Origin of the sequence: Burkholderia stabilis (genome assembly GCF_001742165.1) — a bacterium.
GTDB classification, from domain to species: domain Bacteria; phylum Pseudomonadota; class Gammaproteobacteria; order Burkholderiales; family Burkholderiaceae; genus Burkholderia; species Burkholderia stabilis.
This window is the reverse complement of the sequence record NZ_CP016442.1, coordinates 3,286,167-3,399,038: the sequence shown is the minus strand read 5'-3', so window position 1 is coordinate 3,399,038 and position 112,872 is coordinate 3,286,167. Positions and strand designations below refer to the sequence as shown.

At 67.0% G+C, this 112,872-nt stretch carries 102 protein-coding genes, 1 tRNA gene, 2 pseudogenes and 1 riboswitch (2 of these 106 running past the window's edge); of the genes and pseudogenes, 48 read left to right on the top strand and 57 right to left on the bottom strand.

The genetic code is table 11. The annotated features are described in order from the left end of the window. A protein-coding gene (locus BBJ41_RS15795; protein WP_069747180.1) for a metal ABC transporter permease crosses the window boundary here: on the top strand, positions 1–175 show its end. Its footprint begins 608 nt before the window's first position; 175 of the gene's 783 nt are visible here — the last part of the coding sequence; the start codon falls outside the window, past its left edge; its stop codon occupies positions 173–175. Between the two features lie 148 nt (positions 176–323). On the opposite strand, the gene fghA is transcribed toward BBJ41_RS15795, so the two are convergent. The 3 genes from fghA to BBJ41_RS15780 all read right to left on the bottom strand — a co-directional run bounded on the left by fghA (position 324) and on the right by BBJ41_RS15780 (position 3,996). Further along, a complete protein-coding gene (fghA, locus tag BBJ41_RS15790; RefSeq protein WP_069747179.1) occupies positions 324–1,172 on the bottom strand; it encodes an S-formylglutathione hydrolase in 849 nt (282 codons plus the stop codon). 16 nt (positions 1,173–1,188) lie between these two features. Next, positions 1,189–2,295 carry an S-(hydroxymethyl)glutathione dehydrogenase/class III alcohol dehydrogenase gene (locus BBJ41_RS15785; RefSeq protein WP_034178897.1) on the bottom strand — a complete coding sequence of 369 codons (1,107 nt, stop codon included), beginning with the start codon at positions 2,293–2,295 and terminating at the stop codon, positions 1,189–1,191. A 255-nt stretch (positions 2,296–2,550) separates the two neighbouring features. Continuing rightward, positions 2,551–3,996, bottom strand: a complete 1,446-nt coding sequence (locus tag BBJ41_RS15780) for a xylulokinase (protein ID WP_069747178.1) — start codon at positions 3,994–3,996, stop codon at positions 2,551–2,553. Between the two features lie 439 nt (positions 3,997–4,435). Here BBJ41_RS15780 and BBJ41_RS15775 point away from each other — a divergent pair, with 439 nt between their 5' ends. Beyond that, positions 4,436–5,812, top strand: a complete 1,377-nt coding sequence (locus BBJ41_RS15775; protein WP_069747177.1) for a nucleobase:cation symporter-2 family protein — start codon at positions 4,436–4,438, stop codon at positions 5,810–5,812. Between the two features lie 348 nt (positions 5,813–6,160). Here the strand turns inward: BBJ41_RS15775 and BBJ41_RS15770 are convergent, their stop codons facing one another. Genes BBJ41_RS15770 through BBJ41_RS15760 form a run of 3 tightly spaced genes read right to left on the bottom strand, consistent with a single transcriptional unit; the run spans position 6,161 to position 12,168 of the window. Next, entirely contained in the window at positions 6,161–7,678 is a 1,518-nt protein-coding gene (locus BBJ41_RS15770; RefSeq protein WP_069747176.1) for an efflux transporter outer membrane subunit, read from the bottom strand. Then, the gene (locus BBJ41_RS15765) at positions 7,678–10,878 is read right to left on the bottom strand and encodes an efflux RND transporter permease subunit (protein ID WP_069747175.1); all 3,201 of its coding nucleotides are present in this window, start codon (positions 10,876–10,878) and stop codon (positions 7,678–7,680) included. Before BBJ41_RS15765 ends, BBJ41_RS15770 begins: the two co-directional genes overlap by 1 nt. Before the next feature lie 15 nt (positions 10,879–10,893). Next, positions 10,894–12,168 (bottom strand): efflux RND transporter periplasmic adaptor subunit, encoded by a 1,275-nt coding sequence (locus BBJ41_RS15760; RefSeq protein ID WP_069747174.1) that lies wholly within the window; start codon positions 12,166–12,168, stop codon positions 10,894–10,896. A gap of 398 nt (positions 12,169–12,566) precedes the next feature. Between BBJ41_RS15760 and BBJ41_RS15755 the strand changes: the two genes are divergently transcribed. Further along, on the top strand, positions 12,567–13,208 hold the full coding sequence (locus BBJ41_RS15755; RefSeq protein WP_069747173.1) for a TetR family transcriptional regulator: 642 nt from the start codon (positions 12,567–12,569) through the stop codon (positions 13,206–13,208). A 92-nt stretch (positions 13,209–13,300) separates the two neighbouring features. On the opposite strand, the gene BBJ41_RS15750 is transcribed toward BBJ41_RS15755, so the two are convergent. After that, positions 13,301–13,954: a cysteine hydrolase family protein gene (locus BBJ41_RS15750; protein ID WP_069747172.1), complete on the bottom strand. Its 654-nt coding sequence runs from the start codon at positions 13,952–13,954 to the stop codon at positions 13,301–13,303. Between the two features lie 152 nt (positions 13,955–14,106). Between BBJ41_RS15750 and BBJ41_RS15745 the strand changes: the two genes are divergently transcribed. Then, complete coding sequence (locus BBJ41_RS15745; protein ID WP_069747171.1) at positions 14,107–15,108, top strand: helix-turn-helix domain-containing protein; 1,002 nt, start codon at positions 14,107–14,109, stop codon at positions 15,106–15,108. A gap of 60 nt (positions 15,109–15,168) precedes the next feature. Here BBJ41_RS15745 and BBJ41_RS15740 read toward each other — a convergent pair whose 3' ends face one another. From BBJ41_RS15740 to BBJ41_RS15715, 6 genes are all read right to left on the bottom strand, one after another. Next, entirely contained in the window at positions 15,169–15,876 is a 708-nt protein-coding gene (locus BBJ41_RS15740; RefSeq protein ID WP_069747170.1) for a CoxG family protein, read from the bottom strand. Between the two features lie 28 nt (positions 15,877–15,904). Then, on the bottom strand, positions 15,905–16,264 hold the full coding sequence (locus BBJ41_RS15735; protein WP_069747734.1) for a DUF427 domain-containing protein: 360 nt from the start codon (positions 16,262–16,264) through the stop codon (positions 15,905–15,907). A gap of 124 nt (positions 16,265–16,388) precedes the next feature. After that, positions 16,389–16,826: a carboxypeptidase-like regulatory domain-containing protein gene (locus BBJ41_RS15730; protein WP_069747169.1), complete on the bottom strand. Its 438-nt coding sequence runs from the start codon at positions 16,824–16,826 to the stop codon at positions 16,389–16,391. Between the two features lie 104 nt (positions 16,827–16,930). Further along, entirely contained in the window at positions 16,931–18,415 is a 1,485-nt protein-coding gene (locus BBJ41_RS15725) for a DegQ family serine endoprotease (protein WP_069747168.1), read from the bottom strand. Positions 18,416–18,527: 112 nt separating this feature from the next. Continuing rightward, positions 18,528–19,874, bottom strand: a complete 1,347-nt coding sequence (locus BBJ41_RS15720; RefSeq protein WP_069747167.1) for an ATP-binding protein — start codon at positions 19,872–19,874, stop codon at positions 18,528–18,530. 3 nt (positions 19,875–19,877) lie between these two features. Further along, positions 19,878–20,540: a response regulator gene (locus BBJ41_RS15715; protein ID WP_069747166.1), complete on the bottom strand. Its 663-nt coding sequence runs from the start codon at positions 20,538–20,540 to the stop codon at positions 19,878–19,880. Positions 20,541–20,742: 202 nt separating this feature from the next. On the opposite strand from BBJ41_RS15715, the gene dacB reads away from it, so the two are divergent. The 3 genes from dacB (at position 20,743) to BBJ41_RS15700 (ending at position 24,769) form a co-directional block, all read left to right on the top strand. Then, positions 20,743–22,275: a D-alanyl-D-alanine carboxypeptidase/D-alanyl-D-alanine endopeptidase gene (dacB, locus tag BBJ41_RS15710; RefSeq protein ID WP_069747165.1), complete on the top strand. Its 1,533-nt coding sequence runs from the start codon at positions 20,743–20,745 to the stop codon at positions 22,273–22,275. A 347-nt stretch (positions 22,276–22,622) separates the two neighbouring features. Continuing rightward, a complete protein-coding gene (locus BBJ41_RS15705; protein ID WP_069747164.1) occupies positions 22,623–23,537 on the top strand; it encodes a sterol desaturase family protein in 915 nt (304 codons plus the stop codon). Between the two features lie 95 nt (positions 23,538–23,632). Next, positions 23,633–24,769, top strand: coding sequence for an SGNH/GDSL hydrolase family protein (locus BBJ41_RS15700; RefSeq protein ID WP_069747163.1), 1,137 nt, complete (start codon positions 23,633–23,635; stop codon positions 24,767–24,769). Positions 24,770–24,885: 116 nt separating this feature from the next. Here BBJ41_RS15700 and BBJ41_RS15695 read toward each other — a convergent pair whose 3' ends face one another. The 6 genes from BBJ41_RS15695 to pyk all read right to left on the bottom strand — a co-directional run bounded on the left by BBJ41_RS15695 (position 24,886) and on the right by pyk (position 32,117). Further along, the gene (locus BBJ41_RS15695) at positions 24,886–25,914 is read right to left on the bottom strand and encodes an L-threonylcarbamoyladenylate synthase (RefSeq protein WP_069747162.1); all 1,029 of its coding nucleotides are present in this window, start codon (positions 25,912–25,914) and stop codon (positions 24,886–24,888) included. 11 nt (positions 25,915–25,925) lie between these two features. Continuing rightward, entirely contained in the window at positions 25,926–27,137 is a 1,212-nt protein-coding gene (locus BBJ41_RS15690; RefSeq protein ID WP_069747161.1) for a 5-(carboxyamino)imidazole ribonucleotide synthase, read from the bottom strand. Between the two features lie 87 nt (positions 27,138–27,224). Next, a complete protein-coding gene (gene purE / locus BBJ41_RS15685; RefSeq protein ID WP_069747160.1) occupies positions 27,225–27,746 on the bottom strand; it encodes a 5-(carboxyamino)imidazole ribonucleotide mutase in 522 nt (173 codons plus the stop codon). A gap of 434 nt (positions 27,747–28,180) precedes the next feature. Further along, entirely contained in the window at positions 28,181–29,071 is an 891-nt protein-coding gene (locus tag BBJ41_RS15680) for a phosphoribosylaminoimidazolesuccinocarboxamide synthase (protein WP_069747159.1), read from the bottom strand. Positions 29,072–29,302: 231 nt separating this feature from the next. Continuing rightward, the gene (fba, locus tag BBJ41_RS15675; protein WP_069747158.1) at positions 29,303–30,367 is read right to left on the bottom strand and encodes a class II fructose-bisphosphate aldolase; all 1,065 of its coding nucleotides are present in this window, start codon (positions 30,365–30,367) and stop codon (positions 29,303–29,305) included. Positions 30,368–30,680: 313 nt separating this feature from the next. Continuing rightward, on the bottom strand, positions 30,681–32,117 hold the full coding sequence (gene pyk / locus BBJ41_RS15670) for a pyruvate kinase (RefSeq protein WP_069747733.1): 1,437 nt from the start codon (positions 32,115–32,117) through the stop codon (positions 30,681–30,683). On the opposite strand from pyk, the gene BBJ41_RS41920 reads away from it, so the two are divergent. Beyond that, positions 32,116–32,244, top strand: coding sequence for a hypothetical protein (locus BBJ41_RS41920; RefSeq protein ID WP_257786455.1), 129 nt, complete (start codon positions 32,116–32,118; stop codon positions 32,242–32,244). The two genes, pyk and BBJ41_RS41920, sit on opposite strands and share 2 nt — an antisense overlap. Before the next feature lie 157 nt (positions 32,245–32,401). On the opposite strand, the gene BBJ41_RS15665 is transcribed toward BBJ41_RS41920, so the two are convergent. The 3 genes from BBJ41_RS15665 to BBJ41_RS15655 all read right to left on the bottom strand — a co-directional run bounded on the left by BBJ41_RS15665 (position 32,402) and on the right by BBJ41_RS15655 (position 34,954). Beyond that, entirely contained in the window at positions 32,402–33,598 is a 1,197-nt protein-coding gene (locus BBJ41_RS15665; RefSeq protein ID WP_069257480.1) for a phosphoglycerate kinase, read from the bottom strand. Positions 33,599–33,878: 280 nt separating this feature from the next. Continuing rightward, positions 33,879–34,202, bottom strand: coding sequence for an AzlD domain-containing protein (locus BBJ41_RS15660; protein ID WP_069747157.1), 324 nt, complete (start codon positions 34,200–34,202; stop codon positions 33,879–33,881). Continuing rightward, the gene (locus BBJ41_RS15655) at positions 34,199–34,954 is read right to left on the bottom strand and encodes an AzlC family ABC transporter permease (protein ID WP_069747156.1); all 756 of its coding nucleotides are present in this window, start codon (positions 34,952–34,954) and stop codon (positions 34,199–34,201) included. The genes BBJ41_RS15660 and BBJ41_RS15655 overlap by 4 nt, the downstream gene beginning before the upstream one ends. A 194-nt stretch (positions 34,955–35,148) precedes the next feature. Between BBJ41_RS15655 and BBJ41_RS15650 the strand changes: the two genes are divergently transcribed. The 6 genes from BBJ41_RS15650 (at position 35,149) to BBJ41_RS15625 (ending at position 39,717) form a co-directional block, all read left to right on the top strand. Beyond that, positions 35,149–36,072 carry a branched-chain amino acid transaminase gene (locus BBJ41_RS15650; RefSeq protein ID WP_069747155.1) on the top strand — a complete coding sequence of 308 codons (924 nt, stop codon included), beginning with the start codon at positions 35,149–35,151 and terminating at the stop codon, positions 36,070–36,072. A 50-nt stretch (positions 36,073–36,122) separates the two neighbouring features. After that, complete coding sequence (locus BBJ41_RS15645) at positions 36,123–36,317, top strand: zinc-finger domain-containing protein (protein WP_006749970.1); 195 nt, start codon at positions 36,123–36,125, stop codon at positions 36,315–36,317. A 139-nt stretch (positions 36,318–36,456) separates the two neighbouring features. After that, positions 36,457–37,494 carry a lipopolysaccharide heptosyltransferase II gene (gene waaF, locus BBJ41_RS15640; RefSeq protein WP_069747154.1) on the top strand — a complete coding sequence of 346 codons (1,038 nt, stop codon included), beginning with the start codon at positions 36,457–36,459 and terminating at the stop codon, positions 37,492–37,494. A gap of 115 nt (positions 37,495–37,609) precedes the next feature. Then, complete coding sequence (locus BBJ41_RS15635) at positions 37,610–38,056, top strand: nuclear transport factor 2 family protein (RefSeq protein WP_034178922.1); 447 nt, start codon at positions 37,610–37,612, stop codon at positions 38,054–38,056. Positions 38,057–38,090: 34 nt separating this feature from the next. After that, positions 38,091–39,128, top strand: coding sequence for a hydrolase (locus tag BBJ41_RS15630; protein ID WP_069747732.1), 1,038 nt, complete (start codon positions 38,091–38,093; stop codon positions 39,126–39,128). Continuing rightward, positions 39,121–39,717, top strand: coding sequence for a DUF2946 family protein (locus BBJ41_RS15625; RefSeq protein ID WP_069747153.1), 597 nt, complete (start codon positions 39,121–39,123; stop codon positions 39,715–39,717). The genes BBJ41_RS15630 and BBJ41_RS15625 overlap by 8 nt, the downstream gene beginning before the upstream one ends. 39 nt (positions 39,718–39,756) lie before the next feature. Here BBJ41_RS15625 and BBJ41_RS15620 read toward each other — a convergent pair whose 3' ends face one another. Beyond that, the gene (locus tag BBJ41_RS15620) at positions 39,757–41,451 is read right to left on the bottom strand and encodes a M48 family metalloprotease (protein WP_069747152.1); all 1,695 of its coding nucleotides are present in this window, start codon (positions 41,449–41,451) and stop codon (positions 39,757–39,759) included. 179 nt (positions 41,452–41,630) lie between these two features. On the opposite strand from BBJ41_RS15620, the gene moaC reads away from it, so the two are divergent. Further along, positions 41,631–42,110: a cyclic pyranopterin monophosphate synthase MoaC gene (gene moaC, locus BBJ41_RS15615; protein ID WP_069747151.1), complete on the top strand. Its 480-nt coding sequence runs from the start codon at positions 41,631–41,633 to the stop codon at positions 42,108–42,110. 139 nt (positions 42,111–42,249) lie between these two features. After that, on the top strand, positions 42,250–42,531 hold the full coding sequence (locus tag BBJ41_RS39160; protein ID WP_175972565.1) for a hypothetical protein: 282 nt from the start codon (positions 42,250–42,252) through the stop codon (positions 42,529–42,531). A gap of 39 nt (positions 42,532–42,570) precedes the next feature. On the opposite strand, the gene BBJ41_RS40450 is transcribed toward BBJ41_RS39160, so the two are convergent. The 6 genes from BBJ41_RS40450 to BBJ41_RS15590 form a co-directional block, all read right to left on the bottom strand. Next, positions 42,571–43,323: an HNH endonuclease gene (locus tag BBJ41_RS40450; RefSeq protein ID WP_156814795.1), complete on the bottom strand. Its 753-nt coding sequence runs from the start codon at positions 43,321–43,323 to the stop codon at positions 42,571–42,573. 135 nt (positions 43,324–43,458) lie between these two features. Beyond that, a complete protein-coding gene (locus tag BBJ41_RS15610; RefSeq protein WP_069747150.1) occupies positions 43,459–44,157 on the bottom strand; it encodes a hypothetical protein in 699 nt (232 codons plus the stop codon). A gap of 26 nt (positions 44,158–44,183) precedes the next feature. After that, on the bottom strand, positions 44,184–45,110 hold the full coding sequence (locus BBJ41_RS15605) for a restriction endonuclease (RefSeq protein ID WP_069747149.1): 927 nt from the start codon (positions 45,108–45,110) through the stop codon (positions 44,184–44,186). Positions 45,111–45,378: 268 nt separating this feature from the next. Then, on the bottom strand, positions 45,379–45,930 hold the full coding sequence (locus BBJ41_RS15600) for a hypothetical protein (RefSeq protein WP_236872033.1): 552 nt from the start codon (positions 45,928–45,930) through the stop codon (positions 45,379–45,381). Positions 45,931–45,968: 38 nt separating this feature from the next. After that, positions 45,969–46,205: a hypothetical protein gene (locus BBJ41_RS40445; protein WP_156814794.1), complete on the bottom strand. Its 237-nt coding sequence runs from the start codon at positions 46,203–46,205 to the stop codon at positions 45,969–45,971. A gap of 73 nt (positions 46,206–46,278) precedes the next feature. Beyond that, the gene (locus tag BBJ41_RS15590; RefSeq protein ID WP_236872032.1) at positions 46,279–47,208 is read right to left on the bottom strand and encodes an AbiTii domain-containing protein; all 930 of its coding nucleotides are present in this window, start codon (positions 47,206–47,208) and stop codon (positions 46,279–46,281) included. 370 nt (positions 47,209–47,578) lie between these two features. Between BBJ41_RS15590 and BBJ41_RS40440 the strand changes: the two are divergent. The 5 genes and pseudogenes from BBJ41_RS40440 to BBJ41_RS15570 all read left to right on the top strand — a co-directional run. After that, positions 47,579–47,683: pseudogene (locus BBJ41_RS40440) on the top strand (cyclic pyranopterin monophosphate synthase MoaC); the annotation flags it as partial. A 113-nt stretch (positions 47,684–47,796) separates the two neighbouring features. After that, on the top strand, positions 47,797–50,484 hold the full coding sequence (locus tag BBJ41_RS15585) for a type VI secretion system Vgr family protein (protein ID WP_069747146.1): 2,688 nt from the start codon (positions 47,797–47,799) through the stop codon (positions 50,482–50,484). Further along, on the top strand, positions 50,477–51,457 hold the full coding sequence (locus BBJ41_RS15580) for a hypothetical protein (RefSeq protein WP_069747145.1): 981 nt from the start codon (positions 50,477–50,479) through the stop codon (positions 51,455–51,457). The genes BBJ41_RS15585 and BBJ41_RS15580 overlap by 8 nt, the downstream gene beginning before the upstream one ends. Positions 51,458–51,536: 79 nt before the next feature. Beyond that, positions 51,537–52,712: a WD40/YVTN/BNR-like repeat-containing protein gene (locus BBJ41_RS15575; RefSeq protein WP_069747144.1), complete on the top strand. Its 1,176-nt coding sequence runs from the start codon at positions 51,537–51,539 to the stop codon at positions 52,710–52,712. A 250-nt stretch (positions 52,713–52,962) separates the two neighbouring features. Further along, positions 52,963–54,168, top strand: coding sequence for a hypothetical protein (locus BBJ41_RS15570; RefSeq protein ID WP_069747143.1), 1,206 nt, complete (start codon positions 52,963–52,965; stop codon positions 54,166–54,168). Between the two features lie 101 nt (positions 54,169–54,269). Here the strand turns inward: BBJ41_RS15570 and BBJ41_RS15565 are convergent, their stop codons facing one another. From BBJ41_RS15565 to recA, 9 genes are all read right to left on the bottom strand, one after another. Continuing rightward, complete coding sequence (locus BBJ41_RS15565; RefSeq protein WP_069747142.1) at positions 54,270–54,620, bottom strand: TonB family protein; 351 nt, start codon at positions 54,618–54,620, stop codon at positions 54,270–54,272. 445 nt (positions 54,621–55,065) lie between these two features. Beyond that, on the bottom strand, positions 55,066–56,844 hold the full coding sequence (locus BBJ41_RS15560; protein WP_069747141.1) for a PglL family O-oligosaccharyltransferase: 1,779 nt from the start codon (positions 56,842–56,844) through the stop codon (positions 55,066–55,068). 161 nt (positions 56,845–57,005) lie between these two features. Next, positions 57,006–57,521: a pilin gene (locus BBJ41_RS15555; protein WP_069747730.1), complete on the bottom strand. Its 516-nt coding sequence runs from the start codon at positions 57,519–57,521 to the stop codon at positions 57,006–57,008. A gap of 172 nt (positions 57,522–57,693) precedes the next feature. Then, on the bottom strand, positions 57,694–58,398 hold the full coding sequence (locus BBJ41_RS15550; RefSeq protein WP_069747140.1) for a TerC family protein: 705 nt from the start codon (positions 58,396–58,398) through the stop codon (positions 57,694–57,696). 156 nt (positions 58,399–58,554) lie between these two features. Beyond that, positions 58,555–59,436 (bottom strand): succinate--CoA ligase subunit alpha, encoded by an 882-nt coding sequence (gene sucD / locus BBJ41_RS15545; protein WP_069747139.1) that lies wholly within the window; start codon positions 59,434–59,436, stop codon positions 58,555–58,557. Positions 59,437–59,505: 69 nt separating this feature from the next. Continuing rightward, positions 59,506–60,672 carry an ADP-forming succinate--CoA ligase subunit beta gene (sucC, locus tag BBJ41_RS15540; protein ID WP_069747138.1) on the bottom strand — a complete coding sequence of 389 codons (1,167 nt, stop codon included), beginning with the start codon at positions 60,670–60,672 and terminating at the stop codon, positions 59,506–59,508. A gap of 68 nt (positions 60,673–60,740) precedes the next feature. Continuing rightward, positions 60,741–61,349, bottom strand: a complete 609-nt coding sequence (locus tag BBJ41_RS15535) for a DUF2889 domain-containing protein (protein ID WP_069747137.1) — start codon at positions 61,347–61,349, stop codon at positions 60,741–60,743. Between the two features lie 145 nt (positions 61,350–61,494). Beyond that, on the bottom strand, positions 61,495–62,352 hold the full coding sequence (gene recX, locus BBJ41_RS15530) for a recombination regulator RecX (protein ID WP_069747136.1): 858 nt from the start codon (positions 62,350–62,352) through the stop codon (positions 61,495–61,497). After that, positions 62,352–63,422 (bottom strand): recombinase RecA, encoded by a 1,071-nt coding sequence (recA, locus tag BBJ41_RS15525; RefSeq protein WP_069747135.1) that lies wholly within the window; start codon positions 63,420–63,422, stop codon positions 62,352–62,354. The genes recX and recA overlap by 1 nt, the downstream gene beginning before the upstream one ends. 190 nt (positions 63,423–63,612) lie before the next feature. On the opposite strand from recA, the gene BBJ41_RS15520 reads away from it, so the two are divergent. The 4 genes from BBJ41_RS15520 (at position 63,613) to BBJ41_RS15505 (ending at position 68,027) form a co-directional block, all read left to right on the top strand. After that, positions 63,613–64,344, top strand: a complete 732-nt coding sequence (locus BBJ41_RS15520) for a response regulator transcription factor (RefSeq protein ID WP_069747134.1) — start codon at positions 63,613–63,615, stop codon at positions 64,342–64,344. Between the two features lie 17 nt (positions 64,345–64,361). Beyond that, positions 64,362–65,909 (top strand): sensor histidine kinase, encoded by a 1,548-nt coding sequence (locus tag BBJ41_RS15515; protein ID WP_069747133.1) that lies wholly within the window; start codon positions 64,362–64,364, stop codon positions 65,907–65,909. 227 nt (positions 65,910–66,136) lie between these two features. Then, positions 66,137–67,795 carry an MFS transporter gene (locus BBJ41_RS15510; protein ID WP_069747132.1) on the top strand — a complete coding sequence of 553 codons (1,659 nt, stop codon included), beginning with the start codon at positions 66,137–66,139 and terminating at the stop codon, positions 67,793–67,795. Positions 67,796–67,950: 155 nt separating this feature from the next. After that, positions 67,951–68,027: transfer RNA gene (locus BBJ41_RS15505), tRNA-Met, on the top strand. A 109-nt stretch (positions 68,028–68,136) separates the two neighbouring features. Here BBJ41_RS15505 and BBJ41_RS15500 read toward each other — a convergent pair. Continuing rightward, a complete protein-coding gene (locus tag BBJ41_RS15500) occupies positions 68,137–68,736 on the bottom strand; it encodes an Lcl C-terminal domain-containing protein (RefSeq protein WP_069747131.1) in 600 nt (199 codons plus the stop codon). A gap of 56 nt (positions 68,737–68,792) precedes the next feature. Further along, positions 68,793–69,431, bottom strand: a complete 639-nt coding sequence (locus BBJ41_RS15495; protein WP_069747130.1) for a hypothetical protein — start codon at positions 69,429–69,431, stop codon at positions 68,793–68,795. Between the two features lie 243 nt (positions 69,432–69,674). Between BBJ41_RS15495 and BBJ41_RS15490 the strand changes: the two genes are divergently transcribed. Then, positions 69,675–71,870 (top strand): hypothetical protein, encoded by a 2,196-nt coding sequence (locus BBJ41_RS15490; RefSeq protein WP_069747129.1) that lies wholly within the window; start codon positions 69,675–69,677, stop codon positions 71,868–71,870. Positions 71,871–71,941: 71 nt separating this feature from the next. Continuing rightward, entirely contained in the window at positions 71,942–72,721 is a 780-nt protein-coding gene (locus BBJ41_RS15485) for a hypothetical protein (protein ID WP_069747128.1), read from the top strand. Positions 72,722–72,844: 123 nt separating this feature from the next. Here BBJ41_RS15485 and BBJ41_RS15480 read toward each other — a convergent pair whose 3' ends face one another. Together BBJ41_RS15480 and BBJ41_RS15475 are read right to left on the bottom strand one after the other, a co-directional pair. Then, positions 72,845–73,819, bottom strand: coding sequence for a LysR family transcriptional regulator (locus BBJ41_RS15480; RefSeq protein ID WP_069747127.1), 975 nt, complete (start codon positions 73,817–73,819; stop codon positions 72,845–72,847). 181 nt (positions 73,820–74,000) lie between these two features. After that, positions 74,001–74,972: a GlxA family transcriptional regulator gene (locus tag BBJ41_RS15475; protein ID WP_069747126.1), complete on the bottom strand. Its 972-nt coding sequence runs from the start codon at positions 74,970–74,972 to the stop codon at positions 74,001–74,003. 117 nt (positions 74,973–75,089) lie between these two features. Between BBJ41_RS15475 and BBJ41_RS15470 the strand changes: the two genes are divergently transcribed. Next, entirely contained in the window at positions 75,090–75,773 is a 684-nt protein-coding gene (locus BBJ41_RS15470; RefSeq protein WP_069747125.1) for a DJ-1/PfpI family protein, read from the top strand. Between the two features lie 59 nt (positions 75,774–75,832). Continuing rightward, entirely contained in the window at positions 75,833–76,144 is a 312-nt protein-coding gene (locus BBJ41_RS15465) for a cupin domain-containing protein (RefSeq protein WP_069747124.1), read from the top strand. 58 nt (positions 76,145–76,202) lie between these two features. On the opposite strand, the gene BBJ41_RS15460 is transcribed toward BBJ41_RS15465, so the two are convergent. The 4 genes from BBJ41_RS15460 to BBJ41_RS15445 all read right to left on the bottom strand — a co-directional run bounded on the left by BBJ41_RS15460 (position 76,203) and on the right by BBJ41_RS15445 (position 80,796). Next, positions 76,203–76,487: a PAAR domain-containing protein gene (locus BBJ41_RS15460; RefSeq protein WP_069747123.1), complete on the bottom strand. Its 285-nt coding sequence runs from the start codon at positions 76,485–76,487 to the stop codon at positions 76,203–76,205. 146 nt (positions 76,488–76,633) lie between these two features. After that, on the bottom strand, positions 76,634–77,836 hold the full coding sequence (locus tag BBJ41_RS15455) for a porin (RefSeq protein WP_069747122.1): 1,203 nt from the start codon (positions 77,834–77,836) through the stop codon (positions 76,634–76,636). A 116-nt stretch (positions 77,837–77,952) separates the two neighbouring features. Beyond that, a complete protein-coding gene (locus tag BBJ41_RS15450) occupies positions 77,953–79,425 on the bottom strand; it encodes an amidase (RefSeq protein WP_083281881.1) in 1,473 nt (490 codons plus the stop codon). A gap of 54 nt (positions 79,426–79,479) precedes the next feature. Next, entirely contained in the window at positions 79,480–80,796 is a 1,317-nt protein-coding gene (locus BBJ41_RS15445; RefSeq protein WP_069747121.1) for an MFS transporter, read from the bottom strand. 199 nt (positions 80,797–80,995) lie between these two features. Here BBJ41_RS15445 and BBJ41_RS15440 point away from each other — a divergent pair, with 199 nt between their 5' ends. Next, complete coding sequence (locus BBJ41_RS15440) at positions 80,996–81,913, top strand: LysR substrate-binding domain-containing protein (RefSeq protein WP_069747120.1); 918 nt, start codon at positions 80,996–80,998, stop codon at positions 81,911–81,913. Positions 81,914–81,946: 33 nt separating this feature from the next. Here BBJ41_RS15440 and BBJ41_RS15435 read toward each other — a convergent pair whose 3' ends face one another. Continuing rightward, positions 81,947–82,339: an MAPEG family protein gene (locus tag BBJ41_RS15435; protein ID WP_069747119.1), complete on the bottom strand. Its 393-nt coding sequence runs from the start codon at positions 82,337–82,339 to the stop codon at positions 81,947–81,949. Positions 82,340–82,760: 421 nt separating this feature from the next. Between BBJ41_RS15435 and BBJ41_RS15430 the strand changes: the two genes are divergently transcribed. Next, entirely contained in the window at positions 82,761–85,874 is a 3,114-nt protein-coding gene (locus BBJ41_RS15430; protein ID WP_069747118.1) for a transglycosylase domain-containing protein, read from the top strand. A 34-nt stretch (positions 85,875–85,908) separates the two neighbouring features. On the opposite strand, the gene BBJ41_RS15425 is transcribed toward BBJ41_RS15430, so the two are convergent. After that, the gene (locus BBJ41_RS15425) at positions 85,909–86,256 is read right to left on the bottom strand and encodes a GFA family protein (RefSeq protein ID WP_069747728.1); all 348 of its coding nucleotides are present in this window, start codon (positions 86,254–86,256) and stop codon (positions 85,909–85,911) included. Between the two features lie 150 nt (positions 86,257–86,406). Between BBJ41_RS15425 and BBJ41_RS15420 the strand changes: the two genes are divergently transcribed. Then, complete coding sequence (locus tag BBJ41_RS15420) at positions 86,407–86,652, top strand: DUF1272 domain-containing protein (RefSeq protein ID WP_034208309.1); 246 nt, start codon at positions 86,407–86,409, stop codon at positions 86,650–86,652. Positions 86,653–86,673: 21 nt separating this feature from the next. Here the strand turns inward: BBJ41_RS15420 and BBJ41_RS15415 are convergent, their stop codons facing one another. Beyond that, a complete protein-coding gene (locus BBJ41_RS15415; protein ID WP_083281880.1) occupies positions 86,674–87,357 on the bottom strand; it encodes a FadR/GntR family transcriptional regulator in 684 nt (227 codons plus the stop codon). A gap of 155 nt (positions 87,358–87,512) precedes the next feature. On the opposite strand from BBJ41_RS15415, the gene dgoD reads away from it, so the two are divergent. Continuing rightward, on the top strand, positions 87,513–88,661 hold the full coding sequence (gene dgoD, locus BBJ41_RS15410) for a galactonate dehydratase (protein WP_069747116.1): 1,149 nt from the start codon (positions 87,513–87,515) through the stop codon (positions 88,659–88,661). A gap of 130 nt (positions 88,662–88,791) precedes the next feature. Here the strand turns inward: dgoD and BBJ41_RS15405 are convergent, their stop codons facing one another. Continuing rightward, the gene (locus BBJ41_RS15405; RefSeq protein ID WP_069747115.1) at positions 88,792–89,724 is read right to left on the bottom strand and encodes a CopD family protein; all 933 of its coding nucleotides are present in this window, start codon (positions 89,722–89,724) and stop codon (positions 88,792–88,794) included. Between the two features lie 378 nt (positions 89,725–90,102). On the opposite strand from BBJ41_RS15405, the gene BBJ41_RS15400 reads away from it, so the two are divergent. From BBJ41_RS15400 to BBJ41_RS15390, 3 genes are all read left to right on the top strand, one after another. After that, on the top strand, positions 90,103–90,867 hold the full coding sequence (locus tag BBJ41_RS15400) for a c-type cytochrome (protein ID WP_069747114.1): 765 nt from the start codon (positions 90,103–90,105) through the stop codon (positions 90,865–90,867). Between the two features lie 19 nt (positions 90,868–90,886). Beyond that, positions 90,887–92,185 carry a c-type cytochrome gene (locus BBJ41_RS15395; protein WP_069747113.1) on the top strand — a complete coding sequence of 433 codons (1,299 nt, stop codon included), beginning with the start codon at positions 90,887–90,889 and terminating at the stop codon, positions 92,183–92,185. A gap of 127 nt (positions 92,186–92,312) precedes the next feature. Further along, a complete protein-coding gene (locus BBJ41_RS15390; protein WP_069747112.1) occupies positions 92,313–93,761 on the top strand; it encodes a DEAD/DEAH box helicase in 1,449 nt (482 codons plus the stop codon). Here the strand turns inward: BBJ41_RS15390 and BBJ41_RS15385 are convergent. From BBJ41_RS15385 to BBJ41_RS15375, 3 genes are all read right to left on the bottom strand, one after another. Next, complete coding sequence (locus tag BBJ41_RS15385) at positions 93,755–94,261, bottom strand: hypothetical protein (RefSeq protein ID WP_069747111.1); 507 nt, start codon at positions 94,259–94,261, stop codon at positions 93,755–93,757. The two genes, BBJ41_RS15390 and BBJ41_RS15385, sit on opposite strands and share 7 nt — an antisense overlap. A 70-nt stretch (positions 94,262–94,331) precedes the next feature. Beyond that, positions 94,332–95,159: a ferritin-like domain-containing protein gene (locus tag BBJ41_RS15380; RefSeq protein WP_069747110.1), complete on the bottom strand. Its 828-nt coding sequence runs from the start codon at positions 95,157–95,159 to the stop codon at positions 94,332–94,334. A 315-nt stretch (positions 95,160–95,474) separates the two neighbouring features. Next, complete coding sequence (locus BBJ41_RS15375) at positions 95,475–97,115, bottom strand: gamma-glutamyltransferase family protein (protein WP_069747109.1); 1,641 nt, start codon at positions 97,113–97,115, stop codon at positions 95,475–95,477. A 214-nt stretch (positions 97,116–97,329) separates the two neighbouring features. Between BBJ41_RS15375 and BBJ41_RS15370 the strand changes: the two genes are divergently transcribed. Together BBJ41_RS15370 and BBJ41_RS15365 are read left to right on the top strand one after the other, a co-directional pair. Next, positions 97,330–98,109 carry a DeoR/GlpR family DNA-binding transcription regulator gene (locus BBJ41_RS15370; RefSeq protein ID WP_006493999.1) on the top strand — a complete coding sequence of 260 codons (780 nt, stop codon included), beginning with the start codon at positions 97,330–97,332 and terminating at the stop codon, positions 98,107–98,109. 303 nt (positions 98,110–98,412) lie between these two features. Further along, positions 98,413–98,610, top strand: a complete 198-nt coding sequence (locus tag BBJ41_RS15365; protein WP_006477892.1) for a hypothetical protein — start codon at positions 98,413–98,415, stop codon at positions 98,608–98,610. A gap of 94 nt (positions 98,611–98,704) precedes the next feature. On the opposite strand, the gene BBJ41_RS15360 is transcribed toward BBJ41_RS15365, so the two are convergent. Beyond that, positions 98,705–99,073: a hypothetical protein gene (locus BBJ41_RS15360; protein ID WP_069747108.1), complete on the bottom strand. Its 369-nt coding sequence runs from the start codon at positions 99,071–99,073 to the stop codon at positions 98,705–98,707. 162 nt (positions 99,074–99,235) lie between these two features. Between BBJ41_RS15360 and glpD the strand changes: the two genes are divergently transcribed. The 7 genes and pseudogenes from glpD (at position 99,236) to BBJ41_RS15330 (ending at position 106,514) form a co-directional block, all read left to right on the top strand. Further along, entirely contained in the window at positions 99,236–100,759 is a 1,524-nt protein-coding gene (gene glpD, locus BBJ41_RS15355; protein WP_069747107.1) for a glycerol-3-phosphate dehydrogenase, read from the top strand. Between the two features lie 106 nt (positions 100,760–100,865). Beyond that, positions 100,866–102,368, top strand: coding sequence for a glycerol kinase GlpK (gene glpK, locus BBJ41_RS15350; RefSeq protein ID WP_069747106.1), 1,503 nt, complete (start codon positions 100,866–100,868; stop codon positions 102,366–102,368). An 82-nt stretch (positions 102,369–102,450) separates the two neighbouring features. Then, entirely contained in the window at positions 102,451–103,167 is a 717-nt protein-coding gene (locus BBJ41_RS15345) for an MIP/aquaporin family protein (RefSeq protein ID WP_069747105.1), read from the top strand. A 234-nt stretch (positions 103,168–103,401) separates the two neighbouring features. Beyond that, on the top strand, positions 103,402–104,469 hold the full coding sequence (locus BBJ41_RS15340; protein WP_069747104.1) for a LacI family DNA-binding transcriptional regulator: 1,068 nt from the start codon (positions 103,402–103,404) through the stop codon (positions 104,467–104,469). A 237-nt stretch (positions 104,470–104,706) separates the two neighbouring features. After that, complete coding sequence (locus BBJ41_RS15335; RefSeq protein WP_069747103.1) at positions 104,707–105,534, top strand: TIM barrel protein; 828 nt, start codon at positions 104,707–104,709, stop codon at positions 105,532–105,534. Continuing rightward, positions 105,471–105,641 (top strand): annotated as a pseudogene (locus BBJ41_RS42100) (inositol 2-dehydrogenase); the annotation flags it as partial. The gene BBJ41_RS15335 and the pseudogene BBJ41_RS42100, both read left to right, overlap by 64 nt. A gap of 186 nt (positions 105,642–105,827) precedes the next feature. Beyond that, positions 105,828–106,514, top strand: a complete 687-nt coding sequence (locus BBJ41_RS15330) for an HAD family hydrolase (RefSeq protein WP_069747102.1) — start codon at positions 105,828–105,830, stop codon at positions 106,512–106,514. A 91-nt stretch (positions 106,515–106,605) separates the two neighbouring features. Here BBJ41_RS15330 and ribB read toward each other — a convergent pair whose 3' ends face one another. The 3 genes from ribB to BBJ41_RS15315 all read right to left on the bottom strand — a co-directional run bounded on the left by ribB (position 106,606) and on the right by BBJ41_RS15315 (position 109,854). Then, the gene (gene ribB / locus BBJ41_RS15325) at positions 106,606–107,316 is read right to left on the bottom strand and encodes a 3,4-dihydroxy-2-butanone-4-phosphate synthase (RefSeq protein WP_069747101.1); all 711 of its coding nucleotides are present in this window, start codon (positions 107,314–107,316) and stop codon (positions 106,606–106,608) included. 118 nt (positions 107,317–107,434) lie between these two features. Continuing rightward, positions 107,435–107,583, bottom strand: a riboswitch (FMN riboswitch). A 185-nt stretch (positions 107,584–107,768) separates the two neighbouring features. Then, positions 107,769–108,452, bottom strand: coding sequence for a helix-turn-helix domain-containing protein (locus BBJ41_RS15320; RefSeq protein WP_069747100.1), 684 nt, complete (start codon positions 108,450–108,452; stop codon positions 107,769–107,771). A 226-nt stretch (positions 108,453–108,678) separates the two neighbouring features. After that, positions 108,679–109,854 carry an MFS transporter gene (locus BBJ41_RS15315; RefSeq protein ID WP_069747099.1) on the bottom strand — a complete coding sequence of 392 codons (1,176 nt, stop codon included), beginning with the start codon at positions 109,852–109,854 and terminating at the stop codon, positions 108,679–108,681. Between the two features lie 145 nt (positions 109,855–109,999). Between BBJ41_RS15315 and BBJ41_RS15310 the strand changes: the two genes are divergently transcribed. The 3 genes from BBJ41_RS15310 to BBJ41_RS15300 all read left to right on the top strand — a co-directional run. Continuing rightward, on the top strand, positions 110,000–110,932 hold the full coding sequence (locus tag BBJ41_RS15310; protein ID WP_069747098.1) for a LysR family transcriptional regulator: 933 nt from the start codon (positions 110,000–110,002) through the stop codon (positions 110,930–110,932). Positions 110,933–111,187: 255 nt separating this feature from the next. Further along, positions 111,188–112,561, top strand: coding sequence for a tRNA (N6-isopentenyl adenosine(37)-C2)-methylthiotransferase MiaB (gene miaB, locus BBJ41_RS15305; RefSeq protein ID WP_069747097.1), 1,374 nt, complete (start codon positions 111,188–111,190; stop codon positions 112,559–112,561). Between the two features lie 29 nt (positions 112,562–112,590). Continuing rightward, positions 112,591–112,872, top strand: partial view of a PhoH family protein gene (locus BBJ41_RS15300; protein ID WP_069747096.1) — the 5' end (the start) only. The gene runs 762 nt beyond the window's last position; the window shows 282 of its 1,044 coding nt (coding positions 1–282); its start codon is at positions 112,591–112,593; the stop codon falls past the right edge of the window.

The following is a 112,872-nucleotide window of genomic DNA, read 5'->3' as shown; positions in this document are numbered from 1 at the left end:
CGCGCAGAACGTGTCGACGCGGCTGTCGACCGGCGTGCTGCTCGCCGCGCTGTTCGCGCTGTTCGAGGCGTGGGCCGGCATCACGCTCGCGTATCACACCGACTGGCCGACGAGCTTCTGGATCACCGCGCTGTCGGCGCTCGTGTACGGCGCGAGCCTGTTGCGGCGCAACTGATCGCCGATGCGCACGGCCCGCGTCGAAGCGGGCCGGCGCGACAATCGATGCAAATGAAAACGCCGGCGTGCCCGAAGGCAGCGCCGGCGTTTTTTCATGCGCGCGATTCGCGTACGACGATGCGCGAGTGACCTGCTTGCCGCCCTTCTCAGCGCACGAGCACGCGCGCGTGATGCGCGAGGTGATCGGCGATGAACGTCGAGATGAAATAGTACCCGTGGTCGTAACCCGCATGGCGGCGCAGCGTCAGCGGCTGGCCGGCCTTCGCGCACGCGGCTTCGAACACGTCGGGGTTCAGCTGGTTCGCGAGGAATTGATCGGCGAGCCCCTGGTCGACCAGGATGCCTTCCGCGAACTTCGGCGCATCCGCGCGCGCGACGAGTTCGCTCGCGTCGTGCTGCCTCCACGTTTCGCGATCGGCGCCGAGGTAGCCCGAGAACGCCTTCTCGCCCCACGGGCAGCGTGTCGGCGCGGCGATCGGCGCGAACGCCGACACCGACCGGTACAGGCCCGGATGACGCAGCGCGAGCGTCAGCGCGCCGTGCCCGCCCATCGAGTGACCGAAGATCCCGAGCCGCGCGCCGTCGATCGGCAACTCGGCCGCGACGAGCTCGCGCAGCTCGCCCGTCACGTACGACTCCATCCGGTAATGCGCGGACCACGGCGCTTCGGTCGCATCGACGTAGAAGCCCGCGCCGACGCCGAAATCCCACGCATCGGTTTCACCCGGCACGCCCGCGCCGCGCGGGCTCGTATCGGGCATCACGAGCGCGAGCCCATGCTGCGCCGCGTATTGCTGCGCGCCGGCCTTGATCGCGAACGTCTCGTCGGTACACGTGAGCCCGGCGAGATAGAACAGCGCCGGCACGCGGCCGTGCGCGGCCTGCGGCGGCAGGTACACCGAGAACTTCATCGGCAGGCCGATGGCCGCCGAATCGTGACGGTAGAAGCGCTGCTCGCCGCCGTGGCACGCATGCGAAGAAACGAGTTCGAGCATCGTCTCGCCCCGGCGGTCAGTACAGCACGACCGAGCGGATCGACTCGCCCTGCTTCATCAGGTCGAAACCTTCGTTGATCCGCTCGAGCGGCAGCGTGTGCGTGATCAGGTCGTCGATGTTGATCTTGCCTTCCATATACCAGTCGACGATCTTCGGCACGTCGGTGCGGCCGCGCGCGCCGCCGAACGCGGAGCCCTTCCATTCGCGGCCCGTCACGAGCTGGAACGGACGCGTGCTGATTTCCTCGCCGGCCGCCGCGACGCCGATGATGAACGACTGGCCCCAGCCCTTGTGCGTGCACTCGAGCGCCTGGCGCATCAGCTTCACGTTGCCGACGCATTCGAACGAGTAGTCGGCGCCGCCGTCAGTCAGCTGCACGATGTGGTCGACGACGTTCTCGACTTCGTTCGGGTTGATGAAGTGCGTCATCCCGAACTTCTTCGCGAGCTCGACGCGCTTCGGGTTGATGTCGACGCCGATGATCTTGTCCGCGCCGACCATCTTCGCGCCCTGGATCACGTTCAGGCCGATGCCGCCGAGACCGAACACGACGACGTTCGCGCCCGCCTCGACCTTCGCCGAGTAGACGACCGCGCCGACGCCCGTCGTCACGCCGCAGCCGATGTAGCAGATCTTGTCGAACGGGGCGTCCTCGCGCACCTTCGCGACTGCGATCTCCGGCACCACGATGTAGTTCGAGAACGTCGACGTGCCCATGTAGTGGAACAGCGGCTTGCCGTCGAGCGAGAAGCGCGACGTCGCGTCGGGCATCAGGCCCTTGCCCTGCGTCGCGCGGATCTTCTGGCACAGGTTGGTCTTGCGCGACAGGCAGAACTTGCACTCGCGGCATTCGGGCGTGTAGAGCGGAATCACGTGGTCGCCCTTGCGCACCGTGCCGACGCCGGGGCCGACGTCGACCACCACGCCCGCGCCTTCGTGGCCGAGGATCGCCGGGAAGATCCCTTCCGGATCGGCGCCCGACAGCGTGTAGTAGTCGGTGTGGCAGATGCCCGTCGCCTTCACTTCGATCAGCACTTCGCCGGCGCGCGGCCCTTCGAGATCGACTTCCTCGATCGTCAGCGGTGCGCCCGCCTTCCATGCAATCGCGGCTTTCGTTTTCATCGTGTCACTCCTGTCTGTCTGTGAGGTCGCCCCGGGGTGGCGCGTCGGCGCCGACACCGGCGTCGCATCCGGTCCGATGCGTCGCGCCGGGCCCCGTTCAGGGTTGTCGAAACCATGCCGCGCGACATCGCGCGCCACGGCAAAAGCATCTCGTGCTCGCCATGATGGCCGGTCCCGCCGCGCATCGCGTGCGGGAAACGGTCGCAGGCTTGCCACGATGCGTCATCGCTGGCGCAAAACAACAAGTGTCCGAGTTTAAACGCCCGTCGTGAACCATGCATCCGTCCGTGCATACAGATCGATGAAGCGTGCGTGGCGTGCGGCCAGCATCCGATCGTCGCCGGGCGCGGCGACCGGCGACGCGCCCGGCGCAAGCGCGTGTAACGCATCTTCCCGCCAGTGCCCGATCGCCACGCCCGCGAGCAGCGCCGCGCCGCGCGTCGCGGCGTTCGGGCAATCGATCGCGTTGAGCGATGCGCCGAGCGCGTCGGCGAGCAACTGACGCCAGTGCGGATCGACCGAGCCGCCTCCCGCGAGACGCAGCGTCGTCACGCCGGTGCCGCGATCGGCGTCACGGATCGCATCGAGCCCTGCGCGCAACGCGAACGCGACGCCTTCGAACGCCGCGCGCATCATCGCGCCGCGTGTATCGCCGAGCCCGAGGCCGAGCCAGCCGCCGCGCGCATCGGGATTCATCCACGGCGAACGCTCGCCGGTCAGGTACGGCAGGAAACACAATCGTTCGGACGCTGGCTGCGCGAATGCATCGTCATACGCATCCGCCCATCCCGGATAACCGAGCCAGCCGCGCACGGCTTCGAGCGCGAGCCCGACGTTCTGCATCGCGGCCATCGTGTAATACCCGCCGCCGGCCGCCGCGCGGTAGCGATGCAGCCCGCGCCGCGCGGGCGGCAGCGCATCGGCCAGCACGACGATCTGGCCGCCGCTACCCGTCGTCAGCAGCGCGTCGCCGGCGGCGGACAGCCCGCTGCCGAGTGCCGCGCATGCGGTGTCGGCCGCGCCCGTCGCCAGCGGCACGCCGGCCGGCAGGCCGAGCGCCGCGGCCGCCCGCGCGCCGAGCGCGCCGCAGCGCGCGGTCGACGCATGGACCGGCGCGAACCGGTCGGCCGGCAAGCCGAGCGATTCGATCAATGCGCTATCCCAAGCGCCGTCGGGCGTCGCGAGCGCGGTCGCGCACGCGTCGCTCGGATCGGCTGCGACGTCGCCGCCCAGCGCGATGCGCAACCAGTCCTTCGGCTGCACGGCCCAGCGCGCGGCGCGCAGCGCATCGGGCTCGTGCGCGGCCAGCCAGCGCAACAGCGGGCCCGCCATGCCCGGCGCGACCGGGTTCGGCGCGTCGGGCAATCCGGCGGCGGGCCACGCGGCCGCTTCGCGCACCGCCCGCGTGTCGGGCCACAGCAGCGCGGGCCGCACCGGCTGCCCGGCCGCGTCGATCAGCACGACGCCGTGCATCTGGCCCGAGAAGCCGATCGCCTCCACCTGTTCGCGCTCGCCTGCCGGCAACCGTGCGGCGGCGCGCACGAGCGCCTGCCACCACGCGTCGGGCGCGATCTCGGCCCAGCCGGGCTGCGGCGACGACAGCGCATAAGGTTCGCTCGCGACCGCACGCTCGACGCCGTCGGCATCGAGCGTGACGAGTTTGACGGAGCCGGTGCCGAGGTCGATTCCAAGCAGTCGCATGACGGGAGGACGAATTCGAATGAACGGATGCCGATGATAACGGGATCGCAATGCGCGCCCCGTTTTTTGCCGCCGCCTCGACGTGTCCAAGCCGCTGCCTGCGACCCGGTTTCACCAGGCTGCACCTTCAGGACAAAAGCGGCCATTCGCGGGTTAACCCGGCACGATTTTTCGAAGGCACTTTTTGCCACTATGCGCCGAGCCCGATACACACCATAAAGCGACCTATATTTGACACGGGGGCCGGCGCTATTTTGAAGCGCTATAAAACCGGGGAACCTCACTCCTACGGCAGTTTCCCGATGATCGACACCCTGCTCCATGCCGAATTGGCATATCGAACCAGCAAAGAACGGAATAGTACCCAGCGCTCTTGTTGCGTGGATTCATTCCGAATAACTTCGTATCACCCCGAAAACAAGATCATGGAGTGAGACAGATGCAATCGAACACGGTCCATCCGTGCGATGAAGTGCTGCCGACCGGCAAGCTGGTAACGCTTGGCCTGCAACACGTCCTCGTCATGTACGCCGGCGCTGTCGCCGTGCCGCTTATCGTTGGCGGCGCGCTCAAGCTGCCGAAAGACCAGATCGCGTTCCTGATCAGCGCCGATCTGTTTTCGTGCGGCATCGCCACGCTGATCCAGACGCTCGGCTTGTGGATCTTCGGGATCCGCCTGCCCGTCATCATGGGCTGCACGTTCGCGGCAGTCGGCCCGATGATCGCGATCGGCACCAACCCCGGCCTCGGCATTCTCGACATCTTCGGCTCGACCATCGCGGCCGGCATCATCGGCATCGTGCTGGCGCCGTTGATCGGCAAGCTGTTGCGGTTCTTCCCGCCCGTGGTCGTCGGCACCGTGATCGCCGTGATCGGGCTGTCGCTGATGGAGGTCGGCATCAACTGGGCCGCCGGCGGCGTCGGTAACCCCGAATACGGCAGCCCGGTCTACCTCGGCCTGTCGCTGCTCGTGCTCACGCTGATCCTGCTGATCAACAAGTTCGGCCGCGGCTTCATCGCGAACATCTCGGTGCTGCTCGGCATCGTCGCCGGCTTCGTGATCGCGTTCGTCATCGGCCGCGTGAACACGGACGGTGTGTCGCTCGCGCCGTGGGTCGGCTTCGTGATGCCGTTCCACTTCGGCTTGCCGCACTTCGACCCGCTGTCGATCGCGACGATGGTCATCGTGATGTTCGTCACCTTCATCGAATCGACCGGCATGTTCCTCGCGGTCGGCGACATGGTCGATCGTCCGGTCGACCAGGATCGCCTCGTGCGCGGCCTGCGCGTCGACGGCCTCGGTACGCTGATCGGCGGCATCTTCAACTCGTTCCCGCATACGTCGTTCTCGCAGAACGTCGGCCTGATCGGCGTGACGGGCGTGAAGAGCCGGTTCGTGTGTGCGACGGGCGGCGTGATCCTCGTGCTGCTCGGCCTGTTCCCGAAGATGGCGCAGGTCGTCGCGTCGGTGCCCCCGTTCGTGCTCGGCGGCGCAGGCATCGTGATGTTCGGGATGGTGGCCGCGAACGGCATCAAGGTGCTGTCGAAGGTCGACTTCGTGAACAACACCCACAACCTGTTCATCGTCGCCGTGAGCGTCGGCATGGGCCTCGTGCCGGTCGTGTCGCCGCACTTCTTCTCGAAGCTGCCGCCCGCGCTGGCACCGATCCTGCACAGCGGCATCCTGCTGGCATCGGCAACGGCCGTGATCCTGAACATCGTGTTCAACGGCGTGAAAGGCGAAAAGGATGCGCGCTGCGACATCCGCCGCGCCGGACACGACTTCGACGGCCGTCCCGCCGACGTGCACCACTGATCGCCCCGCGCCGGATGACGGCGCAAGGCGGTAACGAAAAAAACGCCACGGCATGCCGTGGCGTTTTGCATTGCAGGCGCCGAATCACGCGCGGCCGGCGTGATCGATACAGGATCGGGCGCGCTGGCCGCCAGCAGCGTGACGCCGCATGTCGATTGGCGTGCGGGTCGGCGTGATCCGGGTCAGCGGTGGGCGATGCGGGCATCGTCACGGCAACGGTCTTCGCGTCGCGCGCGATACGACAGGCCCAAAAGAAAACGCCACGGACTTTCGTCCGTGGCGTTTTCGCGTTCTTGCAAGCCGGTTCGGCGAACAGGAGCGGTCGCCCGCCCCTGCACTGCGTCGTGCTTACCCTGCCGTTGCTGACGCAGCCGCCGGCGCGGCGGCCTTGTCGTAGTCGACCGGCGCATCCGGCGCGCGCGGCGCTTCGCCGGCCCGCTGAATCCACCCGCCGCCCAACGAGCGGTACAAGTCGACCAGGTTCGTCCAGCGCGCCAGTCGCGCGCTGATCAGCGACTGCTGCGCCGAGTACAGATCCGTCTGCGCGGTCAGTACCGACAGGTAGCTGTCCACGCCGTTCTTGTAACGCAGGTCCGACAGGTCGAAACGGCGCTGCTGCGCGTGCTCGTTGCGCTCCAGCGCCGCAATCTGCTGGTCGTACGTGCCGCGTGCGGCCAACCCGTCCGACACTTCGCGGAACGCCGACTGGATCGCCTTCTCGTAGTTCGCGATCTCGATGCGCTTCTGCACGTGCGCAAGATCGAGGTTCGCGATGTTCGAGCCGCCTTCGAAGATCGGCAGCGCGATGTTCGGCGCGAACGACCACGCCGCCGTGCCGGCCTTGAACAGGCCGCCCAGCGTCGGGCTCGCGGTGCCGAACGCCGCCGTCAGCGAGATCTTCGGGAAGAACGCCGCGCGTGCCGCGCCGATGTTCGCATTCGCGGCCAAGAGCGTCTGCTCGGCCTGCATCACGTCCGGACGACGTGTCAGCAGGTCCGACGGAAGGCCTGCCGGCACGTCCGTCAGCAGGTTCTGCGCGTCGAGCGGCATGCCCGGCGGCAGGTCGTCCGGCAGCGGCTCGCCGATCAGCAGCACCAGCGCGTTCACGGCCTGTGCGCGTGCGCGCGCCTGAGCCTGCTGGTTCGCGAGCGCCGTCTCGACGACCGTCTGCGCCTGACGCAGGTCGAGCTCGGAGCCCGTGCCGTTGTCGAACTGCAGCTTCGTCAGGTCGTAGGACGCCTGCGCGGATTTCAGCGTGTTCTCCGTGACCTTCAGCAGATCGTCGGTCGACAGCACCGTCAGGTATTGATCGGCCACCGACGACACCAGCGAGATTTCCGACGCCTGCCGCGCGTACGCGGTCGACAGGTATTGCGCGAGCGCCTGGTCCTTCAGGCTCTGCACGCGGCCGAACAGGTCGAGCTCCCACGACGCGGAAAGCCCGACGTTGTAGCTGCGCGTGATCAACGGTTGCTGCGTCGTCGACACGCCGGCCGGGAAACGCTGGATGCTGCCCGTACCCGTACCGCTGAGCGTCGGGAACAGGCCCGCACGCGTGATCTGGTACTGCGCACGCGCCGCCTCGATGTTCAGCACCGACACACGCAGGTCGCGGTTGTTCTTCAGCGCGATCTCGATCAGCCGCTGCAGGCGCGGATCGACGAAGAATTCGCGCCAGCCGATGGCGGTCGCCGCCTGGCCGTTGGCGCTGCGCGCGCCGGCAGCGCCCGGCTGCGTCGCGTAGACGCCGCCGGCCGGGAACGCCTGTGCGACGGGTGCATCGGGCCGCTTGTAATGCGGCGCCATCGTGCAGCCCGTGGCAAAGAGCGCGACCGCGATTGCAGTCAAAGCGTGTTTTTGCATCATCACTGTCCCTTGTTGCCTTCGTCGCCGTTGCCCGGCTTCTCTTCGTGCTTCGCGTGCTCCTGAGCCAGGCGCAATGCCTCGTCGGCATCTTCCCGTTCGCCGCTGAAGATCGCGCGGACCTTCACGAAGAACATCGGGATCAGGAAGATCGCGAGGAACGTCGCCGTGATCATCCCGCCGATCACGCCCGTGCCGATCGCGTGCTGGCTCCCCGAGCCCGCGCCGTTGCTGATCGCGAGCGGCATCACGCCGAGAATGAACGCCATCGACGTCATCAGGATCGGGCGCAGCCGCTGGCGCGCCGCTTCCAGCGCGGCCTCGACCGGCCCCATCTTCTCCGTCACCTGCAACTCGCGCGCGAACTCGACGATCAGGATCGCGTTCTTCGCCGACAAGCCCACGGTGGTCAACAGGCCGACCTGGAAGTACACGTCGTTCTCGAGGCCGCGCATCGTCGCGGCGAGCAGTGCGCCGATCACGCCGAGCGGCACCACCATGATCACCGAGAACGGGATCGACCAGCTTTCATACAGCGCCGCCAGACACAGGAACACGACGAGGATCGAGATCGCGTACAGGATCGGCGCCTGCGAGCCGGACTGGATTTCCTGGAACGACAGGCCGGTCCACGAATAGCCGATGCCGACCGGCAACTTCTTCGCGAGCCCTTCCATCGCGGTCATCGCCTGACCGGTCGACTTGCCCGGTGCGGCCTGACCCTGGATTTCCATCGCCGAGACGCCGTTATAACGCTCGAGCTTCGGCGAACCGTACGTCCAGTGACCGGTCGCGAACGCGCTGAACGGCACCATCCCGCCCGACCCGTTGCGCACGTACCAGATGTTCATGTCTTCCGGCGTCATCCGGAACGGCGCGTCGGCCTGCACGTAGACCTTCTTGATCCGGCCGTCGACGTCGAGGAAGTTGTTCACGTACTTCGACGCCCACGCGATCGAGAACGTCTGGTCGATCGCATCCGCCGTCACGCCCAACGCATTCGCCTTCTCGCGGTCGATGTCGACCTTGTACTGCGGCGTGTCGTTCAGGCCGTTCGGGCGCACGCCCTGCAGCGTCGGATCCTTCGAGGCCATCCCGAGCAACTGGTTACGCGCGGCCATCAGCGCATCGTGGCCGAGACCGGCGTTGTCCGTCAGCTCGAAGTCGAAGCCGGCGGCCGTACCGAGTTCAGGAATCGACGGCGGGTTGAACGGGATCACGATCGCGTCCTTGTAGCCCGCATAGCGCCCGAACATCCGGCCGATCAGCGCCTGCACCTTCTGGTTTGCATGCTGACGCTGCGAGTAGTCCTTCAGACGCACGAACACGAGACCGGAGTTCTGGCCGCGACCCGCGAAGCTGAAGCCGTTGACCGTGAACGCCGATTCGACGATTTCCTTCTCGTCCTTCAGCAGGTAGTCGGAAATGTTCGCCAGCGTCTTCGCAGTCGTTTCCTGCGTCGAACCCGACGGCGTCTGCACGATCACGAACATCAGGCCCTGGTCTTCATCGGGCAGGAACGACTTCGGCAAGCGCACGAACAGCAGGCCGACCCCGACGATCACGGCCAGGTAGATGATGAGCCAGCGGCCCGAGCGCTTGATCACGTGATGCACGCCGACGTGGTACTTGTCGCGGCTGCTGTTGAACGTGCGGTTGAACCAGCCGAAGAAACCCTTCTTCTCTTCGTGATGCCCTTGCGGGATCGGCTTCAGGATCGTCGCGCACAGTGCCGGCGTCAGAATCAACGCGACGAGCACCGACAGTACCATCGCCGTCACGATCGTCAGCGAGAACTGACGATAGATCGCGCCGACCGAACCGCCGGAGAACGCGACCGGCACGAACACGGCCGACAGCACGAGCGCGATGCCGACGAGTGCGCCGGTGATCTGGCCCATCGCCTTGCGGGTCGCCTCCTTCGGTGACAGGCCCTCTTCCGCCATCACGCGCTCGACGTTCTCCACCACCACGATCGCATCGTCGACCAGCAGGCCGATCGCGAGCACGAGGCCGAACATCGACAGCGTGTTGATCGAGAAGCCCACCAGCGACATGACTGCGAACGTACCGAGCAGCACGACCGGCACCGCGATCGTCGGGATGATCGTCGCCCGCAGGTTCTGCAGGAACAGATACATCACAAGGAACACGAGCACGATACCTTCGAGCAGCGTCTTGACCACTTCCTCGATCGACAGCTTCACGAACGGCGTCGTGTCGTACGGATACTTCACGACGAGACCGTGCGGGAAGAACGGCGCCAGTTCGTCGATCTTCGCGCGCACAGCCTTCGCAGTCGCGAGCGCGTTCGCATTGGTCGCGAGCTGGATACCGAGTGCCGCGGTCGGCTGACCGTTGTACTTCGTGTCGAAGTTGTAGTTTTCGCCGCCGAGGCCGATCTGCGCGACGTCCTTCAGGCGAACCTGCGAGCCGTCCTGGTTGACCTTCAGCAGGATGTTGCCGAACTGCTCGGGCGTCTGCAGCAGCGTCGATTCGGTGATCGTCGCCTGCAGCACGGTGCCCGGCGTGGCCGGCGTGCCGCCGATCTGGCCGCCCGCGATCTGCACGTTCTGCGCGGTGATCGCGGAGCTGACGTCGACCGGCGTGAGGCCGTAGTTCGTCAGGCGGTTCGGGTCGAGCCAGATCCGCATCGCGTACTGCGAGCCGAACAGCGTGACGGTACCGACGCCGTTCAACCGGCTGATCGGGTCCTTCACGTGCGACGCCACGAAGTTCGCGAGGTCGTACTTGTTCATGCTGCCGTCTTCGGAGTTGAAGGCGAGCACCAGCAGGAAGCTGCTGCTCGACTTCGTCACCGACAGACCGAGCTGCTGCACGACCTGCGGCAGAACCGGCGTCGCGAGCGACAGCTTGTTCTGCACCTGGACCTGTGCGATGTCGGCGTTGGTGCCCGGCGCGAAGGTCAGCGTGATCGTCGCGTTGCCCGAGTCGTCACTGGTCGACGACATGTACAGGAAGTTGTCGAGACCGCTCATCTGCTGCTCGATCACCTGCGTTACCGTGTCTTCCACCGTCTTCGCGGAAGCGCCCGGGTAGTTCGCGGTGATCTGGATCGATGGCGGCGCGATCGTCGGATACTGCGAGATCGGTAGCGTGAAGATCGCCGCAACCCCGGCCAGCATCAGGATGATGGCGATCACCCACGCGAAGATCGGGCGATCGATAAAAAACTTTGCCATGAAACAGGCTCCCTGTTATTGCGCGCTCGAAGCAGCGGCAGCACTCGCCGGCGCGGCGCCCGATGCAGCGGCACCGGTTGCGGCAGCGGCGCCGGAACCGGCGGCAGCCGGCGCGGCGGTTGCGGCGGCGCCCGATGCGGCATTGGCCGCCGGTGCGAGCTGCGCCGGCACCGACTTCACGGTCGCACCCGGACGCACCTTCTCGCCGCCCTGCACGATCACGTGATCGCCCGCCTCCAGACCGCCTTCGACGACCCAGTTCTGGCCCTGCATGCCCGTCGTCTTCAGCGGACGCGGCTCGACCTTGTTGCTGGCGTTCACCACCATCGCGATCGCCTGGCCCTTCTGGTCATGCGTGACGCCGATCTGCGGCACCAGGAACGCGTTCTCGTTCACGCCTTCCTCGATCCGTGCGCGCACGAACATCCCCGGCAGCAGCACCTTGCCCGGGTTCGGGAAGACCGCACGGATCGTCACCGAGCCGGTGGCCTGGTCGACCGTCACGTCCGAGAACTGCAGCTTGCCCGGCTCCGCGTAGGTCTTGCCGTCCTCCAGGATCAGCGACACCTTGGCCGCGCCCGGGCCGGTCGTCTTCAGACGGCCGCTCTGCACGTCCTGGCGCAGCTTCAGGCCTTCGAGGCTCGATTGCGTGAGGTCGACGTACACCGGGTCGAGCTGCTGTACCGTCGACATCAGCGTCGCCTGGCTCGCCTGCACGTACGCGCCCGGCGTCACTTGCGAGATGCCGACGCGGCCGGTGATCGGCGAGACCACATCCGTGTAGCCGAGGTTGATCTGCGCGGTATCGACCGCTGCCTTGCCGGCCGCGACGTCCGCCGCGGCCTGGCCTTGCGTGGCCACCGCGTTGTCGTAGTCCTGCTTGCTGACCGCGTTCGCGGCCACCAGCACCTTATAGCGCGAGACCAGCGCGTTCTGCGTGGCGAGGTTCGCCTGCGCCTTCGCGAGCGTCGCCTTCGCGCTGTTCAGTGCGGCGACGTACGGTGCCGGATCGATCTTGTAGAGGCGCTGGCCGGCCTTGACGTCGGTACCTTCGGTGAACTCACGACGCAGCACGATGCCGTCGACCCGTGCGCGGACCTGCGCAACGAGGAACGCGCTGGTACGGCCCGGCAGCTCGCTGAAGACCGGTACGGCTTGCGGCTGGACGGTGACGACGCCGACTTCCGGCGTTTGCGGCGGCGGTGCCGATTCTTTTTTTCCGCATGCAGCCAGGAAAACCGCGGCTGCCGCGACAGTGATCAAGCGGTATGGAACCCGTTCGACGCGCATGGAGCGACCTCTGTGTGTAACCAATGGAATAAGTGCAGCACCCGACGGGAGCGCAACACGGATGCGCCTCGCGGCGCAGATCGAACACCTGAATTACTGGACTGCTAGATACAGCACGTCGGCACGAAACCTCCATGCCGACGGGATGCCGCGAACTGCGGACTGGTACTTTGGCGGGAATCAGCAGAGTGGGATATTAACTGATTGCCACTTGGGTCATTCGATCGTAGGGTGGTATTGTATATACATTCACGGATGTATGTAAAAAGCCCGTTTATACCCCGCCTGCTGTCCATTCTTACGGATTGTTACCAACCGCAAGCATAGCCCGTCTGCGTGACGACGGCGAGGGTTGCAGACCCTATATTCACCTACGATCGATCCAATCAGGCCTGCACATGGTCAGACGTACCAAGGAGGAGGCGCTCGAGACGCGCAATCGCATTCTCGATGCCGCCGAACACGTGTTCTTCGAGAAGGGCGTGTCGCACACGTCGCTCGCGGACATCGCCCAGCACGCCGGCGTCACGCGCGGCGCGATCTACTGGCATTTCGCGAACAAGAGCGAACTGTTCGACGCGATGTTCGACCGCGTGTTTCTGCCGATCGACGAACTGAAACGGATGCCGCTCGACGCGCCGGGCGGCAATCCGCTCGAGAAAGTGCGCAAGATCCTGATCTGGTGCCTGCTCGGCGTGCAGCGCGACTCGCAGTTGCGCCGCGTGTTCAGCATCCTGTTCATGAAGTGCGAATACGTCGCGGACATGGAGCCGCTGCTGCAGCGCAACCGCGCGGGGATGAGCGAGGCGCTGCACGCGATCGATGCCGATCTCGCGGTGGCCGTGCGGCTCAAGCTGCTGCCCGAGCGGCTCGATACGTGGCGCGGGACGCTGATGCTGCATACGCTCGTCAGCGGCTTCGTGCGCGACATGCTGATGCTGCCCGACGAAATCGACGCCGAACGGCATGCGGAAAAGCTCGTCGACGGCTGCTTCGACATGCTGCGCTACAGCCCGGCGATGCTGAAGGAAGGCGACTGACGGCGCGGCGGCCGCCCGCGCGCCGCTTCATTTTCATCGATACCGCGCGGCGGCCAACGCGCCGCCGCGCACTCCCCGTCTCCCCAACCGGCTCAGGCCGCCTTCGCGCGCTGCGCGCGAGCCCGCCGGTTCGACGCGGCCACCGAATCGCGCTTCGGCATCGGTGCGCCGACCAGCCCCGCGATCCACGCGTCGGTCGACATCACGGCCGCGAAATTCGACTGGAACACCACCGCGTACGCGCGGTGAATCTCTTCGGCGCTCGCCGCGCCCGCTTCGTTCTCGTACGGCAACGCGCCCGTCGCATCGTTCAGGTACTCGACATTCAGCCCCGCATGCGCCGCGTGATAGACCGTCGACGCATTGCAGTTGTGCGTCATGTAGCCGGCCACCGCGAGCGTGTCGATCCCGTGCGCATCCAGCCATGCGGCGAGATCGGTCCCGGCAAAAGCGCTCGCCTGCGCCTTCACGATCAGGTGCGCGTACGGCCGGCCGGCGACGACCGCGTGCAGCGCGACACCGTCGGTGCCGGGCGCGAAGATCGGCGCACCGGCCGGCGCGACGTGCTGGACGACGATCACCGGCACGCCGGCCGCATGCGCGGCGTCGATCGCACGGCCGATGTTCGCGAGCGACACGTCGAGCGGCGGATACTCGATCGGCAGATTGCCCGTCACGTATTCGTTCTGGACGTCGATCACGATCAGCGCGCGGCGGGAAACGGAATTCGGGGTGGCGTTCGACATGGCGGGCTCCTGGTCCGGGGGCGCAGCCCCGCCCCGGAACGGGACAGCCAGCGACGCGATGCGATGCATTGTCGGGCCGCATCGTTCACGCGGACAGTGGCCCGATAGCCATTCTTCGATAGAATCGGGCCATCGCCATTCCGGAGCCCGCCATGGCCGCCGCCGCGTCATCCGCTTCGCCCGTTCCGACCGTCGTCGCCGTGATCGCGTACGACGGCATCAGCCCGTTCCACCTGTCGGTGCCGTCCGTCGTGTTCGGCAAGGAGCGCGACGCGGCCGCCTCGCCCGCGTTCGAGTTCCGCGTCTGCTCGGCCGAGCGCGGCCCGCTCTCGACGACGGGCGGCTTCACGATCACCGCGCCGTACGGGCTCGACGGGCTCGACGACGCGGACATCGTCATCGTGCCGGCCTGGCGCGACCCGGACGAAGCGCCGCCCGACGTCTTGCTCGACGCGGTCCGCGCGGTCGCCGCACGCGGCGCGCAGCTCGTCGGGCTGTGTCTCGGCGCTTACGTGCTCGCCGCGGCCGGCCTGCTCGACGGCCGCCCGGCCACCACGCACTGGGCCTGGGCCGACGACTTCGCCGAACGCTTTCCGCGCGTGAAGCTCGATCCCGACGTGCTGTACGTGGACGACGGCAACCTGATGACGTCGGCCGGCACGGCCGCGGGGCTCGACTGCTGCCTGCACGTCGTGCGGCGGCGCTTCGGCTCCGACGCCGCGAACCAGATCGCGCGCCGCCTCGTGATCCCGCCGCACCGCCAGGGCGGACAGGCCCAGTACGTGCCGCAGCCGGTCGCCGCGCACCCGCGCGATGCACGGCTCGCGAGCCTGCTCGACTGGGTGCGCGCGCACCTCGATGCCGCGCACAGCGTCGATTCGCTCGCCGAGCGCGTGCTGATGAGCCGGCGCACGTTCACGCGCCACTTCCGCCAGGCGACGGGCACGACCGTCACCGCGTGGCTGCAGGCCGAGCGACTTGCGCGCGCACAACATCTGCTGGAAACCACCGGACAATCGATCGACGCGATCGCGCAGGCGGCCGGTTACGGGTCGAGCGTGTCGTTGCGCCAGCATTTCGCGGGCGCGCTCGGCACCTCGCCGTCGGCATATCGAAGGGAATTTCGCGGCGCGGCGCCCGACGCGCGGCCGTGACGGCCGCCGGCGCCCGGTGAAGCGGAACGGCGGCGCACAACCGCTCGGCCGCCCGGTCGTTCAGCCGCCGTTGATCCAGCGCGCCGCGTAAAGCAGCAGCGCGACGAATACGATCATCGCCGCCCACGCCCACACGGGCAACGTGCCCGAGCCGCGATGAGGGAGCGCGCTGGCGGCACGCCCGGTAAGCGCGCCGCCGAGGTGCGGCGGCAGCGGACGCTTCGTCGCTCCCCCTAACGACGCCGGCCGCAGGAACACATGCTGGCGCCGATGCCCGGCCGAGCGCGCGCGATTCGGCGCGAGGCCGTGCTTGGCCTGCACGACCGCGCAGAATTCGCGGAAGAAATCGTCGGTCCATTCGCGCAGCGCGTTCTCGATCTGTCGCGCCGGCAGCTCCGCGAGCGGCCCGCTCGCGGTCGCCCACACCACGTACTCGATGCAGGTGGCATCCGCGTCGTCTTCGGGCAACAGCACGAGTTCGATCTGGCCGCGCAACGCGCCGAGGCCGTCGGCCCGCGCCTTGAAGTTGAGCACGCGGCGTGCCCGCCCTTGCGCGTCGCCCTGCTCGGCGGCCGCGTGCACACGCACGTCGTAGCGCGCACGCAGCGGGCCGAGCGGCACCGTGATCGTCAGCGCGAACTCGCCGTGCGCGAGCTTCACGAACGATTCGCAATGATCGAAGCTCGCCCGCAGCAACGCGAGATCCTCGAAGGCGTCCCGCACGACAGGCGGCGCGAGCGGTACGCGTAACGTGTCGTTCAGTTCCATGATGCCTCCCCGATGAACGCGCGCCGCATCAGGACGTCTCGACGAGACTGTCGACCCGGGCGACATCGAAGGCGACGTAGTGCGCAAGCACCGCGGCGGCGGCCTTCGGCTCCTCGTAACTCCACGCGGCGTTCTCGATCACGCCGTCTTCCGTCTGCAAGTCGAAATGCACGGCTTCCCCCCTGAACGGGCAGGCGCTCGTCATACCCGACTTCACGAGCCGGCGCATGTTGACGTCGCGGCGCGGCAGGTAATGGACGTCGGGCAGCCCCGCTTCGCGCACGGTCAGCACGCCGTGCGAATCCGCATACGTGATGCCGCGGTGAATCACGCGCACGCGATGGAGGTTCGGCACGATTTCAAGTCGAGGGTCGGCGGCATCGGACATCGTTTCTCCTTCGGGCGGCCCGGCAGGCAGGCCGGTGGCAGGAAACGAAAAAAGCCACGGCACGCATGCCGTGGCTTCATTATGGGCGAAACTTCATCCGATTGCGCGACCCGGGCGCGGCAGGTTACTGCGCGCTCCACTGGAATGCGGCCTTCGCGCCGCCCTTCGCGCCGACCGTGACCGCGCGGGATTCGTCGCTGCCCTGGTACGACGCCTGCACCGTATAACGCCCCGGCGGCACCTTCACGAGCATGTAAGGCCCGCGCGCGTCGGTTTTCAGCACTTCGGCGCCCTTGCCGTCGACGATCCGCACATGGACGTCGGCCAGGAACTCGCCGCCCTTGCCGGTGAAGCGCAGCGCCAGCGGCCACTTCGGCTCGTTGCGCTGGAACGCCGTCGATTCATCCTGCCCGACACCGCCGGACACGAAGGTGACGTCGCCCTGCTGCCGCGCGGCGGGCAAGCCGTCCGACTGCGCGTACGCGCCGGTCGCGCCGGCTGCGAGGCCGGCGGCCAACGCCGCGGCGACGGCAAATCGGGACACGTTGCGTAGATATTGCATGGCTCTCTCCTTTGGGTCGGAACACATACGAGACACCGCGCCACGGGGTCGGACGGCGGCGGCGCCCGCCGCGGCCGGCCAGGCCGGCCGTCGGCCGTCGCCGGTCAGCTCAGGTCGACCGGCACGAAGATCTGTGCATTATCGCGCTGGATCAGCAGAGCAAGACTGTTGCCCGCTCCCTTGACCGCATCGCGCAACTGCTCGGGGCTCGTGACCGGGCGGCCGTTGACCGCCAGGATCACGTCGCCGGGCTGGATGCCCGCGTTGGCGGCCGGCCCGCCGGCCTGCTGCACGATCAGCCCGTGCGTCAGGTTGTCGGCGCTGCGCTCCTGCGGCGACAGCGGACGCACCGCGACGCCCAGGCGCCCCTGCTCGACCGGCCCGCCGTCGTTCGACGCGAGCTTCGCATCGGCCATCGCGCCGAGCGTCACGCTGATCGACTTCTTCGACTTGTCGCGCCAGACCTGCAGGTCGGCCTTCGAACCCGGCTTCAGGTTCGCGATCTGCGCGGGCAGCGACGTCGAATCGGCGACCGGCGAGCCGTTGACCGACAGGATCACGTCGCCCGGCTGCAGGCCCGCCTTCGCGGCCGGGCCGTTCGGGTCGACCGAGCTGACGAGCGCGCCGTCGGGCTTCTGCAGCCCGAACGAGCTGGCGAGCGTCTGATTCAGCCCCTGCACGGCGACGCCCAGGCGGCCGCGACTCACGTGGCCCGTCTTCACGAGCTCGTCCTTCACCTTGATCGCCTCGTTGATCGGGATCGCGAACGACAGACCCTGGAAGCCGCCCGTCTGCGAGTAGATCATCGAGTTGATGCCGATCACCTCGCCCTGCAGGTTGAACAGCGGGCCGCCCGAGTTGCCGGGGTTCACCGGCACGTCGGTCTGGATGAACGGCGTGTAGTTCTCGTCCGGCAGCGCGCGCGACTTCGCGCTGATGATGCCCGACGTGACCGTGTTGTCGAAGCCGTACGGCGAACCGATCGCGACGACCCACTGGCCGACCTTGCTCTGGGCCGGATCGCCGATCTTCACGGTCGGCAGGCCGCTCGCGTCGATCTTCAGCACCGCGACGTCGGACTGCTTGTCGGAGCCGACGACCTTCGCCCGGTATTCGCGCTTGTCGGTCAGCTTGACCGTGACGACGTTCGCGCCGTCGATCACGTGCGCATTGGTGAGGATGTACCCGTCGGAGCTGATGACGAAGCCCGAACCGAGGCTCGCGCTCGGCTGGTCGTCCGGCTGCGCGTCGCCGCCCATTCCCGGCACCTGGCCATAGAAGTGCTTGAAGAACTGGTAGAACGGGTCGCTCGGATCGATCGGCAGCTGCGGTTGCGGCACGCGCCGCGACACCTGCTTCACGACGTGCTTCGCGCTGATGTTCACGACCGCCGGGCCGTAGGTCTCGACGAGCCCGGAGAAATCGGGGATGCCGGTTTTCGCGGCCGCTTCGGCCGGCATGAGCGCAGCCGCCTGCGCGGGCGTGATGATCTGCGGATCGGCGCGGCGGGTGCCGGCGAAGTAACCGGCTGACAGGGCGGCCGCCACGGCGACCGCGAGGGCGCCGCGCGCAAGGAATCGGGTATTCATCGTAGGACCTCCTCTTTGTTAGGACGCAGCGTAACGACCCTGACTTAAAGGAGGCTTAATCAGCCTTAAGCGGGGCTTAAGCGGCCCGCACGGGGCCGCCCCGCACCGTTCGTCAGGCGGATTCCGGCTGCTGCTGCGCCCGGGCGGGCATCTCGGCGGCGCGGAACACGACGCTCACGAGCAGGCCGCCCGCGGCCGCGTCGCCGAGCGACACCGTCGCGCCCTGCTGCGCCGCCACGCGCTTGACGATCGCGAGCCCGAGCCCGCTGCCCGTCACGTCGGTGCGCCCGCGCGCGGAGCTGTCGCGGTAGAAGCGGTCGAACACGCGCTCGCGCTCGTCGGCCGGAATGCCGGGCCCGCTGTCGCCGATCTGCACGCATGCGCGGCCGGCCGCGTCGGCCGTCAGCGATACGTCGATGCGGCCGCCGTCCGGCGTGTACTTCACCGCGTTGTCGAGCAGGTTGCCGAACATCACGCGCAGCGCGCCGACGTCCGCGACGACGCTCGCCGCGCGCGTCTCCTCGAAGCCGAGATCGATGTCGCGCCGCTGCGCGAGCGGCGCATGCGCGGCCACGCATTCGGCGAGCAGCGCCTGCAGGTCGACCGGCTCGCGCATCGTCGCGCCGTCGGGTTCGGCACGCGCCAGCGCGAGCAGTTGTTCCGCGAGGCGCGTCGCGCGTGTGACGCCGTCCTGGAGATCCGCAACCGCCTCGCGGCGCGACGCGTCGTCCTTTGCCCGCGCAACGAGCTGCGCCTGGATCTGCACGGCCGCGAGCGGCGTGCGCAACTCGTGCGCGGCATCGGCCACGAACGCCTTTTGCGTGTCGAGCGCGGCCGACAGCCGCGCGAGCAGCCCGTTCAGCGCGCGCACCAGCGGCTGCACCTCGAGCGGCAGGCGGCCGTCGGGCAGCGGATCGAGCGCTTCCGGACGACGCGCCTCGACCGCGCGCGTCACGCGGCCGAGCGGCGCGAGCCCGCGCCCGACGATCACCCACACGGCCGCGCCGAGGAACGGCAGCAGCACGATCAGCGGCCACAGCGTACGCAGCGCGACGTTCGCCGCGAGCCGGTTGCGCACCGACAGCGGCTGCGCGAGCTGCACGACGTTGTCGCCGACGATCGCACCGTACACGCGCCATTCGCCGCGGTCGGTGCGCTCGGTCGAGAAGCCGAGCTCCGCGCGCGGCGCGATCGGCGCACGCGGATGCGAGAAGTACATCAGCACGCCGTTGCGGTTCCAGATCTGGATCACGATGCCTTCGTCGCCGTTGGTGCGCGAGCCGAACACCTGCGAGAACGGCTCGGACGGCAGCGCCGCGGCGATTTCCTGCAGCTGGTAGTCGAACAGCTCGTTCGCCTCGGCGAGCGCCTGACGATAGATGAGCCAGCCCGCGATGCCCACGCCGGCCACGACGATCGCGAGCAGCCAGATCAGCAATTGATGACGAATCGACCTCACGCGTCAGCTTTCCTTGACGACCATGTAGCCGAGCCCGCGCACGTTGCGGATCAGGTCCGAGCCGAGCTTCTTGCGCAGCGCATGGATGTAGACCTCGACCGTGTTGCTGCCGATCTCCTCGCCCCAGCCGTACATCTTCTCCTCGAGCTGGCTCTTCGACAGCACCGCGCCGGGCCGTGCGAGCAGCGCCTCGAGCAGCGCGAACTCGCGCGCGGACAGCGCGACGGGCGCGCCGTCGAGCGTCACCTGGTGCGAAGCGGGATCGAGCGTCAGCGCGCCGTGGCGGATCAGCGACTCGCTGCGCCCGGCCTGGCGGCGGATCAGCGCGCGCATCCGCGCGCCGAGCTCGTCGAGGTCGAACGGCTTGACGAGGTAATCGTCGGCGCCCGCGTCGAGCCCCTTCACGCGATCGGCGACGGCATCGCGCGCGGTGAGGATCAGCACCGGCAGCGACAGCCCGCGCGCGCGCAGCGTGCGCAGCACGTCGATGCCGTCACGCTTCGGCAGGCCGAGATCGAGCAGCAGCAGGTCGTACGTCTCGCCGCCGAGCGCCGTGAGCGCCGCGTCGCCGTCCTGCACCCAGTCGACCGCGAAGCCGTCCGAGCGCAGCGCCTTGCGCACGCCCTCGGCAATCATTCGGTCGTCTTCGACAAGCAGAATCCGCATCGGGACAGGCATCCATGGGTCGGGTGAAATACGGCGACCATTGTAGCGCCGCGAATCGCGTGCGCGGCAAAGATGCGCGCGGCCCCGCGTGCAATGCAACGGAAAGGCGCGTTGCAAGGGGTCTGTCCGGACTTGTCTCTACAATGTGCGCTTTGGCGCCCCGCGCGCCCTGCCCGAATCCCGTGCTTTTCCGTATTCGCCCATGCCGATTTCCGATCTTTCCGCCCGGTTCGCCCCCCGCGCCCGCCTCTGCCTGCGCGCAGCCGCCATCGTCGCCACCTGCTCCGCGCTGGCCTTCGCACCGCCCGCGCAGGCCCGCAAGAAATCCCACAAGGAAGCACGCAAGACCGCCGTCGTGTCGCCGGCCGCGCGCGCGGCCGGCCTGCCGGCGTCCGTGCTCGTCGCGCTGCAGCGCGCGAAGGTGCCGGCGTCGGCGATGAGCGTCGTCGTCGAGCGCGTCGGCGATCCGGAGCCGCTGATCGCGTGGAATGCGAGCCGGCCGATGCTGCCGGCGTCGACGATGAAGCTCGTGACGACCTTCTCCGGCCTGTCGATCCTCGGCCCCGACTACCGCTGGCGCACGACCGCCTACACGGACGGCACGGTCGACCCCGACGGCACGCTGCAAGGCAACCTGTACATCAAGGGCACCGGCGATCCGAAGCTCGTGCCCGAAGAGCTGATCGACCTCGTCGACAAGATCCGCAAGGCCGGCATCAAGCGCGTGGCCGGCGGCCTCGTGCTCGACAAGAGCTATTTCGCGGCATCGACGCGCGACCTGCCGTCGTTCGACGACGACGCGAGCGCGCCGTACAACGTCGGCCCCGACCCGCTGCTGTACGCGTTCAAGGCCGTGTCGTTCACGGTCACGCCGGGCGAAGACGGCAAGGTGGCCGTCGACGTGCTGCCGCCGCTCGCGAACCTGTCGATCGACAACCAGCTGGTCGAAGGCGCGGGCTCGTGCGGCGCGGCCGCCGCGGCCGCGCGGCCGACGCTGACGGCCGGCGGCGGGATGATGACCGCGTCGTTCGCCGGCGACTATCCGCTGCGCTGCGGCGCGCACACGACCAACCTCGCGATCCTCGATCACACGACGTTCTTCGCGCGCGGCTTCCTCGCGCTATGGCAGCAGGACGGCGGCACGATCTCGGGGCCGGTGAGCGAAGGCAAGGTGCCGACCACCGCGCGGCCCGTCGCCGTGCACCACAGCCCCGTGCTCGGCAGCATCGTCTACGACATCAACAAGTTCAGCAACAACGTGATGGCGCGCAACCTGTTCCTGACGATCGGCGCGGTCAGTGGCAAGCCGCCCGCGACGCCCGAACAGTCGAGCCGCGTCATTCAGGCGTTCCTGCAGAAGAACGGGATCGCGATGCCCGACCTCGTGCTCGAAAACGGCTCGGGGCTGTCGCGCGAGGAGCACGTGAGCGCGCTGTCGCTCGCCGCGCTGCTGCAGGCCGCGAACGCGAGCCCGGTCGCGCAGGCGTTCGTCGATTCGCTGCCGATCGCCGGCATCGACGGCACGATGAAGAACCGCCTCACCAACGCCGACGTGCTCGGCAACGCGCACATCAAGACCGGCACGCTGCGCGACGTGCGCGCGATCGCCGGCTACGTCGCCGGCGCCGACGGCCAGAGCTACATCGTCGTGAGCTTCATCAACAACGATCACGCGGAAGGCGCGCGCGCCGCGCACGACACGCTGCTCGAATGGATCTACTCGGGCGCGCACTGACGGCTCGCGCGCCGCGAGGCGGCGCAGCGGCACCGCGCATCGGGCAGCCCTCGCGGGCGGCCCGCCGTCGCGCCCCCCCCCACCGAATCCAGCCCTCCGCGGTTTGAAACACCCGCCGCCGCCGGCGCGCGACACACCAAACACCGACCGCGCCCATAAAACGGGGCCACACCGCCCGGCCCCGCGCCGCACGGCTTCCGTAGAAACCCTGTCCTCAGAGGGAACCCTCTACGCTGCCCCCTCGCCTAGCGCGTGGCGATTGCGTAGGCTGTTGGCCTGATCGATACATCTACAACGGGCCATGTGCCCGGCCTCACGGCTTGCAGGGGAAAGGAGGAGACACGCCCATGCGATTCGACGTCGAATTGCTTCTGCTCGCGCTGGCGCCCGTCTTCCTGCTCTGCATCGCATGGGAGGCCTGGCACCTCGCCCGCACACGAGCGCAGGACCATGTCTATGCGTGGCGCGACACGCTGTGCAATGCGGCGCTCGCGCTGATGCACCAGGGCGCCGACAAGATCGCGTGGCTGTTCGTGATCCCCGTCTACGCGTACTGCTACCAGCACTATCGCCTGTTCACGTGGCACGACGGCTGGCTGTCGTTCGCGGTGCTGTTCGTCGCGCAGGACTTCCTCTACTACGTGTTCCATCGTGCGAGCCATCGCGTGCGCTGGCTGTGGGCCGCGCACGTCGTGCACCACTCGTCCGAGCGGATGAATTTCTCGACCGCGTTCCGCCAGAGCCTGATGTACCCGATCGCCGGCATGTGGGCGTTCTGGCTGCCGCTCGCGTTCGTCGGCTTTCCGCCGCAACAGGTCGTCGGCATCGTGCTGATCAACCTCGCGTTCCAGTTCTTCGTGCACACGCAGGCGATCGGCAAGCTCGGCTGGCTCGAATACGTGCTCAACACGCCGTCGATCCACCGCGCGCACCATGCGCGCAACCCGCGCTACATCGACCGCAATTACGCAGGCGTCCTGGTGATCTGGGATCGCCTGTTCGGCAGCTATGTCGAGGAAACGCCCGACGACCCGCCGCAGTACGGGATCGTCGAGCGGCTCGGCTCGAACAACCCGCTCGTCGCGACGTTCCACGAGTGGGTGTCGATGGCGGCCGACGCGTTGCGCGTCCACGGATGGCGCAACAAGCTGCGCGCGATTTTCGGCCCGCCCGAGTGGGCGAGCGCTTATCATGCGCAGATCGCCGAGGCCGCGAACCAGGATCCGCGCACCGTGCCGCTGGCGGCCGCGCGTGACCAATAAACCGTTTTAGCCAACGGCCGCCGCGCAGCCCGGATCCGAGCAGGCACGCGGCAGATGAGAAACACATCAGGCCATATCTACGAGGAGATCGAACGATGCAGACACAACAACAATTCACGTCGCACACCCGGCAACGCCTGCTGCGCACCGCGCAAGTCGCGATCGCCGGCGCCGCGCTCGCGCTGCTCGCCGCCTGCGGCGGCGGTGACGACAACAACAACAGCGCGTCGAACACGCCGCCGTCAGGCGTGAAGATGCAGATCGTGTCGTTCGGCGACAGCCTGTCCGACGTGGGCACCTATTCGCAGATCAAGCTCGGTTTCGGCGGCGGCCGCTTCACGACCAACCCCGGCCAGGTGTGGACGCAGAACGTCGCGCAGTACTACGGCGACACGCTGCAGCCCGCCAACCAGGGCGGCTTCGGCATCCCGCTGCAGGCGACGGGCGGCCTCGGCTACGCGCAGGGCGGCTCGCGCGTGACGCTGCAGCCGGGCATCGGCCATGCGGACGCGAGCGTGCCGAACGCCGACTACGCACAGGCGACGACGACGCCGATCGCCGATCAGGTCAAGCAGTACCTGACGCAGCACGGCAGCTTCAACTCAGGCCAGATCGTGCTGGTCAACGGCGGCGCGAACGACATCTTCTACCAGGCGCAGGTCGCGCAGGCGCAAGGCAACACGCCGGCCGCGCAGCTCGCCGCCGCGCAGGCGATCGGCCTGGCCGCGCAACAGCTCGGCGGGATCGTCCAGCAGATCGTCGCGTCGGGTGCGACGCACGTGTACGTGTCGAACGTGCCGGACATCGGCGGCACGCCGCTCGCGCTGCAGGGCGGCACGCAGGCCGCGTTCCAGCAACTGTCGGGGCTGTTCAACCAGACGCTCGCCGGCACGCTGGCCGCGCTGAAGGTCGACACGACGAAGGTCGCACTGCTCGATACGTTCACGTGGCAGGACGGCATCGCGGCCAACTACAAGGCGAACGGCTTCACGGTGTCGAACACCGACACCGCGTGCAACCTGAAGGCAATGGTCCAGGCAGCCACGCAGTACGGCGTCGCGAACGCGACGGCATTCGGCTCGTCGCTGTTCTGCTCGCAGCAGACCTACACGGTCGCGAACGCGGACCAGACCTACATGTTCGCCGACACGGTCCACCCGACGACGCGCCTGCACGCACTGTTCGCGCAATTCGTCGAACAGCAGATCGCGAAGTCGGGCGTCGGCAAGTAAGCCACGCCTGAACGGCCCGCCGCCGGCACGCGCACCGCGCGACCGGCGCGATCCATAAAAAAACGCCCGACCGGTTCGCCGGTCGGGCGTTTTTCATTCGTGAACCGCCGTTTGCGTCAGTCGCGCGCTTCGAATGCAGCCGCCGCGCGGCCGAGGCGATCGTTGACCGCGATCCATTCGACGGTCTCCGGCAGCTTCTCGACGAGAATGCGTGCGACCTGCGCGCGGTCGAGCGCGCGCAGCATTCCGTACAGATCGCGCGCATAGGCCTGCGGATCTTCCGGCGCCGCGACGAAATGCACGCCGTCGGCCTGCGCCCAGCGTCCCGCACGCGACGCGCGTGCGACGAGCGCGACGCGCTCGCCATCGGTTTGCGCGGCCGCGAGCAGCGGCTCGAGCGAGTCGAACGGCAGCAGCGCGAGCGGCGTGCGCGGTGCGTAATGGGCTTTCAGCGTGCCCGACGCGCGCGGCGCGGTCGCATCGCTGCCGTCAGGCAGCTGCGGCGCGCGGCCGAGCACGTCGGCGATCTGCTGCGGCGTCACGTGGCCCGGGCGCAGCAGCGCCGGGAAACCGCGCGACAGGTCGAGAATCGTCGATTCGATGCCGACTTCGGACGCGCCGCCATCGAGCACGTGCACGGTGTCGCCGAATTCGTCGCGCACGTGCTGCGCGGTCGTCGGGCTCACGTGGCCGAAGCGGTTCGCGGACGGCGCGGCAACACCACCGTGCCCGCCGCGCCGCGCGCTGAACGCAGCCAGCAGCGCCTGCGCGACCGGATGCGACGGACAACGCAACCCGACCGAATCCTGCCCGCCGCTCACGGCGTCCGGAATGCGCGCGTGACGCTTCAGGATCAGTGTCAGCGGGCCCGGCCAGAAAGCATCGATCAACGCCTGCGCGTCGGCCGGCAGATCGTCGGCCCAGTAGCCGGGATCGCCGCCCGGCGGCAGGTGCACGATCACCGGATGGTTCGCGGGCCGCCCTTTCGCCGCGTAGATCCGCGCGACGGCTTCGGGATTCGCCGCGTCGCCGCCGAGCCCGTAGACGGTTTCGGTCGGAAACGCGACCAGTTGCCCCGCGTCGAGCAGCGCGGCGGCCGCGTCGATCTGCGCGGGCATCACGGCGTTCGGGAGATCGATGGACATCGGCGGGCGCCTCAGCCGAGCGGCACGCGCAGCAACTGCGCGCACGCGGTGGCGGCGGCGACGGCTTCGTCGCGCGTCTCGGCCGTGAAATTCACGTGGCCCATCTTGCGGCCAACGCGCGCGTCTTCCTTGCCGTACAGGTGCAGGTGTGCGGTCGGCATCGCGGCGACCGTGTCCCACGGCGGCGTGACGGCATCGGCCGCCGCACCTACGCCGGTCGCACCGTTCGGGAACCACACGTCGCCGAGGATGTTCAGCATCGCGGCCGGCGAGTGCTGGCGCGGATTGCCGAGCGGCATGCGCGTCATCGCGCGCACCTGCTGCTCGAACTGGCTCGTTGCGCACGCATCGACCGTGTAGTGGCCGGAGTTGTGCGGACGCGGCGCCATCTCGTTCGCCACCATCGAGCCGTCTTCCAGCACGAAGAATTCGACGCACAGCACGCCGACGTAGCCGAGCGTATCGGCGATCCGCACGGCCGCCTGCTGCGCCTGCGCGACAAGCGCGGCATCGGCGGCCGGCGCGGGCACCACCGTCAGCGCGAGGATGCCGTCGTGGTGCGCGTTCTGCGCGAGCGGGAACGCGGCCGAGCGGCCGTCCGCGCCGCGCGCGATCAGCGCCGACACTTCGTATTTCAGCGGCAGGCGCTTTTCGAGCACGCACGGCACGCCGCCGAGCGCCGCATGCGCGTCGCGCGCTTCCTGCGCGGTGCGCACGCGCACCTGGCCCTTGCCGTCGTAGCCGAGGCGCGCCGTTTTCAGGATGCCGGGCAGCACCGCGTCGAGCGCGGCATCGTCGAGTGCGGCAAGCGCCGCCGCCGATTCGATCACGACGTGCGGTGCGACCGGCACGCCCGACGCCTCGATGAAGCGCTTCTCCGCGATCCGGTCCTGCGCGACCGCGACGCAGCGGCCGGCCGGCGCGACGAACGTCGTGCGCGCGAGGAAATCGAGGCTCGCGGCCGGCACGTTCTCGAACTCCGTCGACACCGCGTCGCACAGTTCGGCCAGTTCACCGAGCGCGGCTTCGTCGTCGTAGGCGGCGCGCAGGTGGCGGTCGGCGACCGCGCCGGCGGGGCTCGTCGGATCGGGATCGAGCACGGCGACGCGATAGCCCATCGACTGGGCGGCAAAGCAGAACATGCGGCCGAGCTGGCCACCGCCGACCATGCCCAGCCACGCGCCGGGCAGGATCGGGGAAACGGAATCAGGAGTTGCGGTCATGTCAGTGGTCGGTCGCGGCGGGCGCTGCCCGCCGCAGTGGGGAGGTCAGGCAGCCGCTGGAATGGCAGTGCGGCCACCGGTGCGCCGTCATTCCAGCGGCGGCAGCACCATCGCGTGCGCGGCTTCGTTCTGGCGCACGCGGAACGCGGCGAGCCGGTTCGCGTAGTCGGACGACGTGCCGGACAGGATCGACACCGCGAACAGCGCGGCATTCGCCGCGCCGGCCTCGCCGATCGCGAACGTCGCGACGGGCACGCCCTTCGGCATCTGCACGATCGAGTGCAGCGAATCGACACCCTTCAGGTACTTGCTCGCGACCGGCACGCCGAGCACGGGCACCGTGGTTTTCGCGGCCAGCATGCCGGGCAGGTGCGCGGCGCCGCCGGCGCCCGCGATGATCGCGCGCAGCCCGCGCTCGCGCGCCTTCTCCGCATAGTCGAACATCTCGTCGGGCATCCGGTGCGCGGACACGACCTTCGCTTCGTAAGGCACGCCGAATTCCTGCAGGATCGCTACTGCGTGCTTCATCACGTCCCAGTCGGAACTCGAACCCATCAGCACGCCGATGAGCGGCGCGCTGTGCGTGTGGGCAGTCTGGATTTCACTCATTTCGTGGGCTTCCTGTCGACCGGAGTTAGTGCTTTAGCACTTACTCCGGTCCCATGCCGTGGTTGGATGGAGTTGGCGCTTCAGCGCTTACTCCACCCCCATGGCGGTCGACCAGAGTTAGTGCTTCAGCACTTACTCCGGTCCCATGCCGTGGTTGGATGGAGTTGGCGCTTCAGCGCTTACTCCACCCCCATGGCGGTCGACCAGAGTTAGTGCTTCAGCACTTACTCCGGTCCCATGCCGTGGTTGGATGGAGTTGGCGCTTCAGCGCTTACTCCACCCCCACGGCGGTCGACCAGAGTTAGTGCTTCAGCACTTACTCCGGTCCCATGCCGTGGTTGGATGGAGTTGGCGCTTCAGCGCTTACTCCACCCCCACGGCGGTCGACCAGAGTTAGTGCTTCAGCACTTACTCCGGTCCCATGCAAAGCTCGCTCAGGCGAGCGTCTGGCCCGTGATGCGCTCGAGCGCTTCCTGGTACTTCGCGGCCGTCTTCTCGACGACGTCGGCCGGCAGCGCCGGCGCCGGCGCGGTCTTGCCCCACGGCTGCGCTTCGAGCCAGTCGCGCACGAACTGCTTGTCGAACGACGGCGGGTTCGTGCCGACTTCGTATTGATCGGCCGGCCAGAAGCGCGACGAATCGGCGGTCAGCACTTCGTCCATCAGGTACAGCTGGCCGTGGTTGTCGAGGCCGAATTCGAACTTCGTGTCGGCAATGATGATGCCGCGCGTCGCCGCGTAGTCGGCGGCTTCCTTGTACAGCCTGATCGAGATGTCGCGGATCGTCGCGGCCAGCTCGGTGCCGATGCGGCGCTCGGTTTCCTCGAACGTGATGTTCTCGTCGTGCTCGCCCATCTCGGCCTTCGCGGCCGGCGTGAAGATCGGCTCGGGCAGCTTCTGCGCGTTCTGCAGGCCTTCCGGCAGCTTCACGCCGCACACGGCGCCCGACGCCTGGTATTCCTTCCAGCCGCTGCCGGCCAGGTAGCCGCGCACGACCGCTTCGATCATGATCGGCTCGAGGCGCTTGACGACCACGCCGCGGCCCTGCACCTGCTCGACCTCGTCGGCCGCGACGACCGCTTCCGGCGCGTCGCCCGTCAGGTGGTTCGGCACGATGTGCGCGAGCTTGTCGAACCAGAAGTTCGCCATCTGGTTCAGCACGCGGCCCTTGTTCGGAATCGGCTCGCCCATCACCACGTCGAATGCCGACAGACGGTCGGTCGTGACGATCAGGAGCTTGTCGTTGCCGACCGCGTAGTTGTCGCGGACCTTGCCGCGACCGAGGAGCGGCAGCGAGCGGAGCGTGGATTCGTAAAGGGTAGACATCGTCTTTTCGCAGATAAGGAGCCAAACAAAAAGGGAAACGCCGTTCCCCGCGGCAGGCGGGAACGGCGGTCTTGCAATACGTCGGCGAACCGCCGGGCGACACGCGCCCGGACGGTTGCCGGCCGGCCCTCGTTCGGCCGGACGGAACGGCTGCCCGGGGCCGGATCAAATTCGGCCGGGCGCCCGCCCCTGCCCAGCGGCAGAATCGGGCGGGGCAATCGTACTACAGTCTCAGCGCACGACCTGCGCGAGCGCGCCGGACTTGTACTGCTCGGCGATCTTGTCGAGCGACACCGGCTTGATCTTGCCGGCCTGGCCTTCGCAGCCGAACGCGAGGTAGCGGTCGACGCAGATCTGCTTCGCCGCTTCGCGCGCGGGCTTCAGGTAGTCGCGCGGATCGAACTTGCCCGGGTTCTCGAACAGGTAGCGGCGGATCGCACCGGTGATCGCGAGACGCAGGTCGGTGTCGATGTTGATCTTGCGCACGCCGTGCTTGATGCCTTCCTGGATTTCCTCGACCGGCACGCCGTAGGTTTCCTTCATGTCGCCGCCGAATTCGCGGATCTCGGCCAGCAGTTCCTGCGGCACCGACGACGAACCGTGCATCACGAGGTGCGTGTTCGGGATGCGCGCGTGGATTTCCTTGATGCGCTGGATCGACAGAATGTCGCCCGTCGGCTTCTTCGAAAACTTGTACGCGCCGTGCGACGTGCCGATCGCGATCGCGAGCGCATCGCACTGCGTGAGCTTCACGAAGTCGGCGGCCTGCTCCGGATCGGTCAGCAGCTGCTCGCGGGTCATCGTGCCTTCCGCGCCGTGGCCGTCTTCCTTGTCGCCCTTCATCGTCTCGAGCGAACCGAGCACGCCGAGTTCGGCTTCGACCGTCACGCCGATCGAGTGCGCCATCTCGACGACCTTGCGCGACACGTCGACGTTGTATTCGTACGAGGCGACCGTCTTGCCGTCGGCTTCGAGCGAACCGTCCATCATCACGCTCGTGAAGCCGCTGCGGATCGCGCCCATGCAGACCGCCGGCGACTGGCCGTGATCCTGGTGCATCACGACCGGGATGTGCGGGTACGACTCGACGGCTGCTTCGATCAGGTGGCGCAGGAACGGCTCGCCCGCGTACTTACGCGCGCCGGCCGATGCCTGCATGATCACGGGCGCGCCGACCTGGTCCGCCGCCGCCATGATCGCCTGGACCTGCTCCAGGTTGTTCACGTTGAAGGCCGGCAGGCCGTAACCCTGCTCTGCCGCGTGGTCCAGCAATTGACGCATTGATACGAGAGGCATTGTGGAACTCCTTGGAATGAAAACCGGTGCGCCCTGACGCCGGCGCGGCGCCCGCCCCCGTCGAAACCGGGGCAGCGCGGCGCGGCTGAGCGTCGAATAGCCGCATTTTATCGCGAAGCGCCTCCGATGCCGACCGCCCGGCGACGCTCACTCGCAATTTGTTACGTTCGCACGGCACAATGCGGGCAAAAAAGAGAAAAAAAGCCGCGCGGGGCTTCGGACCCCGCGCGGCTTTCGCGTAAAAAGCGGTGCCAGATCGAAACGGATCGACCCGGCTGCCGGCCTGGGGGCCGGCCAGGTGCTCAGTCAGCGCTCAATAATGCTCGCCGACGCGCACGATCTTCAGCGTATTGGTGCCGCCCGCCTGCCCCATCGGCTCGCCGACGGTCAGCACGACCATGTCGCCGTGCTGCACGTAACCCTGCTTGACGACGATCTCCAGCGCCGCCTGCAGCGCCGAGTCGCGGTCGCTGTTGAAGTCGACGTGCAGCGGCGTCACGTTGCGGTACAGCGCCATCGTGCGCTCGCTGCCGACGCGCGGCGTCAGCGCGAAGATCGGCACGTGCGTGTAGTGACGCGACATCCACAGCGCGGTCGCGCCCGATTCGGTCAGCGCGATGATCGCCTTCGCACCCAGGTGGTACGCGGTGAACAGCGCGCCCATCGCGATCGACTGGTCGATGCGCGTGAACGTGCGGTCGAGGAAATCCTTGTCGAGCTCGACGTGCTCCGACTTTTCCGCCTCGACGCACACGGCCGCCATCGTCTCGATCGTGACGACCGGATACTTGCCGGCGGCCGTCTCGGCCGACAGCATCACCGCGTCGGTGCCGTCGAGCACCGCGTTCGCGACGTCCGACACTTCCGCGCGGGTCGGCACGGGCGCGTGGATCATCGATTCCATCATCTGCGTCGCGGTGATCACGAGCTTGTTCGACTCGCGCGCCATCCGGATCATGCGCTTTTGCAGCGCCGGCACGGCCGCGTTGCCCACTTCCACCGCGAGGTCGCCGCGCGCGACCATGATGCCGTCGGACGCGTCGAGGATGCTCTGCAGCGCGGGAATCGCCTCGGCGCGCTCGATCTTCGCGATCATCTTCGGCTTGATGCCGTACGGCGCGCCCGCGATGTTCGCGAGCTGGCGGGCCATTTCCATGTCGGTCGCGTTCTTCGGGAACGACACCGCGACCAGATCCGCGCCGAGCGACATCGCCGTGCGGATGTCCTCCATGTCCTTCGCGGTCAGCGCGGGCGCCGACAGGCCACCGCCCTGGCGGTTGATCCCCTTGTTGTTCGACAGCTCGCCGCCCACCTTGACGGTCGTGTGGATCTCGTCGCCGAGCACGCGCTCGACGGTCAGCACGATCAGGCCGTCGTTCAGCAGCAGCAGGTCGCCCGGGCGCAGGTCGCGCGGCAGTTCCTTGTAGTCGAGGCCGACGCGCTCGTCGTTGCCGAGCTCACAGCCCGCGTCGAGGATGAACGGCTGCCCCGGCACGAGCGTGGTCTTGCCGTTCTCGAACTTGCCGACGCGGATCTTCGGGCCCTGGAGGTCGGCCATGATCGCGATCTCGCGGCCGACCTTGCGGGCGGCCTCGCGCACCATCTCGGCGCGCTGGCGGTGATCGTCGGCCGTGCCGTGCGAAAAATTGAGCCGCACGACGTCGAGGCCCGCCTGCATCATCTGCAGCAGAATCTCCGGCGAACTGGAAGCCGGGCCGATCGTGGCGACTATCTTGGTGGCGCGCTGCATGAAACTCCTCTTCTGGATCAAGGTGGATGCGCTGGGTGAAACGCTGCGAGAGCCGGAAGCGGCAGGCCCAGCGGCGGCCGTTCCGGGGGGCGTGCCGGTGCTTGCGCCCGGCATCGCTTTGTTCTGAATTTCGTGGTGCTGCACGGCCGCGTCGCCGGCGGCCGCCGGTGCGCGCGGGGCGGTGTTCGCCCGCGCGGGCGCGCGTTTGCGCTTGCCCGCGCCGGCCGGCTGCTCCGCTTTCGCGGAGCGCGCGGCCTTCGTCACCCCTGCGCGCGCCGCCACGCTCAGGCCGCCCGCGTTTCGAGCACTTCCACCGCCGGCAGCTTCTTCCCCTCGAGGAACTCGAGGAAGGCGCCGCCGCCCGTCGAGATGTAGCTGACCTGGTCGTGGATGCCGTACTTCGCGATGGCCGCGAGCGTGTCGCCGCCGCCCGCGATCGAGAACGCGGACGATTTGGCGATCGCTTCAGCGAGCGTCTTGGTGCCGTTGCCGAACTGGTCGAACTCGAACACGCCGACCGGGCCGTTCCACACGATCGTGCCGGCCTTCTCGAGCTGGCTCGCGAGCGCCTTGGCCGTATCGGGGCCGATGTCGAGGATCATGTCGTCCGCTTCGATGTCGGCGACCTGCTTCACCGTGGCCGCAGCCGTCGGCGAGAATTCCTTGGCCGTCACGACGTCGGTCGGGATCGGCACCGACGCGCCGCGCTCGCGCGCTTCGTCGATGATCGCCTTTGCCTCGTTGACGAGATCGGCTTCCGCGAGCGACTTGCCGATCGACAGGCCGGCCGCGAGCATGAACGTGTTCGCGATGCCGCCGCCGACGATCAGCTGGTCGACCTTGCCGGCCAGCGACTTCAGGATGGTCAGCTTGGTCGACACCTTCGAGCCGGCGACGATCGCCACCAGCGGGCGCGCCGGGTTGCCGAGCGCCTTGCCGAGCGCGTCGAGTTCGGCGGCGAGCAACGGGCCCGCGCACGCGACCGGCGCGTACTTCGCGATCCCGTGCGTGGTCGCCTCCGCGCGGTGCGCGGTGCCGAACGCGTCGTTCACGTACACGTCGCAGAGCTTCGCCATCTTTTGCGCGAGCTCGTCCGAGTTCTTCTTCTCGCCCTTGTTCACGCGGCAGTTCTCGAGCAGCACGACCTGGCCCGGCGCGACGTTCACGCCGTTCTCGACCCAGTTCGAGACGAGCGGCACGTCGCGGCCAAGCAGCTCGGCGAGGCGCTTCGCGACGGGCGCGAGCGAGTCTTCCGGCTTGAATTCGCCTTCGGTCGGGCGGCCGAGGTGCGACGTGACCATCACGGCCGCGCCGGCGTCGAGCGCGGCCTGGATGGCCGGCACAGACGCACGCACGCGCGTGTCCTCGGTGATGTTGCCCTGGTCGTCCTGCGGGACGTTCAGGTCGGCGCGGATGAACACCCGCTTGCCGGCGAGCTGGCCGGCGGCGATCAGGTCGGTAAGACGCTTGACTTGGCTCATGTTGAACAGATTGAAGTAGTGGATGGGGAAAGGGGGTTCACGCTGGACGTGCGCGGGCTGCCGCGAAAGGGCGCCGGATGCGGCCGTGGCTGGCGGTTCGCATGACGCGCACGGGTAAAAAATCTCGAACGGGCATTCTAGCCGATCCACCCGGCAGACTGACCCGTGCGGCGGCGAATTCCGCCTATTTGGGATTGCGCGCGGGAACGGACACATTGCCGCAATGCAGCAATGCGCCCGCACGAGCGGCAGACGCCCGGCGGGCCGGAACGGCGGCCCGTCAGACGATCAGGCGCAACAGGGTGAATACGATCATCCCGACGACGATCGTGCCGAGCATGCTGCGCCGCCACAAAAACCAGCCGAGGCCGGCGAGCGCCGCGTAGAACGGATGGTTGGACAGCGCGAACGACAGCCCGGCCGGCGTTTCGAGCACGTCGGGCAGCACGACGGCGACCAGCGCGGCGGCCGGCGCGTAGCGCAGCGCGCGCTGCGCGCGTTCGGGCAGCATGGTGCGCTCGCCGCCGATCAGGAACAGCGCGCGCGTGACGGCCGTGACGATCGTCATCCCGATGATGACGATCCAGATCTCGGTCGCGCTCATTCGATCTCCTTTTCCTGCACGGTTTCGGTGCGGATGCGCCGCCAGTCGGCCCGCTCGACGAAGAAATCGGCCGTGCAGCCGGCCGCCAGCGCGGCGAGCACCGCGAGCGGCAGCGCGAGCCGGTACGGCAGATCGAACGCGACGAGCGACACGACGCCGGCGACCGCAACGGCCGCGAGCGTCGAGCGGTTCGCGACCGCCGACACCATGATCGGGATCAGCGCGAGCGTGCCGGCCAGTTCAAGCCCCCAGCTCGCCGGGAAGAAGCTCGCGAGCAGGATGCCCGCGAGCGACGACACCTGCCACGACACCCAGCTCGCGAGCGCCATCCCCCAGAAATACGCTTCCTTGCCCGGCACGTGGCCGTAGGCGAAACCTTGTTTCTGGAACAGCAGGTAGATCACGTCGCCGTTGAAATAGCCGATCGCAAGGCGCCGCCACAGCGGCAGGTTGGAAAAATGGGGAGCAAGCCCGGCGCTGAAGATCACGAAGCGCGTGTTGACCATCGCGGCCGTGAGCAGCACGGTCCAGATCGGCAGCTTCGCGGCGAGCAGCGGCAGCACCGCGAGCTGCGACGAGCCCGCGTAGACGAGCAGCGACATCGCGCTCGCCTGCCCGAGCGTCATGACCGACTTGCTCATCGCGATGCCCGTGACGAGCCCCCAGGAGAGGATCGCCATCAGTGTCGGGGAATAGTCGCGCGCGCCCTGGATCAGCGCGAAGCGGTCGGTGGCGGACAATCGAGCGAGCATGGGAAAGCGGGCCGCAGCGGGCGGTTCGTCGGGACGCCGGCGCCTCCTGCCGGTACGCCCCATCGTTATTGGAATCGGTACCGGGCGATTATAGCGCCGCCCCTGTGCCGACCGACCGGATCGCCGCCAAATGACGCTAAAATAAGCGTCTTTCCGGCTCAACGCTGCACACAACCGCATCCCAGGAGAATCCTATGTCAATGGCCGACCGCGACGGCAAGATCTGGATGGACGGCAAGCTGATCGACTGGCGCGACGCCAAGATCCACGTCCTGACCCACACGCTGCACTACGGCATGGGCGTCTTCGAAGGCGTGCGCGCGTACAAGACGGCCGACGGCAGCACCGCGATCTTCCGCTTGCCCGAGCACACGAAACGTCTGCTGAATTCGGCGAAGATCTTCCAGATGGACGTGCCGTTCGACCGGGAAACGCTCGAAGCCGCGCAACTCGAAGTCGTGCGCGAGAACAAGCTCGAGTCGTGCTACCTGCGCCCGATCATCTGGGTCGGCTCGGAAAAACTCGGCGTGTCGGCGAAGGGCAACACGATCCACGTCGCGATCGCCGCGTGGCCGTGGGGTGCGTACCTCGGCGAGGACGGCCTCGCGAAGGGCATCCGCGTGAAGACGTCGTCGTTCACGCGCCACCACGTGAACGTGTCGATGGTGCGCGCGAAGGCGTCGGGCTGGTACGTGAACTCGATCCTCGCGAACCAGGAAGCGACGGCCGACGGCTACGACGAAGCACTGCTGCTCGACGTCGACGGCTACGTGTCGGAAGGCTCCGGCGAGAACTTCTTCCTCGTGAACAACGGCAAGCTGTACACGCCCGACCTGTCGTCGTGCCTCGACGGCATCACGCGCGACACGATCATCACGCTCGCGAAGGACGCCGGCATCGAGGTCATCGAGAAGCGCATCACGCGTGACGAGGTCTACACGGCCGACGAAGCGTTCTTCACCGGCACGGCCGCCGAAGTCACGCCGATCCGCGAGCTCGACAACCGCACGATCGGCAGCGGCGCGCGCGGCCCCGTCACGGAAAAGCTCCAGTCGGCGTTTTTCGATATCGTGTCGGGCAAGAACGCGAAGTACGCGCACTGGCTGACGAAGGTCTGAGTGCGCTACGCCACCGACCGCCCCACAAAAGAGTGATAAGAGAAAGTCTCATGAGTGAAATCAAGGAAATGCCGCTGGTCGAGCTGACGGCCAAGGATCTTCCCGCCTACTGCCCGAACCCGGCCATGGCACGCTGGAGCGCACACCCGCGCGTGTTCATCGACGTCTCGCACGGCGAAGCGCGCTGCCCGTACTGCGGCACGCGCTACAAGCTGCGCGACGGCGAGGTCGTCAAGGGCCACTGAGCCCGGGCGGCCGGGCCCGCGGGCCCGCCGACTCGCAAGGCGGCGCAGCCGGATGCCGGCGCGCCGCCCTTCTCCATTCTGGCAACCCGAACGCGGCGCCCGAGCGCCGTGCTTCATTACGACATCGGAAGTCGATTTGATGCGTCGAGCGCTGGTTATCGCACCGAACTGGATCGGTGACGCATTGATGGCGCAGCCGCTTTTTGCGCTGCTGAAGAAACTCCATCCCCGCATCGCGATCGATGCCGTCGCACCCTCGTGGGTCGCGCCCGTGCTCGAACGGATGCCCGAGATCCACGATGTCTACGCGACCGATCTCGCGCACGGCAAGCTGCAGCTGCTGCGCCGCTGGCAGCTTTCGAGCGACCTGCGCGACGTCGGCTACGACGCGGCGTACGTGCTGCCGAATTCGCTGAAGTCCGCGGTGATCCCGTGGCTCGCGAACATCCCGTTGCGGATCGGCTACACGGGCGAGCACCGCTACGGGCTGTTGAACGTGCGGCACGCGAACCCGACCAAGTCGGGCGAGCGGCCGCCGATGACGACCCACTACGCGGCGCTCGCGTACGCGCCGGGCGCGAAGCTGCCCGAGTCGATGAAGACGCTGCCCGCGCCGCGCCTCGACGCCGACCTGAACGAGACGGCGCGCGTGTCCGCGCGTTTCAATCTCGATACACGCAAGCCCCTCGTCGTGTTCTGCCCCGGCGCGGAATACGGCCCGGCCAAGCGCTGGCCGCCCGAGCACTTCGCGACGCTCGCGACGATCGTCCACCAGTCGTTCCCGTACACGCAGATCGTCGCGCTCGGCTCGCAGAAGGATGCCGCGGCCGCGCAGGCGATCGCCGACCACGCGCCGAACGTGCGCAACCTGTGCGGGCAGACGTCGCTGTCCGAGGCGTGCGCGCTGATCGCGCGCGCGAACGCGGTCGTCACCAACGATTCCGGGCTGATGCACGTCGCCGCCGCCTTGCGCCGGCCGCTCGTCGCGTTGTACGGATCGACCGATCCGCGCCACACCCCTCCGCTGTCGGACCTGGCGAAGGTACAATGGCTGCATCTCGAATGCAGTCCCTGCTTCGAACGCGAGTGCCCGCTCGGCCACCTGAAGTGCCTGCGCGAACTCGGTCCCGAGCAGGTATTCGGCGATTTGCGCGGCATGCTCGTCGGGCAGCGCTGACCCTGGCCGGCAGCGTCGCACGGCGCGCCGGGCAATCCGATTCACCGGTGTGCGGCGGCCCCATCCGGGCCGCCGTGCTGAATACGGCGCGCGACGCGCGCGAGAGATAACCCCGATGCCACGTTTTGCCCGCCTTTTCGAAGCCGCTGCCGATACGCTGAACGCCTACTACCAGGCCGTCGCCGATGCCAATCTCGACGCGCTGCTGGCGTTGTGGATCGACGAGGATTTCGCCAGCTGCGTGTGGGCGGACGGCGAGCATCTGCACGGCCTCGACCAGATCCGCAGCGGGCTCGCCAACCGGCTCGCGACGCGCCCCGTGACGATCGAACCGCTCGACATCCGCGTGTACGACAGCCTCGGCACGGTCGTCTATACGATCGCCGAAGCGCATCAGCAGGCCGACCTGACGGCCGAACCCGACATGGTTTTCGCAACGTACGTGATGATCCACGAACGCGGCGAGTGGCGCATCGCGCACATCCACGCGAGCCCGATTCCCGAACAAGCGGCCGGGCAGTTCGCCGCGAAGATCCGTCATGGGCAGGGCCCGCTGCACTGACGAAAAGACGAAGCAACGCATACGCGGGGCGATCATGAGTACGGCTTCTCCGCCCACCTCGCCGCTCGCCGGGGCCCCGGCCCCGGACGACGACACACTGCGCTATCGCGCACCACGCTGGCTGCCGAACAGCCATGCGCAAACCATCGTGCCCGCGCTGTTCGCGCGACGACCGACCGTCGCCTACCGGCGAGAGCGATGGGAAACCCCCGATCACGACTTCATCGATCTCGACTGGGTCGCCCATCTCGACAGCGCCGCGCCGCCGCCCGATGCGCCGCTGTTCGTGCTGTTCCACGGCCTCGAAGGCAGCTCCGGCTCGCACTACGCGCTCGAGATGATGGCCGCCGCGCGCGCGAAGGGCTGGCACGCCGTCGTGCCGCACTTTCGCAGTTGCAGCGGCGAGATCAACCGCCAGCCGCGCTTCTATCACCTCGCCGACAGCGCCGAAGTCGACTGGATCCTGCGCCGGCTCGCCGCGCAGCATCGCGGGCCGCTGGTCGCGGCGGGCGTGTCGCTCGGCGGCAACGTGCTGCTGCGCTGGCTCGGCGAGCATCGCAGCGACACGTCGATCCTGCGGGCCGCCGCCGCGATCTCGACGCCGCTCGACGTGCACGCGGGCGGCCGCGCGCTGTCGCAAGGCTTCGCGATGGTCTACACGCGCAGCTTCCTGAAGACGCTCAAGCGCAAGGCGCTCGCGAAGCTCGACCAGTATCCGGGGCTGTTCGACCGCGACGCGATGCTGCAAGCCGTGACGATGCGCGACTTCGACGAAATCGTGACCGCGCCGCTGCACGGTTTCGCGGACGCGGACGATTACTGGACGAAGGCGACGACGCGGCCGCTGCTGCCCGCGATCGACGTGCCGACGCTGATCCTCAACGCCCGCAACGACCCGTTCCTGCCCGAATCGGCGCTGCCGGGCCCGGCCGACGTGTCGCCGGCCGTCGAGCTCGACCAGCCGGCGGCCGGCGGGCACGCGGGATTCATGACCGGGCCGTTCCCCGGCCGTCTCGACTGGCTGTCGGCGCGGGTGTTCGGCTATTGCTCGAAATTCGTCGACCATGGATGACATCGTCAGGCAGGCACTCTCCAAATGGCCGAACGTGCCGCACTGCACCGGCTGGTTGCTGCTCGACCGGCGCGGTGAGTGGCGGCTGCGCGACGACGCGGCGCAGGCGGCCGGCGAGCTCGGCTCGCCGATCCGGCATGCGGCGCTGAACGCGTTCATCGGCCGCAACTACGAATGCGACGCGCAGGGCCAGTGGTTTTTCCAGAACGGGCCGCAGCGCGTGTACGTCGAGCTCGCCTATACGCCGTGGGTCGTCCGGCTCGCCGAGCGCGACGGGCAGCTCGCGCTCACCGACCAGACCGGCGCGCCGTTCGAACCGGATGAAGCGTGGCTCGACGATGCCGGCGGCGTGCTGTTTCGCGATGCCGGCGCACCGCCGCGCATCGCGGCGCTGCACGACCACGATCTCGGGCTGTTCGCCGATCATGCGGACTTCGACGCCACGCCGCCCGTGCTGCGCTGGCGCGACGGGCGCACGCTGCCGCTCGGCAGCATCGTCTGCGCGGACGTGCCCGCCCGGTTCGGCTACGTCGCAAGCCCGGCGCGGCAGGCACAACGAGCGCGCGACGCGGCCGACAGCGGCACCTGATACGCAACCGCCCCGCCCGCGGTCCACGCGCGACGGCCGCTACCCGCGGCCGTTCTTCTCGTCTTCGCGCTCTTCCTTGTAGCGCGCCTCGAATTCCAGCAGCCGCGCGCCGATGATCGACTGGTCGTAGAACGACACGTCCTTCGCGTCGCGCGCTTCCTTCAGCTGGCGGATCGCCGACGGCCACGCGCCGTCGAGCGCGAGCTTCTCCGCAAGCGCGCGGCGCCGCGCGGGCACGTCGCCCTTGCCGTCGCTCGCCTTCGCAAGGTAGTCCCACCAGTCGGGTTGCTCGGGATCGGCCTTCGCCTGCGCGCGGGCGAGCGCCTGCGCTTCGGCGAAACGGCGCGCGGCGATCAGCGCCTGCAGGTGCGCGACGATCGCCGCGTGCGACGCCGGCCAGCGCCGCTGCGCGAGCGCCGCGAGCCGCACCGCGTCGTCGGTCCGGCCCGCGCGGCGCGCGAGGTCGGCAGCCAGCACGTCGAGGCTCGGCGAACTCGTCGCCGGATCGTCCTCGCGCCGCTCGCGCACATCGAACGCCGTGCGCGCCGACGCAAGCGCCTTGCCGGCCGCGTCGTATTCGCCGAGCAGCCCGTTCGCGAGCGCGATGCCATACCAGTTCGCCGCGACGTTCGGCGCCGTGCGGTCGTCGATCTCGAACTGCATCCGCCGCGCTTCGGCCGCGATGTCGGTCGGCGCACGGTTCTGCAGGATGCGCAGCCGCGCGCGCACGAACCCGTATTCGGCCGACTGGCGCGGCTGCCGGTACGGCGCGCGGCGCGCGCGATCTTCCATGTCCGCGATCCGCTCGCCGGTCAGCGGGTGCGTGCGCGCATAGGCCGGCACGCCCGCGTCGCCCATCGACGCGCGTTCGAGCCGCTCGAAGAAACCCGGCATCCCGTACGGGTCGTAGCCCGCGCCCGCGAGCAGCTGGAAGCCGACACGATCGGCCTCGCGCTCGGCCGAACGCGAGAAGCGCAGCTGGTTGTCCACCGCGTACGCCTGCCCGCCCACCGCGATCGCGCTGCCGAGATCGCCGCTTCGCGCGAGCACGCCGGCCAGCACGCCGAGCAGCATCGTCGCGAGCGCCGTGTAGCCGGTCTTTTCGTTCGCGCCGATCATCCGCGCGATGTGCCGCTGCAGCACGTGGCCCATCTCGTGGCCGACCACCGACGCGAGCTCCGACTCCGTCTGCGTCGTGACGACGAGCCCGCTGTTGATCCCGATGAAGCCGCCCGGCATCGAGAACGCATTGATCTGCGGGTCGCGCACCGGGAACAGGTCGAAATCCGGCGTGTAGCCGCCGATGAAACGCGCGGCCGCCGAGGTGGCGAGCCGCGCAGCCATCGCGTTCAGGTAGTCGCGCACGAGCCAGTCGTCGAGATAGTCGGGGTCACGCCGCACTTCGCGCATCACGCGCTCGCCGAGCCGGCGCTCGGCCCGCGGCGTGAGCGACCCGCCGGAGCCGTCGCCGAGGTCGGGCAACTCGAGCGCGCGAAGCGGCGCGCGCAGGCTCGCGGCCGGCGCCGACGCGCCGTCCGTGCCCGCAAACCGGCTCTCCGCGCCGCCGTACGTGCCGAACACGCCGGTCGCGATGCCGGACGGCACGGTGGAAATCGACGCGGCGGCACCGCCCGCCGGCTCGAGCGGTGGTGCGGACGCGCTCTGCGCATGGCCGCTCGGCGGCAACGCGAGCGCCGCCGACAGCGATACGGCAAGCAACTGTTTGACACGCATGGCAGGATGAAAAACGACGCCGTCCCGCGCGCCGGGCGCGCATCGCGGCGTTTGGTCTGAATATTCGGGTCATTGTACCGGCGCCATCGCGACTGTCTCGTGCCGCGCATGCGTCATCTGCGCCCCCGGCAGCGCGAACGCCGCTGCTATGATAGGCGCCCGTTGAGACGGAGCATGACATGTCAGGACTCACCCATTTCGACGCCGCCGGCCATGCGCACATGGTCGACGTCGGCGGCAAGCAGGAAACCCAGCGCATCGCGATCGCGCGCGGCACGATCCGGATGCTGCCGGCCACGTTCGCGCTGATCCGCGACGGCAAGGCCAAGAAAGGCGACGTGCTCGGCGTTGCGCGCATCGCGGCCATCCAAGGCGCCAAGCGCACGGCCGACCTCATTCCGCTGTGCCATCCGCTCGCGCTGACGCGCGTAGCCGTCGACTTCGAACTCGACGACGCGCTGCCGGGCGTCCACTGCGTCGTGCAGGTCGAGACGTTCGGCCGGACCGGCGTCGAGATGGAAGCGCTGACCGCCGTGCAGGTCGGGCTGCTGACCGTCTACGACATGTGCAAGGCCGTCGATCGCGGGATGGTGATCACCGACGTGAGCGTGCGGGAAAAGCGCGGCGGCAAGTCGGGCGACTGGAAGGCGGAAGAGTAAGGGATTGTTTTATAAGCTCTTCCTTTCGTGCCGTATCCACCCACCCGGCGGCGGCGTCGTCTGACGAAATCGCCTCGAACCTGACTGCGAGCATACGAAAAATCGGTCTTGTCCTACTCCTGTCCCACAGGAGACTGGAATGGCCTCAATTCGCCAGCGAGACGGGAAATGGCAAGTACGTGTTCAGCGTAGAGGAGCCGCCGACGAAGCAAACACCTTCAGCACTCGCGCAGATGCGGAGCGATGGGCGCGATCCGTCGAAATTGAGATGGATCGCGGAAACTTCGTCAGCCGTAGCAAGGCCAAAGCAAACATCCTCGAAGACATCATCAGCCGCTTCATCAAGGACGTATGGCGCTTCATGAATGAAATCGAAGCGGGCGACTTCGTTGTCGCGTATTCACCCGCAAACCGCACCTAGCCCCCGACGAATGTTTGACGTTCTAGCAATAGTCGGAATTCAACGATTGGAACGGCTGCGCCTTGCGGCCAGCATTGCTTTCAACTCATCAATGTCAATGGCTGGGCGTTGTGTATGTAGCATTGCATGGCAATTCGGGCATACAGGTCGAAGATCGGCATGAGGATCAACCTCATATTCAATGCCAATGCTAGCAATGTCTTTAAGGTGATGTACGTGAATGAATCCACGCCCCATGTCGCCATATATTTTCTGAAAATCGAACCTGCATACATAACACACCGCACCCCAATGCTGTATGCAGGCCGACCGTGCACGCGAATCACGCTCGTACTGACTGACAAGCACTTGTCGCGTCGCGCCTTCGATGAACTTACGGTTCTCGAAGTCATGCGGAGATACTTCATCTGGATAGATCGGCGCCGCGGTGACCGATAATCGTGCTGAGAACCGCTCATGAAGCGTTCGCTCTTGACGGCATACGGACCGCCGAACTGGCTCTAGATATTCGATGTGCGTCCACAGCGATTGCAGCGCCAGTTTCAGTCCAGCGTGCCCGAATTCTTGATGAATGCGATCCAGCAAATATTCCGCCGTCGCCCCCGTGAGCGTCCGTCGATAGCGTTCACCACGCCGCATGTGCTGGTAGTTCCGAATGCAAGCGGAGGCTACTGCCCTTGGTACGCCGTCAGCTTCGAGTCCGTCGAGTGCCCGTGCAGGCTTCTGGCCGTCCGAGTAGACACGCTTCGCGGCTTCGTACATTGCTGAAATCTGATGTGGAGAGAGAGGCATGGCTGTAGATCCGTGAAGAGACAGCGGACGCTTGTGTCAGGACACCGTTAGGTTGATACGGCAAGAGTCCCCAAAGGCATTGTCACAGACGTGCGAAACCGAAGCATGGCGCTATGCCCTAACGGTTGCACAGCATCACTCCGGCAACTGTTGCGCTCTTAATTGACGGGTAGCCGTGTCGATCCATACTCGACAGTAAATATCCTTGCTTTCCCCATCTTGAGGATGAATTCGAACATGAAGCCTTGCTGCCGTCCCCGAGACCCAGCACATATTGCCGCCAAAGCCTGATCCGGTCGGACCACTCAATCTGATGTCTTTGTCGTCGGCGTGGGGCGGTTCACGCGAAAACCAGTATGCAACGAACACCGTCTTCTTCGACTTCGGCGGCAGGTCAAATTTTTCGACAAAGCGCGGACCGGTCGAGCCATCGTGCTGCGGCGCGTTCATGACATACGCGTTGCAGCTCAAATGCACGTCGGACCTGTTCTGCACGATAGTCGCCACGCTATAGCCCCGACACTCCTCGTTGAAAGCAAAGTCAGGCGACCGCACGTCGTCCGTGATCAGCATGTTGAGGGGAGCGATGCGCCAATAAGCCTTCAGAAAAGCTGCGAACAGGTATACAACAAACCCGATGGCCCAACTGACAGCCGCGATAGCAAGATTGTTCGCAATTTGATTGGGGATATCACCAATTCCGACCTTCGGCAGTATGTAGCCAAGAACGGCCGCACTCAGCAGCGTCGGCCATCCGAATGCTTGCGCAACGGCATCTCGAATTGCATATCGAAGCCAGTGCCAAAAGAAGCGTCCAACCGTGCCCGTCTGCATAACTTGATCTTGGTAGTTTACGCGGCCTACAGCGCATCCAGTTGAATCGCGTCAGGAACCCGATCAAACATGGAATGGACTTCCAGTTTAACTTCCAAGAATCCGGTCGTTGGCCTTTGCTCACCACCACGCGGTTGCCATTGCGCGAAATCCATAGGGACAGCATCCATCAGAATTTGCGTACCGGGCGGAAACGTAGCCTTTTGTTCAAGCCAGCTATAGAAGCCGGTTCCGCTAATGCCAACGTATCGTTCAAGCTGTTGGCAAACCCGCTCCGCCGCAAACGAGATCGCGGAACATTGATATTCTTCGCCAGCACGCACCGCGACTGTCTGTGGTTTGTCGAACACTCCCCGGAAGTTCACTACCCATCCGAAGCCTGAGACTTCCGCTGTGTTATCGAGAAGATAGTTCGTGAACCAGTCGATCACCCTCTTCCCAGCAATGATGACATTTCCCGCGTCGAAGTGGACAGGTTGTGCTGGTTCATTGACAAAATGGAGCGATAACGAGAGCCGTCCCCATCGGATAACGTCTGCTTCCCACCGCGTGCCGATAAAGAAATTCCTGTTTGCAGGATCGTTGTCCAGCAACGAAAGCGCCTGCACGCCATAATGCGCACATTTCGCCAGCGCCGGTTTGGTGAAACCGCGACGCGATACCAGTACCTTGAAGTTGGCCTTGATGTCGTGCGCCTTCGTGACGAACGCGTCAACGTCCGGCGTTCCGACCTTGCCGCCCAAATCCTTGCACTCGATGACTCCCAACATCCGTTGACCAGCGAACGTTCCCCGCACGACCACATCAAACTGCCGTCTTTGGCCGAGACGGTCGATCAGAAATTCGCTGTGCGTCACGGTAGCTTGCGGATCGATCTGCGACTGAATCGCGGCAACCACCTTCTCGAAGGCGATGCCCGGCTGTTCAGGTTTTGCGCGGCGTGACTTCTTCATCGTGGCAATCGAATCAGGGTGGCATCGTAGACATTATGCCTTTCGGCCAATCCCTCGACACCTGACGAAATCACGAAGCACACGTCAGCAACGCCGCCTCAATCCCTTCCAACGGCCCTGCAAGATCGCGGGCATCAAGGCTGATGTAATGCCGGTGTCACACATCACCGCGCTTCGATGCATGTCCAAGGGTGCGGGACATCGACCATAGCACTGACACCGTAAGTGATGGCAACGCCACGGGCCAATCTCACCGTTGGCTGGAATACTAGTCACCCAATCGGAACGCCGGTAGCGCCAGCAACCGAATCGCCATACTCATCGCGAAGGTGGCATCGGTAAGTAAGTGAGTCTCTGCCGGAATCATACTGTTCAAGACACGTCGAGAGAGATTCGAGGGATCATCGATTGAACGGTAGTGCGTCAGCGGGTTGCGCAGATTCATGAGACGACGCAGATCATCAGCATCCTGCACGGTGATGACATCACGCGACACGCATCGCTTCAATGTGTCGTTGAATGACACGCGGTCCGGTAACTCTTCTGCATCGAGGCCGATGGTAAGGTATGCGGCAAGCATATGTTCGGCGAGACCTTGACACAGCAATACAGTCGCAACGTAGTTGCCGTGAACAAAGCTAGACCGTGCTTCCGTCCACGCGGCAGAAGCCGTCTCGCCACCCGGCATCAATGTCCCCAATGAACCGAGCGCAACAGAAAGGTCCGCAAGCTGCCGGAACCGCGCGACCTTACCCACCAGATCATCGTGTAGGTCCGCAACCAAGATACGGAACGCGTCAACGTCGTTGATGGTGTCCAATAGTTCGGACTGTATCTGATCTATCACCGCTGGTCGCTCTACCGTCGTTTGCCTGTCCGAATCTCTTCGCCGATGCGCTGCATCTCCGCATCAGCCGCGCGCCATTCAGCATCTGCTGCATCTAGTTCGTTCAGGTCGTCGGCGGACGGATTTCCCGATCCGTGTGGGAGAAACTGCCTAGTGACACTGATGAAGGCTTTCTGCCGCCGTTCAAATGCCTGACGCTCACGCTCAAGAGCGGCTTGTTCTTCGGCGCGTTTTTCTTCCGGGGTCATCGGTATCTCCTGTCAAGAAAGCCAACGAGCAAGCGTCATCTGACTATGTTCGGCACTTCGTTGACGACCATCGTCACTTGATGCCGTAATAGCCCCCAAGGGCATCGGCCAGCAACTTCCCACCGGCAGCAATCCCGATACTCCACGCGCCGCTGATTGCCTTCTCGGACATCTTCCCCATCCAAGCCTTCACTTTCGGACCGAATTGCTTCGTTTCGGCTACGGCCTTCGGATCGTCATCGTCTACAGCGGCCTTCAGTTCGTCCACATCCCCTTCGGCGACGCCGGTGTCCTTGAAGGCTTTCGCCAGTGCGGCGAAGTCGCCCTTGGTCACGGTGTTCGTAATCGTGGTTTCGTTACTATTCCCGATCACGACCGTCGCGTTGTCACCGAACACCGCTGATGCGAACATCCCGGCAGCATCGATGCCTTTCGCCGCTTCCTTCATATTGTCGTCTGCCACGTCACCAAGTTGATCTTGCACATTCAGCACGAAATCCAACAAGCGCGACCGAATCTCGATCAGAACACTTAAAATTTGGGTCGCTTCAATCTGCGTCCAAGCACTCGTGACCCACGCATTTTGGATCGCCTTGCCAAGCAAACTGTTGAATTCTGGTGGGATGGGGATCGACAGACTGGTGTCTGGCTTCGCCGCGAATTGTTCGAGCACACCCACCGATTCACGCAACGAGGCTTCCAACAGACTCTTGCGCACGTCGTCCGGCAAATGCGTGGTTGGTAGTCCGTGCTTGGAAAACTGCCACGCGCTGTTCTGAACGTTTCCCAACAATCGTGCGCCAACAACGCGATAGGCGGGTACCGGCTTGCCGTCGCCGTATCCGTTCAGCTCGTCGTTAACCCAATCGGCAAGTTCCTTGTGTCCGATCCGGTGCAGCAGAACCTTCATCTTCAGAAGCGCGTCCGTCAGCGAACCGTCCTTGTCGCTCAACAACGTCACGATGTCCTTTAGCAGTTGCATCTCGACCTTACGTCCGAACATGATGGTCAATTCTACGTGAAGGAGATAACTGACGAGAGTAAAGTCACCTGAATCTGTTCGAGCGGCCCTGCGACATCTCGGGCATCGAGACTCGTGTAATGCCGGTGCAGCACGTCGCCACGCGTCGGCGCATACTCCAGAATTCGACGCAGGATCGCATCAGAGATGCCACATCGTGCCGCGACATGTACTTCCGTCCGACCGGTTCAATCGCGTAAACTTGCGGCACAGTGCGGTCGCGATTGTTGTCCCAAATCCGTCCCGCTGCTGTCCCACTTCATCAACCGAGTGGGACAAGATCGAATGGATCGAACGCAGTAAGTCATTGATTCAAAAGGTCGTCACCCAAGGCCACAAGCCGTATCCACACATGTGCAAGGCCGTCGATCGCGGGATGGTGATCACCGACGTGAGTGTGCGGGAAAAGCGCGGCGGCAAGTCGGGCGACTGGAAGGCGGAAGACGCGCCGGGTTGAGCGTCTAAGCCGCCGCCGGCCGGCAAATTCGAGATACAACCCGTAATCTCATACAATTACCGAATTCCGCACGAGAGAGCGTGCGAACCAGCACAAAAAAGCGAGCACTGGTAATGAATTCGCAAGAGTTAAGAAGCGCACTGCTGGCCGGACCGGTTCAGCACGAACGGCTGGTCAAACTGGATACGCCGCTCGGCCCGGACGTCCTGCTGCCGCAGCGCGTCAAGGGACGATCGCGGCTCGGGCGCCATTTCGAGTTCATCGTCGATACCGTGTCGGTATCCGACAACCTCGAACTCAAGAAACTGATCGCGCAGCCGGTGACGCTGTGGATCCTGCAGGCCGACCAGACGTACGCGCCGCACCACGGTTACGTGCACGCGGCCCGCCGGCTCGGGTCGGACAGCGGCGTCACGCACTACCAGATCGTTTTCGCGTCGTTCCTGCACTTCCTCCGGTTCCGCCGCGATCAGCGCATCTGGCAGGACCGCTCGGCCGACGACATCATCGCCGACGTGCTGAACCAGCATCCGCAAGCCAAGGGCCGCTTCACGTTCAAGCTCTACCAGCCGCTGCCGCCGCGCTCGTTCTGCATGCAATACGAGGACGACTGGAATTTCGTGCATCGCCTGATGGAATCGGAAGGCCTGTACGGGTTCTGGGAGCAGGACAAGGACGGCAAGTCGCACCGGCTCGTCATCGTCGACCGCATCGATGCATTGCCCACGCTGTCGCCGCGAACCGTGCGCTTCCATCACGCGGGCACGTGCGACGAAGCCGACACGCTCACCCAGTTCTCCGGCACGCGCACGCTGCGAAGCGTCGAGCGCACCACCCGCACGTTCGACTACAAGCAGCCGCCCACCGCGTCCAATCCGAAAGCAACCCATACGCCGACGATCGCGAACCAGGGCGACCTGCCGCAGCAGCTCGAAGTCTACGAATACACGGGCGCCTACACGTACCCCGAGCAGTCCCGCGGCGACCATCTGTCGAAGATCTGGATGGAGGAACAGGAGTCGCACGCGAAGCGCTTTCACGGCGTCGGCGGCGTGCGGCGCATGGATGCGGGCCGCACGTTCGCGCTCGCGGATCACCCCGAACACGACAAGGACGATGCCGGCCAGCGCGAATTCGTCGTGATCGAGACGGCCTGGATCATCGTCAACAACCTGCCCGTCGCCGGCGAGCAGACCGCCCTGCCGCACAGCCTGCAGGCCGAGGTCGGCCGCATCGTGCAGGCCGGCGGCGCCGACGCGTCGCAAGTTCGCCATGCCGACGGCAGCGAGGGCTTTTTCCGGATCAGCGTCGAAGCACAGCGCACGACCGTACCGTTCCGCAGCCCGCTCGAGCATGCGAAACCGCCGATGCACCTGCAATCGGCGATCGTCGTCGCGCCGCAAGGCGAGGAAGTCCACACCGACGAACTGAACCGGGTCAAGGTCCGCTTCCATTGGGACCGCCTCAACGACGGCGACGAGAAAGCATCGTGCTGGCTGCGCGCCGTGGCGTCGGATTCGGGTAACGGCTACGGCGCCGTTCACCCGCACCGCAGCGGCGAGGAGGTGCTGGTCGATTTCGTCGGCGGCGACTGCGACCGCCCGATCATCGTCGGCAAGCTGTACAACGGCGCGACGAGCCCGCAGTGGCACACCAACGGGATCCTGTCCGGCTACCGGTCGAAGGAATACGCGGGCGCCGGCTACAACCAGCTGGTGCTCGACGACGCGACGGCGCAGAACCGCGTGCACCTGTACAGCAGCCAGACCAACGCGCACCTGCACCTCGGCTACCTGATCGACCACACGGGCAACAACCGCGGCAGCTATCTCGGCAGCGGCTTCGACCTGCGTTCGGACGCATACGGCGCCGTGCGCGCGAATCGCGGCCTGTACGTCACGACGTATCCGAAACCGCCGGCGAGCCAGCCGCTCGACGTGCAGGAAACGCAACAGCAGCTCGTTCGCGCGGAAGGGCTGATGGAGGCCATGTCGGACGTCAGCGCGCAGCATCAGGGCGAATCGCTCGACCCCGGCCACACGGCGCTGAAGCAGTTCACCGACGCGACGCAGAACAGCGTGAGCGGCAGCGCATCCGGCGGGCGCACCGCGGGCGGCGGAACCGGCAGCGCCAACGCGTTCAAGCAGCCCGTGATGCTGTTCGGCAGCCCGGCCGGCATCGGGATGTCCACGCAGCAGTCCGCACAGCTTGCAGCGGACCAGCACATCAACCTCGTCAGCGGGCAAAGCACGCACGTCGCCGCGGGGAAATCGCTGATCGCGAGCGTCCTCGACCGGATCAGCCTGTTCGCGCAGAACGCGGGGATCAAACTGTTCGCCGGCAAGGGCAAGGTCGAAGTCCAGGCGCACGCGGACAACATCGAGCTGACCGCGCAGAAGGCGCTGAAGCTGATGGCCGTCACCGAGTCGATCGAAGGCGCGGCGGCAAAGGAAATCCTGCTGACGTCCGGCGGCGCCTACATCCGCATCGCGGACGGCAACATCGAAGTGCACGCGCCCGGCAAGATCGACATCAAGGGGGCGCAGCACGCGTTCAGCGGGCCGACGCACCTGTCGCAAGCCATGCCGACGCTGCCGAACTCGGGCGGCAACTACGATCAGGCGTTCATCGCGCACTGGGCCGGCACCGACATTCCGGTCGCGAACACGCGGTACCAGATGTTCTCGAACGGCAAGCTGCTTTCGGAAGGCGTCACCAACGCGGCGGGAGAGACGGGGCTCACGCAGAGCCACGTGCCGCATGACGTCGTGGTCAAGTTTCTAGGGAAATCGAATGGCTGACGGACAACAGGACAACAACTTGCTCGGCACCGGTTCGGGGATGCTGACGCCGACGGGGTACAAGGATCGGCCGAAGGTGCAGATCAGCATCTGCGACAAACAGGTGACGCCGGCGGCGGATTCCATCATTGGCACTTGCCCGTTCTACTACCTTCCGCTTCACGGTGAGTACTGGGAAACAGTCCGGAAGGTCAGCGTGTCGAGCGCATGGGAGACCGTCAAGAAATTCGCAACGTCATGGGATCCGTGGAAAGACAAGAAAGTCGTTCATGAACTGCTGCATCGGCGGGAGGATCTGCTCAAACCGAAAAGCATCAATTCGGACTGGTCCCGCCACGGCAATTTCATGATGCGCCATATCGGGTGCGGGCATAAACCACCCGATTACTATGTGAGTTACGGCTACTACTATTGCTCGGATTACGGCACCAATCTCTATCCCACCCTCACGATAAAAGGAAAGAAATGGCTGGATAGCGCGCGGTGGTGGCTTCAGAAATACATCGAGATCGGGCTGTATCAGAACATGCAGGGAAACAAGATCGCAATCAAAAGCGCGAAACCGGGAAACGGCAAGCTCGCGATGCAGGTGAAGCGATACGAACTGGAACTGGACAAGGACGGAGATACGTTCAAGACCTTCGCCTTTGTCACTCACCCATTGGCGTATCTGGATGGAGGGCTGGCCGGCCTGCCGGTCTCGGACCTCGTCAAGATCGGCAGGCGGCCGAACATCGAGGAATGGGCCGACGGGCGCACGCGCAAACAGGCAATCGACGCGGGCATTCCCGTCGCCAAGGCAAAAGCGCGCGAATGGAGCCAGGACGCCGTCGACAAGGCCCGTGAGTGGGGCTCGGATGCGGCCGACAAGGCCCGTGAGTGGGGCTCGGACGCCGCCGACAAGGCCCGCGAGTGGGGCTCGGATGCGGCCGACGAAGTTAACCGCGCGCTCGAACGTTTGCTGAAAAAGTGACATGCGAAAACACAAGCGCTGGAAATGGATCGCCGGTGGCCTCGTTGCCCTGGCCATTGCAACATACGGGTACGTAAATATGACGACGGGCTGGGAGACGATTTCGACAAGCTTCATGCGGGACGACACGCCGTATGGCGGTGGCAACTTCCGCATCAAGGGCAATGACGTGATGAGCATCAAGCTCGCCAATCCCGAAGTGACGTTCAAGCCCCAAGCCGAATCGGACGAGCCCCAGCGGGCCGAGCCGACCGAAGCATGGATGAACGACACCGGCGAGTTGCTGAACCGCATGACGATCAGCTTCTTCCGCGGCACCATCGACGGCGGGATGAAGCGCCATTTCCAGCAGGTCGGCCAGGATGCCGCCTGGTGGTACTCGCCGGACTGGACCGTTCAGTTCATCAGCACGTCATGGATGAACTACAAGGCTCCCGAAGCGCAAGGCGGCGACGCGCCGCAAACCACCAAGCTGTGGAAATCGAGTAATGGCGGCCAGACATGGTCGCAACTTCAATGGCCCGAAAGCCAGAACATCGGCCGCCTGCTCTTTCTCGATCCGCAACGCGGCTACGCGGCCGGCTGGGGCCCCCGCATATGGCGGACGGCGGACGGCGGAAACACGTGGCAGGCGATCGACGTGCCTGCCGATGCCCACGTCGGCGGCGAGACGCGCCAGGATTTCAATGCAATCAGCCTTGGCCCGGACGGTGTTCTGCGGATCGCCTACCATGTCGCACAGACTGCCGAAGCACCGGCTCACAGCGTGGTCGACCGGCTCGACTGGGGGCAGCACGCGTTCGTGGCAGATACCGTGCTGCCAGGCCAGGTCGTCACTGCGCTCGACACCACGCCAGAATCAGGATCACGTTATTCGCTGTACACGCTGTCGCATCTCGACCGGCCGGAAAACGGCGAGGGCCGCGACACCGGCCACCGGACGGGCGCCATTTCCACATGGACGAACGACCATCCCGAGGCCGTGCAGCAACTGCGCACGTTCGACGAGAAGCTCACACTCGACAGCATGAGCATCGGTCGCAATGGCCTCCTGCTCGTCTACGCAACCGACCCGAACACGGGAAGCGACAGCCGCGGCGGCGGCGCACCGATCGACCTGACGTTCAGCAGCACCGACGCCGGCAAGTCGTGGAATCAAACGACCGACAAGACCGCACAGGGCGGCTACTTCGACGCGCAGACCAACACGTTGTACTGGCTGCATGCGTACACGCTGAAGAAGCGAACCTTCTGACCGCGCGCCGGTAGGCTCGACGGCCGGCTCTCGCTGCGGCGGCGCGATCGTGACGATCACGCGCCGCCGCGAGATGTCGTCCGTACCGTTTGCACGATGGCGACGCACACGCGGGTTGACGGCGCGGCGCGGGTTGGATGGCGCGTTCAGCGCGTCCGGCCGGATTGCCCGGGTTTCACGCTACCGCGTCGGGTCGCGACGCCGGCCCGCCCCTTTCCGTCCTGAACGAAAAGAACGAAGCAAAACGTCGATGAAAAAAATGCTGACCCGCGCGGCACTCGCGCTTTCGATCGCCGGCGCATTGCCGGCCACCACATTCGCCGCCGGCACCTGCCCCGCCGCCGACACCGCAGCCCGTGCCGCACGCGACGCACAACACCGCGTACAGCAGGTGCGCAATCCACAGGGCGACGGCGGCGGCACCGTCGACGTCACGCCGCCGCTGCGCGACGCGATCCGCGCATACAAACAGGCGCTCGTCGGCGCGATCGACGCGCGGCTCGCGTGCAGCGACGAACACGTCGACCCGGCTGCGCTGAAACGCACGCTGGCGGCTGCACTCACCGCCCCCGCCCAACCGGCTTCGCCGAAAGGCGGCGAATCGGTGTTCGGCGGCAATCCGACCGTCGACGTCAATCGCGACGGCACGGCGCGCCCGCTCCTCTTCGTGCGCGCCGGCTTCGACATCGCCTGCGGCGACGACAACCTGCTGACCGCGTACGCATGGGAAAACGGCGGCTGGCGGCGTGTGCTGCGCTGGCAGGCCGACGATTACAAGGACATCGGCGGCGCCTACGGCGGCGGCTTCTGGTTCTCGGCGCTGCCCGGCGGACAGGTCGCGGTCGTCCACGGCACGCCGTGGTGCTCGTCGCGCTGGAGCGGGTTCGGCGCCGACGTCCTGGCGCCCGCAAGCGGCTCGACCGCGCAACGCACGCTGTTTCATACCGAACACGGCTACGTGATCGACGACGACGCAATCCGGTTCAAGGTGCGCCCCGACGGCTTCGAACTGCGCACGACGGTCGGCTCGCTCGACAGCGAAGTGATGACGCGGCCGGGCATCTTCCGCTATCGCGTCGACGGCGACACCGTGGAGCGCGTGCAGCCCGCGGCGCTCAACGGCCGCGATTTCGTCGACGAATGGCTGAAGGTGGACGATGCGCTTGCGCGCGAGTGGAGCGAGCCCGCCGCCGGAGCTGCCGCGCTGAAAGCCCGGCAGGCGTTCAACGCAGAGAAGAAGGCGCCCGACACCGGGTTCGCGTACGGCCCCGTGCGTGGATGCTCGGACAGCAAGGACCGCTTTCAGGTCGAACTGGATCTGACGGGCAAGAGCGGCGAAACCGTCGCGCGGCGCTATGCGCTGATTCGCCAGGAGCGCAACGGGTTCACGCTGCTCGGGCTGCGCAATTCGGCCGAGCCGGCCTGCCGCGGCGCGAACCTGATGCCGCAGCACTGAACGGCGCACGCGCACGGTACGACGGCCGCGCATAGCGGCTGTCAACGACTATGCGAAACGGTGCGGCCTGAAAGCGGCGAGCCAGCCGCGCCGGTCGCGCATCATTCGCCGCGTCGCGGCTCGAACACGAACGGTTGCGTAAGCAGGAACGGGTTCGCGGTCGCACCGGTCTGCACGCAGGTCGCGTGCGTCATTGCATCGACGGCCGCGCGATCCGCCGCCGCATTGCGGCTGCTCGTCGTCACGGTCACGTTCTGCGCTTCGCCGGACGTCGTCATCAGCGCGCGCACGAGCACGGTCGCCGGGCGCGTGAGCGGCTTCGCGGTATCCGGGTAGACGGCGCGCGGAATGTGGCAGGTCAGCTTGCTTTCCTGCGACGACGACAGCATCGCGCAGCCGGAAAACAGCATCGCGACGGCGGGCAGGATCAGGTAGGTCGAGCGAATAGCCATGGTCGAATATCGTTCTTCAGCACTGTTCTGGACGAGTACGCCGCGCACCGAAAGACTTCATCCGGCTGCGTCGCGAGCGCCGCATTGCGCCGCGGCCATCGGACCGGCGCCCCGTTACGGCCGCGCGACCGATCGATGCACGGCCGCGATCCTACTTGGCGGGCTTCCCGGATAACCGGGGCACTGCATTCGCGCGGCACGCCTGCCATCTGCGGGCGGGCACGCGATTGCTTTCGCGCATTGTGCACGCGCCACCCCGCCGGTGGCGGCGATTTGACAATGGTTGACGCGAATCACCGGCATTTGACCGGAATCCATCGCATCCAGGAGGCAATCGCCACCTGCCCGGGGTTGCCGGGTTCACGCCGAAGCGTTTTGCCCGCCCCTTGCCGGACACCATCGCGCCGCGGCAGCGCCGGAATTCCCCGTTCCGGCGCGGCACGCGTTACTCCGAATCGTCGTCGTCAGAATCGTCGTCCACGGCGGCCGGCACTTCCCCGTACTTCGCGACGACAGCCGCCTTGAACCCCTTCAGCGCCGGCTGCTGGTCGCACAGCTTGTACAGCGCAGCCAGTTGTTGCGGCCAGTCCTTCAGTTCCTTCGCGAACACATGCAGGCGCGCGACGGTATCGAGCGCGTCGGCCTCGCGGCCCGCCAACGCCTGCAGCGCCGCGTAGCGGCGCAGCACCGTCTCGCCGGGCAGCAGCGCGATCGCACGCTCATGCGCGGCGAGCTTGGCCGGCAAGTCTTCCGGCGAGATCGCGAGCAACGTCGCCGCACCGTAATCGCCCCAGGCGCCGAACAGCAGCGACGGCGCGTCGCGGTACTGCGCGGCCGGGTCGTTGCCGTAGTACAGCACTTCCGCACGCTGGTAGTCGCGCAGCACGGGCACCGCCGCCAGCACGCCGCCGAACGACAGCACCGCGAACAGCCCGAATGCCGCACGGCCAGGCAAGATGCGCAGCGGCTTCACGTCGAGCAGCCCGATCACGAACATCGCCGGCAGCAGGAAGAACATGTACTGCTGCGGGTATTCGACCAGCGCATGCATCAGCAGGATGCCGATCAGCGCGAAGCCGAACACGCGCATGCTCGACTGCGGCGCGCGCAGCGCACGCACGAACCACATCACGAGCGTAACCGCGAGCACGCCGAGACCGGCGAGACCGGACTTCGCGAGCAGGTCGATGAAGATGTCGTGCGAGTTGTTCGCGATCTCGACGCCGCCGAGCGTACGCACGAGCGCGAACTGGTACGACGGGAATTCGCCCCAGCCCACGCCGAGCAGCGGGTGCTCGCGGAACATCGCGAGCCCGTACTTCCACAGCGCGAGGCGCGGCGCGATCTGCCCCGCGTCGCGCATGCGGTCGGCCGCCGATTCCGCGAGATTCAGGTGATAGTGCACGTTGGCCCAGCGCACCGCGACGTTCACCGCGATGAACGCCACCGCGAGCACCACCGGGATCAGCCACGCGCGCGCATTGCCCGGCGCGCGGCGCGATTCGAGCCACGCCATCCAGAAGCCCGCGACGACCATCACCGCGACCTGCAGCCACGGCCCGCGCGACACCGTCAGCGCGAGACCGACCGACAGCACGATCGACAACACGAACCATGCCCATACCGCGAGCCGGCGCGTCTGCACGAGATACAGCGCGCCCGCGAGCGCGAACGCGATGTAGGTCGCCAGATGGTTCGCCTGCGCCATGTTGCCGTACGGGCGGCGATCGATCGCGACGTTGTACATCACGACGAACGGCGACACGGCCGACTCGAGGTGGAACAACTGCACGATCTGGGTGCCGACCGCGAACACGCCGCCGACGAGCAGCGCACCCGCCATCATCCGCGAAACGGCTTCGGCCAGCCCGCCGCGCGCGAGCGCGTAGCCGGCCTGCATCGCGACCAGCGCGGCGGCGAGATAGCCGGCCGCCAGCCAGTTCATCGACGGCACCTTGAGCGGCATCAGCGCGACCTGCGCGATGAGCACCGCGGCGAACCCGAGCGGCACGACGAACGCGGCGGGCGCGGCAAACGGCTCGGCCGGGCGCTCCGTGCGTGCGAGCAGCACGACCGACAGCCCCACGAGCAGATACAGCACCAGCGCGGAAAACTCGGAATAGAAGGTCGGGATCGGATACGTGTGATTCGTGATCGCGTACGGCACGATCAGGGCGACAGCCAGCGCAACGAGCGACAACGAACGGGAAAAAGTAGAAGGCATGAGCGAACCGGATGTCAGCAACCGGCGCACTATACAAAACTTTCCCCCCTCTGTGCGGGGCGGCCGCACCGCGACCCGCGGGAGGACGGCCGCCCCGCCCGACCAAAGCGCGGTGGTGCGCACGCCGTGAGCGCGGTGCGCGCCGCCCCCCTCCTCCAGCGCTATGCGCGGCACTCGGCCGGCGCATATTTCGCCGGCAACGTCGCGGCAGTGCCCGGCACCGGCCCGGCCCCCGGCGCCGGCAACGACGATGCGTCCTTGCCGGCGGCGAAACACTCCCACGTGATCGCGCCGGCTTGCATCGCGCCCTTTTTGAGTGACTCGCGCGCGGTGGGGGTGTCGGCGTTGTCGGGCGCGGACGGCACGAGCACCAGCGTATTCGCGCCGGACGCGGCAACGCGGGTGGTGAACGCGACCGTGATCTCGCCGGTCTCGTCGTCGATGGCCACGGATTCGACGTTGCGGGTCGCGGCCGGCGCACTGTAGCCGCCATCGAGGCTCGCGCCACTTGCCGCGTTGTCGGCGACCGCGAGGCGCGCGGACGACGCGAGCGCGAGCCCCTCGCCGACGCGCGAACGCGCGAGGTAGTCCTGGTACGCGGGAATCGCATAGGCTGCGACGACGCCGACGATCGCCAGGACGATCATCAGCTCGATCAGCGTGAAGCCGGCCGCCAGCGCGGCGCAGGCCGGTTCGCGCGCCGCAGATCGGCGACGACGCGACGGAACAGGGAAACGGAAAAGGCTTCGAACATGGCAGGCTCCGGAAACGAAAAACGCCTGCCGGTACAGGCAGGCGTATCGATCGTAGCCAGCGGGCCGCGAACCCGGCAGTCGGCCGGACGGCCAGTCAGTGCGCGCCCGGCACGCCGCGGCTCCGCCTGAGCGCATAACCGGCCGCCACGACGAACAGCGCACCGGCCATGCTCGCGCCGTAGATCGCAGCCGGCGTATCGAGCACCGGCCAGCGATCGCCGACCGGGTCGTGCACGATCAGCCCGCCCGCGATCCAGCCGAGCAGCGCGGCGCCGAGCGTCACGACGACGGGGAAGCGGTCGAGCAGTTTCAGCACCAGCGTGCTGCCCCACACGATGATCGGCACGCTGACGACCAGCCCGAAGATCACGAGCGCGATGCGGTGCGACGGATCGGCCTGCTCGGCCGCGCCGGCGATCGCGATCACGTTGTCGAGGCTCATCACCGCGTCGGCGATCACGATGGTCTTCACGGCATCCCACAGCCGGTCGGCCGGTTTGATGTGGTCGTGCGCGTCGGCGGCCGGCGCCATCAGCTTGATGCCGATCCACAGCAGCAGCAGCCCGCCGCCGAACTTCAGGAACGGCACGTCGAGCAGCGCGACCGCGAACGTGATCAGCGCGACGCGCAGCAGGATCGCCCCCGCGGTGCCCCAGACGACGCCGCGCAGCCGCTGGTTCGCCGGCAGGTTGCGGCAGGCGAGCGCGATCACGACCGCGTTGTCGCCGCCGAGCAGGATATCGATGATGACGATCTGGAGAACGGCGCCCCAGTGCAGCGATGTCAGGAATTCGAGCATGGGGAGATGTGCAGGGCTTGGCCGCCTGGCGGGCGGCCCGGTTCATCGCCGGCACATGCGCGATGCATGCCCGGTGCTTACGAATTCATTGCGCGAGCATAACAAAAAACGCCGGCAAAGCCGGCGTTTTCTGCAGGACGAACCCACGTGGAAATATTACAGCGCCTTCTTCAGCAGACGGCCCATTTCCGACGGGTTGCGCGTGACGGTGATGCCGCACGCTTCCATGATTTCCAGCTTCGCTTCGGCCGTATCCGCACCGCCCGAGATCAGCGCGCCGGCGTGGCCCATGCGCTTGCCCGGGGGCGCCGTGACGCCCGCGATGAAGCCGACGACCGGCTTCTTCATGTTGTCCTTGATCCACTCTGCCGCATTGGCTTCGTCCGGACCGCCGATTTCGCCGATCATCACGACCGCATCCGTCTCCGGATCGTCGTTGAACATCTTCATCACGTCGATGTGCTTCAGACCGTTGATCGGGTCGCCGCCGATACCGACTGCCGACGACTGGCCGAGGCCGAGTGCCGTCAGCTGAGCAACCGCTTCGTACGTCAGCGTGCCCGAACGCGACACGACGCCGATGCGGCCCTTGCGGTGGATATGACCCGGCATGATGCCGATCTTCAGCTCGTCCGGCGTGATCGTGCCCGGGCAGTTCGGCCCGAGCAGCAGCGTCTTGCGGCCTTCGCGGCGCATACGGTCCTTCACTTCGATCATGTCACGGACGGGGATGCCTTCCGTGATGCAGATCGCGAGATCCAGATCGGCTTCGACCGCTTCCCAGATCGCAGCCGCGGCGCCTGCCGGCGGAACGTAGATGACCGACACGGTCGCGCCGGTTTCTGCCTTCGCTTCCTTGACGCTTGCGTAGATCGGAATGCCTTCGAAATCTTCGCCGGCCTTCTTCGGGTTCACGCCCGCGACGAATGCTTCGCGGCCGTTTGCGTATTCACGACAGGCGCGCGTGTGGAACTGACCGGTTTTGCCGGTAATGCCCTGCGTGATGACCTTCGTGTCCTTGTTGATCAGAATCGACATGTATTTTGACCTCTGTTCGATTGGCGTCGCGTGCAAACCGCGCCGCCATGCGTGTTCATTAGCGCGCGCTTACTTGCCTGCGGCAGCCGCGACGACCTTCTGCGCAGCTTCTTCCATGCTGTCCGCCGAGATGATCGGCAGGCCCGAGTCGGCCAGCATCTTCTTGCCGAGGTCCTCGTTCGTGCCCTTCATGCGCACGACGAGCGGCACCTTCAGGTTCACGGCCTTCGAACCGGCGATCACGCCTTCCGCGATCACGTCGCAGCGCATGATGCCGCCGAAGATGTTCACGAGGATCGCCTTCAGGTCCGGGTTCTTCAGCATCAGCTTGAATGCTTCCGTGACCTTCTCGGTCGTAGCGCCACCGCCGACGTCCAGGAAGTTCGCCGGCTCGCCGCCGAACAGCTTGATGGTGTCCATCGTCGCCATCGCCAGGCCTGCGCCGTTCACGAGACAGCCGATGTTGCCGTCGAGCGAGATGTACGCGAGGTCGAACTTCGACGCTTCGATTTCAGCCGGATCTTCTTCATCCAGATCGCGGTACGCGACGATTTCCGGATGACGGAACAGCGCATTCGAGTCGAAGTTGAACTTCGCGTCGAGTGCGATGACCTTGCCGTCGCCGGAGACGTTCAGCGGGTTGATTTCAGCCAGCGATGCGTCGGTTTCCCAGAAGGCCTTGTACAGGCCTTGCAGGATGGCACGCGCTTGCGGAATCGAAGCAGCCGGCACGCCGATCTTCGCGGCGAGGTCGTCGGCTTGAGCGTCGAGCAGGCCAGTCGACGGCTCGACAATGACCTTGTGGATCAGTTCCGGGTGCTTTTCGGCGACTTCTTCGATGTCCATGCCGCCTTCGCTCGAACCCATCAGAACGATCTTTTGCGTCACGCGATCGACGACGAGGCTGACATACAGTTCCTGCTTGATGTCGGCGCCTTCTTCGACCATCAGACGGTTGACCTTCTGGCCTTCCGGACCGGTCTGGTGCGTGACGAGCTGCATGCCGAGGATCTGATTCGCGTATTCGCGAACCTGCTCGATCGACTTCGCCACCTTCACGCCGCCGCCCTTGCCACGGCCACCCGCGTGAATCTGAGCCTTCACGACCCAAACCGGGCCGCCCAGCTCTTCTGCCACCTTGACGGCCTCGTCAACCGAGAACGCCGGCTTGCCGCGCGGTACCGCGACTCCGAATTTCCGCAGGATTTCCTTACCCTGGTACTCGTGAATCTTCATGCGTGATTCCCTTCAGTCTGAGAGTTGGATGAAAAGTCGCTTAAGACGCTTCTTCGAATGATTTCCGTTCATTCCTTCGTGCTGCCTTCACCGGGCACGTTCGGCCGCTCCGCGCCATACCAGCGCGGGTAGTACTGCCGCACGACCTCGCCGTCGAACCGCAGCGCACGGCAGCGGCCGAGCTGGAAAGGCGGTTCGTCGTGTGCGCTAGCGTGATCCGGCCCTTCGCCACCCTCCTCGCGCACGTTCCACACGTCACCGGCGAACGCCTGGATCGCTGCCGTCGGCAGCACGGCGCACAGTTCGGTGAGATGGGAGCAGCCTGCGACACCGGACAGCAGTCGGTTCGCATCGCGGCGGAAGTGGCGGAAGAGATTGAGCCCAATGAGGGCCCGATAGGCGGGAGGAGCGGATTGACACTGACCGGGATACGGCACCCATTCCGAGGACGCTTCGGCGTCGACGACATTGAGTTCACGATCGATAGTCACGCGCAGCCAGAGTTCGTGGATCGGCAGGCCTTGGGGCCGGATGCCCGACGCAAGCGCGACATCGCGCGGCTTGTGGTCGGTCAGGCAGGCTTCGATGTCCCACAAGCCGTCGCCGCGCTCGTAAGCTTCCGCTCGGATTGCGCGTCGATGTCGCAACTGACGGGGCACGGGCTCGGATAGCGGCATGCTGGAGGTTGAGGCCGAAGAGGAAAACCCATGGATTTTAGCATATTGGGTATTTGAGACAGTTTGACGCGACGGCGGGTATTCCCGCCTGTCCGGAAGCGGTTGCATTGCAGCAAAATCGCGCGGCACGCGCGCGACCGGCCGGTCAGTCGTCGATCGGGAAATCGTCGCCGACCTTCAGCAACTTCACGATGGTCGCGCTCGAGAAGCCGCGCGCGGCGAGAAAGCGCGCCTGCTTCGCACGCTCGGCCGGCGTTTGCGGCAGTGCACCGAATTTCTTGCGCCAGACCGCCTGCGCACGCGTCCATTCGGTCTCGCGCAGCTGCGCATTCACCTCTTCGACCAGCGTGTCGCCGACCGCATGGCGCTTCAGCTCGCTGACGATGCGCGCGACGCCGACGCGCGATGCGCGGCGATGCACGAGACTCTCGGCAAAGCGTGCGTCGGACAGCCAGCCGTCCTTTTCCAGCGCATCAAGCAGCGGCTCGACGGATTCGTCTTCGCCGACGTACGGCGCGAGCTTGCGCGCGAGTTCCGTGCGGCTGTATTCGCGCCTGGACAGATAACCGAGCGCGCGGCCCTTCAACGAACGCGGCGGCTTCGACGACTTGCGCTCGCCGGCGCCCGGATCCTCGCCGGAGGCCGCGCCAGGCGCATGGCGCGTGCGGCGTGGATGCTGGCTGCTGCGCGTATAGACATCTTCCCTGGCCGGCGCCGCTCCATCCGGTGCGCGATCGCCCGGGAAGCTGACACCGGACACGCGACGGCGCGAGCGATCGTGCGCGTCGAACGACTCATCGTCTTCGAACGGATCGTCGGGCGCGGCAATCTCAAACGAAACGAGGGCATCCTCGGATGCCCTCGTCGCGGTGCGGTTCGCTGCGTTGCTGCCTGCGCCCCGCCGATCAGCACCCGAGGGCCCGGCTCGCCGGCCGGAGCGACCCGCCGTTTCGGGCGTGTCGCTCTCCTCCGGTTCGCCAGCCTGACCTCGGCGCCCGACCATCACTCTTCTTCGTCCACCGCCTCGGCTTCGTTGACTACGCCATCGGGCATGGCAACGACACCGAGCGATTCGCGAATGCGGTTCTCGATCTCGCGTGCGATTTCCGGATTCTCGCGCAGGAATTCACGCGCGTTGTCCTTGCCCTGGCCGATCTTCTCGCCGTTGTAGCTGTACCAGGCGCCCGCCTTGTCGACGATCTTCGCCTGCACGCCGAGATCGATGATCTCGCCCTGGCGCGAAATGCCCTCGCCATACAGGATGTCGAAGATCGCTTCGCGGAACGGCGGCGATACCTTGTTCTTGACGACCTTCACGCGGGTTTCGTTGCCGATCACCTCGTCGTTCTTCTTGATCGAGCCGATCCGGCGGATATCAAGGCGCACCGACGCATAGAACTTCAGCGCGTTGCCGCCCGTCGTGGTTTCCGGGTTGCCGAACATCACGCCGATCTTCATCCGGATCTGGTTGATGAAGATCACGAGGCAGTTCGTGCGCTTGATCGTGCCGGTCAGCTTGCGCAGCGCCTGCGACATCAGGCGCGCCTGCAGGCCCGGCAGCGAATCGCCCATCTCGCCTTCGATTTCGGCCTTCGGCACGAGCGCCGCGACCGAGTCGATGACGATCATGTCGATCGAGCCCGAGCGCACCAGCGCGTCGGTGATTTCAAGCGCCTGCTCGCCGGTGTCCGGCTGCGAGATCAGCAGTTCCGGCACGTTCACGCCGAGCTTCGACGCGTACTGAACGTCGAGCGCGTGTTCGGCGTCGATGAACGCAGCCGTGCCGCCGATCTTCTGCAGTTCGGCGATGACCTGCAGCGTGAGCGTGGTTTTACCGGACGATTCCGGACCGTAGATTTCGACCACCCGGCCGCGCGGCAGGCCGCCGACGCCCAGTGCGATGTCGAGACCCAGCGAGCCCGTGGAGACGACCTGGATATCCTCCGCCGCCTCGCCGTCGCCCATGCGCATGATCGACCCTTTGCCGAACTGCTTCTCGATCTGCGCGAGTGCGGCCGCAAGCGCCTTGCTCTTCTCGGCGGTCATCCCGGAGCCTTTCTTGCTATCTTCCATGAATCGTCCTTTGCTATGATGAGCAGCGTCTGTTAGAGGCGCGCCCGCTTTCAAGCGCCGCCCACGAATGCAGACACTGTATAAAAAAACAGTGTTTTATGCAAGCCCGCAATGCAGGCTGCGTTGTACACGAATCACTTCGGAGACAGCCGCGCCGGCGCGAACGCCCTGCCGGCCATCGGTCAGCAACATGCGAATTCTCATCGCCGAAGACGACAGCATACTCGCGGACGGCCTCACCCGGTCACTCCGCCAATCGGGCTATGCGGTCGACCACGTGAAGAGCGGCGTCGACGCCGATACCGCGCTGTCGATGCAGACATTCGATCTGCTGATCCTCGATCTCGGGCTGCCGAAAATGTCCGGCCTCGACGTGCTCAAGCGCCTGCGCGCGCGCAACTCCAACCTCCCCGTGCTGATCCTGACCGCCGCCGACAGCGTCGACGAGCGCGTGAAGGGGCTAGACCTCGGCGCGGACGACTACATGGCAAAACCGTTCGCACTCAACGAGCTCGAGGCGCGCGTGCGCGCGCTGACGCGGCGCGGCGCGGGCGGCGGCCCGACCGTCGTGCGCCACGGCTCGCTCGCGTTCGACCAGGTCGGCCGCATCGCGTATGCGAACGACCGCGTGCTCGACCTGTCCGCGCGTGAGCTCGGCCTGCTCGAAGTGCTGCTGCAGCGGATCGGCCGGCTCGTGTCGAAGGAGCAGCTCGTCGACCATCTGTGCGAATGGGGCGAGGAAGTCAGCAACAACGCGATCGAGGTCTACGTGCACCGGTTGCGCAAGAAGATCGAACCGAGCGGCGTCCGGATCTCGACCGTGCGCGGCCTCGGCTATTGCCTCGAGAAGGTCGCGCCCGCCGCCGCGCCTGCCGACACGACGGCGCCCCAGCCCGCGGTGGCCGGCACGCCGCTGCGCTGAAGCCGGCCGTCGCCGCGATGGCCACGCCGGCCCATTCCCGCCACCCGAGCGGCGCGCCTTCGTCGGCCGCCGACGAGGCGCGCGACGCGCGCTACGAGAACCCGTTCGCGCCGCCCGACGAAACCGATGCGCCCGAGGCCCCGCGCCCGCGCTCGCTGTTCGGCGAAATCCTCGACTGGATGCTCGCGCCGCTGCTGCTGCTGTGGCCGATGAGCATCGCCGTCACCTATCTCGTCGCGAAGACGATCGCGAACAGCCCGTTCGACCGCGCGCTCGAGACCAACGCCTACGTGCTCGCGCGGCAGATCCATCCGGTCAACGGCGTCGCCGAGCTGACGCTGCCGGAGCAGACGCGCGACTTCCTGCGCGCGGACAACGTCGACAGTGTTTACTTCCAGGTGCTCGGCACGCGCGGCGAGCTGGTCGCAGGCGAAGCCGACATGCCGCTGCCGCGCGACGAGGATCGCCCGCCGCCCGGTGTCGTCGTGTTCCGCGACGACCTGCTGCGCGGCAACGACGTGCGCGTCGCGTATACGACGGTCGCACTGCCGCAAACGAGCGGCACGCAGCCGGTGCTCGTGCAGGTCGGCGAGACGCTCGACAAGCGCAACGCGCTCGCGAACGACATCATCAAGGGCGTGATCCTGCCGCAATTCGTGATCCTGCCGCTCGCGATCCTGCTCGTCTGGTTCGGGCTGTCGCGCGGGCTCGCGCCGCTCAACGCGCTGCAGGCGCACATCCGCGCGCGGCGGCCCGACGACCTGTCGCCCGTCGAGGCGCAGCGCGCGCCACCCGAGATCGAGCCGCTCGTGACCTCCTTCAACGACCTGCTCGCGCGTCTCGAACAGAACATGGCGCTGCAAAAGCGCTTCATCGCCGACGCCGCGCATCAGATGAAGACACCGCTCGCGGGCCTGCGCACGCAGGCCGAGTTCGCGCTGCGCCACCCCGTCCCGCCCGACGTGCAGCGCTCGCTCGAGCAGATCGCGACGAGCTCCGAGCAGGCCGCACGGCTCGTCACGCAGCTGCTTGCGCTCGCGCGCGCCGAGAATCGCGCGAGCGGGCTCACGTTCGAGCCGGTCGAGATTGCCGCGCTCGCGCGGCGTGCGGTGCGCGACTGGGTACAGGCCGCGCTCGCGAAGCGGATGGATCTCGGCTACGAAGGCCCGCCGGACGATGCGCCGCTCGACGTCGACGGCAACCCGGTGATGCTGCGCGAGATGCTCGGCAACCTGATCGACAACGCGATCCGCTACACGCCGGACGGCGGCCGCATCACGGTGCGTGTGCGCGCCGAGCCGGCGGCGCGGCTCGTGCATCTCGAAGTCGAGGACACGGGGCCCGGCATCCCGGCCGCCGAACGCGAGCGCGTCGTCGAGCGCTTCTACCGGATCCTCGGCCGCGAAGGCGACGGCAGCGGCCTCGGGCTCGCGATCGTGCGCGAGATCACCACGCAGCACGGCGGCACGCTGACGCTCGACGATCACGTCTACCAGCACGCGCCGCGACTCGCCGGCACGCTCGTGCGCGTCAGCCTGCCGCTGTCGGACACCGCCCCGGATTAACCCTGACATGCACCGCGGCAACGCGCCGCGACAGCGCCGAAACGGGTGTTTTGCCGGACGTTCACACCACGTTCGCTACGCGAAGCACCCGGTTCGGCGCGGGTTAACGCGCATCCGTTTTATGCGCGCGAGTCAGTGCGCCGTAAGTTTCCGTGCCAATAATCGTCGACAGGCCCGCCCCTCCCAAGGCGGCCGCACATCTATATCAAGGGACTTGGAGACGATTCATGGCAACGTTAGGCGGGCAAATTTCGCACTCGCCGATGACGGGCGAAGAAAAGAAGGTGATCTTCGCGTCGTCGCTCGGCACCGTGTTCGAGTGGTACGACTTTTACCTGGCCGGCTCACTCGCGGCCTATATCAGCAAGAGCTTCTTCTCCGGCGTCAATCCGACCGCCGCATTCATCTTCACGCTGCTCGGCTTTGCCGCCGGTTTCGCGGTGCGGCCGTTCGGCGCGATCGTGTTCGGCCGGCTCGGCGACATGGTCGGCCGCAAGCACACGTTCCTCGTGACGATCGTGATCATGGGCGTCTCAACGTTCGTGGTCGGCTTCCTGCCCGGTTACGCGTCGATCGGCATCGCCGCGCCCGTGATCTTCATTGCGATGCGGCTGTTGCAGGGCCTCGCGCTCGGCGGCGAGTACGGCGGCGCGGCGACCTACGTCGCGGAGCATGCGCCGGCCAACCGGCGCGGCTTCTACACCGCGTGGATCCAGACGACCGCGACGCTCGGGCTGTTCCTGTCGCTGCTCGTGATCCTCGGCGTGCGCACGTTCATCGGCGAGGAAGCGTTCGGCAGCTGGGGCTGGCGCGTGCCGTTCGTCGCGTCGATCCTGCTGCTCGCGGTGTCGGTGTGGATCCGGATGCAGTTGAACGAATCGCCGGTGTTCCTGCGCATCAAGGCGGAAGGCAAGACGTCGAAGGCGCCGCTGACCGAGGCGTTCGGCCAGTGGAAGAACCTGAAGATCGTGATCCTCGCGCTCGTCGGCCTGACCGCCGGCCAGGCCGTCGTGTGGTACACGGGCCAGTTCTACGCGCTGTTCTTCCTCACGCAGACGCTGAAGGTCGATGGCGCAAGCGCGAACATCCTGATCGCGATCGCACTGCTGATCGGCACGCCGTTCTTCCTGTTCTTCGGTTCGCTGTCGGACAAGATCGGCCGCAAGCCGATCATCCTCGCGGGCTGCCTGATCGCGGCGCTGACCTACTTCCCGCTGTTCAAGGCGCTCACCCACTACGCGAACCCGCAGCTCGAACTCGCGACGCAGAAGGCGCCGATCACGGTCATCGCCGATCCGGCCACCTGCTCGTTCCAGTTCAACCCGGTGGGCACCTCGAAGTTCACGAGCTCGTGCGACATCGCGAAGAGCGCGCTCGCGAAGGCCGGCCTGAACTACGAGAACGTGGCGGCGCCGGCCGGCACGCTGGCCGAGATCAAGGTCGGTGACGCGGTGATCCCGACCTTCGACGGCAAGGCGGCCGACGCGAAGGCGCAGGGCACGGCGTTCGACAAGACGCTCGCGTCGACGCTGAAGGCGGCCGGCTACCCGCCGAAGGCCGACCCGGCGCAGCTCAACTGGCCGATGACGATCGTGATCCTGACGATCCTCGTGATCTACGTGACGATGGTCTACGGCCCGATCGCCGCGATGCTGGTCGAGATGTTCCCGACGCGAATCCGCTACACGTCGATGTCGCTGCCGTATCACATCGGCAACGGCTGGTTCGGCGGCTTCCTGCCGGCGACCGCGTTCGCGATCGTCGCGGCGAAGGGCGACATCTATTCGGGGCTCTGGTATCCGATCGTGATCGCGCTGGCCACGTTCGTGATCGGCCTGCTGTTCGTCAAGGAGACGAAGGACTCGAACATCTACGCGCAGGATTGATGTCGATGGGCAGACGGGCGGCGGTTGCCGGACGTGTTCCGGTGACCGCCACCCGCCCTGCGACGAGGCCGGCACTGGCCATCGGCAACTTTTTTCAGGTGAGATGAAAAAAGCTGTTGACAGCCGGACGCTTCAACTCCATAATTGATTTCTTCGGCGAATTAGCTCAGTCGGTTAGAGCGACGGAATCATAATCCGCAGGTCCGGGGTTCGAATCCCTGATTCGCCACCAAATGCGAAAAGCCGCTGTTCTGAAAGGAACAGCGGCTTTTTTCATTGCATCGCGCTCCGCCGCGATGACGATTCGGCCCGCGCACTATCGACGGCGCAGGCCGCGCACATCACCGGCCCACGGAAACAAACCTCGCGAACATCCTATCCTCTGGGTCCGACAGACCGTACAGCGGGCCGGAAATATCGAACAGGACACTTACCGGACTCCCGTCGTCACCCGTCGACGAACTCCAGTACGCGCGATCGGGTATCCCCGGAAATGCAATGTCCGGCATCGCGGTGCCGGCGGGCGTATCGGCGCACCCTTTCTGCACGACCTCCGGTGAGTGGAGGCAGAGGAGTAACCCCGCCAACTCGTCACCCGTCGGCAAGCGCCATCGCGTACGCCCGGCATTGCCTGCTCCGTCATCGAAATCCGCGACGCGTTTCCTGGCATCGGCCAGCGTGAGCCGCTCCGGCTTGCCTTGGCAGTCCGTCCCATCCCATTTCTGCCCGACGCTGCATCGCATCCATGTCAATCCGGTCCGCGTGTCCTTGACCGCCGCACCATTACGCTCGATCAGATAACGGCCATCGATCAATTTGCTTGCAGTTTCGGCGAAGCAATGAGAAGCAAGCGACACCATGCCGGCAAGCAGCAATGCGAGAGACCGGACGGCGCGCCCTTTGGCCGCCGTGGGTTTCGTTGAACGATTGAGGATCGCCATAAGTTTCCGTCGAAAGGGTTGTCGCGCAGTTCCGGCATTCAGCGCCGCATCTGCGATCACATTGCATTGACCGTATGGGCCTCCGCCAGTGCCTGCAGGCGTCGATGAAGATCCCGGACCGCGTCGGCAGGGGCGCCTGACACGACGAAGCACAAATTCCTGTAGATCCACACGAATCCGCGCCCGGGGCCGGCAGCCATGCTCCGGACCGACACGCTGCCGAGATTATCGGGATCGGTCTCGAACGAAACCCGTTTGATCGACGATGCAGTTGTCTCGCTGAAAAAATAATCTGCTGCCCTGAAGCGATCTCTGGCCCGCGCCACCGTGACCGATACACGCGCGCCGTCGTAGCGGCCGTTGAAAACATATTCCTTGATACCGTCGAGCGGCCCGATTTCGTTAAGGTGCTGTTCGTCATTTTCGATCTTCAGCGCCTCGAAGCCGGGAATACGCTCCTTCGCGAGCTTGCTCCAGTCGAACGCGACGATCATCCGGTCATCGTCGGTCGCAAATTTTCGATCGAAATCGATGCGCGACTTGTATTCGTCGATACGGGCAGTCGGGCTGAAAGCGCGCGGAATCGCTGCGGTTCTTGCATCCGGATTCGCGACGCTCCTCGATGCCTGCATCTGCGCATGACTCACGCCGGCGAAAATGGAATACAACAATAGCCCGATGACGCGCTTTTTCATTTCACCGCTTCCGCAGAAAAACACACCACCTGCCGACGTCTATACACAAGGATACTGAACTCAGGAAAAGTTAATATCCCTCGCAAAGACATTCGACAAACGGGAATTACCAGGCTGACAACGCGTCCTCGAGTACCGTCAGAGATTCAGCAATAATCCTGGCAGCGGATTCCGGCCGATATGTCTTCGCACCATACATAAAATCGAATGTCCAAATTTCCGCATCATCCGGGCACATCGTCAATGAAAAAACGTCTCGCATGCGTTCTCCTGAGCCTGATCGGCATCGCGACCCCGCTCGCCTGCCCGGCTGCGCCCCTGCCGGACACCACCGCCGACGGCCTGCATTGGCGACTCGAACAATTGCGTGACACCGGGCATTACAACAGCTTCGAGGTGGCCGCCCGCCGAGGCGAGCAAGTCCTGCTGTGGGACAACGGCTCGGGCCGCCAAACCTATGCCGGCGCCGCGTATCTGCTGGTCTCCGCCCCCTTCGATCAGGTGCAGCCGCTGGTGCAGGGCGTGCTGCAACGGATGGGCCCCATGAAAGCCGACACCGCCACCGGACGGTTGCGGGATTTGTCGGACGCGTGGGGCAAGGTGCTGTTGTCTCGCCGGCCGGACCTGCGCGCGGCCATCGCCGAACAAGCGGTCGAGCCGAAATTGCAGCAGGCGCTGCAACAAGGCGCGATCACCCGGCAGGAACTGGACTGGCGCATGGACCAGGCCCGCGCACGCGTCGACCGCTTGTTCCAGGGGTCCAACGTGCCCGCGCTGCAAGCTACCTACGCATACTGGGACGCCCGCCAGGATCGCAGCGACGGCACCACAAGCCAGTACCGGAGCGCGCTGTTCGTGGGAGTGCAGGACGTGAGCGCCGTGTTCGGGCATCCGGCGACGGTCGTTCAGCTCCGTCGCTACGACACCCGGCCCGATCCCGACTACAGCCTGTGGAAAGCATTGACCCTACAGGATCTGGACTTGCTCGGCGGCGGCCGGACCCAGTCCAGCACAGCCGACGTCACCATCGTCCCGGGTGACGTGTTCACGGCGTTGTCCGACGCACTGGCCGCCGTGCCGGGCAAGCTGGAAATCGCCGCGTCGCCTGACGCGTGGCAGTTGCCTTCGGTACCGTCGATGCCGCCCCCCGCCATCACGCTGGTCACGCCAGACCAAACCGCCCCGGTGCTCAAGCCCCTGTTCATGCGCTGGGACACGCTCGTGACCGACCCGTCGCAACGCACGCTGCTGTATCCGCACGACATCCTCGGCCTGCCGGACGGCAGCATGCTGTTCAGCGCGCAGGTGAGCGACAACCGCGGCTGGGGGCAGTACCTCTGGCGCCTGCACGCGGTCAATGGCTCGTGGCGGGCGGACGAGGTCTGGCACGGCAAGGACGGCCCGCGGCGCATGATGATCAACGGCGACGGCAGCGCCGTCTGGTTCGACGGCCAGCCGGAGGACCGAAGCGCGCCAAGCCTGTACCGATACGACATCGCGAGCCGCAAGGTCAATCGTTATGAAGTCGTCTGGCCGAAGGAGACCGACTGGAGAACCTACCAGATGAGCGATCTGGACTGGATCCTCGCCGACGATCTGCCCGCCAATTTCTGGCACGACATCCGGTTTCGCGAGCAACCGTCGAACCCGGTCGGTTCCCAGTACCTGACCGTTCAACGCCCGGCTGCACCGCCGCCGGGTGCCGACGGCACATGGCCGTTCGTCACCACGCTGTCGTCGGTGCGCCAGTCGTTGATGGACGAGATCAGCGGCAGCGGCAATCCGCTGATCCGGCCGGTACGCTGGCGGCCCTCCGGGAGCTACTGGACCGAGGACCCGCAGGGGATCACCGAGCTGGACGCCCGCACCGGCCGCACGCTGCAAACGATCACGTTACCGCAGCGCTACGGCATTCCGGCCCCCGCGAGCGCAAAGGGCATCGCACAAGGCGTGCCCAAGCCCCTTGGGTCGCCACAGGGTCACTGGATCGCGACAGGCTTCGAGCTGCTGCTCCAGGACGACGGCAGCATCCCGCCCTCCGTGACGAACGTCCGGCCGCACGGCGTCAGCTTCGTCGGCATGCACGTCGTCGATCTCAAGAGCGGACACGTGCTGTCGGCGCTGCTGGGGCAGGCCGACACATTCAAGGCCGCCGCCCGTTCCGCGAACGGACGCTTTCTTGCGATGGGCACGACCTCCATCAAAGCAGGCATTCCGACTCAACGCGCGGCGCTCTGGGACGTCGCGCAGGGGCGGACACCCCTGCAGCTCGACGCGTCGTCGTTACCCCGCGACGACGAAATTCATGCGCTGGCCTTTTCATGGGACGGTTCGGCGCTGTGGGCGCTGGGTCATCGCGAACTGCTGCTGTGGCAATTGCCCGCTGCGCTGCGCGATCGCGCGACGCGGGACGGTACGCCCGATCAATCCCGCAACTAAGGCTCGGCTCCCGCCACTGCATCGCGCCTTGACGCCCGGATCGAAACGCCAACGAAGGTAACGAAAATCGAATGAAGGAACACAAGACATTGAAAAACGACACGCATCGCGGACGCGCAAAAAAACGTTGGCTGATAGCCGGTGTCGTGACCGCCGCGGCAGCGGCCGCTTTTGCCGGCGTGCGGTTTCTTGCACCGCCGGGCGGGCTGGACAAAAGCAGGATCGACGAGATTCTGAAAGTCGCGCTCGCGGACAGGAACACGGTACCGACGAACGCCTGCGTCAGCCTGGCCGGCGCCGAGCTGCCTGCCGACGTCAATGCGAAGAGTTTGCTGCGCGTAGACGGTGTGGTGAGAAACGACGTGCAGGCGTTGATCGACAGCGGCCTGATCACCGTGAAATTCAATGCAGGCAGAGGCACGCCGACCATGCGAAACCCGGACTACGAGTCGCTCGATAAAAATGCGCCTTTGAGCCATATCGAGTTGACGCCTTTCGGGAAGCCGTTCCATCGGTACAGCGAGTTGGAGATGCCCGACGGGTCATCCTCCGGTGGACGTGCGCTGTACATGATGAATCTGTTCTGCGCGCACGTGACGTACGGTGGCGTGGAGAAATTCATCGAGCCGATGAAAAATCCGTTCGACGACAATCCGCATCTGGTTTCGTGGGTCAATTTCCTGTGGAAACCGGATGAACGCACAACGCCGTGGCTGGCGAACCCGGAGCTCAGGGACTCCCTGTCGACTCATCTCGAACAGGATGGCTGGGCGCGCAGCGGGATTCTCGTCGAGCGCGACGACAACGGGCACTGGGCACTCGGCGACAACCCGTACGCCATCCGCTGGTAGCGGGCGTCACACGAGGCGCGCCGGAGGCCGCAATGTCGGCGTTCGGCGCGCCGATACGCCGATGCACCGATGCGCCGAACCCGAAGCGGCCAACGACACGGCCGCCCGGTTTCGTCCGGCATCCTACGCCGCCACCGCCCCGCGCCGCGACTCCGGCGCCTTCCCGCCAATCCTCCCGCGCCAGTTCTCCCCGCCCTCCAGCGCCGGCGTCGACTCGAACACCTCCGCGATCCAGTCGGCGAACACGCGCACCTTCTGCGACAAATGCCGGTTGTGCGGATACACGATCGAGATCGGCTTCGGCTTCGGATTGCATTCGGGCAGCACCTCGACCAGCGATCCGTCGAGCAGGTTCGGCAGCACCATGAACAGCGTCGGCTGGATCATCCCGAACCCTTCGAGCCCGCACGTCACATAGGCATCCGAATCGTTGACCGTGACGCTCCCGTTCATGCGCACTTCGACCGGCTTGCCCTCGATCATGAATACCCACGGAATCGTGCGCGCACCGTGGCTCGAACGAAAATTCACCGCGTGATGCTCGGCGAGATCGGCAATCTCGTGCGGCTCGCCGTGGCGCTCCAGATATTCCGGCGACGCGCAGGTCACGCGCTTCAGCATCCCGATCCGCCGCGCGACCATCGACGAATCCTCCAGCGGCCCGACCCGGATCATGCAGTCGATGCCCTCCTCGACCGGATCCACGTAACGGTCGGAAAGCCCCAGCTCGAGCGTGATGTCCGGATAGCGCTGCCGGAAAATCGACAGCGACGGCAGCACGATCCGCCGCCCGAGCGAACCCGGCATATGGACGCGCAGCACGCCGCTCGGCTTGCGGTTGCCCGTCTGGAAACTCGCGTCGGCTTCCGCGATCTCCGAGATGATCTTCGTGCAATGCTCGTAGTACGCGGCGCCCTCCGGCGTCAGCGACAGCCGGCGTGTCGTCCGGTGCATCAGGCGCACGCCGAGCAGCGCCTCGAGATTCTGGATGATGGTCGTCACCGACGCGCGCGGCATCGCGAGCGTGTCGGCCGCGCGTGTGAAGCTGTTCGCGTCGACCACACGGGTAAAAACTTCCATTGCCTGGATTCGGTCCATGCTGCTCCCCCTTCGGATCGCCAACGGAACAGAATAGAGCCCGCAGCAGGCTCGGCACAAGCCCCCTGCCATTGTTCTCCGATCCTGAATAGTTTCAGCGTTTCGCACTGGAAACCGTTCGGTTTCCGTCCAGTTCCACGCAACGACGGCTCCGGCCCCGATCGCTTCCCGCGCCGTCGCGTCAGGGCACGAACCGTTCGCGATACCCCTGCGGCGACACGCCCAGCACGCGCACGAAACTGCGCCGCAACGTCTCCTCCGAACCGAATCCGCAACGCGCGGCGATCCGCTTGACGGGCCATGCCGTTTCGCCGAGCAGGCGCTGCGCGGCCTCGACGCGGATCTGCTCGACCGCGCGCGCGGGCGTGCGGCCCGTTCCCGCGCGATAGTGACGCACGAAGCTGCGCTCGCTCATCCGCACGCGTTCGGCCAGCGCGGGCACCGACAGGTCGGCCGTCAGGTGCTCGGCCATCCATGCATGCAGTTCGCCGAACCGGTCGTCGGTGTGCTGCATCGACAGCATCGCGCTGAACTGCGCCTGCCCGCCCGGGCGCTTCAGGAACACGACGAGCTCGCGCGCGACGTCGAGTGCGGTCGCCCGGCCGAGATCCTCCTCGACCAGCGCGAGCGCGAGATCGATGCCGGCCGTCACGCCCGCCGACGTCCACAGCGCGCCTTCGCGGATGAAGATCGGATCGGTTTCGACGCGCACGTTCGGGTAGCGCGCCGCGAATTCGTCGCAGCGCGCCCAGTGCGTGACCGCGCGCCGCCCGTCGAGCAGGCCGGCCTCCGCCAGCAGGAACGCGCCGGTGCAGACCGACGCGACGCGTCGCGCGCGCGCCGCCTGCTGCCGCACCCAGCGCACCAGCCGCGCATCCTGCGATGCCGCCTGCACGCCCTTGCCGCCGGCGACGATCACCGTATCGGGGCGGCGCGCGGCCGAGCGCAGCGAATCGGCCATCACGACGAGGCCCGACGACGTCTCGATCGGCCCCGCGTCGGCCGCGACGACGCGCGGCGCATACGGCTCCGGCTGCCCGCGCTCGCGCGCGAGTTCGTTGACGGATGCGAACACCTGCAGCGGCCCCGAAACGTCGAGCAGTTGCGCCCGGGGAAACGCGAGAACCAGGATCGAGCGTGGGGAAGCAGGCATGGCGATTGGCGGAAAACGTGGGTGATATGGCAATTTCGCCAAACACTACGCGCCTAGAATCGATCTGTCCATCGTGTGCCCGCAACGGTGCATTCCCCTTCCAACCGGAGTCTTCGCATGACCCTGCATATCGGCTTTCTCGTGTTTCCGGGCGTCCAGCAACTCGATCTCACCGGCCCGCACGACGTGCTCGCGTCGCTGCCCGGCGCCACCGTCCACCTGGTCTGGAAATCGCGCGATCCGGTCGCATCGAGCAGCGGCCTCGCGCTCACGCCGACCTGCACGTTCGCCGACTGCCCGCCGCTCGACGTGATCTGCATTCCGGGCGGCATCGGGATCAACGACCAGTTGCTCGATGCCGAAACGATCGCGTTCGTGCAGCAGCACGCGGCCACCGCACGCTACGTGACGTCGGTCTGCACGGGCGCGCTGCTGCTCGGCGTGGCCGGCCTGCTGCGCGGGCGGCGCGCGACGACGCACTGGGCGTTCCACGCGCTGCTCGAACCGCTGGGCGCGGTGCCCGTGCGCGAGCGCGTCGTGCGCGACGGCAACCTGATCACGGGCGGCGGCGTGACGGCCGGCATCGACTTCGCGCTGACGATCGCCGCGGAACTGGCCGGCGACGAAGAGGCGCAGGCCATCCAGTTGCAGCTCGAATACGCGCCCGCGCCGCCGTTCGACGCCGGTTCGCCCGACACGGCGCCGGCATCGGTCGTGAAGCGTGTGACCGAACGCTCGGCGGCCGGTTTTGCAAAACGCAAGGCGACGATCGAGCAGGCGCTGCGCGCGCATTCGCGCTGAGCGCGGATACCGGGAAATTGACTGGAGGGCGGCGCGCATTCGCACCGCGAAACACATCGATGAAGATCATCCGCAGCGCCGCGTTCACCGCGGAGCGCCCGTGGGGCGCGCTCGACATTGCGAACCTGAACGGCATCACGGTCCGCCTGCACTGGACCGACCAGCCCTATCGATGGCACGTGAACGACGGCGAGGAAGTGTTCGCCGTGCTCGACGGCCGGGTCGAGATGCGCTATCGCGAAGCAGGCGTCGAGCACGCGACGGTGCTCGAAACGGGTGACGTATTCCACGCGACGGTCGGCACCGAGCACATCGCGCATCCGCTCGGCGAAGCGCGCATCCTCGTGATCGAGAGCGAAGGCAGCGCGTGACGGCGGGCGGCTGCGCGCCGAGGCGGCGCGAACGGAAACCGCGCCCGCGCGGCGGGGTTCAGCCCGAGATCGTCCCCGTTGCCTGCGACGGGATCAGTTTCGGTTGCGGCGTGCACAGGCACTGGCACAGGTCGTGTTCGAGCGCGACGACCTTGCCCATCACGGTCATCGTGCGCTCGCCGCCGTCCGACACGATCACGCCCGGCGACTTGCACGCGGCACAGAACACGGCCCCGCCGAGATAGGCGAGCTCGCGTCCGTCGAACGACGAATTGGCGATCCCGTCGAGCACGACGCCGCCGTGATCGGTCGTGTCGCCTTTCAGAATGAATTTGCGGCTCATGATGTCGTTTCTTCCCTCGGAAACGCCGCGCAACACGGCAGCGCGGCCGCGCACGGGCAGTCGGAATCCGCCCGTCGGTCGCGGGCATCCCGCGAGCATAGCACCGCTCGCCGCGGCCGCCTGCCGATCGGCGCCGGCCGCGCCCGTCAGAACTTGTGCCGGATGCCGATCCGCGCCTCGAACTGGCGGTCGTTCGCGGAAGCGCCGGGGCCGTTGATCGCGGCAACCGCCGCCCGTCCGGTCGAATCGGTGCCCGATGCGCGCTGATAGACGGCGGTCAGGTACACGTCGGTGCGCTTCGACAGGAAATAATCGAGCCCCGCCGCGACCTGGTGGTACGTCGCGCCGTCTCGGCCGTCTACGCCGCCGCCGCGCGTGTAGTCGTACGCGACGCCACCGAACAGGTAAGGCGTGAACTGGTAGCGCACGCTCGCCTCGACGTTGTTGAACACCGCGTTGCCGGATACGCCGCCGGGGTTCGGCCCGGACGACAGGTCGCCCAACTGGCGAAACGACGTGTTGGTGTACATCGCACCGAGCGTCACCGCGCCGATCGCATAGGTGCCGCCCACCGCCGCGACCTGCAGCGTGCGCGCCGACGCATAGCCGGAATACACCGGCGACAGCATGTTGTTGCCGGGCACGCCGCCCACCGCCGGCGCGGGGCTGCCGGTCGTGCCGAAGAACGACACGTTCGGGTTGCGCGCATTCAGGTAGCCGGCCGCGACCGCGAGCGGCCCGCGTGCGTAGCCGGCGGTCGCCGACCACACCTGGTTGCGCGTCGCCGCGCCCGCGATGCCGCCGACACCGCACATCGCCGCGAAACGAAACCCGCCGTAGTCATTGCTCGTGAACTTGATCGCGTTGTTGGTCGAGTTCGCGTTGTTCACGTTGTCGAGGTCGCCCGGGTGCGCAACCATGTAGCCGCCGAACAGCGAGGCGGCCTCGAGCGGCCCGAGGAAGTCGACATTGGTGTCGTACTGCCGCCCGAGCGTGACGGTGCCGAACGGCCCCGACAGCCCGACGAATGCCTTCTTGCCGAAGATCAGCCCGCCCTGCCCGAGCTTGCCCGTGCTCGGGTCGAAACCGTTCTCCAGCGTGAAGATCGCGTTCAGCCCGCCGCCGAGATCCTCGACGCCGCGCAGCCCCCAGCGGCTCGCCTGCTGCACGCCGCCCAGCATCCGCAGCGCGGGCTTGCCGCTCACCGAGCCGTTCGGGCCGGCCACCGCGAGGTTGCTCGTGTAGGTCAGCCCTTCGTCGATAATGCCGTACAGCGTGACGCTGCTCTGTGCGTGCGCCGCACCCGCGATCAGCGCGACACCCGCGCCTGCCAACAGCCGTTTTTTCATCGAGAGATCTCCAAGGCGCGGGTCGAATGGCAAAACGCAGGCGTGCGCGTCCCCCGCAGGCGCGCGGCCTGCTCCGGTGCGAACCGGAACGGTCAGCGATGAATCGGGAAAGACGGTCAGCGCATCGCGTCGGCGACGACGGCGGGCGGTGTCCAGCGGCGGCCGGCCGCGACTTCGTATGCGTGGCCGAACTGCAGCACGCCCCAGTCGTCGCGGGTTCGGCCGACGATCTGCATGCCGATCGGCAGACCGGCCGCGCCGAAGCCGCACGGCACCGACAGGATCGGCGCCTCGGTCGACGACAGGTACCAGCACACGCGCATCCAGTCGATGTAGGACGCGCTTGCGGCGCCCATCACGTGCGCGGGCGCGCGCAGGTCGACGTCGAACGGCATCACCTGCGTCGTCGGCAGCACATAGAACGCGTAGCGCTGCATGAACGCGCGCATCCGCTCGAACAGGCGCGTCTTGCGCACGAAGATGCGGCCGAGATCGGCGGCCGTGAGCGAGCGATGCAGCCGGTATTCGTCGTGAATCTCGGGCTTGAGCACCGCGCGCTGCGCGTCGTCGAACCCGTCGACCAGCGTGCCGATCATCCATGCGCGCTCGATGCGGAATACGTCTTCGGCATCCTCGAGACCGGGGTCGTCGAATTCGACTTCGCAGCCGAGCGCCTCGAACACGCGCGCCTGCGCATCGACCGCCCGCCCGATCTCCGGATCGACCGGCACGCCGGGCAACCCGCGCGACATCGCGATCCGCGTGCCGCGGAAATCGCGTTCGAGCGGCAGCGCGAAACGCGCGCCCGGTTCCGCGAGTTCGGTCGCGGTTTCGCCGCTCGGCCCGGCGATCGCGGAAAGCAGCAGCGCGGTGTCGGCGACATCGCGCGCCATCGGCCCGTCGACGCCGAGCGTCGCCCAGCCGTTCAGGTCCGGCGCGCGCGGCACGCGGCCCGGCGACGGCCGCAATCCGACGACGTTGTTCCATGCGGCCGGGTTGCGCAGCGAGCCGCCCATGTCGCTGCCGCAGGCGAGCGGATGCATCCCGCACGCGAGCGCGGCGGCCGCGCCGCCGCTGCTGCCGCCCGCGGAGCGCGTCAGGTCCCACGGGTTGCGCGTTGCGCCGAACACGTCGTTAAAGGTATGCGACCCGGCACCGAATTCGGGCGTATTCGACTTGCCGATCATCAGCGCGCCGGCGTCCGCGCAGCGGCGCACGACGAGCGCGTCGTGCTGCGGCACGTGATCGGCGAACAAGCGCGAGCCGTACGTGGTGCGCACGCCGCGCGTCGCGGTGAGATCCTTCTGCGATACCGGCAGCCCGTGCAGCGGCCCCTGCCATTCGCCGCGCATCCAGCGGGCGTCGATGTCGCGCGCCCGTTCGCGCAGCGTATCGGGATCGACGAGGGTCACGAGCGCGTTCACGCGCGGGTTGATGGTCGCGATCCGCGCGAGATGCGCGTCGAGCAGATCGCACGCGCTGATCTGCCGCGTCTTCAGCAAGTCGAGCATCGTGCGCGCGGGCAGGTCGCACAGGTCGCCGGCCGCGACGCCGGCGGGCGAGGACGAAAACGAAACGGTGGCGGTCATACGGTTCCAGGCGAAAGCAGGAAAGAAGGAAGCGGCGGCAGCATGTTCAGGCGCTCACGCATCGTGATCGCTGCGATCCGACGCGAACGCGAGCGCGACGAGCGACAGCACGCCGCAGACGATCACGTACCACGCAGGCGCGGCCGGGTTGCCGGTCGCGCCGATCATCCACGTGACGATGAACTGGGCGAAGCCGCCGAAGATCGACACGCCGCCCGCATACGCGATCGACAGCGCGGTGGCGCGCGTGCTCTTCGGGAACAGCTCGGCGAGGATCACGCCGTTCGCGCCGGCGTTGATCGAGTGCAGCGCGGCGAGCAGCATCACGACCGCGTACATCGTCGCGATCGACGGCACCGCGCGGATCAGCCAGAAGCCCGGCAGGATCAGCACGGTCAGCGCGATGCGCGACCACAGCGCGACGCGCTTGCTGCCGGTGCGGTCCGACAGCCGTCCGCCGATCGGCGCGGCGACGAACATCACGGCGCCGGACAGGATCCCGCACCACAGCGCGGTATCCATCGGCAGGTGCAGCACCTTGATCGCGTAAGTCGACATGTAATAGAGCACGATGAAGTGCGCAGCCGTGCCGCCGATCACGAGGCCGAGCGCGGTCAGCACGGCGCCTCCGTCGCGTCGCAGCACGGCGCCGAGCACCGCGGACGAACGCCGCGCGGCCGCGGCCGGCGCGTGCTGCTCGATCGCGTTGAAGCGTGCGCGCAGGTAGAGGCCGACCGGCGCGATCAGCACGCCCAGCAGGAACGGCACGCGCCAGCCCCACGATTCGAGCGACGCCGTATCGAGGAAATACGACAGCAGGAATCCGACGAGCGAACCGGCCAGCGCTGCGGCGCCCTGGCTCGCGAACTGCCAGCTCGTGTAGTAGCCGCGTTCGCCGACCGGCGCGCGCTCGGCGAGCAGCGACGTCGATACACCGACCTCGCCGCCGGCCGAGAAGCCCTGCAACAGCCGCGCGAGCACGACCAGCACGGGCGCCGCGACGCCGATCTGCGCATAGGTCGGCAACACGCCGATCATCCCGGTGCCGATCGCCATCGTGACGAGCGTGAGGTTCATCGCGGGCACGCGGCCGAAGCGGTCGGCCACGAGCCCGATCACGACGCCGCCGACCGGCCGCGCGATGAAGCCGACGCCGAACGTCGCGACCGACATCAGCAGTTGCTGCTGCGCGGACACGGCCGGAAAGAACAGTTTGCCGAGCAGCACCGCGAAGAAGCTGAACACGGTGAGATCGAAGAATTCAAGGCCGTTGCCGATCGTGATTGCAACGATCAGCTGGCGATTGGACGGGGATGCGGCAGCGTCGCCGACATGCCCGCCGAACATGCTGTCCGCTCGGGGCGCCTTCATGAAGGTGTGTCTCCGTACTGGTTATGCGTGTCGTGTGCGCGGCCCGTTCGACGGCCTGCGCATGCAGTCTAGGCATCCAAAATACGCAGCCCGGAGCGACATTTTTCGATCGTGATAACGCACGGTTATCGCGTGCTTTTCATTCGGCGCCGAGGTGTAGGATACGGACGTCCCCACCGTCGCCGCGCCCCGCCACGCCGTGAAACACCACCAGCTCCGGGCGCTTGCCGCCATCGCCGAACACGGCAGCCTGCGCGCGGCCGCGCGCGCGATCCACCTGTCCCAACCCGCGCTGACGAAGGCGATCCGCGAACTCGAGCTGGATCTCGGCGTGCCGCTCGTCACGCGCAATGCGCGCGGCGCGCAGCTCACGCGTTTCGGGCAGGCCGTCTATGCCCGCGCGCGGCTGATCCTCGCGGAGATGCAGCACGCGCGCGACGACGTGATCCAGTTGTCGGGCGGCAAGGAAGGCGCGCTCGCGTGCGCGCTGACGCCGCTGATGTCGCTCGGGTTCCTGCCGGCGGCGCTCGATGCGTTCCGCCAGCGGATGCCGATGATCCGCCTCGACGTGCGCGAAGGCTTTCTCGACACGGCGCTGCCGCGCCTGCGCGACGGCTCGCTCGACTTCGTGATCGCGATCGTCGACGCGACGCGGCTGTCGCCCGAATTCACGTTCCGGCCGCTGCTCGAATCGGAGCTGATCCTGATGACGCGCGCGAGCAATCCGCTGCGCCATTGCACGTCGCTCGCGCAGTTGCAGGCTGCCCAATGGATACTCAACACGTCGCCGGAAAGCATCGGCAGGCTGCTGCAGGACGTGTTCGTCGCGCACGGCTATCCGGCGCCGCAGCCGATCGTCGAATGTACGTCGTTCAGCGCGGCGTTTTCGCTGTCGGTGCACACCGACACCGTGTCATGCGTGCCGAAGAGTTTCATGGAGGTCGACTGGATTCGCGAGCGGATGGTCGCGATCGACATCGAGGAGGCAATTCCGGCCGTGTCGGTCGGCGTGCTCACGCGCCGCGACGCGCTGAACACGATCGCGTGCGACTACCTGATCCACTGCTTCGTCGAAGCCGTGCGCCGGCACGATCACGCGAAGCTGCTGTGGGGATAACGGCGCGGCGCCCGTGACGCGACATGCGGCCGCTCAGACGAACAGCGCGAGACAGAGCGCGGCGCCGCACAGATACGTGCCGAGCGCGCCGACGAAGCGCACGGGATTCGGGTTGGCCATCGTCGGCCACGCCAGCAATCCGATCACGATCAGGCAGCGGCAGGCGGTCGCCGCGACGATCAGCGACAAGACCGCGCGCGACGGATCGTGCGCGCCGAAATAGAGAAACAGCACCGCGAGAAACGGCGCGTATTCGGCCGTGTTGCCGTGCGCGCGCACGACCTTGTGGAGCATGTCGGTCGGATCGGCCGCGCAGCCCGATCCGGTGGTGTGCCGAAAGCGCGTGACGGATACGACGAGCCCGAGCCCGAACAGGAGCAGCCCGAGTATCGCCGTGCAGGCGAGCGCGACGGAATGGATCGGCATGGGACTCCCGGCGAAAGCGGAAATGCGCCGCACATCCGGCGATCGTACCCGCGCCAGGCGCGCGCGGCTATCGCGGAAACCCGTAGCGTCGCCGTGCGCCCGCAACGAATTCGGGCGCAGGATCCGTCCCGAATTGCCGCGCTGCCGCACCGCACGAAACCGGTGCATCGTCCGTCCGCCTGCACGCACGGGCCTGCCCGCCGAAACCCTCGCCCCGCGGCTGCCTGCGCGCCGAACGCGCAAACGTTACGCCGCGCAGTCGCTTGCCGCCGCACCGCAACGCCGGTTGCCGCGCATCACAGGCACGCGCGTTGCGTCGGCGCATCTCGGTAATGAACCGCCCTTGGCAGCGTGCCGTTGAGGACTACACTAATCCTTAATGGGGTGCGGCCGGAGCCCGTGCCTTCAGGGAGACGCCGCCATGAATCGGCCGCTGAATCGTATCCTGCCGCGCGTGACCGGTCTCGCATCGGTCTGGACGTGGGTCAAGTGGTCTTTGCTGGCCGCGCTGGTGATCGCGGTGGCGATCGTTGCGCGACTCGTGCAGACCGAGATCGAAACGTCCCGGCTGCAGGCGCACTACCTGTCCGAGCTCACCCGCGACGTCGGCTACACGGTCGAAACGGGCGCGAGCGATCACATCCGCTTCCCCGCGAACGGCCCCTACGACCAGCGCTTCGGCTACGCGATGATTCCGTCGTTCCAGGAGCGGTTGCTCACGCGCGGCTTTGTCGTCAGCCAGCAGGCGCGCGATTCGCAGCGGATGCTGTCGCTCGCCGATCGCGGGCTGTTCCTGCCTTACGAAGAGAAAGACCAGACAGGCCTGATGCTGTTCGATTCGACCGGCGCGCCGCTGTTCGCGACCGTGTTCCCGCAGCGCGTCTACGCCGACTTCGACGCGGTGCCGCGCGTGGTCACCGATTCCCTGCTGTTCATCGAGGATCGCTACCTGCTCGACGCGAACGAACCGAACCGCAACCCGGCGATCGACTGGGGGCGCTTCAGCCGCGCGGTCGCCGACCAGGCGCTGCACGTCGTCAACCGTCACCAGGCGCGCCCGGGCGGCAGCACGCTCGCGACGCAGATCGAGAAGTTCCGCCACTCGCCCGAAGGCCGCACCGCGACTCCGCCGGAAAAGCTGCGGCAGATCGCGTCCGCATCGGTGCGCGCGTACCTGAACGGCCCGCAGACGATGGCCGCGCGCCGCACGATCGTCGTGCGCTACCTGAACTCGGTGCCGCTCGCCGCGCGGCCGCATATCGGCGAAATCACGGGCATCGGCGACGGTGTCGCCGCGTGGTACGGCCGCGACTTCAACGACGTGAACCGCATCCTGTCCGCGCCGACGACCGGCGACAACGTCGACGAACAGGGCAAGACGTTCCGCGAAGTGCTGTCGCTGATCATCGCGCAGCGCGCGCCGTCGTACTTCCTCAACCGCGGCTATCCGGCGCTGCAGCGGCTGACCGACAGCTACCTGCGGCTGCTGTCGAACGGCGGCGTGATCTCGCCCGCGCTGCGCGATGCCGCGCTCGCCGCGCAGATCGAGCGCAGCGCGCCGCCGGCCGCCGCGCATGTGCAGTCGTTCGTGTCGCGCAAGGCCGTGACGTCGGCGCGCGCGTCGCTGCTGTCGGCGCTCGGCATCAGCGATCTGTACCAGCTCGACCAGCTCGACCTGCAGGCAACCAGCACGCTCGACAACGGCGTGCAGCAGGCCGTCGCCGAGCGGCTCGCGCTGGCGTCGACGCGCGACGGCGCGCAGGCCGCGGGCTTGTACGGGTTCGAGATGCTCGCGCCGAAGGACGACCCGTCGCACCTCACGTACAGCTTCACGCTGTACGAGCGCCGCAACGGCGCGAACATGCTGCGCGTGCAGACCGACAGCGTGAACCAGCCGTTCGACGTCAACCGCGGCGGCCGCATCAACCTCGGCTCGACCGCGAAACTGCGCACGCTGGTCACGTACCTGCAGATCGTCTCCGACCTGCACGCGCGCTATGCGAACCTGTCGAACGCGGAGCTTGCGCGGGTGAAGCCCGACCCGCTCGACGGGCTGTCGCACTGGGCGCTCGACTACCTGTCGCATACGCGCGACCGCTCGCTGCAGGCGATGCTCGACGCCGCCGTCGAACGCAAGTACTCGGCGAGCCCCGACGTGTTCTACACGGGCGGCGGCGCGCAGGTGTTCTCGAACTTCGAGAAGTCGGACAACGGCCGCATCCTGACGCTGCACACGGCGTTCGAGCACTCGGTCAACCTCGTGTTCGTGCGGCTGATGCGCGACATCGTCCACTACGAAATGCTGCAGGCGGCCGGCCCGTCGTCGTCGTGGCTCGGCGATCCCGAACAGCGCGCGCATTACCTGCAGCAATTCGTCGACGGCGAAAGCAAGGTCTACATGAAGCGCTACTACACGCGCTTCGCGGGCAAGGCGCCCGACGACGCGCTCGCGCTGCTGCTGCGCGACGTGCGCAAGTCGCCGCCGAAGATCGCGACGGTGCTGCGCAGCGTTGCGCCGAACGAGTCGCTCGCGTGGTTCGACGCGCAGATGCGTGCGCAACTGAAGGGCACGCCGGCCGCGTCGCTGTCCGACGACGATCTTGCCGCGCTCTACGCGAAGTACGCGATCGACCGCTTCAACCTCAACGACCGCGGTTACATCGCGAGCGTCCATCCGCTCGCGCTGTGGACGCTCAACTACCTGCGCGCGCATCCGGGCGCATCGCTCGCCGATGTCGATCGCGACAGCCACGATGCGCGCATCTACACGTATTCGTGGCTGTACAAGACGCGCTACCACGCGACGCAGGACCGTCGTATCCGCCGCATGGTCGAGCTGCGCGCGTACGCGGAAATCACGAAGTCGTGGCGCGCGCTCGGCTACCCGTTCGCCGAAGTCACGCCGTCCTACGCGGCCGCGATCGGCGCATCGGGCGACCAGCCCGACGCGCTCGCGAAGCTGATCGGCCTGATTGCCAACGGCGGCCAGAAAGCGCCGACCGAGACCATCACGCGCCTCGACTTCGCGAAGGGCACGCCGTACGAAACACACTTCGTGCGCGCGGTCGCGCAACCGCAGCCGATGCTGTCGCCGGAAATCGTCAACGTGGCGCGCACGCTGCTGCGCGACGTCGTGCTCAACGGCACCGCGCGCCGCCTGGCGGGCGGGTTCACGCTGCCCGACGGCAAGACGCTCGAGGTCTACGGCAAGACGGGGACGGGCGACCAGCGCTTCAACGTCTACGCGCGCGGCGCGCGGCTGATCGAGTCGCGCAAGGTGAACCGCAGCGGCACGTTCGTGTTCGTGATCGGCGACCGGTTCTTCGGGGTCCTGACGGCGACCGCGCACGAACCGTATGCGGCGCGCTACGACTTCACGAGCGCGATGGCCGTGCAGCTGCTGCGCTCGATGGCGCCGGCGCTCACGCCGCTGATCGAACGCCCGGCCGAAACCGGCACGCGCACCGCGAGCGCAGCACCGCAGGCGGAGGTACCGGCGCCCGCGCCACGCGCCACCGCAGGAAAACCGTCCTGAGCGCGACGCGAGCGTTCATGCCGCGACGCACCGCTCAGTGCGAGCGGCCGTCGTAGTGCGTGACGGGCAGCGCGTCGAGATCGACATCGTCGAGGCAGCGCACGTTGATCGCGGCCATCGCGGTGCCGTTCGGATGGACGCCCTCGCCGAACGCATGAATCCCGCAGCGCTTGCAGAAGCGATGCTGGATCACGTGTTTGTTGAACAGGTAGGTCGTGAGGTTCTCCTCGGGCGTGAGGAGCTTCATGTGGTCGCGCGGCACGAACCACATCAGCGCGCCCTTGCGCCGGCAGATCGAACAGTTGCACGCCATCACGCCCTGCAGGTCGCCTTCGGCCTCGAACGTCACGTCTCCGCAGTGACAGCTTCCGCGATAAAGCATGATCGTCTCCTGGTGCGGCTTGTGCACGTCGACGGCGCCCGGACGAGCGCCGTTGGCCAAGCCGATTCGATGCGCGTACAGTAGCGCGCACCCGCGCCGAGCGCAACGCGCGCCGGCGCCATCTTTTTTTCAAAAAACGAGGAGACACTCATGCTCGAACTGCGCCCCGGCTGCGAATGCTGCGACAAGGACCTGCCGCCCGATTCGGCGGAAGCGCGCATCTGCACGTTCGAATGCACGTTTTGCGCAACGTGCGCCGACGACGTGCTGAAAGGCCGCTGCCCGAACTGCGGCGGCGACCTGGTCGCGCGCCCGCGGCGGCCGGCCAGCCTGCTCGCGAAATATCCGGCGTCGACGCAACGCATCCACAAGCCGGGCGGCTGCGCGAACGCCTGACGCCCCCGCACCGCCTTCCCGTCACGACATCTCGATCCGCGCGCGCGTCACCGCGAGCAGCGCCGCCATCTCGCGGCGCGCGCCGTCCTCGTCGCGCACGCGGATCGCGTCGCTGACGGCCAGGTGCTCGGCCAGCGACGCGTTGTACACGTCCGCGCGGCGCGCATTCAGATGCAGCTGCGCCTCGAGCGTGCGATCGATCAGCGCGCCGAGCGGCACCAGCAGCTCGTTGCCGCCGGCCGCGAGCACGCTCAGGTGAAAGCGCAGGTCGGCGCGCACCCATTCGTCGACGTTGCGCGCGGCGGCCATCGCGCGCGCCGCGTCGTCGATCGCGTCGAACGCTTCCGGCGTATGCGTGCGCGCGGCAAGCGCGGCCGCGTACGGCTCGATCATCTCGCGCATCTCCTGCAGCTTCAGCGCGAACGCGAGCGGCGGCGCGACGCGCGCATACCAGTCGAGCAGATCGGCGTCGAGCAGATTCCACGCATCGCGCGGCCGCACCCGCGTGCCGACCTTCGGCCGCGACTCGACGAGCCCCTTCGACGTCAGCGTGCGCAACGCCTCGCGCATCACTGTGCGGCTCACGCCGTACATCTCCATCAGGTCGGGTTCCCTCGGCAGCAGCGATTCGGGCGGGTAGTCGCCACGCAGGATCGCCGTCGCAAGCCGGAAGGCCGTCTGTCCATGCAGGTCGCGTTGAATGATCGTTCTCCGTTGGGCCGGCGCGCCGGCTGCCCACTATCTGCACAATAGTGCTATTAATACTATTTTTTATCGGGCTACGCTAGGATAACCGCGAAAGCACGCGACCGTGCGCTCCGCCCATGCGCCCGCGCCGGTCAACCATGGAGACTCGCGTCATGAAAATCACCCGCCTCGAAACCTTCGTCGTCCCGCCGCGCTGGCTGTTCCTCAAGATCGAAACCGACGAGGGCATCGTCGGCTGGGGCGAGCCGATCGTCGAAGGCCGCGCGCACACGGTCGAAGCCGCCGTGCAGGAACTGGCCGACTATCTCGTCGGCCGCGATCCGCTGCTGATCGAGGATCACTGGCAGGTGATGTACCGCGCGGGCTTCTACCGCGGCGGCCCGATCATGATGAGCGCGATCGCGGGCGTCGACCAGGCGCTGTGGGACATCAAGGGCAAGCATCACGGCGTGCCCGTGCACGCGCTGCTCGGCGGCCAGGTGCGCGACCGCATCAAGGTGTATTCGTGGATCGGCGGCGACCGGCCGAGCGACGTCGCGAACAATGCGCACGCGGTCGTCGAGCGCGGCTTCAAGGCCGTGAAGATGAACGGCTCCGAGGAGCTGCAGATCGTCGACACCTACGACAAGGTCGAGCAGGTGATCGCGAACGTCGCGGCGGTGCGTGACGCAGTCGGCCCGCACGTCGGGATCGGCGTCGACTTCCACGGCCGCGTGCACAAGCCGATGGCGAAGGTGCTCGCGAAGGAGCTCGACCCGTTCAAGCTGATGTTCATCGAGGAGCCGGTGCTGTCGGAAAACGCCGAGGCGCTGCGCGACATCGTCAACCAGACCAATACGCCGATCGCACTCGGCGAACGGCTGTATTCGCGCTGGGACTTCAAGCACATCCTCGCGGGCGGCTACGTGGACATCATCCAGCCCGACGCGTCGCACGCGGGGGGCATCACCGAGTGCCGCAAGATCGCGACGCTCGCGGAAAGCTATGACGTCGCGCTCGCGCTGCACTGCCCGCTCGGCCCGATCGCGCTCGCCGCGTGCCTGCAGCTCGACGCGGTCAGCTACAACGCGTTCATCCAGGAGCAGAGCCTCGGCATCCACTACAACCAGGGCAACGACCTGCTCGACTACCTGCGCAACCCCGAGGTGTTCCGCTACGAGGACGGCTTCGTCGCGATTCCGCAAGGCCCGGGGCTCGGCATCGACGTCAACGAGGAGAAGGTGCGCGAAATGGCGAAGACCGGCCACCGCTGGCGCAACCCGGTGTGGCGTCACGAGGATGGCAGCGTCGCGGAGTGGTGAGCGCGATGCGCGTCGTCGGATCGAATTGAAAACGGCCGCCCGAAAGGCGGCCGTTTTTGCATGCGCGGTGCTCGCGGCCGGCGTCGCGCGTGCGCACGCGCCCTCGCCTTCGGCCGCGCGACCCCGCTCGTCAGCCGAGCGCCGCGAACCCCGGCACGCTGAACGACAGCACGGCGGCCGCGACGAACACGCCGATCATCGTCATCCCTTCGAGATGCAGGATATTGCGAAACGTGTGCGCATCCTCGGTCGACGCGGTGCGGCGCAGCCGCGGCAGCGCCGAGAAGCGGTTCAGGCCGCCGAGCACGAGCGCGAGCGCGACGAGCAGCAGCTTCAGCAGCAACACGCGCCCCCACGTGCTGCCGTCGAGCGGCGCGAGCGAACCGCCGAGCCCGCGCAGCACATTGAGTGCACCCGTCCCGAGCACGAATACGACCGCGATGATCGACGTACGCGACAGGTGCTGGCCGATGCGGATCAGCGCACCGCGCGCGACCGACGAACCGAGCGCCGGCAGCACCGCGAGGCCGCCCGCGAGCACGAGACCACCCCACACGGCCGTCGCGAGCAGGTGCAGCGTCTGCACGCCGACCGCCGCGGACAGCGCGCCCGTATCGGCCGCATGGCCGAGCGACGCCTTGCCGGCCGCGACCACGATCACCGCGAGCCACAGCACCGCATGCGCGACCGGGCCGTCCGGCTTCGCCAGCGCGACGATCGCGAGCACCACCGCGCCGGCGAACGCGACGCTCCACGCGAAGCCCGTGTGCGTCTGCATGAGCACGGTCGGAATCGCGGCGAACGCGCCGCCGAGCCCCGCGCCGCTCATCGTCGCCGCCTCGTAGACGAGCCAGCCGAGATCCGCGAGCACGAGCGCCAGCGCCGCCGCGACCAGCGAATGTTGCGCGCGCAGCCACGCCGGATGCGAAGGCGCGATGACCGGGCGCGCGCCGTCCTTGCCGAGCCACGCCTTGAGCAGCGCCGAGCCGACCGCCATCGCGAACGCGGCGTCCATCAGCGCGGCGAGCGCGACCTGCCCGATCCACAAGCTGTCGAACTTCATCGCGCGCACCCTCCCGCAAACGGCAGGCCGGCAGCGCGGCAGCAACGGGAAGAACGGCGTGAAGAAGGCAACGGCACGGTAGAAAACGTCATCGATGAATCCGGAAACGGGAGAAATGACTGGACCTGCGGCGGAGGCGGCGCCGCGCGACCCGCGAGTGTACGGTCTTCGATGATGAAAGCGCACGCCGGTTCACGCAATCGCTGCGCAACACGCGTCAAATTGTCGCAAGTCGCAAACAGACAGGAACCGATGTCCTTTTGCCAAATAGCCGTCATTACCCATCGATGATAGAATGCCGCGTCGCAGCAGCCCGCCTGTCCTGCCGTCCATGCGCCGAGCCGATCGTAGCCCGGACAAGGTCCCCGACGAATAAACATGGAGTCTCGTGTGTCTTCAAGACGCCTCTTCCGTCCGCTGCTCGCCGTTCTGTTGATCGGCGGCGCGGGCCTTATGAGCGCTGCCCAAGCGCAGACCAAGCCCACGGAGCAAGCGCACGCCCAGCAGGCGCCGCTCAAGGCACCCGATACCATGGCCGAGCGCGTGCGCGGCTGTACCGCATGCCACGGCGTCCACGGCCAGGGCACGGACAACGACTACTTCCCGCGTCTTGCCGGCAAGCCGGCCGAGTACTTGTACAACCAGCTCGTCAACTTCCGTGACGGCCGGCGCAAGTACCCGCCGATGAATTACCTGCTGACGTACCTGAACGACGACTACCTGCGCGAAATCGCCGAGCACTTCTCGGCCGAACGCCCGCCGTACCCGACGCCGGCGAAGCCGACGCTGCCGGCCGCGACGCTCGCACGCGGCAAGCAGCTCGTCACGCAGGGTGATCCGTCCCGCAAGCTGCCGGCCTGCGTGGCCTGCCACGGCGCAGGGCTGACCGGCATGCAGCCGGCGATCCCGGGCCTGGTCGGCCTGCACGCCGATTACCTGAGCGCACAGCTCGGCGCATGGCGCTCGGGCAACCGCCACGCCAAGGCGCCCGACTGCATGCACGACATCGCCTCGAAGCTTTCCGACGAAGACGTGACGGCCGTGACCGCGTGGCTCGCCGCGCAACCGGCGCCCGCCAACCCCGTGCCGGCCCCGGCGCGTTCGATGAAGACTCCGCTCGCCTGCGGCAGCGAACCGCAATAAGGCAAGGGAGACAGACACAATGAAACGCAAGTCCCTGTTTGCACTCTCGGCTGTCGCGATCGTCGCGGCTGCCGCCCTCGTCCCGGTCCTGTGGCCGGGTAACGACACGCTGCACGGCGCTGCCGCCGTCGCGGCCACGCCGGCCGACCAGGCCGCGCTGATCAAGAAGGGCGAATACCTCGCGCGCGTCGGCGACTGTATCGCGTGCCACACCGTGCGCGGCGGCAAGTCGTTCGCGGGCGGCCTGCCGATGGCGACGCCGTTCGGCACGATGTACACGCCGAACATCACGCCGGACGACCAGAACGGCATCGGCAAGTGGACGTCGGACGACTTCTACCGCGCGATGCACACGGGTCGCTCGAAGGACGGCAGCCTGCTCTACCCGGGCTTCCCGTTCGCGAGCTACACGAAGGTCACGCGCGCCGATTCGGACGCGATCTACGCGTACCTGCGCTCGGTCGCGCCGGTGTCGGTGCCGAGCCGTCCGCACGAACTGAAGTTCCCGTTCAACAACCGCAACCTGCTGATCGGCTGGCGCACGCTGTTCTTCAAGGAAGGCGAGTACAAGCCGGATCCGACGAAGTCGGTCGAATGGAACCGCGGCGCGTACCTCGTCGAAGGCCTCGGTCACTGCTCGATGTGCCACACGTCGATCAACATGATGGGTGGCCCGGTGAGCTCGGCAGCCTTCGCGGGCGGCCTGATCCCGCTGCAGAACTGGTATGCGCCGTCGCTGACGAACGACAAGGAACTCGGCCTCGGCGACTGGCACGTGCAGGAGCTGTCCGACCTGCTGCAGGCCGGCGTATCGAACAAGGGCGCCGTGTTCGGCCCGATGGCCGACGTCGTGCACAACAGCCTCCAGTACATGAGCGACGAAGATACGCGCGCGATGTCGACGTACCTGAAGTCGATCCCGCAGAAGGCTGAAGCGCCGAAGAACATGCAGTACGAGCCGTCGAAGCAGTTCGGCAACGCGCTGTTCGACCAGGGCAAGAAGATCTACGCAGACAACTGCGCAACCTGCCACGCCGAAACCGGCGCGGGCAAGCCGCCGGCGTATCCGCCGCTCGCGGGCAACCACTCGATCGTGATGGAATCGGCAGTCAACCCGATCCGCATGGTGCTGAATGGTGGCTATCCGCCGAGCACGTTCAAGAACCCGCGCCCGTACGGCATGCCGCCGTTCGCGCAGTCGCTGTCGAACCAGGAAGTCGCAGCAGTTGTAACGTACATTCGGATGTCGTGGGGCAACAACGGTACGCCGATCTCGCCGCAACAGGTGAGTGACCTGCGTTCCGCGCCGCTTGACTAAATAACGCGTGACGCAAACGGGGCGCGGCTGCGGGAAACCGCAGCCGCGCCCCTTTGCTTTTTGCGACGCCAGTCCCCGCGCGGGCCGCGCGAGGTGTCGCCGATCATAAAACTCAAGAGTGGTATCTATGTCTTTCGAATCTCTCGGCCTGGCCGAACCGCTTGTCAAGGCGGTCAACGAGCTCGGCTACACGTCGCCGACTCCGATCCAGCAGCAGGCGATCCCTGCCGTCCTCGGCGGCGGCGACCTGCTCGCTGGCGCACAAACCGGCACCGGCAAGACCGCCGGCTTCACGCTGCCGATCCTGCAACGCCTGCACACGTATTACGCCGAGCATCGCGGCGCGAAGCGCGCGGTGCGCGCGCTGATCCTCACGCCGACGCGCGAACTCGCCGCGCAGGTCGAGGAAAGCGTGCGCGCATACAGCAAGTACCTGAAGCTGCGCTCGACCGTGATGTTCGGCGGCGTCAGCATCAATCCGCAGATCGATGCGCTCAAGCGCGGTGTCGACATCGTCGTCGCGACGCCGGGGCGTCTGCTCGACCACATGCAGCAGAAGACGATCGACCTGTCGGATCTCGACATCCTCGTGCTCGACGAAGCCGACCGGATGCTCGACATGGGCTTCATCCACGACATCAAGCGCGTGCTCGCGAAGCTGCCGCCGCAGCGCCAGAACCTGCTGTTCTCGGCCACCTTCTCGGATGAAATCAAGGCGCTCGCCGACAGCCTGCTCGACTCGCCCGCGCTGATCGAAGTCGCCCGCCGCAACACGACCGCCGAAAGCGTCGCGCAGAAGATCCACCCGGTCGACCGCGACCGCAAGCGCGAGCTGCTCACGCACCTGATCCGCGAACACAACTGGTTCCAGGTGCTCGTGTTCACGCGCACGAAGCACGGCGCGAACCGGCTCGCCGAGCAACTGACGAAGGACGGCATCAGCGCGATGGCGATCCACGGCAACAAGAGCCAGTCGGCACGCACGCGCGCGCTGGCCGAGTTCAAGAACAGCACGCTGCAGGTGCTCGTCGCAACCGATATCGCCGCACGCGGGATCGACATCGACCAGCTGCCGCACGTCGTCAACTTCGACCTGCCGAACGTGCCCGAGGATTACGTGCACCGGATCGGCCGCACGGGCCGCGCGGGCGCGACCGGCGAAGCCGTGTCGCTCGTGTGCGTGGACGAGAAGCAACTGCTGCGCGATATCGAGCGGCTCATCAAGCGCGAGATTCCGCAGGAAGTGATCGCGGGCTTCGAACCCGATCCGAACGTGAAGCCGGAACCGATCCAGCAGCGTCGCGGGCAGCAGCAGCCGCGCGGCGGTGGTGGCGGCGGCGGTGGCGGCAATCGCCAGCCGCGCGCGGGCGGTTCAGGCCAGCCGGCCGCGAAACGCGAAGGCAACGCGCAACCGAAAGCATCGCAGCAGAAGGCTGCGAAGCCGCGCACGCAAGGCGGCGCCGGCGGCAACGGCGGACGCCCGGCGGGCGGCGGCAACGGCGCGCGCCCCGCGAACGGCAACGCCGCGCACCCGAACCGCAACCGTTCGTCGCGCAGCGGCCAACGCGGTCACTGAAGCCGCGCGGCCGCGCGCCGCAGGTGCTCGACCTGGCTTTGCCAGCGTGCGAGCACCGCGGCGCGCTCCCCTTCCAGCGTGAACGTGACACCCGTCGCGAGACGCGCATAGCCGACCCGCTGCGCATCGCCCTGCGCGATCGTCGCGGCGAATCCGGCCAGTCCGCCGAAGTCCCCTTCGAGCGGCTCGATCCTCAATTGCGCCTGAAAGAACGCGCCGTCCGCGACGAGCGTCAACGCGGCCGCACGCCGTTCGCCGATCGCGCGCGCCGCACGCGATTGCGGCCATAGCGCGAGCAGCAGCGTGCGCGCATCGTGCGCATAGATCTCGCCGACGCCGAGCAGCGTCGTGCGCAACTGGCCGTCGCCGGTCGCGACGATCAGCGATGCGGCGATGTCGGCATGACGCTCGAGCGCGGTGCCGTCGAACAGCGAGACGACGGCCGGCGGCCACGCGTCGAACGTCCATTGTTCGAGCGCGTGGCGATGGGAATCGGTCATGATGGTGTGGCTCCGGTGGAAAGCGGCTGGTGAAGCCGCAGCATACGCGCGCCGGGCCGCGCCCCGGCGATCAGCGCAGGAATACGTGCCGCGTGATCTTCGTGAGCGGATAGTGAACGCCCGGCTGGATCTTCGCGGGCAGGTCGAGCGGCTTGAGCAGCATCTTCACGCACATGTCGGCCGACAGGTTGCGGCGCACGAGCGAATTGATGCGCGCGGCACGCTCGCGGTTGTACTGGCTGTCGCCGACGCGATCCGGATAGCGGATCGCGAACACGTGGCGCAGCGCGATCTCGGAATCCTCGTTCTTGATTTCCAGCACACGGCGCATCAGCGCGCCGAGCACCGCGAGCCGGCCATTGCCTTCGAGCTGGTTGTACTTCTTGAAGAATTTGAAGAAGTGCTTGTAGTGACGCACTTCGTCCGAGCGGATGTTGTCGGTGATTTCCTTCAACACGGGCTCGTCGGAGCATTCGTTGATCGCACGGTACAGCGTGGCCGTGCCCGTCTCGACGACGCAGCGCGCGACCATCTCGAGCGCGCGGGTTTTCTCGAACGCCTCGACCGAGCAGGTTTTCGAATACTCGGCGAAGAAATTCGCGAACGCGGTATCCCAGTCGAACTCGGGCCACACGTGCGCGATGTACGCCTTCAGCGCGCGGCCGTGCTGCAACTCTTCGTGCTCCCATGCATTGTTGAGCCACGCAGAGACTTCCGGATCGTCGTTGAAAAATTCGCTCAGATTGCTCGTGTAGAGATCCGAGCCGCTTTCGATGAACGACGACGCGCACAGCAGCAACAGCAGATCCTCGTTCGCAGCGGCACGCTGACGATCGATCCGGTTCAGGTCGATGTCCTCGATTCGCCACGGCATGACATGCGGCGTTTTTGTATCCATGGTGGTGCGCTCCCAGTCGTCGCACGGGGGCCGGCCCATGCCTTCGGCACAGGCGCCGACCGTCCCGCAGGCGGCGTTTTACTTGCGTTTGTATTGAGTTGGTCCGGCCGAACCATGCTGGCATCTTAGCCGGACTTTGACGTTCGTGCTCCAGAGCACTGACCATACCGGACAAGCGCAGTTCCACGGCGTCCGTTGCCGATCGTTAGACGAGTCCTTCGAACCGCTTGCGCCCGTTCGACGGCAGCGGTCGCACCAAACGAAACGGGCGGCCATTCGGCCGCCCGTCGAGCGCAGGGAAATGGAAGCGAACCGTCAGAAACCGGCCGCCAGACCGTCGCGCCGGCTGTCGCTCGCGGCCACGTAGCCGCGCTCGCGATCGTCCCTGTCGAGACGCCAGATGAACTGCCCCGAGCCGAAATCCATGTAAGGATCGTCGATCGACTTGATCGTGTGGCCGCGTGCGGCGAGCGCGTCGACCGTCGCGCGATTCATCGTCGCCTCGACGTCGAGCGTGAAATCGCGATTGACCTTCCAGCGCGGCGCATCGCATGCGGCCTGCGGTTGCTGACCATAACCGAGCATCCGCACGACGGTCTGCAGGTGGCCTTGCGGCTGCATGTCGCCGCCCATCACGCCGAAGCTCATCACGGCCTCGGTGCGGCCGTCGACCTCCTCGGTGACGAACGCCGGGATGATCGTGTGGAACGGCCGCTTGCCGCCCGCGACGACGTTCGGCGAAGCCGGGTCCATCGAGAAGCCGTGCCCGCGGTTCTGCAGCGCGATACCGGTGCCGGGCACGACGAGCCCCGAGCCGAAGCCCATGTAGTTCGACTGGATGAAGCTCACCATCATGCCGCGCTCGTCGGCCGCCGACAGGTAGATCGTGCCGCCCGAATGCGGCCGGCCGGCACCGAAGTGCGTCGCGCGCGCGGGGTCGATCAACTTCGCGCGCTCGGCGAGATACGCGTCGTCGAGCATCTGTTCGGGCGTGACCTCCATCGCGCGCGGATCGGCGACGTAGCGATAGACGTCCGCGAACGCGAGCTTCATCGCCTCGATCTGCAGATGCTGCGAGTCGACCGAATCGACGGGCCATTCGGTCACGCCCGCATGCTCGGCGATGCCGAGCGCGATCAGCGCGGCGATGCCCTGCCCGTTCGGCGGGATCTCGTGAATCGTGTGGCGGCCGAAGCGCTTGCCGATCGGCTCGACCCATTCCGGGCGGTACGCGCGCAGGTCGGCTTCGGTCATCGCGCCGCCGCCTTCGCGCGAGAACGCGGCGATGCGCTCCGCGAGCACGCCCTCGTAGAACGCGCGCGCGCCTTCTTTCTGGAGCGTGCGCAGCGTCTGCGCATGGCCCGGCAGGCATACGCGCTCGCCGACGAGCGGCGCACGGCCGCGCGGCATGAAGGTGTCCGCGAAACCGGGCAGGCCCTGCAGCTCCGGCACGGCAGCCGCCCACTTGTGCGCGACGATCGGCGGCACCGCATAGCCGCGCTCCGCGATCTCGATCGCCGGCTCGAGCAGGTCCGCGAACGGCAGCGAACCGAACTTCGCGTGCAGCGCTTCCCAGCCCGCAATCACGCCCGGCACGGTGACGGTGTCCCAGCCGCGCGTCGGCTTGTGCGCGATGCCGTGCGCGTCCTCGCCGTGACGCTTGCGGAAATAGTCGACGTTCCACGCGGCCGGCGCGACGCCTGACGCGTTGAGCCCGGACAGCCGCTCGCCGTCCCACACGAGCGCGAACGCGTCGCCGCCGAGCCCGCACGACACGGGCTCGACGACCGTGATCGCGGCCGCGGCGGCCAGCGCCGCGTCGACCGCGTTGCCGCCCTTCCACAACATTCGCAGCCCGGCCTGCGCGGCGAGCGGGTGCGACGTCGACACGACGTTGCGCGCGAACACCGGGATGCGGGTCGTCGGATACGGGTTGTGCCAGTTGAAGCCAGTCATCGGTTCCACCTCGTCGAAAGCTGAATGAACGCGCGCCCGCATGCGCGGGCAATCCGCCATTGCAGCGCGATCGGTGCAATGGCACAAATTCATTTGTCACATGAATCCATGCTATTTCTGCATGAATTCATGGGAAGCCGAACCCGGCAGGCCGGTCGAACGCCGTTGCCGCCCTTACAATACCCGCTCCGTCTCACGACACGACCATCGAGCCATGACCCGAGATCCCCGCCTCACCCTCAACGCGCGCCAGCAGGAACTGCTCGAATGGGTGCAGCGCGACGGCTTCGTGACCGTCGACGATCTCGCCGCGCACTTCGCGGTGACGCCGCAGACGATCCGCCGCGACGTGAACTGGCTCGCCGACCTGAACCTGCTGCGCCGCTACCACGGCGGCGCGAGCCTGCCGACCAGCTCGGAGAACGTGTCGTACACGGCGCGCCAGCGGATGTTCCACGACGAGAAGCGGCGCATCGCGGCGCTCGCGGCGTCGCACATTCCCGACCAGGCGTCGCTGTTCATCAACCTCGGCACGACGACCGAGGAAGTTGCGCGCGCACTGAACCGCCACCACGGGCTGCACGTGATCACGAACAACCTGAACGTCGCGTCGATGATGAGCGGCTACCCCGACTGCGAGGTGCTGATCACGGGCGGCATCGTGCGGCCGTGGGACAAGGGCATCGTCGGCGAGCTCGCGATCGACTTCATCCGCCAGTTCAAGGTCGACTACGCGATCATCGGCACGTCGGCGATCGAGGCCGACGGCACGCTGCGCGATTTCGACACGCGCGAGGTGCGCGTGGCCGAGGCGATCATGCAGCACGCGCGCACGGTCTACCTCGTGACCGACCATTCGAAGGTCGGCCGCCCGGCGCTGGTGCGCCAGGGCCACCTGAGCCAGGTGCACGCGCTGTTCACCGACAAGCCGCTGCCGCCCGAGATGGCCGACACGGTGGCCGCCGCCGGCACCCAGGTGTACGTCGCGGAATGACGGCGGCGATGCTGCACCGCACCCGAAACTTCAAGTGAAATCAAGAAGTTGGCGGCGCAAGCGGACCGCTTGCACGCGGCCCGGCTGTCAAACGGAAAATTAACGGGGCACGATTTGTCGTTGCCTGCGCGCTCGACTAGACTCCAGTTCCCCGGCCCGTTCGCCCGATCCGCCTGTGCCAGGGCGTGTGCGAATCACAGGGCCGGCGAATGCAGCTTTTCCCCCCAAGCCATACCCCCCGGGGTATCGTGCGTCGGCGTTTGCGCCGGCCGCGCGGGCAGACCGGATGCCATGGAGAGAACGATGCTGAGTCCGCATGAATTCGCCACGCTATTGCTTGTGAAGGACGCGCCTGATCAGCGCGACATGGATCGGGATGAACTGGACATCCTGCTCGAACAGCAGTTGGTTCGCCTGGAAGGGCTCGGCTCGGGACGCAAATACTGCGTGACCGAGACCGGCGACGCCGCACTGCGATCCATCAAGTACCGCTACTCGTGAACCCCCGCCGTTCCTGACCTGACCACCCGAACGCGCGGCCGGACTCCCGGCCGCGCGCGCGTTTCCGCTTCCCGCCCGTTCGGCGCAGCCGGCTTCAGCCGCCGCGCAGCGTCGGATCGACCGCCGCCCGCCAGCTGATGGCCTGCGCGCGTGCGCCGTTGAAATACGCGATCCAGCCGGCGCGCGCCGCCGCGTCGGGCGCCGCATAGCGCGTCGAAAGTTCGTTTACGAACGCACAATAGTTCGTTTCGGTCAGCCCGCGATACCGTTTCGCCACGTACGCGTCGTACAGCGTCGAATAGACCGGCTGCGCGTCCGCGCCCCAGTCGCGCGCCGCGCCGCCGCACGACGTCTGCAGGTCGACGAACGACGGCGCCCGCCAGTTGCCGGCGAGCGGCGGCATCCCCGCGCTGCACCCCGCCAGAAGGACGGCGCCCACGCCGGCCCACATCCCAATACGCATGATTCACCTCGCGAAACGGTCGATTCCGTCAGTATCGTCCGGGATCGCGCCGTGCGCTACTGGCCCCGCTTTTTCGAACTTTACTTTTTCGATTTCGTTCGTTAAATTTCGAATCCGAACATTTCGTGTTCGCCCATTTCCATCAGACGATAAGGACAGCAGGTGACCCAACCGAATCGCTACGATCTGCTCGTCGTCGGCGGCGGCATCAACGGCGCGGGGATCGCGCGCGATGCGGCCGGCCGCGGCCTGTCGGTCATGCTCTGCGAGCAGGACGATCTCGCGTCGCACACGTCGTCGTCCAGCACGAAGCTGATTCACGGCGGTCTGCGCTATCTCGAGTACAACGAGTTCGGGCTCGTGCGCAAGGCGCTGCAGGAACGCGAGACGCTGCTGCGCGCGGCGCCGCACATCATGTGGCCGCTGCGCTTCGTGATGCCGCACATGCCGAACCTGCGTCCGGCCTGGCTGATCCGCATCGGCCTGTTCCTCTACGACCACCTCGCGAAACGCGAACTGCTGCCCGGCTCGCGCGGCATCGACATGCGCCGCCATGCGGCCGGCGCACCGCTGATCGACTCGATCAAGCGCGGCTTCGTGTATTCGGACGGCTGGGTCGACGACGCGCGCCTCGTCGTGCTGAACGCGATGGATGCGAAAGAGCGCGGCGCCGAAATCCTGACGCGCACGAAGCTGGTCTCCGCCGAACGCCACGGCGACGCATGGGAAGCGCGTCTGCAGCACGCCGACGGCTCGATCAGCGTCGTGCATGCGCGCGCGATCGCGAACGCGGCCGGCCCGTGGGTCGGCGACGTGCTGCACGGCGCGCTCGGCCGCGGCGCGCATCACAGCGTGCGGCTCGTGAAGGGCAGCCACATCATCACGCGCCGCCTGTTCGATCACGATCACGCGTACATCTTCCAGAACCCGGACAAGCGGATCATCTTCGCGATTCCGTACGAGCACGACTTCACGCTGATCGGCACGACCGACGTCGAATACACGAACGATCCCGCGAAGGTCGCGATCGATCGCGACGAGACGCAGTACCTGTGCGATTCGATCAACCGCTACTTCAAGCGCAAGATCTCGCCGGCCGACGTGCACTGGACCTATTCGGGCGTGCGCCCGCTGCTGGAAGACGAGAACGCCGCGAACGCTTCGGCCGTCACGCGCGACTATCGCCTCGAGATGGACGACGGCGCGGGCGCGCCGCTGCTGTCGGTGTTCGGCGGCAAGATCACGACGTTCCGCAAGCTCGCGGAAGAAGCCGGCGACATGCTGTGCCGCGCGCTCGGCAGCGACGCGAAGACCTGGACGGCAGGCGTCGCGCTGCCGGGCGGCGACATCGCGAACGCGAAGTTCGACGCGTTCGCCGGCACGTTCGCGAAACGTCATCCGTGGCTGCCCGCCGCGCTCGCCCGCCGCTATGCACGCGCCTACGGCACGCGCGCGGAGCGCGTGGTCGACGGTGCGAAGTCGCTCGCCGATCTCGGCGCCGAAATCGCGCCCGGCATCTACGACGCCGAACTGCGCTACCTGCGCGACGCCGAATGGGCGACCTGCGCGCAGGACGTGCTGTGGCGCCGCTCGAAGCTCGGCCTGCACGCAGCGCCGGGCACGCTCGACGCCGTGACGGCCGCGGTCGACGCCTGGTTCGCCGCCGCGCACGCGCCGCACGCCTGATCCGAATGTAGTTGCCGTTGCCTCACCGAAGTTGACTCACCGACGCGCCGCCCGACATGCGGCGCGCATCACAACTAAGCCAAATCCACGGATGGAGATGAGAGACATGCAGGACCAGTACATCCTCGCGCTTGACCAGGGCACCACGAGTTCCCGCGCGATGCTGTTCGATCGCCAGGGCAATATCGTGTCGATCGCCCAGAAGGAATTCGAACAGATCTACCCGCAACCCGGCTGGGTCGAGCACGACCCTCAGGAAATCTGGTCGACGCAAGCGGGCGTCGCCGCCGAGGCCGTCACGCGCACGGGCCTGAACGGCACGTCGATCGCCGCGATCGGCATCACCAACCAGCGCGAGACGACGATCGTCTGGGATCGCGAGACGGGCCAGCCCGTCTACAACGCGATCGTCTGGCAGGATCGCCGCACGGCCGACTTCTGCGATTCGCTGAAGAAGCAGGGTCTCGAAGCGAAGGTGCGCGCGAAGACCGGCCTGCCGATCGACTCGTACTTCTCCGCGACGAAGATCCGCTGGATTCTCGACAACGTGCCGGGCGCGCGCGACAAGGCGCGCCAGGGCAAGCTCGCGTTCGGCACCGTCGACAGCTGGCTCGTGTGGAACTTCACGAAGCACGAGCTGCACGTGACCGACGTGACGAACGCGTCGCGCACGATGCTGTTCAACATCCACACGCGCGAGTGGGACAACGAGCTGCTCGAACTGCTCGACATCCCGCGCAGCATGCTGCCGGAAGTGAAGGCGTCGTCGGAAATCTACGGCTACACGAAGACGACCGTGTTCGCCTCGAAGATCCCGCTCGCGGGCATCGCGGGCGACCAGCAGGCCGCGCTGTTCGGCCAGATGTGCACGACGTCGGGCATGGTGAAGAACACCTACGGCACCGGCTGCTTCCTGATGATGAACACCGGCAACAAGCCGATCGAGTCGAAGAACAACCTCGTCACGACGATCGCCTGGCAGATCGGCGACGACGTGCAGTACGCGCTCGAAGGCAGCATCTTCATCGCGGGCGCGGTCGTGCAGTGGCTGCGCGACGGCGTCGGCATCATCAAGACGGCCGCGGAAATCGAAGCGCTCGCCGCGAGCGTGCCGCACACCGACGGCGTCTATCTCGTCCCTGCGTTCGCCGGCCTCGGCGCGCCGCACTGGAACGCGCGGGCGCGCGGCTCGGTGTTCGGCGTCACGCGCGGCACGACCTCCGCGCACCTCGCGCGCGCGGCGCTCGATGCGATCGCCTACCAGTCGCTCGACGTGCTGGCCGCGATGGAAGCCGATTCGGGCATCAGCATCGGCGAGCTGCGCGTCGACGGCGGCGCGAGTGCGAACGACCTGCTGATGCAGTTCCAGGCGGATCTGCTCGGCGTCGACGCGGTGCGCCCGCAGATCACCGAGACGACCGCGCTCGGCGCGGCGTATCTCGCGGGTCTCGCGATCGGCTACTGGAAGAACCTCGACGAAGTACGCGACCAGTGGCAGCTCGACCGCCGCTTCTCGCCGTCGATGGCGAAGGAGCAGGTCGAAAGCTGCATGGCCGGCTGGCAGCGCGCGGTGCGCGCCGCGAAGGCCTGGGCCGACGACACGCAGTAACCGTCAGCCCTCCATACGAAATACAACAACACCGGCGGACCGCGCTCGCGCGCGAGTCCGCCGTGACATACGAGAGACAACCATGTCACCTTATATTGCAGAATTCATCGGCACAGCGATCCTCGTGCTGCTCGGCAACGGCGCGGTCGCAAACGTGCTGCTTGCAAAGACCAAGGGCAAAGGCGCGGACCTGATCGTGATCGTGATGGGCTGGGCGATGGCGGTATTCGTCGCCGTGTACGTGACCGCGTCGTTCAGCGGCGCGCACCTGAACCCGATCGTCACGATCAGTCTCGCGCTCGCGGGCAAGTTCGCGTGGTCGAAGGTCGGCGGCTACATCCTCGCGCAGATGCTCGGCGGGATGGCCGGCGCGTTGCTCGTGTGGCTCGCCTATCGCCAGCACTTCGCGAAAGAAGCCGATGCCGACCTGAAGCTCGCGGTGTTCTGCACGGCGCCGGCGATCCGCAGCGTCACGCACAACGTGCTGACCGAAGCGATCTGCACGTTCGTGCTGATCCTCGGCGTGCTGTACCTCGCGTCGCCGCAGGTCGGCCTCGGCGCGCTCGACGCGCTGCCCGTCGGCCTGCTCGTGCTCGGCATCGGCATCTCGCTCGGCGGCCCGACCGGCTACGCGATGAGCCCCGCGCGCGATCTGTCGCCGCGCATCATGCACGCGCTGCTGCCGATCCCCGGCAAGCGCGACAGCGACTGGCGCTATGCATGGGTGCCCGTCGTCGGCCCGCTGATCGGCGGCGCCGCGGCAGCCGGCCTGTATCTGCATCTGCACGCGACGATCTGATCGCGGTTTCACCGAAGCGCGCGGCGTCCGTCGCCGCGTGCTTCGCGTCGCTTCACCCCGCCGTTCGCCGGCAGCCATCCCTTCCGCCCTCTTCCGCCCCGCGCCCGTCGTTGACGAATGCGCGTCGCGGCGCCAGCATACCGCCAGCCCCCGCTCCATCACGACAGCGTGCGCATTCCGCACGGACGCCGGGGCGCACACACGCACCAACCCTGGCCGACAGGAGACGAGACGATGGCCGCCGACACCGGACCCCGCCGGCGCAAACGCACCGCGCGCTTCGTCGAGATCGCGCAGCTCGCGGGCGTCAGCACCGCGACCGTCGATCGCGTGCTGAACGAGCGCGGCAGCGTATCGGCGCACGCGCGCGAACGCGTCGTGGCCGCAGCGCGTTCGCTCGGCGTGCCGCGCCAGCTTCCCGACGTCCGGCACGGGCTGATCCACGTCGACGTGCTGCTGCCCGATACCGACACGCCGTTCTACCGACGGCTGCAGCAGGCGCTGCAGCGCGCGGTGCAGATGCTCGACCGGCGCGTCGTCGTGCACCGCGCGATCCTGCCTGCCGCCGACGACACGCGCCTAGCCGCGCTGATCGAACGCCCCGCCTACCGGCGCGCAGCGCTGATCGTGACGGCCGGCGACACGCCGCGCGTGCGCGATGCACTGGCCGGCGCGATCGCGCGCGGCGAAACCGTCGTCACGATGGTCTCCGACATCGGCGGAATTGCGCGCGCGCACTATGCCGGCATCGACAACGAACGCGCGGGCCGCACGGCCGGCTACTGCATCGGCCGTCTCGCGAAACGGCCCGGCCGCGTGCTGCTGCTCGGCGGCCGGATGGGTTATCGCGTGCACATGGACCGCATCGCCGGCTGCCGCGCCGAGCTGGCGCGCGCGTTCCCCGAACTGACCTGCGACGGCACAGCCGCTGAAACGCTCGATCAGGACGATCTCGCCTACGGCGCCGTCGCGAAGGCGCTGCGTGCGTCCGGCGACGTGGTCGGCATCTACAACAGCGGCGCCGGCTCGGCCGGCATCGAGGCCGCGCTGCGCCGTTTCGGCGCGGCCGGCCGCGTGGTCTGGGTCGGCCACGAGATGCTCGACCAGCATCGCGCGTACATCGAGGCAGGCACGATGGACATCGCGATCGACCAGGATCCGGACGGACAGGCGATCTCGGCACTGCAGCACCTGATGCACGCGTGCGGCGTGGTCGAGCAGCCGCCGCCGGTCGAGCCGGTCGAGTTTCGCGTGTTCTGCTCGGCCAACGTGCGAACGAGCCCGTACCTGCAACCCGCCTGAGCGCGGGCTGCCCGCCGCCCCCGCTCCGCGCTCGCCTATCGAGCGCCTTCTTGCCGATTTTTCGTCAACGCCGCGCATGCAGCCGGCTCGGCGCGGTCTTACATTGACGACCATTCGCCATGACGAATGCACCGGAGACGATGCCCGGACCGATCGCCGCCCCGCCGGCGGGCGGCGCCCGGTCGTAACGGCCGGTCGCCAGCCGTCCCGGCGTCGAACCCCGACCGAGGCCCCGTGATGACCCAACCCCTTTCGTTTTCGCTGAACCGGATGAGCGCGCCGCGCATGCCGCTCGATCGCTATCTCGCGCTGTGCCGGCGTCTCGGCATCGACGCGATCGAGATCCGCAACGATCTCGACGGCGTCGAGATCGCCGACGGCACGCCGGCCGCCGCCGTGCGCGCGACGGCCGAAGCCGGCGGCGTGACGATCCTGACGATCAACGCGCTGCAGCGCTTCGAGCAATGGAACGCCGAACGCGCGGACGAGGCAACCGTGCTGGCCGACTACGCGGCGCAATGCGGCGCGCGTGCGCTGGTGCTGTGCCCGACCAACAGTCGCGGCGACACGCGCGACGCGGACCTGCGCCACACCGATCTCGTGAAGGCGCTGAAGGCGCTCAAGCCGATCCTCGAAGCGCGCAACCTGCTCGGCTTGATCGAGCCGCTCGGTTTCGAGGAATGCGCACTGCGCCGCAAGTCGGACGCGGTGAAGGGCATCTATGCCGCGGCGGGCGAGCCGGTCTTCCGGCTCGTGCACGACACGTTCCACCATCACCTGGCGGGCGAGGACATCTTCTTCCCGAACCTGACGGGCCTCGTGCACATCTCGGGCGTCGAGGAAATCGACCTGCCGGTCGACCGGATGCGCGACGGCCATCGCGTGCTGGTCGGCGGCGCGGACCGGCTCGGCAACATCCGGCAATTGCGCGAACTGCTCGCACGCGGCTACCGCGGCGCGCTATCGTTCGAGCCATTCGCGAACGAAATCGCCGAAGCCGGCGACATCGAGGCGCGGCTGCGGGCGAGCATCGATTACGTGCGGCGCGAACTCGCGGATCGCTGAGCGTCGGCGCACCGGTCAGCACGACGATCGACGACGGGCTCGCCGCGCTCGAGCTGGCCGAGGCCGCGATGATGTCGTGGAGAACGGCGCGCATGATCGAGTCGTGACGCAAACGACGGCGGCGCACGCACGCGGGGCGCTGCCTGTCGCTCGGCCGGCGACACGCCCGTTCGGCAAGCCGCGGCGGCATGGCCGCATCGGGAAAATTTGCCGAAGCGCCGCGCGTCATGCGCGTGAAAGCACGTATGATGGCGAATTGATCGGCGTCGCCGAACCCCCGCTTTTTCACCATCATGCTCGACCATCTCATCTGCGACTGCGACGGCGTGCTCGTCGACAGTGAAGTCATCGCCGACCGCGTGCTGCTCGATACGCTGTCCGACACGTTCCCGAACCTCGATTTCAAAGCCGCCGCGAAAACGGCGTTCGGCCAGCAGACGTCACGCTTCCTCGACGGGCTCGAATCCCCCTTCGGGATCGAGATGCCCGCGAACTTCATCGAGACCATCGAGCACAACATCGAGATCGCGCTGGCGCAATCGCTCGCGCCGATCACCGGCGTGCGCGACGCACTGCTGAAGGTCAGCCTGCCGGCGGCCGTCGTGTCGAACAGCCGGCTCGTGCGCGTGCGCAACTCGCTGAAGCGCGCATCGCTCACCGAGATCTTCGGCGAGCGCGTGTTCAGTTCCGAGCAGGTATCGCGGCCGAAGCCCTATCCCGACGTCTACCTGTACGCGGCGCAAACGCTCGGCGTGGCGCCGGCGCGCTGCATCGTCGTCGAGGACAGCGTATCGGGGTTGAACGCCGCGCGCGCGGCGGGCATGAAGACGATCGCGTTCGTCGGCGCGAGCCACATCCCCGACAACTACGCGGACGCGCTGCGCGCGATGGGCATCACGCGGATCATGCGCAAGATGGACGAGCTGCCGTCGCTCGTCGAAGCCGGCATGCGCGGCGAATTCGGCGACGTGCAGTCCTGATCGTCATGCCGGCCCGCTCGGGCCGGTCCGGCGTGCGTCACTTCACGCACGCCATGCCGCGGGCGCGCGAACGCGCCCGCACCTCCCTCTCTCAGGCCGGCTCGCAGCAGCGCTCGCGCGCAGCGGCCAGCGCCTCGCGGAATTCGACGAGCTCCGCGATCGTCAGCATCGGCAGCCCGTGCTGTTGCGCGAAACGCTCGACATCGTCGCCGCGCGTCATCGTGCCGTCCGGATTCATCAGCTCGCACAGCACGCCGGCCGGCTTCAGGCCCGCCAGGATCGACAGGTCGACCGTGCCTTCGGTATGCCCGCGGCGCGCAAGCACGCCGTCTGGTTGCGCACGCAACGGAAACACGTGACCGGGGCGCACGATGTCGTGCGGCTTCGCGCCTTCGGCGATCGCCGCGCGGATCGTCGTCACGCGGTCGGCCGCCGAGACGCCCGTATGCACGCCTTCGCGCGCCTCGATCGACACGGTGAACGCGGTGCCGTTGCGGCTCTCGTTGGTCTGCACCATCGGCGGTAGTTCGAGCGCGCGCACCGTGTCGTCGGTCAGGCACAGGCACACGATGCCGCTGCACTCGCGGATCAGCAGCGCCATCGTCTCGGGCGTGATGCGCTCGGCAGCGACGATCAGGTCGGCTTCGTTCTCGCGGTCGTGGTCATCCTGCAGCACGACGGCGCGGCCCGCGCGCATCGCATCGAGCGCAGCGGCAATGCGCGGCGGCACCGGTTCGGAATCCAGCAAAGGGAGATCGGCAAAGGCGTCGGCGGGTGCCGACGAAATGGACATCAAGGACATGTGAAACGCTCCTCGCAAATACGATTAGGGCGAAAAACGTTTCAGGGCATTGCAAACAGACAGAACGACAACCCGCTTCGCATGCGTCGCGAAGCGGCCCTGGCGGACATGACTATCTGCACATCTTCTCTCATCCGGACTATGACCGTCGGCTCTGGCATTCGACCAGATCTGCTGACCCCGCGCTGATGCGCGGGCGCTCGCGGGCTCGCCGGCTTTCGCCAGCCTACCGCCGGTGGGGAATTTCGCCCCGCCCTGAAGACGCACTGATTGCCGGACGGGGTCTCCCGTCACCGGCGGGCCAAGCATACAACAGCTGCGCGCGCGGCGCAGCGAACAACATCGATAACCTTACTGACGACCCCGTCTAACGGCATCGTCCAAACGGCCGACCGCCGGGCAGCGACCGCGCCCGATGCGCAGACGGCCGTGGCGCCCTGCGGCCTGCGCGATCAGCCGGCCGCGTGCGCCGCGTCGGGCACCAGCCAGCGCGGCGGCACCTCGGGGCTCACCGTCACGCGAAACGCGCGCGCCTCGCTGTCGCCCGGATTGCGCAGGCTGTACGGCTGGTCGGCGTCGAACACGATCGCGTCGCCGGTCGCGAGCAACTGGCGGCGCTCGTGCACGCTGACTTCGAGCGTGCCTTCGCTGACGACGAGATTGACCGTCGTGCCCGGTGCGCGACGCGTGCCCTGCTCGGTATGCAGCGGTGCGATCCGCAGCTCGTGGAACTCGGCCGCGGCCGGTTCGCCTTCCGGATACAGCGCGCGCGCCGAGAAGCGGCCGTTCGAGCTGACGACGCGCGACGCGCGCTCGGCCGCCAGATGCTCGAAGCCGTTCACCGCATGGCGGCGCAGGAACGCGGCGACCGACACCTTCAGCGCGGCGGCGATCTTGCAGAGCACCTTGATCGACGGCACGCTGCGCGCCGATTCGATCTGCGCGAGCATCGCGCGCGACACGCCGGACAGCCGCGCGAGCGCATCGAGCGACAACTGCCGCTCGGCGCGCAACCGCGCGAGGTTCACGCCGACGACCTGTTCGAGGAGGTCGAGCGACGCCGACGCGCGTGCGTCGGCGGTGTTGCCGGACTCGAAGGAAGACACGTCGTGCACGAGCGCCAGGGATGAAGACATAGCATTGCCTCCGGGCCGCTGCGCGGCCCTGCATATGGGGTAAGCCGGGATCGGAATCGCGTTGCGCCAGCAACGGCGCGTATCGAGACGCTATCACCCGGTCTGGCGCCGGCAAACGAAGTTATCTTCACACCGTTATCAGCATCGCGGAGGAATGCGTTTCTCGCGAACCTTTTCCTGCCGCTGCGGCGTCGCCATCAGGCGCTATCAAGTGCGATCGGGCCGCTCACTGCGCCGCCGGCGCCACGCCGCGTGCCGGGCCGCGCGCATCGAGCCGCATCGCGAGCCACGTGACGACGAGCGCCGCGAACGTCACCGCGACGGCGACCCACGGCAGCGCGTCGAGCGCGAAGCCGTGTTCGAGTGCGAGACCGCCGAGCCACGCGCCGCCCGCGTTGCCGACGTTGAACGCGCCGATGTTCAGCGTCGACGCGAGATGCGGCGCGCTCGCGGCCTTCTCGACCACGCGCGCCTGCAGCGGCGGCACCGTCGCAAACGCGGCGATTCCCCACACGAACACGGTGACGGCGGCCGCGACCGGCAGGTGGCTGGTCTTCGCGAAGACGGCCATCACCGCCATCAGCGCGACGAGGATCGCGATCAGCGACGGCATCAGCGCGCGGTCGGCGAGCTTGCCGCCGAGCGTGTTGCCGATCGTCAGCCCCGCGCCGAACAGCACGAGGATCAGCGCGACCGAGCGCGGCGAGAAACCCGACACGGTTTCGAGAATCGGCGCGATGTACGTGAACACGACGAACACGCCGCCGAAGCCGAGCACGGTCATCAGCAGCGCGAGCCACACCTGCGGCTCCTTCAGCACGCGCACTTCGTGGCCGAGGCCGACCGGCCCGCCGTCGTGGCGGTTCGGCACGAGCGCCGCGACACCCGCGAGCGCCAGCACGCCGAGCCCGGCGACGATCCAGAACGACGCGCGCCAGCCGAGCAACTGGCCAACGAACGTGCCGAACGGCACGCCGAGCACGTTCGACAGCGTGAGCCCAGTGAACATCAGCGCGATCGCGCTCGCGCGCTTGTCGGCCGGCACGAGCGACGCGGCGACCACCGCGCCGATCCCGAAGAACGACCCGTGCGCGAACGACGTGACGACGCGCGCGACCATCAGCATCGCGTAGCCGGACGCGGTGGCGCACAGCACGTTGCCGACGATGAAGATCGCCATCAGCAGCTGCAGCGCGGCCTTGCGCGGCATGCGGCTCGTCAGCACCGCGAGGAGCGGCGCGCCGACCGCGACGCCGAGTGCGTAACCCGTGACGAGCAGGCCGGCCGACGGCAGCGAGACGGCGAGATCGTGCGCGACGTCGGGCAGCAAGCCCATGATGATGAATTCGGTGGTGCCGATGGCGAAGGCGCTGATCGCGAGCGCCAGTAACGGAAGGGGCATGACGTTCTCCGGAAGGCGGCGGACGCGGCGCCCGGTCGGTGCCGCACCGCACAAGAAGCGGGATGTGCGCGCATTGTCCCGAAGATGCCTATATTTGATAATTGGCGTGGCATTTGAATCATTTTCAAAAATTTCTGGAAAATCGATGGATCGACTGGGCGATATCCGGCTGTTCGTCGAGGCGGCGGAACTGGGCAGCCTGTCTGCCGCCGGACGCAAGCTGAACCTCACGCCGGCCGCCGCGAGCGCGCGCCTCGCGAAGCTGGAGGCGGCGGTCGCCACCCGGCTGTTCGACCGTTCGACCCGGCAGTTGCGACTCACCGACGAGGGCCGCCTGTACCTGAACGGCTGCCGGCAGGCGTTGCAGGCGCTCGACGACGCAAACGCGCTGCTGCAGGCCGGCCGCAACGTCGTCGGCGGCCGGGTGCGACTGTCGGCGACGTCCGATTTCGGCCGCCGCCGGCTGCTCGACTGGCTCGACGAATTCACCGCACGCTACCCGGACGTGACGTTCTCCCTGACGGCGTCCGACTCGACGGTGAACCTGTGGCAGGACGAGATCGACCTCGCGATCCGTTTCGCCGCGCCGCCCGACGGCGCGCTGATCGCCCGCCGGCTCGCCGCGGATCGGCGCGTGCCGTGCGCGGCACCGTCGTTCGTCGAACGCCACGGCGTGCCGCGCGACCCGCACGATCTGGCCCGCTTTCCATGCAACGTGATCACGGTCGCGTCCGGGCCGATGAACACGTGGCGCTTCACGCGCGGCGACGACACGCAGACCTGCACGGTGCCACTCGCCACCGCGTTCGAGACCAACGACGGCGGCCTCGCCCGCGAGTGGGCGCTGCGCGGCCACGGCATCGTGCTGAACTCGATCTGGGATGTGGCCGACGACATCCGCGCCGGGCGGCTCAAGGTCCTGCTGCCCGACTGGCGGCACCAGGGTGCGCCGCTGCACGCGATCTATCCCGGCAAGCGCTACATGGCGCCGCGCGTGCGCGTGCTGCTCGACTTTCTCGCCGAACGCTTCGCGCGCGAGGAAGCCGCGCTCGACGACCTGCTGAACGCGTGCTGCTGACGGTTGCCGTGCCAGCCGATCGGGGTCGGAACCTGGCGATCGGCGTAGCGGAACCGCAACCCGCCGCCCGCCCGGGGTGGCGCGAAAAGCTATAATGGAAGGCTTTCCCGACGGCTTTTCATGCTCGATGCGCGCTGCGCGCGCCGGCTGCCACGCGGCCCCCGCATGCGCCCGTTGCTGCACAGGCAATGCGCAACCGTCCCGATTCACCCTTGACGACGCCCCCAGGTCAACCACTGCGAACGGCGAATCCCCATGACCAAGAAAGTTTACGTAAAGACCTTCGGCTGCCAGATGAACGAGTACGACTCGGACAAGATGGTGGACGTGCTCAACGCGGCCGAAGGCCTCGAAAAGACCGACACGCCGGAAGACGCCGACATCATCCTGTTCAACACGTGCTCGGTGCGTGAGAAGGCGCAGGAGAAGGTGTTCTCCGATCTCGGCCGCGTGCGCGAGCTGAAGGAAGCGAAGCCCGGCCTGCTGATCGGCGTCGGCGGCTGCGTCGCGAGCCAGGAAGGCGCGTCGATCGTGTCGCGCGCACCGTACGTCGATCTCGTGTTCGGCCCGCAAACGCTGCACCGCCTGCCGCAGATGATCGACGCGCGCCGCGAGAGCGGCCGCGCGCAGGTCGACATCACGTTCCCCGAAATCGAGAAGTTCGACCACCTGCCGCCCGCGCGCGTCGAGGGGCCGAGCGCGTTCGTGTCGATCATGGAAGGCTGCTCGAAGTACTGCAGCTACTGCGTGGTGCCGTACACGCGCGGCGATGAAGTATCGCGCCCGCTCGACGACGTGCTGACCGAAGTGGCCGGCCTCGCCGACCAGGGCGTGCGCGAAGTCACGCTGCTCGGCCAGAACGTGAACGCGTACCGCGGCGCGCTGACGGCCGGCTCGGCCGAGATCGCCGATTTCGCGACGCTGATCGAATACGTCGCCGACATCCCCGGCATCGAGCGGATCCGCTACACGACGTCGCACCCGAAGGAATTCACGCAGCGCCTGATCGACACCTACGCGAAGGTGCCGAAGCTCGTGAGCCACCTGCACCTGCCGGTCCAGCACGGCTCCGACCGCATCCTGATGGCGATGAAGCGCGGCTACACGGTGCTCGAATACAAGTCGGTGATCCGCAAGCTGCGCGCGATCCGCCCGGACCTGTCGCTGTCGACCGACATGATCGTCGGCTTCCCCGGCGAGACCGAGGAGGATTTCGACAAGATGATGGCGCTCGTGCACGACATGAGCTACGACACGAGCTTCTCGTTCATCTACAGCCCGCGCCCCGGCACGCCGGCCGCGAATCTCGCCGACGACACGCCGCGCGACGTGAAGCTCAAACGCCTGCAACATCTGCAGGCGACCATCGAGGAAAACGTCGCGCGCATCAGCCAGTCGATGGTCGGGAAGGTCGAGCGGATCCTCGTCGAGGGCCCGTCGCGCAAGGACCCGAACGAACTCGCGGGCCGCACCGAGAACAACCGGGTCGTGAATTTCCCGGCGCCGCTCGCGTCGCACCCGCGCCTGATCGGCCAGATGATCGACGTGAAGATCAACCATGCGTACCCGCATTCGCTGCGCGGCGAGCTCGTGCTCGTCAGCGATGAAGCGAGCGCGGCCACCCACTGACTGACGCATCACCGGAGCCCGACGCCACTTTGAAGACCGCCCAACCCCTGGAATTCATCGCGCCGCGCGACGACAACGCGCGCCTCGCCAATCTCTGCGGCCCGCTCGACGAAAACCTGCGGCAGATCGAACAGGCACTCGACGTCACGCTCGCTCGGCGCGGCCACCGGATCACGGTCCGCGGGCGCGGCGCCAAGCTCGCACTCGCCGCGCTCGAAAACTTCTACAACCGCGCCCGCGATCCGCTGTCGGTGGACGACATCCAGCTCGCGCTGGTCGAAGTGCGCCACACCGCCGGCAACGGCCGCGAG

Bases quoted from the DNA above. Each gene is read 5' to 3' on its own strand.
- fghA (WP_069747179.1), bottom strand. From the start codon at position 1,172: ATGCTCGAACTCGTTTCTTCGCATGCGTGCCACGGCGGCGAGCAGCGC.
- BBJ41_RS15785 (WP_034178897.1), bottom strand. From the start codon at position 2,295: ATGAAAACGAAAGCCGCGATTGCATGGAAGGCGGGCGCACCGCTGACG.
- BBJ41_RS15780 (WP_069747178.1), bottom strand. From the start codon at position 3,996: ATGCGACTGCTTGGAATCGACCTCGGCACCGGCTCCGTCAAACTCGTC.
- BBJ41_RS15775 (WP_069747177.1), top strand. From the start codon at position 4,436: ATGCAATCGAACACGGTCCATCCGTGCGATGAAGTGCTGCCGACCGGC.
- BBJ41_RS15770 (WP_069747176.1), bottom strand. From the start codon at position 7,678: ATGATGCAAAAACACGCTTTGACTGCAATCGCGGTCGCGCTCTTTGCC.
- BBJ41_RS15765 (WP_069747175.1), bottom strand. From the start codon at position 10,878: ATGGCAAAGTTTTTTATCGATCGCCCGATCTTCGCGTGGGTGATCGCC.
- BBJ41_RS15760 (WP_069747174.1), bottom strand. From the start codon at position 12,168: ATGCGCGTCGAACGGGTTCCATACCGCTTGATCACTGTCGCGGCAGCC.
- BBJ41_RS15755 (WP_069747173.1), top strand. From the start codon at position 12,567: ATGGTCAGACGTACCAAGGAGGAGGCGCTCGAGACGCGCAATCGCATT.
- BBJ41_RS15750 (WP_069747172.1), bottom strand. From the start codon at position 13,954: ATGTCGAACGCCACCCCGAATTCCGTTTCCCGCCGCGCGCTGATCGTG.
- BBJ41_RS15745 (WP_069747171.1), top strand. From the start codon at position 14,107: ATGGCCGCCGCCGCGTCATCCGCTTCGCCCGTTCCGACCGTCGTCGCC.
- BBJ41_RS15740 (WP_069747170.1), bottom strand. From the start codon at position 15,876: ATGGAACTGAACGACACGTTACGCGTACCGCTCGCGCCGCCTGTCGTG.
- BBJ41_RS15735 (WP_069747734.1), bottom strand. From the start codon at position 16,264: ATGTCCGATGCCGCCGACCCTCGACTTGAAATCGTGCCGAACCTCCAT.
- BBJ41_RS15730 (WP_069747169.1), bottom strand. From the start codon at position 16,826: ATGCAATATCTACGCAACGTGTCCCGATTTGCCGTCGCCGCGGCGTTG.
- BBJ41_RS15725 (WP_069747168.1), bottom strand. From the start codon at position 18,415: ATGAATACCCGATTCCTTGCGCGCGGCGCCCTCGCGGTCGCCGTGGCG.
- BBJ41_RS15715 (WP_069747166.1), bottom strand. From the start codon at position 20,540: ATGCGGATTCTGCTTGTCGAAGACGACCGAATGATTGCCGAGGGCGTG.
- dacB (WP_069747165.1), top strand. From the start codon at position 20,743: ATGCCGATTTCCGATCTTTCCGCCCGGTTCGCCCCCCGCGCCCGCCTC.
- BBJ41_RS15705 (WP_069747164.1), top strand. From the start codon at position 22,623: ATGCGATTCGACGTCGAATTGCTTCTGCTCGCGCTGGCGCCCGTCTTC.
- BBJ41_RS15700 (WP_069747163.1), top strand. From the start codon at position 23,633: ATGCAGACACAACAACAATTCACGTCGCACACCCGGCAACGCCTGCTG.
- BBJ41_RS15695 (WP_069747162.1), bottom strand. From the start codon at position 25,914: ATGTCCATCGATCTCCCGAACGCCGTGATGCCCGCGCAGATCGACGCG.
- BBJ41_RS15690 (WP_069747161.1), bottom strand. From the start codon at position 27,137: ATGACCGCAACTCCTGATTCCGTTTCCCCGATCCTGCCCGGCGCGTGG.
- purE (WP_069747160.1), bottom strand. From the start codon at position 27,746: ATGAGTGAAATCCAGACTGCCCACACGCACAGCGCGCCGCTCATCGGC.
- BBJ41_RS15680 (WP_069747159.1), bottom strand. From the start codon at position 29,071: ATGTCTACCCTTTACGAATCCACGCTCCGCTCGCTGCCGCTCCTCGGT.
- fba (WP_069747158.1), bottom strand. From the start codon at position 30,367: ATGCCTCTCGTATCAATGCGTCAATTGCTGGACCACGCGGCAGAGCAG.
- BBJ41_RS41920 (WP_257786455.1), top strand. From the start codon at position 32,116: ATGAAACTCCTCTTCTGGATCAAGGTGGATGCGCTGGGTGAAACGCTG.
- pyk (WP_069747733.1), bottom strand. From the start codon at position 32,117: ATGCAGCGCGCCACCAAGATAGTCGCCACGATCGGCCCGGCTTCCAGT.
- BBJ41_RS15665 (WP_069257480.1), bottom strand. From the start codon at position 33,598: ATGAGCCAAGTCAAGCGTCTTACCGACCTGATCGCCGCCGGCCAGCTC.
- BBJ41_RS15660 (WP_069747157.1), bottom strand. From the start codon at position 34,202: ATGAGCGCGACCGAGATCTGGATCGTCATCATCGGGATGACGATCGTC.
- BBJ41_RS15655 (WP_069747156.1), bottom strand. From the start codon at position 34,954: ATGCTCGCTCGATTGTCCGCCACCGACCGCTTCGCGCTGATCCAGGGC.
- BBJ41_RS15650 (WP_069747155.1), top strand. From the start codon at position 35,149: ATGTCAATGGCCGACCGCGACGGCAAGATCTGGATGGACGGCAAGCTG.
- BBJ41_RS15645 (WP_006749970.1), top strand. From the start codon at position 36,123: ATGAGTGAAATCAAGGAAATGCCGCTGGTCGAGCTGACGGCCAAGGAT.
- waaF (WP_069747154.1), top strand. From the start codon at position 36,457: ATGCGTCGAGCGCTGGTTATCGCACCGAACTGGATCGGTGACGCATTG.
- BBJ41_RS15635 (WP_034178922.1), top strand. From the start codon at position 37,610: ATGCCACGTTTTGCCCGCCTTTTCGAAGCCGCTGCCGATACGCTGAAC.
- BBJ41_RS15630 (WP_069747732.1), top strand. From the start codon at position 38,091: ATGAGTACGGCTTCTCCGCCCACCTCGCCGCTCGCCGGGGCCCCGGCC.
- BBJ41_RS15625 (WP_069747153.1), top strand. From the start codon at position 39,121: ATGGATGACATCGTCAGGCAGGCACTCTCCAAATGGCCGAACGTGCCG.
- BBJ41_RS15620 (WP_069747152.1), bottom strand. From the start codon at position 41,451: ATGCGTGTCAAACAGTTGCTTGCCGTATCGCTGTCGGCGGCGCTCGCG.
- moaC (WP_069747151.1), top strand. From the start codon at position 41,631: ATGTCAGGACTCACCCATTTCGACGCCGCCGGCCATGCGCACATGGTC.
- BBJ41_RS39160 (WP_175972565.1), top strand. From the start codon at position 42,250: ATGGCCTCAATTCGCCAGCGAGACGGGAAATGGCAAGTACGTGTTCAG.
- BBJ41_RS40450 (WP_156814795.1), bottom strand. From the start codon at position 43,323: ATGCCTCTCTCTCCACATCAGATTTCAGCAATGTACGAAGCCGCGAAG.
- BBJ41_RS15610 (WP_069747150.1), bottom strand. From the start codon at position 44,157: ATGCAGACGGGCACGGTTGGACGCTTCTTTTGGCACTGGCTTCGATAT.
- BBJ41_RS15605 (WP_069747149.1), bottom strand. From the start codon at position 45,110: ATGAAGAAGTCACGCCGCGCAAAACCTGAACAGCCGGGCATCGCCTTC.
- BBJ41_RS40445 (WP_156814794.1), bottom strand. From the start codon at position 46,205: ATGACCCCGGAAGAAAAACGCGCCGAAGAACAAGCCGCTCTTGAGCGT.
- BBJ41_RS15590 (WP_236872032.1), bottom strand. From the start codon at position 47,208: ATGTTCGGACGTAAGGTCGAGATGCAACTGCTAAAGGACATCGTGACG.
- BBJ41_RS15585 (WP_069747146.1), top strand. From the start codon at position 47,797: ATGAATTCGCAAGAGTTAAGAAGCGCACTGCTGGCCGGACCGGTTCAG.
- BBJ41_RS15580 (WP_069747145.1), top strand. From the start codon at position 50,477: ATGGCTGACGGACAACAGGACAACAACTTGCTCGGCACCGGTTCGGGG.
- BBJ41_RS15575 (WP_069747144.1), top strand. From the start codon at position 51,537: ATGACGACGGGCTGGGAGACGATTTCGACAAGCTTCATGCGGGACGAC.
- BBJ41_RS15570 (WP_069747143.1), top strand. From the start codon at position 52,963: ATGAAAAAAATGCTGACCCGCGCGGCACTCGCGCTTTCGATCGCCGGC.
- BBJ41_RS15565 (WP_069747142.1), bottom strand. From the start codon at position 54,620: ATGGCTATTCGCTCGACCTACCTGATCCTGCCCGCCGTCGCGATGCTG.
- BBJ41_RS15560 (WP_069747141.1), bottom strand. From the start codon at position 56,844: ATGCCTTCTACTTTTTCCCGTTCGTTGTCGCTCGTTGCGCTGGCTGTC.
- BBJ41_RS15550 (WP_069747140.1), bottom strand. From the start codon at position 58,398: ATGCTCGAATTCCTGACATCGCTGCACTGGGGCGCCGTTCTCCAGATC.
- sucD (WP_069747139.1), bottom strand. From the start codon at position 59,436: ATGTCGATTCTGATCAACAAGGACACGAAGGTCATCACGCAGGGCATT.
- sucC (WP_069747138.1), bottom strand. From the start codon at position 60,672: ATGAAGATTCACGAGTACCAGGGTAAGGAAATCCTGCGGAAATTCGGA.
- BBJ41_RS15535 (WP_069747137.1), bottom strand. From the start codon at position 61,349: ATGCCGCTATCCGAGCCCGTGCCCCGTCAGTTGCGACATCGACGCGCA.
- recX (WP_069747136.1), bottom strand. From the start codon at position 62,352: ATGGTCGGGCGCCGAGGTCAGGCTGGCGAACCGGAGGAGAGCGACACG.
- recA (WP_069747135.1), bottom strand. From the start codon at position 63,422: ATGGAAGATAGCAAGAAAGGCTCCGGGATGACCGCCGAGAAGAGCAAG.
- BBJ41_RS15520 (WP_069747134.1), top strand. From the start codon at position 63,613: ATGCGAATTCTCATCGCCGAAGACGACAGCATACTCGCGGACGGCCTC.
- BBJ41_RS15515 (WP_069747133.1), top strand. From the start codon at position 64,362: ATGGCCACGCCGGCCCATTCCCGCCACCCGAGCGGCGCGCCTTCGTCG.
- BBJ41_RS15510 (WP_069747132.1), top strand. From the start codon at position 66,137: ATGGCAACGTTAGGCGGGCAAATTTCGCACTCGCCGATGACGGGCGAA.
- BBJ41_RS15500 (WP_069747131.1), bottom strand. From the start codon at position 68,736: ATGGCGATCCTCAATCGTTCAACGAAACCCACGGCGGCCAAAGGGCGC.
- BBJ41_RS15495 (WP_069747130.1), bottom strand. From the start codon at position 69,431: ATGAAAAAGCGCGTCATCGGGCTATTGTTGTATTCCATTTTCGCCGGC.
- BBJ41_RS15490 (WP_069747129.1), top strand. From the start codon at position 69,675: ATGAAAAAACGTCTCGCATGCGTTCTCCTGAGCCTGATCGGCATCGCG.
- BBJ41_RS15485 (WP_069747128.1), top strand. From the start codon at position 71,942: ATGAAGGAACACAAGACATTGAAAAACGACACGCATCGCGGACGCGCA.
- BBJ41_RS15480 (WP_069747127.1), bottom strand. From the start codon at position 73,819: ATGGACCGAATCCAGGCAATGGAAGTTTTTACCCGTGTGGTCGACGCG.
- BBJ41_RS15475 (WP_069747126.1), bottom strand. From the start codon at position 74,972: ATGCCTGCTTCCCCACGCTCGATCCTGGTTCTCGCGTTTCCCCGGGCG.
- BBJ41_RS15470 (WP_069747125.1), top strand. From the start codon at position 75,090: ATGACCCTGCATATCGGCTTTCTCGTGTTTCCGGGCGTCCAGCAACTC.
- BBJ41_RS15465 (WP_069747124.1), top strand. From the start codon at position 75,833: ATGAAGATCATCCGCAGCGCCGCGTTCACCGCGGAGCGCCCGTGGGGC.
- BBJ41_RS15460 (WP_069747123.1), bottom strand. From the start codon at position 76,487: ATGAGCCGCAAATTCATTCTGAAAGGCGACACGACCGATCACGGCGGC.
- BBJ41_RS15455 (WP_069747122.1), bottom strand. From the start codon at position 77,836: ATGAAAAAACGGCTGTTGGCAGGCGCGGGTGTCGCGCTGATCGCGGGT.
- BBJ41_RS15450 (WP_083281881.1), bottom strand. From the start codon at position 79,425: ATGACCGCCACCGTTTCGTTTTCGTCCTCGCCCGCCGGCGTCGCGGCC.
- BBJ41_RS15445 (WP_069747121.1), bottom strand. From the start codon at position 80,796: ATGAAGGCGCCCCGAGCGGACAGCATGTTCGGCGGGCATGTCGGCGAC.
- BBJ41_RS15435 (WP_069747119.1), bottom strand. From the start codon at position 82,339: ATGCCGATCCATTCCGTCGCGCTCGCCTGCACGGCGATACTCGGGCTG.
- BBJ41_RS15430 (WP_069747118.1), top strand. From the start codon at position 82,761: ATGAATCGGCCGCTGAATCGTATCCTGCCGCGCGTGACCGGTCTCGCA.
- BBJ41_RS15425 (WP_069747728.1), bottom strand. From the start codon at position 86,256: ATGCTTTATCGCGGAAGCTGTCACTGCGGAGACGTGACGTTCGAGGCC.
- BBJ41_RS15420 (WP_034208309.1), top strand. From the start codon at position 86,407: ATGCTCGAACTGCGCCCCGGCTGCGAATGCTGCGACAAGGACCTGCCG.
- dgoD (WP_069747116.1), top strand. From the start codon at position 87,513: ATGAAAATCACCCGCCTCGAAACCTTCGTCGTCCCGCCGCGCTGGCTG.
- BBJ41_RS15405 (WP_069747115.1), bottom strand. From the start codon at position 89,724: ATGAAGTTCGACAGCTTGTGGATCGGGCAGGTCGCGCTCGCCGCGCTG.
- BBJ41_RS15400 (WP_069747114.1), top strand. From the start codon at position 90,103: ATGGAGTCTCGTGTGTCTTCAAGACGCCTCTTCCGTCCGCTGCTCGCC.
- BBJ41_RS15395 (WP_069747113.1), top strand. From the start codon at position 90,887: ATGAAACGCAAGTCCCTGTTTGCACTCTCGGCTGTCGCGATCGTCGCG.
- BBJ41_RS15390 (WP_069747112.1), top strand. From the start codon at position 92,313: ATGTCTTTCGAATCTCTCGGCCTGGCCGAACCGCTTGTCAAGGCGGTC.
- BBJ41_RS15385 (WP_069747111.1), bottom strand. From the start codon at position 94,261: ATGACCGATTCCCATCGCCACGCGCTCGAACAATGGACGTTCGACGCG.
- BBJ41_RS15380 (WP_069747110.1), bottom strand. From the start codon at position 95,159: ATGGATACAAAAACGCCGCATGTCATGCCGTGGCGAATCGAGGACATC.
- BBJ41_RS15375 (WP_069747109.1), bottom strand. From the start codon at position 97,115: ATGACTGGCTTCAACTGGCACAACCCGTATCCGACGACCCGCATCCCG.
- BBJ41_RS15370 (WP_006493999.1), top strand. From the start codon at position 97,330: ATGACCCGAGATCCCCGCCTCACCCTCAACGCGCGCCAGCAGGAACTG.
- BBJ41_RS15365 (WP_006477892.1), top strand. From the start codon at position 98,413: ATGCTGAGTCCGCATGAATTCGCCACGCTATTGCTTGTGAAGGACGCG.
- BBJ41_RS15360 (WP_069747108.1), bottom strand. From the start codon at position 99,073: ATGCGTATTGGGATGTGGGCCGGCGTGGGCGCCGTCCTTCTGGCGGGG.
- glpK (WP_069747106.1), top strand. From the start codon at position 100,866: ATGCAGGACCAGTACATCCTCGCGCTTGACCAGGGCACCACGAGTTCC.
- BBJ41_RS15345 (WP_069747105.1), top strand. From the start codon at position 102,451: ATGTCACCTTATATTGCAGAATTCATCGGCACAGCGATCCTCGTGCTG.
- BBJ41_RS15340 (WP_069747104.1), top strand. From the start codon at position 103,402: ATGGCCGCCGACACCGGACCCCGCCGGCGCAAACGCACCGCGCGCTTC.
- BBJ41_RS15335 (WP_069747103.1), top strand. From the start codon at position 104,707: ATGACCCAACCCCTTTCGTTTTCGCTGAACCGGATGAGCGCGCCGCGC.
- BBJ41_RS15330 (WP_069747102.1), top strand. From the start codon at position 105,828: ATGCTCGACCATCTCATCTGCGACTGCGACGGCGTGCTCGTCGACAGT.
- ribB (WP_069747101.1), bottom strand. From the start codon at position 107,316: ATGTCCTTGATGTCCATTTCGTCGGCACCCGCCGACGCCTTTGCCGAT.
- BBJ41_RS15320 (WP_069747100.1), bottom strand. From the start codon at position 108,452: ATGTCTTCATCCCTGGCGCTCGTGCACGACGTGTCTTCCTTCGAGTCC.
- BBJ41_RS15315 (WP_069747099.1), bottom strand. From the start codon at position 109,854: ATGCCCCTTCCGTTACTGGCGCTCGCGATCAGCGCCTTCGCCATCGGC.
- BBJ41_RS15310 (WP_069747098.1), top strand. From the start codon at position 110,000: ATGGATCGACTGGGCGATATCCGGCTGTTCGTCGAGGCGGCGGAACTG.
- miaB (WP_069747097.1), top strand. From the start codon at position 111,188: ATGACCAAGAAAGTTTACGTAAAGACCTTCGGCTGCCAGATGAACGAG.